This is a genomic window from Candidatus Tisiphia endosymbiont of Beris chalybata, assembly GCF_964026555.1.
Classification (GTDB): domain Bacteria; phylum Pseudomonadota; class Alphaproteobacteria; order Rickettsiales; family Rickettsiaceae; genus Tisiphia.
Window position 1 is genome coordinate 1499458 of sequence record NZ_OZ032159.1, and the last position, 101999, is coordinate 1601456.

Below are 101999 nucleotides of genomic sequence, written 5' to 3' on the forward strand. Positions count from 1 at the left end.
GTGCTTTGATATTATCATAGGGAGAATAGGACTTAATATAATTAAAATACTCTAATTCTTTAGGGTTACCCCATTCTTTAAATTCTCCAGGGGTTAAGGGTAAGCTTTCATCCAGCATGGTACTTAATACATCTACAAAAGGTACATGCGCTATGACTGCTTTAAATAGCTCTGGGCGTAGATTCATTACTCCTCCCATTAGTAATCCACCTGCACTTCCACCGCAAATGGCTATATTGCCTGTACTAGTATATTTCTGATTAATCAGAATTTCAGCAGCAGCGATAAAATCACTAAAGGTACGTTTTTTATTCAGGAATTTAGCCGCTTCATACCAGTCAAGTCCTAGCTCATTACCCCCTCTGATATGCGCAATAGCATATACGAAACCACGGTTTACTAGAGAAATAGGAGAATTACTAAAAGCTGCGGGGAGGCCTATACCATAAGAACCATAACCGTATAAATATAAAGGATTAGAACCATCTTTCTTAAACAATGATTTTTTATACCATAAGCTAATAGGTACTTGTACCCCTTCGTTATCAGCAAATATCCTCTCTACCATGTATTCGTCAGGATTAAAGCCGCTAGGTATTTCTTGAGTTTTTAATATAGATAGTTTTTCATCATTAAAATCGTAGCTATAGGTAGTATTGGGTCTAGCTGGTGAAGAGTACACTACTCTAATATCATCTTCGTCAAAATTAGTAGAAAGAGCCATAGCTGAAAAAGCTGCATCTGGAAAATTAATCACTTTTTCCGTCTCATTTGTAAGATGCTTTATTTTACTTAAGGCTAATCCTAGAACCCTATAATTAAGTATCAGATAGTTTTTAGTGATCTCACAACTTATTAAGTATCTATTAGGAGCTTCAGGCACATAATTATTCTCCCATAAGCTATTTTGAAAATTATTTATATCTACTAATACTACTCGGAAATTTTTAGCTCCTTCATTAGTTCTAATATAAAAATTATTACCATTATGTTCAACATCATAAAATATTCCCTCTTTTAGCGGCCGTATCAGCTGGGGCTGAAAATGCTCATCGTCCATTTGGATCGCATGAATTTCATTAGTATTATGGCCCGCAACATTAATAAAGACATATTGTTTACTAGATGATTTATTCGCATCTATTTGATATAAGGGATCATGTATAGAAAAGATTAACTGATCATTTTCTTGGCGTGCTCCTAAGGTATGAAACATTAATTTATCTTGACGAAAATGCTGATTAAGGGGAAGATAAAAGAAACCTTTGAGCTTTTCATGCCAAATTATATTACCCCCGACATTGGGGATTGCATCTGCTAAATATTCTTTAGTTGTTAAATTATAAATTTTAATCGTAAACTTTTCATCGCCCGTAAAATTAACGCTATACGCCATTAATGTATGATCAGGTGAGATCGCTATAGTACGTACAGTAGTAAATTTATTATTTTGAGCAATAAGATTAACATCAAGGATAATTTCTTCTTCAGCTGACATTGAATATTTTTTCCTACAATATATAGGATATCCTTTATCTTGTTCAGTTCTGATATAGTAATAGTAATCATCTTTTTTAGTAGGTACAGACTGATCAGTTAATTTAATTCTTCCTTTAATTTCTTCAAAAATTTTGTCTTTTTCTGCTTGGAGAGGATTAAAAAATTGTGCAGCGTAATTGTTTTCTGCCTCTAAATATTCAATAATTTTCTTATCTTGCACATTTGGCCAGTTAGGATCCCGAAGCCAGGCATATTCATCTGTGATTTGTTGGTTATGTAATGTAAAGTTATAATCAATTTTAGGTGCTATAGGCGGCATTATTTTATTCTCCTTATTTTGAGAGTTGCTCAATAGGATAGTGATAACAAACGACATAATAATAAATATGCTAATATATATTATTAACTCAAATTGCGTAAATTTTTTCTTAAAAGGGGGGGCTACCCCAAGGAATAAAGATAGAATTTGGTGAATTTTCATCAATTGTTGTTTATTATCCTCTAATTAGGTTAATTGCTAAATAAGAAATTGAAGTTTATAAAAAATTCATTATAGAGCTTAAATATATAGTAAGCATAATTAACAAAGTCATTACTATAAATAAACTGGCTGATAGATTATGTAAAGATTTTATTTTACGTAAAGTTTTTTTATCAATGCTGGTTAAAATATTATATTGAACTCCTACAGCAGAATGATCTTCAGATGGGATTTGGTGATAGTGGTATTTATAATAAATGCTGCGGCACATATTTTCAACCATACGGAATAAATCTATATTTATGCTAGTAGTTGAATGTCTAGAAACTATTTTGTTGACTATCTTGGCCAATAGAATTGCTATTAGAATTACTATTAGCTGTTCTATTATCTCTTCCCGATTTAGCTTATATAGTAATACGGGATATGATAAATTAAGTAATTTAAGGGTTTGCTCAAACCAGAAGCTAATAATAAAAGTAAATAGTAACATCGTAAATAAGCTAAGTTTAGTTAATATATTCAAATTAGGAGCAAAACCCCCAGTTACATTTTTATATTTCACCATAGAAAATATAGCTATAACAGTGATAATTTTTAAAAATAAAATAGCATAATAGCTTATGTCTTGACTCAAGCTGGATATTATAAAAAGTTTAGCAGTAAAGCTAGACACTATAGGAGCGGAAATTATTAACAAAATACTTAATATCAAGCTTGCTAATAATAAAGGATTTTTGATCGACCACCCTATTTTTAATTCTGAACAATTTTCTATTTGCTGTTTGTCTATCAATATTGCCGCATATAAACTAAATAAAGCCTTATAACATATATGAATAAATAAAAAAACAGTTACCCCTAAAGAGACCTGCTCTGATTTTGTGCCAATAGCAATTAGCATAAAGCCGAGCTGAGAGATCGTAAGGTAGCATATTACTCTTTTAATATTATCTTCAATACATGCATATATTCCGCTATAAAGGATCATTAATATCCCAAAAAATTTAAGTATTTCTAAGCCACTAAATAATTTGAGTATAATAATAATTGCTATTTTACTAGTAAAACTAATTAAATATACTATCCCTGAGCTTGAAGCATAAGGGTAGCAATTTACCATCCACCCAGAAAAAGGAGGGACAGCAACGTTAATTAGACAACCGCTAAGGATTAAAAGATAAAATATATTAGGGGTGGCTTCTATTAAGGCAGTTAAAGGAACAATTTGTATAGTAGAACTATGGGTGATGATATAACTAATGCCTATTAAAATTAGGCTACTTCCTAGTAAATGGGTTAAAAAATATTGTCTTGCTGCTATAAAACTATTTTTATGTTTCCCATAGAAAATTAATATACTTGCCAAGATCATCATAATCTCTAAAGCAACAAACAGAGAAATAAAATCGCCAGCGAATAGCCCCATTAGGGCAAAAAAAGAATAGGTGCTCCCTATTAAGACTTCAAATTTTCTCTTTTGACTAATTGCATATAAATTAGTAGCTAAGGTTATCATCATAAAAGCAAGACTTATTAATCTATTTTCCTTACTAATATTAACTAACAAATTGTCATAATACTCTACTATTATGTTTTCTTGAGTGAGTAATAATAAATAAATTACCGATAGTGGATAAATTATCGAAGTAATGTAAAATACAATATTATACTTGCCATATAATATATAAGTACAAAGAGGTAAGAAAATTAGCAGAAGAAGGTAATGCATGAAATTTATATATTTAATAGCTCAAGCAATATATATTAAAAACTTTTTAATAAAAATTTGTACAAAGTAAAATAATATTACCCCACTTGTGCAAATAATTAAACTAATAAATATTGGAGTAGGTAAGCTATGTTCTCGAGAAAGAGATGGCAGGTTATAGTCAATTGATGAGAATTTGGTGACATTGTTACTCAATGCTTGCCTATTATATATAGGCGTCACTCCATCGCTCCTAGCACCAAATTCTCCTGAATTGACTATATCATCTACCGGCTTATAAATAAATGATATTAGTTTTGTTAAATAGAGCGCTGAAAATAAAGTACTTAAAGCTAATATCGTTATCACTAATAGCTGGTCTTGCTGAACTGCTGCTAACATAATATAAAATTTACTGATAAAACCACCAAAAGGAGGGATACCTATCAATGATAAGCTGGCTAAAACAATAATAAAGCTGGTCTTCGGCATTTCTGCAGCCACCCCTAGAAGATCAGAAGCTTGGGCTGTCTTTTTTAAGCTATAGATACATCCCATTGCATAAAATAAACAAATTTTGGTAAAAGAATGAGAGCATAAATGTAAAATGGCTGCTCCCATAGACTTTGAAGTAAACATAAAAGCGCTAAGTAAAGCTATGCCTAATTGATTAATTGTAGAATATGCTAAGATCTTTTTAATGTTATTACTTTGTAGCGCTTTAAATGAGCTATATAATATAGTAAAGGCTGGAATCCAAATAGCAATATTTAAGTCAGAAAAAATAGTGTGTAAATATTTAAGCCCAAAAACATATAATAGAATTTTATAAATACAAAAAAGCCCCGATTTTACCACTATAACCGCGTGTAATAAGGCACTGACTGGATAATGAGCTACCATTGCTGCAGGCAACCATTGATGCATTGGTAATAATGCTGCCTTAGCTATCCCAAAAATAAACATAAAAAATAAAATCATTGCTTGAGCAGGTGAAAAGTAATTTGCCAAAAAGCCATGAGATATAAAATTGCCATGTCCTACCCTAGTATAAATAACCATTACAGCGGGTAGAAATAATATAGCTCCGGCTATTACCAATATTTTTAAGTATTTAGACATACCAGAGATAATTTTATCGCCCCCCGAATGGCCAATTAAAGGAGCAGTGGACAAAGTTAATATTTCATAAAAAGTAAACATAGTGAACAGATTTGAGGATAATGCTATCATTATTCCGGCTAAAACACTGAGATTTAAAAAAAACAGAAAGTGAGAGGAATTTCCAATAATATTAATCTTTAAATATTGGATAGTATAAATAAGTGCACAAATCCATAAAGTGCTTATTAAAGTGAGAAAAATCAGGCTTAGTGGTTCTAGGTGAAAACCCAGAGAAAAATTGCCTATTACGTTTACTGATAGTTGAACTCTAACTCCTTTTAAAAATAACCAATCAATAATTAGAATATTTATAAAAAAGAAACAGCTGATAATAATTAATAAGGAATTACGGCTTCTGCTATCACTCTTACTAATAAAAGGGGCGAGTAAGTTCAAAGTTGTTAGGAACAAGGTGGATAAAAGCAAAAAATCAGGCGTAATGATAGAGTTCACGTAACTACCCTCCTAGCCCTAGTAGAGTATTATTTACTACCATATTGTAGAAAATTTGCAGGCGGCCTAAATATATCACTAAGATAGCTTGTCCTATACTAATAATAGTCAGCCCATAATGATTAAGGGATGAGGGTATTGAGTCAGAAATATACTTACTGACGTTAGAACTCTTGCGCAATTCCAGAGGTCTGTTTTCTTCAAAAAATAGCTTTTTAGCAATTTTATAATGATAAAGATAGGCGAGGCAGGAGCTGATTATAATAACTATGAACTCAACCCATAGCTTTTTTAGTAACAATAATTCAATGATAGTAAGCTTAATAATAAACATCCCACTAATTGGTAAGCCACAACTACAAATTAAATTAAAGCCTACTAAAAAACGCCATAATAGTCCAACTTTTTTTAAATGAGCATAACCATATAAGTCGCTAATGGTAATTATTAGAAATAGGGCTATTTTATTGAGACTATCAGCCAATAAAAATGGAAAAATAATATTTTCGCCTTGCGGAATTCCTAGCAGTAGAAATACATAACCAATTTGAGCAGTCGCAGAATAGATAATAATATTTTTAATTTTTTGCCCTTTGAGAGCAAAGTAAGTACATAGTGTAATAGCAGACAAAGCTATTGGCTTAATAAAATATGGAAAAATATTAATAATAACATTGTAATCAATAACACAATGGATGAATCTCAGCACTATATAGATGCCTACGATACTAGAAATACCGGTAATATAAATAAGCATTACCGGAGCTACTGAATAATAGGCTCTAATCATCCAAAAATGCATAGGGAAAAGAGCAGTTTTAAGAAGCGCGCCAATTAAAAAAAAGCTGATAGAAATTACTATTGTTTTTGAATGGTAATTAGATTTTAAAAGTCCGGAAATATCAGTCATATTCAGGCTGCCAGTATAACTTAGCAAGAATCCAATGGCTATTAATATTAAAGTAGCACCAATAGTGCCGAGTATTAGATAATCGAAGGCGCCAATGGCTGCTTTCGGATTATTGCCTTGGGCCATTAACACATAAGTGCTCAGAGAAGATATTTCAATAAAAACATACAAATTAAACAGATCGTTAGTACTCAGTATGCCGAGGTAACCTGCGTGAGCAAATAATAAAATAGCATAAAATAATGATCGCCTTTTCTTGTCAATAAATTCTAGTACGGTTTCTTTAATTAATTTGTTGCAGAAAATTAAATAAAATAATATTACCCCATTAATATATATAATAAGAGGTTGGCTGAGGTAATCTAATTTATATTCGATTCCAATCGGTGCCGCCCAGTTACCAAAATTATACATAAGAGGAGCATTAATTGCCGACAGACCATAAATACTAAGAATTAAGCTTAGCCCAATTGAGAGGATTACTATTATTCGAGTAATAAATATATAACGGAAAGTTAATATCGAAAATAATGCACCAAACAGTGGAGAGAGAACTTGCAATACTGGGAAATGTTTAATTAATATCATTCACCCTCTATTTCAGTAAAATGAATTTTGGATTCAGATATAGTAGCAAATTGTCTAGAAATAAGATAAATCAATGCCAGGCCTACCGAGAAGGTAGCAAATCCTACAACAATAGCAGTCAACATTAATACTTGCGGAACTGGGCTTGAGTATTGATAATTATACGAGCCATTACCAATATTTGGAGTGCTAGTTGAAGGTTGCTGATAGTTTAAGCTGTTATTATTGTGAGCTGCAGCATTATTATCTAAGCTTTTTGCTGTTGATTGAACTCCATATTCTGCTTGTGGGGCGGGGTCTATATAGTGATCAAAACTACGTTCAATGGGTATAATGCCTCCATTAACTTTACCTAAAATAAGATAAAAAATTAATACAGAGCTTTGCATTATGTTGAGCCCTATAATTTTATGGACATAATTATCGCTAGTGAGCATTATAAATAAGCCAGCCGTTAAGACTAATAAGGCCAGAAAATACAAACTTTTTGATAAATATAGCGTCTCTAGAAACATTATCATTAACTCAAGAATATTAGGTTCTGTAAACATTTCTATCTAGGTTCTGTGAAGGTTTCTAGGTAATGAGTAGATTTATACTGCTCATTACCTAGAAACCTTCACAGAACCTAGCTCTTCTTCAAGTTAATATGGCTTAAATGCTTCATTATAAACACAAACTATTTTTTTGCCTAAGCGTATTGATAATTTGTGGAATACTTGCTCAACAATGACCATATTGGCATTGTCTTGTGCCAAGCGGTAATTTACCATAGATTCTCTTAAAGCATCATCGACTGCAAAAATGGCAGGTAATTCAGCGTTTTTATCTCTAAATTGCAAATAAGTATATATCCCATCATCAAAAATTTTAATTGGCGCGATTGATTCATTACCACTAATGGAATAATTAAAATTATATTTTTCAGGATGCCCTAAATCAGGGCTAGAGGAGGAAGAGGCCGTATAATTTTGTAAATAATCCCCCGCTTTGTCATCATCTGGATAAATAAATCTTAAATTAAATACCATTTCTGGATCTCTCATGTCCAAAGTTTCTGCTGCATATAATTCAAAAAAATAGGTTCTTTTATTAGTAATAATAGTCATGTTAGTGGTAGCATCTTGCTCTATGGGCTTAATAAAAATCCTATTCCCAGCTGGTACTATCTGCCAAGAAGTAGTATCCCCCATAGAGATGCTCGCTACTTCTTCGTCTTTGGCTAATTCTATACTAGCTTGATATCCATAATAACCAGTAAATTTGAATACATCATCAGGGTTATATACCATGACCCTGATCCTGCTATCTACAGGCATTGGTCTAGATTCTCTTACTGCTAATACAGTATTGACAAAAAATATTAACGTAAAAAATACTATTAGCTTCTTCATTTATTTATTACTTTTATCTTCTATTAACTTTAACTTATAGCTAGTAACAACAAAATTAAATTTTGAGTTTGGGGGTAGATGTATATTTATTGGATCTATTTCAAAGTTGATCATGGCCTGCCATACCATATTTTCTAAAATTTCATTTGAAATATTTTTAACTAACGAAGTAAACTTAACTTCCACTTTATTATTTTTATGATAAGTAACTGATCCTATTTCAATAGAACGTCTAAAATTTTTCTGATAGCGCATTACTGGTGATATCGGATTGTCAATATTCATAAAATTAACAAATTGTAGAAAAACTATACGCGTAGAGTTGCTCTGGATAAACTGAAACTGCGAACGTAGTAAGTCATAATCATATGACTCCCGATGTATTAGATAGTTTCTCAGCATAATATCCGCAATAGAACTCAGAGGATCATTCTTGACATCTTTCGCATTGGTTATTGTAGCATTGTTAAATGTTTCAGAAGCAATGGCATATCTCACTTGGCGTTCTATGGGTAGTAAATTATTTAAACTAATACCTATCACTATAAATAATATTAATACTATACTAGAGAAGAATAGTAATACTGTCCTCTGTACAAGAGGGTATAGATAAGTAACATTATACCATTCCCTGGAATCAACGAAATATTGACCAGATTTAATGTAATCCTGTACCGAACTTAATAGCTTATCCATTATATTAAAACTTCTCTAATGTCTGCTTAATCTATTTGCTTTGTTTCTTCTATTCCATCTATAGGATTTTCGGGCTCATTTTGATTATTATTACCTTTATTTTCTTCTAAATTAAACTCTAGCAGATTAATTGCTCCTATGTAAATCCCTTGCTTAGAAAAATTAATATCGAGTTTTATTTTTTCTTGTGGAGCTAATTGGTCTCCTTCAGCCTTAACTATTGATGATGGTCTGACATTAGCTGCTTGCTCAATTATTATTTTAAGGATTTTTTTAGGCAATAGCAAATTGCTCGGGATTAATGCTTGAATCACATTATGGTAATTAGTTAATTCAAAAGATAACTTCCCAGTAGGTAATTTAGTATCTGTAAGTTTCAAGCCTCCGGTTAAATATATCTGTGCATTATCATCACAGTTAAGTTGCAGGTGATTAATATCTAAACTTTTGAGAGTGTCTACCTTAGTATGTTCATCCTCCAAAATATTGGTAAGTATAGAAAAGTTAAGAGCTGCTTTTTTAAAATTAAAAAAATCGTTTAAAGCAGAATATACTAAACCTACTTGTAATAAGATATCGTGTCCGCTGGTTGCCTTAATTTGGCTAATTAAAAAATATAAATCGGCAATATTAGCAATTTCTTTATCTGTATGGGTGATAGATAATAATTTATTATTTATTTGCAACAATTTTATCATCGATTGCAAACGGTCTGTATTTAAGAACTGATATATAGGCTTATTAAATTTAACCAATGCTGTAATAGGATCGATTGGTTTTACGATATATTCAAGCTTATTTTGCTCAATATTCTCTACTTGTATAATATCTTTAGCTAAAACCACCTTGGCTTTTTTAAAACTCAAATCCAGAATGAAAGTTATTTGATCGGTAGTTATTTCCTTCGAATTAATATGGTCAATAAACTTTATGGTTGGTGCAGTTAGAAGAATTTGTAAACGTCCAGGGAAACCTGAGACTTTGATTTGTTTATAAGATAGTTTGATATTATCTGTTTCTGAATTGTTTATTGCAGTTGCAATGTTGCCTTTAATAATATGGGCAGTAGCAAACCACGCTACACTATATAATAAAAATGTAAAAAATAAAATTTTACGAATCACTGTGATACTCAATTATAAATTAATATTACGGGTAGAAGAGGGTAAGAAAACCCTTAAACCATCGAGTTCTTCATTAATAATAATCTGACACCCTAACCTGGAAGTATGGGTAAGACCAAAAGCTAAGTCAAGCATATCTTCCTCTGCTTCTGAAGGATTTTTTAATTTGTTGTAAAATGCCTCATCTATAATCACATGACAGGTTGCACATGCTAAGGATCCTTCGCAGGCGCCTTCAAGATCTATATCATTTTGGTGAGCAATTTCTAAAATAGACAGCCCTAAAGGTGCCTCCACTATTTTTTCTGCACCTTCTTTATCAAGCACGAAAATCACTTTTGGCATTAATTATTTTCCTCAACTATTTTTTGACTTATGCAGAAAGTATATTATATATCTTCAATATGCTTACCTTTCAATAGATCTTCAATAACATTATTTAATCTATGGGAGATTATTGGTTCGGTAATCATCTCAAAATTTTGACGTAATCCTATAATGTAATTACGGTCATTTGACTTTAAGGATTCTCTAAAAACATGAATAGCCTGGCTAATTTTTTCTATTTTTTCTGCTTCAAGCAAGCTTCCTATTTCTTGAATTGCCTTCTCTATATTATATATTAAAGACTCAGAATGTATTATGGTTTCTTGCAATAATTTCCTATTATGATCTTCTGACGCATTTTGATAGGCATTTTCTAGAATTTTAGTAATTTCATCTTCACTTAAACCATAACTCGGTTTTACAGAAATAGTGTGGGAGACCCCACTATTTTTTTCTAAAGCTGCTATCGATAATATCCCATCAGCATCAATAGAAAATGTTACTTCAGTTCTTACTCCTCCTGCCTTCATTAAAGGTAGTTCTAGCTCGTATCTTGCTAGAGACCTACAATCTGTTGCCATTTCTCTTTCCCCTTGCACTATATGCAATTTCATAAAGTGCTGGTTATCCACAGAAGTGGTAAATTCTTTGGTGATAGATATCGGTATAGGGGTATTACGCAGGATAAGCTTTTCTGTAATACCGCCATTTAGTTCAATACCTAGTGATAAAGGTACAACATCTATTAATAAGGAATTAATATTTGCAGTAGTCAAATTTTCTGCCTGCAAAGCTGCTCCCCAGGCTATTGCTTTATCAGGATTAATATCAGAAAAAATAACAGTATTAAATGTTTGTTCTAAAATTTTATTAATCAAAGGTATACGAGTTGAGCCCCCAACAAGAATAATGCCAGAAAGATTAATCTTTCCAGCATCTTGTAAAGTATCTAGAGTAATATTTATGGTTCTTTGCACTAAGGGCAATATTAAATGCTCAAAATTTTCGCGATTTAATTCTAAGGTTTTGCCCTCCAATACTCCACTAAATTGATCATGGAAACTGAGTGTTTCTTTAGCGGTTTTTGCCAGGTTCATTAATTCTTGGCACTCTGCTAGTTTATATTTATTACAAAAATAGTGCATCACTAAATGATCAATGTCATCGCCTCCTAAAACATTATCTCCCCCTGTGGCAATAACTTGTAATACGCCGGTTTGCATGTGCAAAATTGATACATCAAAAGTGCCGCCTCCTAGGTCATATACTAAATAACACCCTTCCGTTTTCTTATTTAAACGATAAGCATAAGCCGCAGCTGTGGGCTCAGCAATTAACCTTAACACCTCAAACCCAGCAATTTTTGCTGCCAATATTACTTCCCCTCGTGCCGCATCATTAAAATGAGCAGGGACAGTAATGACTGCTTTATTAATTTCGCAATTTAATTTGCTAATAGCTTGTTTTTTTAAATAAATAAATATTTGGGCTGCTAATTCGGGTATAGTCATGGATTGACCCGCAAATTTAATACGTAAAGTTTTTCCGTCTAAATCAAGATACTCCTTGACCAACCCAAAGAGCGATGGATTAGCTTCTAAATCAGGAAGTTTTTTACCAAATAATCTTTTGATCGAATGAATATTCCTTATTGTTTTGCTACTGGCCTCCCCAATAATAAATTCCCCCGCATGAAATCCTATAATTGATGGGATAAGCTCTCTAGATTTCTCATCTGCAATCACCTTTGGGACTTGTCCTTGAGAAAACGCCAGTAACGAATTTGTGGTCCCAAAATCAATTCCTACTGCTAGATGCTTATTATCCTCTTGCTGCGTCCCCGGCTCACTAATTTCTACTATTTGCATGAGTTAATTTTTAATTGGATACTGTTAATCAAATTCCTAAGATATTTTAGTTGTATAGTGAAATCAAGAGCAGACTGCATATCGTGATTTCTAAAGGCTACTGTTAAAGATTGAATAAATTGTTGTTGCTTAAGCATTTTATTTTCTAAAATATATTTTAGCTGCGATAATTCCTGGGTATTTTCGACCAATTCTAAGTTAAGCCATATGTCATTTAATTGTGCCTCAGTCATTCTTTGCCTGATTTGTGTTTCATTCAGGTGAATATTATTTAAAAGTAAAAGATGTTCAGCACGCATTAAATCATCTTTAAGAACTTGATAAGCTTTGTTGAGATCAATAGACATAGCTAAATTGTGTTGCTTTTCTTGTATGAGTTTAGTCTTATCTGGATGATACTTTAACTGCATAGCAAAATATTGAACATTTAAAGTATTTAAATCAATGTCATATTTTTGTTCTATATCAAGTAATTTAAAATAACTGATCATATCACTATATTCTTACTATAGAATCGAGGTTATTATATACTAAAAAATAATTAAATGTTAGAAAAACATTCTGAAGATTAAGTGGAGATCTTCTAATATTTCTCCACTGCAAGAGTGAAATTGTCATGCTGATTCATACGTAGAGTATGGACTCAGTATGATCGCTACAAAAGATTCAAAGCGTCCTGTCCTCTATTATAGTAGGTAAAGTTTTAGGCTCAAAAGATATAAGATCAGGTGAATGCTTGAGGCATTGGACCTTATCAGGCAGATCTAGGTATGCTGCTATAGCTAAAAATAACCCTAAATGATGTTCTGGATCTACTAAAGTTGCTAAGTCTTCATAAATTTTTAAAGGCGGCATTGGGAAAAATCTGTGATATAATTCTACAATCTCAAACGTCGGATTGGCTATGAAAGCATCTTTAAGCATTTGAATATCAAGATTTTGCTTACTAGAATAATTTAATGTTAAATAAAGACGCAACGCTTCATAATAGGAAGGTACTATAGTTAAAGCGATTTCTAGATAATAGATGGCCTTTTTAATATCTTTCTCATCTAACATATTCTGTGCGGCGAGCGTGTAATAATAGGCTAATTTATTTTTTATCGGTTCGAATTTTGTTCGGTTAATTCTATTAAACTTACTGGTAATGAAAGTAAGCTTTTCCCATTCGCAAAGCTTAAAATAGCAATCAATCAAAATCTCTAAGGTATTTATATCATACTCATTTAAATAAAAAGAGCGGATAGCATAATTTTCAGCTTCTTGATACATTCCCTTTTGATAAAAAATTTGTGCTAATCTTTGAGGGGCAAAACCAGGAGATAATTTTTGTTCTAGTTCTTGCAAATATTTTATTTGTTGTTCTGGATCTTCTTCGGTTTCAGCTAGAAGTAAAGTATAGAAAATTTGATTATCACCTTTGAGAGGAGATTTTATTCTTTTAATAAAATTTCGGGTCTTTGCTTTATCCCCTATAATAAATGCGCCCATAGCTTTCATCAGCTGCTCAGTAGTATTATGAGCTTGGCGCATTAGGAAGCGAGTCTTAATATGTAAGGGGATGTCGAGGATTAAAAATATAATCTTGAGGGCACTAAAACTAATAATCGCCGATAGTATATATATCACAATAAAAGTAAAAAAAGTGCTTTCTATATGATAATCATAGACGTTGATCGTTAATATTGAATCAAGCTGATTTAATAGGGAAAACCCCAAATATAATAATAGAAATATGATACAAATTATTAACAGCCTAATCATTAGTTTGCTCTATAAATTTTTGTTGGAATTTTTGGGAATAAAAATAATTAATCAAAAAATCTAACTGCGTCATTATTCTATGTTTTAAAATTTCTTGATCTTTATGGAGCAAGGTTGTTCTTTCTACCTTAATAAATTTTTCTAGCCAACAAGTATAGAGAGGGAAAATTTTCTCTATCTTTGCATTGTTATTAAATAAATAATGTTCATGATAATTTAATAATTCTTCTAGGATATTTTGAATGTCTGGCGGTAATTCTATCTCCTGGATTTTATATATTTGCTCCCTATAATGTTTACCCTGTAAAAAATTTGCGGTGAGAAGATTTATAGTCATTAAATAATTACGGTAATCATTTTGAAAGGTGGAAACCGATTTGGTATTCTTATGGGGTAAGCTATTAGGGGAGTTTGCTGATAAATCGGGAGCTTTAATTAGTTCATCTCTGTGAAGAGTATTTTGGTGTTCATTAATGTTTTGTAAATGCCCTGAATAAGGAGCTATTACTGCTTCTACTATATTAGTGCCTAATGTTGAATTATTATAATTGTCTGCCAGTTTTGGAGTAGGGGTTAGTTTTTGGGCCGTAGAATCTGGAACAATGTCTTGCTCAGCAGTTTCATTTGTAGAATTGTGTGTTTCAATAATCCTAAATACCCCTAACTGATAAAAAGCCATATAGCCTATAGCAATAGTAAATACCATAATAAGAATTACTGTAAAAATAATAGGGCTATTGCGACGAACCTTTAACACTTCATTCTCAGCCTTGTTCATTATTCCTCTTAATTATTCAAGATATTAGATGTTTTTGCCCGGCATACTACCGCACTGCGAGGTTAATAATGTTAACATTTCTTCGGGCTGCCCTCCATTACAATAAATCACATTTTTTGTAAAAAATCTAATAATAGTTGCCACTTTTTCACTGATAGTAATAACTTTAGTAGAAAAAAACAATTCTAATAAATTATTTTGCTTTAATAAGGTAACAAGAGTTTTAGCACTGTTCTGTGAATATAATAAAATATAATCCACTCCTTTTTTGATTTCTTCTATGTGGTGCAAGGTATTAGCATATTGGACTTCATAAATAATTTGTCGCTTAATGGCGCTAGGTAAATCTTGAGTGATTTCATTAGAGGACAGATATATGCTTTGTTTATAAAGCTGCGGGGGGATATTTTCTATCAACTCTTGTATATTTTGAGCCTTATAAGCTATGGTAAAATTATGTTGCCCCAGAATTATATTAGAAGAGTCCCCTACCACCCAAATTTTTTTAATGGGATTTTGATGCTGTAAGTTTGGCTGTTGGTTAAACTGTGAAACAAAAAGTTTAGTGGCCACTTTACTAGTAATAATTATGTTATTATAATCGTATAAAATAGCAGAGTTAAAACCTAATTCTCTATATTTTATTAAGGGAGAACAAATATATTTAAATTTTGGCCTTTGATTGAGCAGCTGCTCTTTATCCGAAGCAAAATTCTTACTCTCTAACATTCTAATAATATCATCATTATCTTCAGCGCTTCTGGTTAATAATACAGATTTCATAATTTCGAGATTTCATATATTAATAGTTCTTTTTTCGATAGCTAAGGCTGCTTCTTTGAGAGCTTCACTTAAAGTAGGATGAGCATGGCACGTCCTAGCGATATCTTCGGAAGAAGCTCCAAATTCCATAAAGGCTACCATTTCGGCAATTAGAGTGCCAGCATCCGGGCCAATGATGTGAGCTCCCAGCACTTTGTCGGTATGGCTATCTGCTAATATCTTTACCATTCCATCAGTAAAACCTGTGGTGCGCGCTCTACTATTAGCTAAAAATGGGAATTTACCTACTTTATATTCTATCTTTGCTTCTTTTAATTGTTCTTCTGTAAACCCAACACTTGCTACCTCTGGCCAAGTGTAAATTACACTCGGAATAAGATTATAGTTCACGTGCCCAGCTAAGCCAGCCATTATTTCCACCGCAGCTATAGACTCTTCCTCTGCTTTATGAGCTAGCATTGGTCCGGAAATCACATCTCCTACCGCATAGATATTAGCTATGGTTGTTTGGAAATGCTCATTAACTACAATTCTATTTTGTTTATCTAATTCGAGGGCTAATTTATCTAACCCTAAATTTATGGTATTAGCTTTCCTTCCCACTGCCAGTAATACTATATCAGCAGTGATTTGTTGAGTCTTACTATTTTTTAAGTCTTGGAGCTGTAATGCCACTTTTCCTGCGGTCTTTTCCGCTGATATGACTTTAGTATTCAGACGTAATTCGATAGATTGTTTTTGTAATATTTTAGAAAATTGGTTAATAATTTCCTTATCTAAAGCGGGTACAATGCTATCCGCATATTCTATAACTGTTACTTGCGATCCAAGTCGGTTCCATACTGAACCTAGCTCTAACCCGATATAACCACCACCAATTACTACCATCGTTTTGGGTATTTTAGTCAGATTTAAAGCGCCAGTTGACGAAACAATTAATTCTTCATCAACGACAATATTAGGGATTTCAATAATCTCTGAGCCAGTAGCAATTAAAATGTTTTTAGCTGAAATTTGTGTGCTTGTCTTCTCATTATTGATTTCCACAATATTACTCGAGAGAAGTTTAGCTGTGCCATTTATTTGAGTAATTTTATTTTTGGCAAATAAGCTTTCTATCCCTTTACATAATTCTGCTACTACTTGATTTTTTTTAGACATCATTTTGTGTAAATCAAGTGTAGCACTAGCTGTAATCCCTATATCAGAAAATTTGTGCATTACTTCATAATATTTTTCTGAAAAATTTAACAGGGCTTTTGAAGGAATACATCCAACATTTAAGCAAGTACCACCAAGGGTAGCTCTTTTTTCTACACAGGCAACTGTCATGCCTAGTTGCGCGGCTCTTATTGCGCCGGTATAGCCAGCTGGTCCGCTTCCAATTACGATTAAGTCAAATTCTTGCATATTAGTACCATTAAAATCATAGATTAGACTTCTTTCGAAACTCGCATTGCGTAGGGAATTTGAAGGAAACTCTTCGCTCCAAACCGCAGTGTACGGTAGTAGTATGTGAGGATTTGAGCCTAGATTCATTGTCCCAATTACTAGCAAAAGTAGAGTGTCAAAAGAAGTCTATTGATATAAAGACAGAAAAGTAGTAGTCAGTCAATAGGCTTAATTAATTTGATAGTATTTTTATTAGGAGCAGCAATAAAATTAATAATATTAATTTGTTCATAAAAAGGCAGAGAATCATCTTGTAATATAGAAAATATTTGTTTTGGGATAGCATAATGTACTTTATTACTGAAGGCAGCCGATTCCCCAATATTTTTTAATTCTCTAATAAATTCTAAAGGGCTTGGATAGGTTAGGGGGATATTTTCGTAATCGACTATGAGCTCTTGAAAACCTGCCTGCGAGAGAAGGGGAGTGACATGATCAAAATGGATAAAAGGCGACACATGAGAGTAGCTAGGGAGCTTTGCGGCTATTTCTGCTTCAACAAATTTTTTTTTAAGCATTTTTAAGCTGTTACCCCCGACAAAATTACCGATAAATATCCCATTGTCTTTTAACAAAAATCTAATTTGTAATAAAAATTTTTGGACATCATTAATCCAATGTAATCCTAAAGAAAAGGTGATCAGATCAAAACTAGCAGCTGGAAATGGTAAATTTTCTTCATCCACTAATAGCTTGCGATTATGCCCCACAGACTCAAGCAGACTATAAGATGAATCAGCTGCAATAATTATAGACTTGTTATAGTTTTGTGCTAGTAGGTTAGTTAACTGCCCTGTTCGGCATCCTAAATCTAAAATATTAGCAAAATCTTGGTCAATACAATTTAAGCGTGTAATAATATCTTCTGCCGACTGCTGGAAATATAGACATTTTTTGATAGTGTTGACACTGTTATTACGGTTAGCTTTTAGCTTTTCCCTATCAAATATAATCTTCATGTTGAAATTAATAACTTTTTCGCGCTCACTATCTAATCGCTGCGCTCTGCGGATTAGTAGTGGGGTCCTAATTGAGGTTCAAATTCGTTAGACTTGCTGCTTATTTTTGATTTTATATGAGGTATTATTATGTGTTATTATTCCAAAGAAGTCTATAAAAATCCTATCGAATTAAGGTTCATTATACTTACTAGGAATGGCTACCATCATATTACTTTGATACTTTCGGAGGTTTTTTTGAAAAGAAGTAGAATCCGCAAAGGAGGTTATAGAGATTGTACTACTTTTAGGTTGGGTAGTTATTTTATTATAATAGTTCCCACTCTCAGGTAATTTAATCGAATTTTTGTATAGGGGCATATTATTTGCGATCCTAATTACATCCTGTTGATATTTTGTACCACGCTTAGGGGTGCTAGAGTGATAATGGGCTATTGCTTTATGCCAACTACCTAGCTGATCATATTTAGCCTTAAGGAATTTAGCTGAATACGCAATGTTATATTTAGGATCAAAGGCTTGGCTTAATGAATTAAAAGCATCTAAATGATGTTTTAAATTGATTTGCATGCAACCTACATCAATATTTTCTTTCCCACTAATAATTTGTTTTTTGACAAATAATATAGCTTCCCTTTTAGTATTAAAATGATAACCACGGCCCTCCACATTGACTGTCCAGGGCCATACAATCATTATTTTATGTGTAGTATGTTTTCTGGCAGATTCTTTTAAAGCAATTGAGTGAAGGGTATTGCGTGGGATGGTATGTTTTGCTTCAAAATAAGGGAATAACCTTGAGCATTTATGCGATTCTGCGATTTCTTGATCAGTATCCGCATATGAAGACATTGGAACAAGGAAAATTAAATATATTGATAAGCTTAATTTAATAGACACGTATTCTCTTTATGCCCCTTAAGAGATATAAAAATTTTAATAATCTACCATATTAAAAAATTTTATATAATGCAACTTTAACAACGCGATATCAATATTAAGCAAGCTCGGTGTGACATTTTAACCAATAAGCCTAACATATAATTTACGCCCCTGAATTCACTATTTTTAACCATTCCTCTTCATATATAATTTTAATACCTAATTCTTTAGCTTTTTTGAGCTTGCTACCCGCATCCGCTCCCACTATTACCAAATCGGTGTTAGCCGAAACACTGCTGCTCACCTTTGCTCCTAGCTGTTCTCCCTGTAGCTTTGCTTCCGCCCTAGAGATATTTAATAAAGTACCAGTAAATATTATTACTTTTCCCGTTAAAGTAGAGGGGTTAGGTTGTGTATTATAATCTTGTATTGTTAAGATTTTACTAAGTTTGTAAATAATTTCTCTATTTTCTTTAATGTCAAAAAAATTAATAATATCCATCAGAGTTTTATCGCCTATTCCTTCTAAGTCATTTAATTTTTTGTAATTTGGTTGATCTAATGCCTCCTTTAAAGTAGCATCTGAGGGGCTATTATCTAAAGCTGATATTTCTTGCAGCAAGGACTCCATAGTAACAATAAAATTAGTATAGGTTTGAAACTCTTGCGCTAACAGTTTAGCATTCTGTTGCCCAATATGGCGTATTCCTAGGGAATAAATAAATCGATTTAAGGAAACAGTTCGGGATTTTTCAATATTTACCAATAGGTTTTCTACCGATTTTTTGCCCCACCCTAACATGTTTTCCAGTTTGACTAAATTTTGTTCATTAGACTTCTTGTCCCGCTCGTATTGCGATGCTAATTGGGACAGTGAATCTGTGCTCGAATCCTTATCTATCCCCGAGTGTGCTGGGGGGTGGAGCAAAGAGTCTCCTTCCAGTTCCTCGCTCGATATGCGCTGGAAAAATGGTCTATTGTTCTGGTGCAAATAGAAAATATCTACCGGATTTTTTATCAAAGATTTTTCTAGTAAAAACTGGATCTGTTTTCTCCCTAACCCTACTATATCTAGGGCGTGTTTAGAGACAAAATGGCAAATTCTTTCATAATTCTGCGCCGGGCAATTTAATCCGTTATCACAACGGATTATTATTGCTTGTTCATAATGTAAATGCGACCCACAAGAAGGGCAAGTAGTGGGTAGAGTAATTGGTGGGGTAGAATGGCGTTCACGTTTAGTGAAATCTACGGAAATAATTTGTGGAATCACATCACCAGCTCTTTGCAGGAACACATAATCCTTGACTCTGATATCTTTTCTGATGATTTCTTGATAGTTATGTAAGGTAGCTCTTGCGACTGTCACTCCGCCAATAGCAAGTGGTTCTAATATAGCTACCGGCGTGAGCACTCCTGTTCTACCTACTTGTATATTGATATTCATGAGCTTAGTTTGACCAATTATTGCCGGAAATTTATGAGAAATAGCAAATCTAGGACTTCTGGCAATAAATCCCATACGTTGTTGTAGCGCAAAATCGTTAAGCTTATATACTACCCCATCAATTTCGTACGGTAATTGATCACGCAAGGCGGTTAAATGTTCATAAAATGATTTGATATCTTCTAGGTAATAAGCTAATTTGCTTACCTCATTCACCATAAAGCCTAATTCTTTTAACTTTTGTAGTAAAATATCCTGGGAAGGAGCAATTTTTTCACTTGCAGCACCTAGGGCATAAACAAAATATTTTAATGGTCTACTTGCAGTAATAGTAGGATTTAGTTGTCGAAGTGAGCCAGCAGCTGCATTGCGGGGGTTAGCAAATTTATCCTTTTGCAATAATTCTTGCGCTTGATTTAATAATATAAAATCTTCTTTATTTATATAAACTTCTCCCCTGACTTCTAGTAATTTAGATGAGGAAGTAAGGTAATGAGGAAAATCTTTAATAGTTTTAATATTTTCGGTAATATCCTCTCCGATAAACCCGTCTCCTCTGGTAGAAGCAATTTTAAGCTTTCCTTCTTCATAAATAGCAGAGAAAGATAAACCATCAATTTTAGGCTCGCAAAAAATAGGGGGCAAATCATTTAAGCGCAAAAAATTCTTAACTTTGTTGATGAATTCGGTTATATCTTGCTCATCAAAGGCATTGCTTAAGGATAGCATTGGTACTAAATGCTTTACTTTAGAAAATTTGTCTGAATTGCTGCTCCCCACCTTTTTAGATGGGCTATTTGGCAGGATGAGGTGAGGGAACTTTTTTTCAATCTGAAGGTTGAGATTAAATAATTGATCATATTGCGCATCCGAAATTATTGGCGCATCCTCCTGATGATAGGCTTTATTATGTTTTTCTATTTCAGTTGCTAGGGTCCTTAACCACTCTTTTGCTTCTGGTTCTGAAATATGCTCAATACTAGCTGGTATATCTTTCATATATATTTTATGTAATTGATACTGCTCTTATCTTCATACTTTTTAATATGACCTATTTAAGAGAAAGTCTCCTAATAACTTTAAGTGATCTTTATAAATATTTTGGAGAGAAATTTGATTCAGTAACTTATTCACTTCATGATTCAGATTTTCTAGATAATTCATCACTTGAGATTTAATATTATGTCTTACCATTAAATCTCTTATTATTTTGAATTCTTGCTCAGTTCTGGTATTAGCTTTAAGCATAGAGGCAATTTTTAACTGCCAATCATGATCTAGCTTTTTATATAAAAAAATTAAGGGTAAGGTGACTTTGCCCTCTAAAAAATCATCTCCTATATTCTTACCAAGTATCGTGCTATTTCCTAAATAATCAAATAGATCATCAAGAACTTGAAAAATATTGCCTAAAATTTTGCCAAAATCATGTAAAATTTTGCAAATATCATCAGCCTGATTAGCAATGCGAGCCCCTGCTTCACAGGCTGCCCCAAATAATTCAGCAGTTTTGGCTAGAATAATTTCCTGGTACTCCATTTCATCAATAATCCTTCTCTCATTTAACTTTACTAGCTGTGCTACTTCACCTTGAGATATAATGGCTGAAGCTTTTGCTAAAGCTTTCATAGCTTTAATAGAATCGGTATCTACCATAAGCTGAAATGATTGGCTAAATAAAAAATCTCCTACTAAAATGCTGGCTTTACTTCCCCAAATAACATGTGCTGTGGGCTTAGATCGCCTCATATTACTCTCATCTACTACATCATCATGCAGTAAGGTGGCGGCATGAATAAATTCGACTGCCGCTGCCAGTTTAATATTATTCTCCCCATTATACCCAAACATTTTACTAGTTAAAATTGTTAATATAGGCCTAATTCTTTTACCTCCAGCTTCAAGTAAATGCTTTCCCACTAATGTTACTAGCTCTTCTTTAACGGATAAACGACTTATAATAATCTCATTTAATCGCGAAAGTTCAACTGCTAAGTTTTGATGTATTGTTGTTATAATATCCAATTTGTACTCACTTGTTTTTCAATGCAGGAACTCTAATTTGTCTTATCCCTTTCCGGCAAAGAGGGAAATATTAATTGTTGCAAGGAGCCCGGGTGATTATGAAAATCAGGGATTAATTCTTGGATTCTTTTTTCTAATAAGTCGTTAGGTCTGACATAATCCGCGGCTTTTGTATATAATGTTAAGTAATATAATGGCAAAATCTTACTAATTTCTATTGAGCCTATTTTCCCTTTTGTAATATTATTAGATTCTAAAGTATATTCAAAACTCAAGTCATCTGAAGTAGAATCGGGGTAATCAGAAATCTGCTTTAGGAAAGTTGTTAGAGTGTCTTTATATATTATTCTACTTTCCTCTGAAAATGTCTTAAATTTTCCTAAATTAAATATATAATTAGATATAAGCTCAGTTGGTTTTCTATAATTATTTAATATAAGAAGTCCTTTAATATTAAATTCTTGTAACTTATCTTTTTTACCTTCAGTGGTTATGCGGAATCCAGTGTTATTAGAAAATAAACTTAAATTATTTATTTGGGCATGCACCGTATTATAGGCTTTCGATATAGAATTCATATCTAAACTAAAAAGGTATTGATGGTTTTCTAATTCAGTAAGGCTAAATTTATCTTTATTATTAATAATATGACGTAATTCTTCTAACCACGGCTCATTATTATGAGATAGTTGAGGTAATGAGATCAAATATTGAATATTTTGCATTATTTCATCAGCAAAACCTGCTTTTAAGTCTATTTTTGAATCAATCTTTAACTGAATATTCCTGTCTCCATCTGCGGTTTTATCCCGATATAACAAAGTAGTATATGCGTCATGAAGTTTACTGGCAGTTTTTGCAGAAATAATTTTTATTTCGTAGTCTTTAGTGAGGTCTTTAAATAATGGGCTATTAGCTTGGATATATAATTGTCCCTCTATGTTACAGGCAAAAGGCCCCGTAAATATATATAGTAAGATACCAGAGGGGATTTTTCTATTAATAATGTTACTGTCAATTATGTTTGTAGTGTAATTAATATTAAGCTTATAGGGAACATTATTTTGAAAATCAGCTAAGTCCGTATAATATTTTCTTTTTTCAAATGATAAAGAGATGGCAGTATAGTCTTCATCATATAGCTTGTGTTGATCATATAGATCAAATATTTGAGTTTGCTTAGAACTTAAGGTGATCTTCTTGATAAAATTAATAATTTCAAATGGATTTTTCTGTCCTACCAAAACCTTTAATAGCTTAATACTGAGAGGCATTTTAATGGTAAAAGAATAATTTTTAGTATTAAATATTGTGCCAAACTCTGTTTTTATCGGCTCATAATGCTCAATCGTTTTTTTATATTGGCTAATTGCTGTTCCTGAATATTCAACAAAAGCAGCTTGCTTTAGTAAATCATAACCTAACTTAATCGGGGACTGCAATGCAATCACCACATCTGCTCCCTCTTCTTGCCAGTTATTTACCTGAAAACCTACTTTAAACGGAAACCCGTACCACGACACTTTAGAAAAGGTAATATAATAGTCTAGGGGGCTTTTAGTAATTGATTTAGTACTCAGTTTTCTATTAGCATATTGTTGATTGATAGTGGCAGATATAGAAATAGTAATGATAAACCAAGTTAAGGTATATAATAAGAGTGGTACAGCAATAAGTGCTGAGATATATATTAATTTCTTTCTCATTTAGCCCTATCATTTCGATATTGGATTAACCTGAATTTATTATTATACATATTCGCTGAACTTCAAGCAGAGCTAGCACATGGCAAAGTCGAGCACAGGGCCCTAATAAAGTACGTGAGCAGCGTAGGACTTTAGGGGTCCTACTCACACATCATCAGTTCTTTCAGTGCACGAGTATACCTACTTCAGGTTAGTTGCATAATTTTATATATTCCCTGTTTAAGTGCATTATATTCCATAACCATAGGCAAACTATAATAATAAAAATTATTAATAAATAAGAGACTATTGAATCAAATGTTGCGGTTGGCATTATTATAAAAATAAATGATTGGATAAACGCACCTAAAGATTTACCAAATTTAGTACCAATAACTTCAACTGCCGCTTTGCCTTTGGTACGGAGCTCCAGTGGTAATGGAATATATGCCATTTCTTTAGTGGAATCAAACAATGAATATTTGGTGGATTTGCTTAAAACATTTTGTATTCCCCCAATGATCACAGCAGCGTAAATAGGGTTAAAGTCTTGAATACCGAAATCTATATCTTCCGAAAAAATAACAAAAATAAAGAAAGATAAGCCAGTAATAGAAAACATTAAGGGAGTCAGTAATGCTGCTACTAGCCAGGTAAATTTCCTAATAACATTGCTGCCAACTATCATAAAAGTAACGCAAGTTATTCCCATCCAGATATTAAATCTGCCCATAAAATTGATATAATCTAAAGTGTTAGGATTAAGCTCACTTACCTTAGCCTTCCACGGCCCTTCTACGATATTAATTAATAATCCATAACACACTATTAATAAAGCGATATGCCCCATATATTTTGATTTCATCACCATTTTAACACTTGCTATAAGAGACAAAGAAGTCCTTGCTTGTATTTTGACGGTTTGAAAATCATGTTTTAACACTTCGTCATTTAAAATGATATAATTGATTAACCTAAATAAAAGCATTGAAGCCACGCCAGCCAGCACTATTATAGCAATAATAGGCTTTAGCATCATTTCAGATTGATATTGTGGAGGGTGAATCATTAAAAGTTCAGGATCCATTACCCCAGCTATATCAGAAAAAATTACTAATAAATTACCGGCTAAAACCAAGCCAATATTACCTACCATTCCTAAAATTGGATAAAAGCGCTTGGCTTTATTGGTATCAAAAATGTTATTGGCAAATTGCCAAAACATTAAGTTAATAACCACAGCGCTCCATAGTTCTGAACAAATATACATAATAGCGTAACTCCACTTACCAATGATTTTGATAAACCATCTAAAATTGGGGTATAAATATATTAAATGTTCTACTTGTTCATTTGTTGGATGATAATATTCTTGATTAGGGTAAATTATATAAGCAAATATTAGGAAAAAAAGCAAAAAACTGGAAATAATTATATAAAAAATATATTCGAAGCTTATCTGGTTACTAAGCCTTACATATATTATAGTAAATATAATAGAAGATGGCAAAACCAACCACAGCTTTAAAAAACTGATTACTTCTGCTCCAATTGAAGGAATGACCAGCCCATCTTTAACGGATCTTAATGCTCCAAAATTAAAGAGAATGCATAACATCATTAATGCCATAGGTACAAAAAGCTTCAATTCCTCTTTTTCTATTGGCCAAATAATTTCTTGCAGCTTAGAAAAAATACTTTTCAATGGTAACATTATTTTATATAAAAAATTGCCTAAAAGCTTAATATACTCTTTTGCCGTGCTTGAGCCATCGTTTTATTTTCAGGAAATAGATGCTCGGAATAGAGGATACTTTATTAAACATCTCAAATTATAAAGAGGCATTATGCTTTTTTTTAAGAGAATCCATCTTAATAAATATTTCATCCCAAGTTCCGGTAGTTGCTGCTTTAGTGTATTCAGTCACCCTGTTCTCAAAGAAATTAGTATGTTCTACGCCGTTTAACATTGTATCAAGCCAGGGTAGTGGATTATGATCTACTAAGTATATTTCTTTTAACCCTAGCTGCATTAACCGACGATCTGCTATATAACGTATATATTGCCTTACCTCTCTAGCGGTCAAACCTTGAATATCTCCTACTTCGAATGCTAGCTCTATAAAAGCGTCTTCAAAATGCACTATAGTCGCACACGCTTCATAAAGGTGGCTTCGTAATTCTTCAGTCCAAATTTCAGGATTTTCTCTAATAAAGGTCTTAAATAAAGTTATGATAGAGTCGGTATGCAGCGTCTCATCGCGTACTGACCAAGTAATTATCTGCCCCATTCCTTTCATTTTGTTGAAACGAGGGAAATTAAGTAAAATAGCAAAAGAAGCAAATAATTGTAAGCCTTCAGTAAATGCTCCAAATACCGCTAAAGTTATCGCGATATCTTTCTTAGTTTCCACTCCAAAACGTTGCATATAGTCATATTTGTCTTTCATTTCTTTATATTTAAGGAATGCTTGATACTCAATTTCTGGCATCCCTACAGTATCAAGTAAATGAGAATAAGCAGCAATATGAATTGTCTCCATATTTGAGAAAGCTGAGAGCATCATTAACACTTCTGTGGGCTTAAATACTCGCGAATAATGTTTCATGTAGCAGTTATTTACTTCGATATCAGCCTGCGTGAAAAATCGAAATATTTGGGTTAGTAAATGCTTTTCCCCCGGGGTGAGATTATATTTCCAATCTTTGATATCATCAGCTAATGGTACTTCTTCAGGTAGCCAGTGAATTTTTTGTTGAGTATGCCATGCTTCATATGCCCATACATAAGAAAAGGGTTTATAAATTGGACTGGCGTCAAGTAAAGACATAATATTTCCTTTTAATTTTTTATTAGGTTCTATGAAAGTTTCGATCTAATGGTCGATTTCTTCGTTATTTTCGTTCTCGAATCCTCACATATATTTAGTACGATGCGGTTCTGTGAGTAAAAATGCCTATAAATCTACTCATTACATAGAAACCTTCACAGAACCTAGATTTTTTACATAATTCGTCTCGAGCTATAAAAGAGGGCTATTGACAAGCTAAACATTCATCATAATTAGTTGAATTCGATACTTCGTTATTTTGCTTGTTAGCCATTTCAATATCAGCAAAATCTACTTTTATTATATTATGTGATACTTTATCTGCTCTTTGAATTGAGGTTGACCTACAGTAATAGAGGCTTTTTATTCCTTTCTTCCATGCTGTAAAGTGGATATGGTGTAAATAAATTTTACTTACATTGCCAGCTAAGAAAATATTTAAGGACTGTGCTTGTGAAATATAAGGAGTTCTGTCGGCTGCCAAATCAATAAGCCAATTTTGATCAATTTCATAAGCTGTTTTAAATACTTCTTTTTCATGGGCAGATAAAAATGTTAAATGTTGAACAGACCCTTCATGAGTGGCAATAGATGACCACACTTGTTCATTATTAAACCCCTTACTGTTTAAGATTTTTTCTAAATATTTATTGCGTACATTAAAAGAGCCGGTAAGGGTTTTGTGCACAAAACTATTAGCGGCATATGGCTCAATTCCAGGAGAGCTATTACCAGCAATAATGGATATGGAAGCGGTAGGAGCAATAGCTGTCTTATTACTAAAGCGTTCTTGACTTCCTACTTCGGCGGCGTCAGGGCAGGGGCCACGCTCCTTGGCTAGAATTTCTGAAGCGCGGTCCGCTTCTTGCTGAATATGTGCAAATATTTGTTTATTCCAAACTTTTGCCATTACCGATTCTATAGGGACATCCTTTGATTGTAAAAATGAATGGAAACCCATAACTCCAAGCCCAATACTTCTCTCGCGCATCGCTGAGTATTTAGCGCGTGCCATAGAAGAGGGGGCTTTAGTAATAAAATCTTCCAATACATTGTCTAAGAAACGCATTATCGCTGGAATAAATTGTTGATCATTTTTCCATTCTTCAAAATGTTCTAGATTGACAGAGGATAAGCAACAAACAGCAGTTCTGTTAACACCTAAATGATCTTTACCAGTAGGTAACGTAATTTCACTACATAAATTAGAGGTTTTTACTTGTAAGCCAAGCTGTTGGTGATGTAAAGGTATATACTTATTGATAGTGTCAATGAATATAATATAAGGTTCTCCTGTCTCTATGCGCGTTGTTAATAATTTAACCCACAAATCTCTGGCTTTAACAGTGCTAATAACTTCGCCAGTAGCAGGGCTGATTAAGGAAAAATCTTCTCCCTCTTCAACGGCTCGCATAAATGCATCAGTTAAGGCTATACCATGATGGATATTTAATGCCTTACGATTAGTATCACCGCCAGTATGGCGCCTTAAATCTATAAATTCTTCAATTTCGGGATGATTAATTGGCAAATATATTGCGGCGCTTCCACGCCTGATTGACCCTTGAGAAATAGCAAGCGTCATAGAATCTACTACTTTAATAAACGGTACAATCCCAGAAGAATTACCTTTACCATGTATTTTTTCATTAATTGAGCGGACATTTCCCCAGTAGCTGCCTATGCCTCCACCTCGAGATGCTAGCCAAACATTTTCAGTCCATAGATCTACGATGCTTTCTAAACTATCATCTGTTTCATTTAAAAAACAAGAAATAGGCAGCCCTCTATTGGTACCTCCATTACTAAGAATTGGAGTTGCAGGCATAAACCACACTTTACTGATATAATTATATAATAACTCTGCATGCGCTTCATCATCTGCATAGTAGCTGGCAACCCGAGCAAATAAATCTTGGAAATCTTCCCCTTCTAATAAATATCTATCTTTTAGAACAGCTTTACCAAAATTAGTAAGTAATGCATCACGTTTTGTATCAACTTTTATATGAAACGTAGCTTTTGCGTAGGTGGACATTGCGATATTAACTCAATTTATAAATTATTTGGTTCTTGATTATGCTAATTTAGGACAACATTACAGTCCTAGATTGCTTGACTTATTAGGGATGCAGGGAGAGCGTCTTGTAAGTTTTCACTCTAAACTGCTCTCCATAGTAAATACGAGAATCATATTTTATTCAATGAAAATATTATTAATTATTACACATTTTTATCTTTACAAAAGTATATTAGTCTACTTTTAAAACTAATGATATACTCTTCAGTCTTGCAAAAGCTGCTTTTTCATTTTATCTTCAACTTATGCAGGAAGTCTAATAAAATTCAATTCTTGAAAGCCATTAAATATAGCACAAATATAAGCTAGAATATTTTTAAAAAATCTTCTAATTCTGTAATATTAGAAATATTAGTCAATTTAAACTTATGCGTAGTTTTTTTTAGCATACTTGTTAGCACTTTACTTGCGCCAATTTCAACTATTTCTTCTATTTGATGATTTACTAATTTTTCTATCGTCTCTCTCCATCTAACTCTACCACAAATTTGTTGGACTAGATTTTGCTTTATTTCGAGAGGGTTAGTAGCAATTTGAGCAGTAAAATTTTGGATAATAGGTACAGCAGGAATATTAATAGATACCTCCTTTAAAGCTTGGGCCATTTTCTCCTCTGCGGATTTCATTAAACTGCAATGAAAAGGGCTGCTAACATTTAATTTGATTGCTTTATATCCTAGCTCTTTTAATTTAATAAGGGCCTGCTCGACTGCTCTAGCTTCTCCACTAATTACTATCTGTCCCTCGATATTATCATTGGCTATTTGGCATACCCCGATATGGCTTACCTTTTCTATTATTTCTTCAAGAGTAGGCAAAGCAATACCTATACAAGCTGCCATTGCTCCTGCGCCATTATAAGCTTCTTGCATAGATTTACTACGTATTTCTAGTAATCTGATTGTGGTTGGTAAGTCTATAGTGTCTGCCGCACAAAGGGCAGTATATTCTCCTAAAGAATGGCCTGCTACATATGAGCAAAGCTCGTTAATCTTCTTATTGGTTTGTTGTTTTATAACATTTAATATTGCTATAGATACTGCCATAAGTGCAGGTTGAGCGTTAGTAGTTAACGTTAAATCACTGATTGGTCCATTGAAAATAATATGATTTAGCTTTTTTCCAAGGATATATTCTAAAGTTTCAAATGTCTCTCTTGCTACTTGGAAATTATCATAAAATTCTTCTCCCATCCCAACTACCTGAGACCCTTGACCTGGAAAGATAAATGCTCTATTCATAAATAATAACCAATATAGTTTTAAACTTGAGCCACAGATTATGAGAATTTCCAAGATACTGTCAATAATTTTCATTAGTTTTAAATTATTAGCATCAGAAACACTAGCATCTGAGGCTATCAAAGAGGTATTTCTCTGCCTTGATAAGAAAGAGTGGCAAGATTGTGAAAGTTTAGCAGCAGCTCAAGGGGATACTGTCTTAACCAAAATTGTTTTATCCCAAAAATTTTTAGATTACAACTATAAAAATAATAGTTTTGAAGAAGTAATAAAATTTATCCAATCTAACCCGCACTGGCCTCAAGTTAATCAACTCAAAATTATTGCAGAAAAATATTTGGATTATGATACTAAACCTTCGTTAATTGTTGAGTGGTTTAAACAACATAGGCCCGCTACTGGCGCTGGATATAAATTTTATGCGCTAGCAAGTAGTGCATTAATACGGGATACAAACAAAATAGCCAAAATTATTAAGGAAGGATGGGCTTATGGTACGTTTTCTTATATAGAAGAAAGTGAATACTTAAATAGTTTTAAACATATTTTAGTAGGAAAAGATTACGTTAATAAGATTGATGCAGATTTGTGGCTAGGAAATATTGAAAATGCTAAAAAATATATGCATCATGTCAAGGAAGGGTATAAACAAAATTTTCTTGCTCAGATTGCCATTATTAATAAATTGCCGGCAAGTAACAAATTGTTTCATAAAGTCCCAAAAGAATATTATACTGATGGGTTATTGTTTAGGTATTTAGAGGGCAAGAAGAAAGAGCCGCCTACTAGTCAAGATATAGAATTATTTCGTAAAGTCAGGCCAAATAAAAGACGTTCGGTAGAATGGTGTCGTTTGCAAAGCTATTATGCTAGAGAATTTATCGATAATAAAGATTTTCTTAATAGTTATAAAATAATTAGCTTGCCTATTGCTTTACATGAAGAAGGAAAAAGAGAAGCAGAGTGGTTTAGTGGTTGGTTAGCCCTTAGCTTTTTAAAAAAACCTGATCTTGCTTTAGGGCATTTTCAAGAATTTATGAAAATGGCAAAAAAACCTTTAAGCTTATCACGCGGCCAATATTGGTTAGCGAGGAGCTATGAAGCTCAAGGAGATAAAAATCAAGCAAAGCAGTTTTATAATCAGGCCGCTAAATATTCCTATAGTTTTTATGGGCAGTTAGCTAATATCGAGCTTAAAAAAAATATTATTATTTTACCTAAACACCCTAAGAGTGGTAAAAATAATAATAATGAAGTAGTAAAAGCAATAAAATATCTCATTACATATAATCAGCCTAATTTAGGGTTAATATACGCTAAAGAAGCTATTGAAAAATCATTGAAGCCTCTTGAAATAGCGCTTATCACTGATATAATCAGCGCTAACTGTAGCACTTATCATAGAGTTGAAGTTGCAAAGACTGCGTGTCAATTTCATACTTTTATAAAAAATCACGCTTTCCCTACCCCCCATATGTCATTGGTAAAAAAATCTCCAGTAGAAACTGCTTTAATATATAGTATAATAAGGCAGGAATCAGCATTTAATCAATATGCAGTAAGTACAGCAAAAGCTAGAGGATTAATGCAGCTTATAGAGCAGACCGCCTGCGATACTGCGAAAGCGATAAGCCATAAATGTGAAATTAATAAGCTAACGTTAGACCCTGCTTATAACATTAAATTAGGTAGTAATTACCTGAAAGAAGTATTACAGCAATTTGATAACTCATATCTTTTAGCTATTATCTCCTATAACGCTGGACCGCGTAATGTTAATAAATGGATTGATTTGTTTGGAGACCCAAGAAATTTAAAAAGCTTACGGCAAATAATTGACTGGATTGAGTTAATACCTTATTCTGAAACTAGAAATTATGCTCAGCGTGTTCTGGAGAATTTGCAAGTTTATAGAGCGATTTTAAGCAATAATACTAACTTGAAGTTAAAAGCAGACCTTTTGCCCTCCTAAGTAGCGGTGATTAGGTTTTTGTGAAAAATTGACTTGTGGGGGCAGGGTACTTTATTGCACTTCTCTGGCAGTAGGCAGGGAATTTGATAACAATATACTGATCGTACTTCAAGAATTGGATTTTATTTTAAATGGCGAGCGCGCGCAGCGTACATGCCAGTACGTGAGCACGTGAGTCCATGATAAAATAAAAAAACAATTTTTGAAAGACGAGTAGTATATTTTATATATTAGAACCTTATGCATTTCCCTAACCAAATAAAATCTAATAAAAAACAAAAAAGTTATGTATTATTAACTATTCTAGTGAGTTTAGTGGTATTATTATATTTTGTTACTATCATAAAACTCTCTCGTTAAAATAATTTATTAAGCTTTAATAAGTTTTATGTATTGTTTTATTTTACAAAGTTTTATAGAATAGGTAACTATAAGTAGAATTTCTCAAGGAAAGTTAATTATTTAAACCATCAGAGGGTAGAAAATGCAGATGAAAAATATTTTCCTGTTTTCTGCTATATCTATTTTGTTATTATTAGGTATTATTTTTATAATTTATAATAAGTCGAATAAAGCTAATACGAGTAGCGAGATAATAGAAGTAGTAACAGTGATAAAGAATCATAGATTTAATCCAGATATTATTCATGTACCTAAGGGTAAAAAAATTCGTTTAGTGGTGCATAACCAGGATAATACAGTAGAAGAGTTTGAAAGTAATGATTTACATCGTGAAAAAATTATTATGCCCAACGACTCTATTAATATAATTCTGGCTCCTTTGGCGCCAGGTAAATATGAGTTTTTTGGAGATTTTAATCAAGAAACAGCACAAGGGGCGCTAATAGTCAATTAAATTTGCAACATTCTATTATTGAGAGAAAATTTTAAAACTATTATTTTGATTTAAAATATGCTAAAGAATGGGTTTAAAACTTTCTAAATGAATTTGGAGAGATATATTTTAATATTGTAATAATGTTTAACCTTAACTCTTAATAATTTGTGCTGTATTATATATGACTTTACTTAAAAAAATATTTTTTTATTTAGCCTAAAGATTTGGGTGCTTATATATTATTATATAGGAGAGGCTTTTCCAATCCTCAAAATAAAATTATAACTTTTTTTATAACCCAAGTAGTGTATAGTCCGTTTCTTGGATAAATTTCTCTTACTAAAGTATAGATGTGGTATCCTTAGAGAATTATTGTTTCTCAGGCTACAAGTAATTAGTTTATTAAGAGTGGATAATGTTTAAAATAGCATTAGTAGTATTTAGAGAGTGTTTAGAAATTGCGTTATTACTTGGCATAATACTTGCTGTTACTAAACAAATAGAAAGATCAAGAATTTATATAATAGCTGGAAGTATGTTGGGCATAGTGTTAGCGGCCCTATTTGCTTTTTTTGCCAGTACTATCTCAGTATCATTTAGCGGTATGGGAGATGAATTGTTTAATGCTGCAATTATTTTGGTAACAGTAGTCTTAATTAGTTGGACTATAATATGGATGCAAGGATACGGCATTAGGATAAAACAGCATTTTAATGATTTATCGGAGAAGATTAATAGCGGAAAGACTAGTTGCATAATGTTAGTGCTGATTGTTGCGGCAACAATCTTGCGAGAAGGGATGGAAATTATTATCTTAGTTTATAGTATTTCATCTGTTGAAGTAATAGATGGTAATAGCTATTTACTTGGGCTAATTATCGGGATGATTAGTGGATTCCTCCTTGGCATCACCATATATTTAGGTTTAATAAAATTAACGAACCAACAATACATATTTCGTATATCTTCGGTTCTGCTAATGCTAATTGCTAGCGGTTTTGCCGCAGAAGCAGCAGGTATATTGTCTTCGTCAGGAATTATTATGGTTCTTTCAGATCAACTTTGGGATAGCTCATGGCTTGTTTCGGATAGAAGTATATATGGGAAATTTCTCAATATAGTGACTGGTTATACTGCTAGACCTAATGGTTTACAGGTCGTTTTTTATGGGGCCACTATAGGATTAATTAATATTTTAATACAAATAAAAACTTGGTATATAGGAAAAAAAAATTCTTATACGAAAGTAGTTGAAGGAGAAATAGAATAATTTATGCTTAAATTTTTATCAGAATTTGCGCCATTAGCTGCTTTTTTTACAGGATATTTTTATGGGGGGAGTATAGAAAGCGCCACCTTGTATATGCTTATTACTTCAATTGTGTGTGTGACTCTCTATTACTTAGTGGAATCTAAAATACCTATCTCTACTTTAATATCGTCAGGAGTACTATTAGTGTCCGCTACTATAGCGTTAATTAGTGGTAATTCTATGTATATAAAAATTAAACCAACTATTTTATATATAATTTTTGGTATTGCCTTTTTCACTAGCGCGCGCCGAAATAAAACTTTTATGAAATATATGCTGAAACATTTTATTCAGTTGGAAGATAAATGTTGGAATATTTTAAGCTATAGAACCGCAGGATTTTTCTTATTTATGGCAGTATTAAATGAGTTGGCTTGGCGCAATTTTGCTGAATCTACCTGGGTAAAATTTAAGGTATTTGGAGCAATACCGGTAACAATAGCCTTTATATTATTACAAATGCCATTTATATTAAAAAATAAATTACCTGATCCTATAGAGAAAGATAAAGAAAACTGAGCAAAATATAATAGACTTCCTGCATAAGTCGATCTAGTGGGTGGCGATCTGTGTGGGTATGATTTTGTTGACAAAACTTGCCTCCGCTCCGTAACCATCGTCCAGGTATAGTTTATATCATTATGATACGTACATGATAGTATATGGAAAGCATAGTCGCCATGCATACTTAAAGCTAAATAGTCCCCCCGTCAAAATTACTAAAATTGCGCACCCGGCAATGTGTTGTTAATGAGTCGACCCGTCAAAAGTATGACACGTAGTATTTATGGGGTTAATTCCCAAAATTTTAAAGATTTTAGCTAAATTATTTACTAGTCTTCCCAAATTTACAGGGAATTCTGTAGCAGAAAATATCTTTTTTTCAAATTTGCTAAGATTTTCTAAAATGATTTACAAAGCATTTCCATAAGATTTTTGATCTATTTTAACATTTTCTTATGGATTTTCTCTATGTTTTTTCTCTTTAAAGCTATTACCTATTATGGTTCCACACTTTTGACGGGTCGACTAAATACTCTTGTACGCATCTTAATGGTCTATGCTATATGCAGCTCGGCTCGGCTTCATTTTTCCTAAAAACCCCAAGTACTTTTTTGACTTACGTAGGAAGTCTATTGCTATTTCCTGCACAGAACTTAAAAAGCCGGCAGACACAAGAAGCCTATTTTCGTCTAGTAGCTTTTTTTCTGGTAACCGGAGCGATGCCTTTTTCTTGTTTGTGCTTTAATTTATTATTATTAGCTTCAATTATTTCCATTATCATCTCGAGGGTAAGGGCAAAAGGATTGTAGCGTTTAGGGATGGAAATAAATCTATCAAGATATTTTAAATAAGGTCCAAATCGTCCAATACCCAATATGATCTCATTATTACTGCCAGGATATTCACATAACTTTATGGGTAAATCCATAAGCCGTAATGCCATATCTAGAGTAATGTCCTGGTGCAGCATCCCCGCGGGTACTGGAGCTCTTTTCGGTTTCTCTGTCTTGGACACTTGTTCGCCAAATTGCACATAAAATCCATAAGGGCCTTTTTTTAGGAAAACACTTAAACCGTCTTTATTCACTCCCAATAGCTTATTATCTTCCGCTATTTGATCCCCATTGTCTGCTCTAGCTGTAGCAGAGGTAATTTGCTTTTTAAAATTACACTCAGGATAATTACTGCAAGCTAAAAATGCGCCAAATTTACCAAGTTTCAAGCCTAATTTGCCGGTAGAACAAGATAAACAATTTCGGGCAGGATTATCGGCTTTATTTTCACCAAATAAATGATAATCCAATGCTTCTTCAACATAGATAATTATGTCGGTTATTTTCTTTTCCTTGACTGATTCTACATTATTATTAAAATCACCCCAAAAATTTTCTAGTAAAGATTTCCATGCTATTTTTCCTCCTGCTACTTCGTCTAGATCATTTTCAAGTTCTGCAGTAAAATCATATTCCACATATTTTTTAAAGAAGCCAGTTAAAAATACTGTTACTAAGCGCCCTAATTCTTCCGGAATAAAACGTTTTTTTTGGACAACTACATATTTTCTTTCTTGCAATACTGAGATGATAGTGGCATAAGTGGAAGGACGGCCGATTCCTAATTCTTCAAGCTTTTTGACCAAACTAGATTCTGAATATCTAGGCGGTGGCTCAGTGAAATGTTGCTTCGGATTAATAGATTCTATAGTTAATTTTTCTCCTTCCTGTAATGGTGGTAGAAGCTTGTTCTCCTCGTCAAGCTCATCATCTAATCCTTCTCGATAAATTTTATAAAAGCCATCAAAGGCGATAATTGAACCAGTGGCTTTCGCTAGAAACTCTTTATTTTCAGTCTCGATTTGTGCTACTACTAAGTCCATCACTACATTTTCCATTTGGCAGGCGACTGTCCTTTTCCAAATTAAATCATAAAGCCTATAATAATCATTATCTAGTTTACTTTTTAAGCTTTCAGGAGTTAAATTAATATCTGTAGGTCTTATTGCTTCGTGAGCTTCCTGCGCATTTTTAGCTCGAGATTTATAAACTCTAGGGCTTTGGGGGAGATATTTATCCCCAAAATTCTTATGGATTAATGCCCGAACTTGATCCACCGCTTCGCTTGCTAAAGTTATCCCATCTGTCCTCATATAAGTTATAAGTCCTATAGTATCTGTCCCAATATCTAATCCCTCATAAAGCTTTTGGGCGATTTGCATAGTTTTCTTAGCGGTAAAGCCTAGTTTCCTGGCAGCTTCCTGTTGTAAGGAAGAAGTAATAAAAGGGGGCTGAGGTTGCCGCTTTTGTTGCTTTTTTTCTAAAACTGCAACATGAAAATCTTTATTTTTAATTTTTGCGACTAAATCATGGGCCGAAGATTTAGCTGCAATAGTAAATTTTTCTAATTTTTGTCCGTTAACATGAGTTAGCTTTGCTAAAAATACTTCTTTATTTTTATTAAGGACATTCAAGATAATGTCCCAATATTCCTGCGTTTTAAATCGTTCAATCTCATCTTCCCGTTCGCAGATCAACTTCAAGGCTACAGATTGTACTCTACCTGCAGACTTGCAACCAGGTAATTTCCGCCATAATAGAGGGGATAAAGTGAATCCTACTAAATAATCTAATGCTCTTCTAGCTTGCTGTGCATTAACTAAATTAATATCTATATCTCTAGGATTCTCTAGGGCTTGTAAGATAGATTTTTTAGTGATTTCGTTAAAAGCTATCCTTTTAAAAAATCCTTTTGATGTCCCTAAATTTTGTTCCTTGATTATTTCAGCAACATGCCATGAAATAGATTCGCCTTCTCGATCCGGGTCGGTTGCTAAATAAACTGCTTCTGCCTTGGCTGCTTCTTTCGTTATTACCTCGACATATTTCTTAGCCTTATCTGAAATGATATATTTCATCTCAAAATTTTGGCTAGGCAGTACTGAACCATTTTTAGAAGGTAAATCCCTAATATGCCCTACAGAAGCAATAACGTGAAAATCCTCACCTAAATACTTATTTATCGTTTTGGCCTTTGAAGGCGATTCTACTATTACTAATTTCATGTTAATTATAAATTAAAGCAATTTTATTACCTGGATATCTAATAACTTTTTCCGCTAACTCTAATTCTAATATTATCATATATATAATTTGTAGAGATAGCTGTGTTTCATTATGTAAACAATCAAAATCTATTGGGGTGGCAGATAAAAGATCTTGAACTTTTATTCGCATATCGTTAGTTATTAAATTATTATATTTTATATCCAGCGTTTTAAATGGGCTAGTGACTGCCGAATCTTGTGCGATATCTTTGGCTTTGCTGATCACATTGACAAAGGAGGGTAGGTTATTGATTATATCTTGTACCGATTCCACTATATGTGCCCCTTCCTTAATAAGTTTATTAGTACCTTGGCATCTAGGGTCTAAAGGGAACCCTGGCACCGCAAATACTTCTCTATTTTGCTGTAAAGCAAATTTCGAGGTTATTAAAGAACCGGACTTTAAACTTGCTTCTATTACTAAGGTACCAAGGGACAAACCAGAAATTAACCTATTACGTTGGGGAAAATGTTGAGCTAATGGCTTTGAGCCTATAGGTAATTCTGCAATGATCAAGCCATTATGTTCAATTTGTTCAAATAGTTTCATATTTTCTAGTGGATAGATATGGTCAATTCCTCCTGCTATTACCCCTATTGTTTTGGTAGTATCAACTTGATGCACCGCCGTATCAATCCCTCGTGCCAACCCAGAAATCGTTATATAACCTAATTCTATTAAACTTGAAGTAAGTTTAGCAGCAAAGGCTCTGCCATTTGCTGAGGCGTTTCTTGCTCCAACAATTGCTAAGCAGCTTTCATGCGATAATAACTCAATATTTCCTTTATAACTTAATATAGGAGGAGGATCAAAAATTTCTGCCAGTAGTTTTGAATAGGTTGAAGATTTATAGGTAATAAGTTGAGCATTATTTTTTGCTAATAATTCCAACTCTTTAATCGCGTCATTTTGTGAAAATACTCTTACGGGCTTAGGCCTTCCCCCTCGTAAAGAAAATTCTTGTATATTTTCTATAGCTACGCTTGCATTACCAAATACCTCCATTAATCCCCAAAAGGTTCTAGGCCCAACATTTTCACTTCTGATTAATCGTAAAATATCAATTGTTTCTTTTGAGCAAGAATGCTGTAGCTGGTTATTTAAAAATAGGTCTTTCAGCACTCATCCTCTTTAATTATAGTATCTCAATTCTATAGGAGGTATACTGCTCGTCTTTCAAAAATTGTTTTTTTATTTTATCATGGACTCACGTGCTCACGTACGCTGCGCGCGCTCGCCATTTAAAATAAAATCCAATTCTTGAAGTACGAGCAGTATATATACCATAGAAGCTTTAAGAAGTAGCATTTGTGTTTAGAAATTCTAAGCTGCTCACGTACGTCTATGTAAGTTCTAGCAGCTAGCTTTTTATTGCTTCTAAAACTCCTGCTACAAATCCTGAAGGGCTCCTTTAACTTATGCAGGAGGTCTATTATTTACTTCTCCTATTTCCACAGGGAATTCCATTTTGGAAAATAGGAAGAACAATATAAGGCGTGCAAAAGATTTAAATTAGCATTCGTCTTTGGTTCATACCTGTTATTTATTATTTGTCTTATGATAAACTAGAAGGTTTATTTCAATCTACCCTTTAAGTCTTACTCAGAACTTGAAAAGAATTTTAGCCATTTTTACGTTTTTATTTTGTAATATACTAAGTTTTACTGCTTGGCTTTAAACTGTATATTGTTATAATTTTTCTGCATTAGAAGCTAAATAATGCGCTATCCCTTTATGAGAAGGGTTGATGCCCTCATCACCTTTATTCCAGCCAGCAGGACATACTTCTCCATGCTTGGTATTATATTCTATCGCATCTATTAGTCTTAATACTTCATCCACATTTCGTCCAATTGGTAAATCATTGACTGATAAATGCCGGACTATAAATTTTTCGTCTATGATAAAAGTGCCCCGTAACGATATTCCTTCCTCATGCAGTATATTATAATGCTCTGTGGCAGTTTTATTGATATCAGACACCATAGGAAATTGTATATCACCAACCCCTCCCTTATTATAAGGGGTATTCTTCCAAGCTAGATGAGAAAAATGAGAATCTACACTTATTGCAATTAATTTAGTATTTCTCTCAGTAAATTCACTTAGCCTATTATTAAAGGCTATAATTTCTGAAGGACATACAAAAGTAAAATCAAGTGGATAGAAAAATAAGACAACTTTATGATCGCTCGCATAGTTTTTAAAGTTAAATTCAGATTCTATACTATTATCAGGCATAATAGCTTTAGCTGTAAAATCTGGGGCAGCTTTCCCCACAAACACTTGCATGTTAAATTCCTGTTAATTGAAGTGATTAAAAAAATATTCCTTATGATATATAAAATAATATTACATTACAATATAAAAATCATCAATTTTTTCAACTATAAGATGAAAATTTAATTTTATTTTATACTATTAACCCTTTTACTTGCGAGTTCCATAATTTTTTATATAATTTACTATTCTTTAATAATTCCGTATGTGATCCTTCCTCTACAATATTACCTTCTTCAAACACCAAGATTCTATCCATATTTAATAAAGTAGAGAGCCTATGGGCTATTACTATTACCGTTTTATTTTGCATTAAATATCTTAATGAAGCATCAATCAACTCTTCAGTTTTACTATCTAAACTACTGGTGGCCTCGTCAAGAATTAAAATGGGTGCATTTTTTAATATAGCTCTAGCTATTATTATTCTTTGTCTTTGCCCACCTGATAGGTTATTACCTCTTTCTCCACATAAACTATTATAACCCTCTGGTAAACTATTGATGAATTCATGTATATGTGCTGCTTTTGCCGTTTCAATGACCTCCTCTAACGTGGCTTCTTTTTTGCCATATCGTATATTTTCGAGTATTGTTCTATGAAACAAAATAGCTTCTTGGGGGATTACACTAATATTTTCTCTTAACGAATCTTGCGTTACATTTCTAATATTTTGCCCATCGATTAATATCTCACCTTTGCTAATGTCATGTAGCCTAATAATAAGATTGACAAAGGTAGATTTTCCTGAGCCAGAAAAGCCCACCAATCCGAGCTTTTGTTTACTGCCGATTTTAATAGACTTATCTTGAAATAAATTATTATTGTGGTAATAATTGAAGGTAACATTATTAAATATTATTTCCCCTGCAGAAACTTTTAAAGTTTTAGCGTGTTCTATATCTGTCAGTATATAAGGGCTCATTAAGGACATACTTTGATTGAACGAGCCAAGTTCTTCAAACATATCCCCTACTTCTTGGGTAAGATCCCAAACCTCGGTACTAACAGCGGTACAAAGGGTTAAAATTAATACACAATCTCCTATAGTGATTAGCGATTGACTACGCAGTTCTGCTAAGTAATAAATAATCATAAAAATCATGACGCAACAAGATGTTCCAAGCACTATACGTAATTTGAACATAAAAAATTGCATAATTTGTTCACTATCTACTGAATCACTTATTCTTACTTCTAAATTTTGGCGTTCAAATTTATGAGAGGTAAACATACGAACGGCACTAATATTTGCGATTGCATCAACGATGCTACCTGCAACTACTGCTCGAGTACGCGCATAATTTCCTGAATATTTATTAATTATGTCAGAATAAAAGATGCTAATACCTACAAAAAAACTAATCCATATCAGAAAGATAGTGGCAAATACTTGATTTACTAAATACATAGTAACGAACGCAAATATAATGATAGATGTTTTATAGAGAATTTTTTCGCCCACTAAAGATAATACCATCTCAAAAGCTCTAGCGGCTTCAGTAATGCGATTAGTAATGTGCCCGGCTAGGTTTTCTTGAAAAAATTTATGATGATGATATTGGGTGTAATTATACATTTCATCTAAAATTTGTCCTTTAATATAGGGCATTGTCTTGAGATAAAGATAATCATAGGCTCGCCATATGATAGTGATCCCCATCCACCAAATAGCATATATTAGCGCCCAAAATCTCATTAAAGAGGGTAGATTATTTCCTTTTTTGTCAGAAAAGGTTTCTATTAAATTGATAATTTTTTGTAATAATACGCTATCAATAGTCGGAACTATCCCTAAGGCTATACATAAGAAAGCTAAAGTAATTACCTGAATTTTTTTTTTCCTTAAAAAATAAAGAAACGGTCCTCTTGTAGTCTTTAAAAAACCATACCTTTCTAGCACAATAGTTACTCCACTGCAAAAGCTGATTAATTTTTATAGACTTCTTGCATAAGTCGATCTAGGGAAGAGAGAGGGGGGCTAGTGGATGATTTTTTTGTCAAAACGTGGCCCTTCCGCTCCTCATATATAACCTTGCTCATTGTGGGGCTCGGCTTCGTTTTTCCTAAAAACCCCGAGCGCTTTTGCGACTTATGTAGGAAGTCTTATGATTAAATTCTCAAATTACCTATAATTGAAATAGAATCAACCACTTACCCTTAATCGTTTTAAATTATAGAAGGGGCTATTACAACAAATAACATACGTAAAATTAATAAAATAACAAACAAAACTTGCTAGCTTATTCTAAAAATGTTATAAGATAAGTAAAAGACTATCTTTAAAAGCGAATAGAATGGAAGACAAAAATACTCCTATTGCTACTACTGAAAAATACCAAAATCAAAATTCAATAATTTCTGATTATCCTTTTTCTGACGTTAAATATATCTGTCAAGCCGCAACCTTAATTACTGAAGCTACGCAACAAGGATTTGATGTTGCCCAATTACCAAATGGAGATATAACGGTTACAGAAATCAAGGTAGTAAATGTTAATTATATTTGGCATTCTGTGAAACAAAAGTTTGTTAAAGTAAACACCTAATGTTTTTATCTTACCCCTGGGCAAGTTCTTAGATTCTCACGTTATTTATATTTACGCTGCGTTCTTTAACTTGAATTCTGCTGGCTTTGTCTGAAGCTGGCTTTCGTCTAGCCAATACCCACAGGCGAGAGCATGATACTTAATGTCGAACTCAGATTTACTTAAATATTTATGATCAAACTATCAGCGTTTATTATTACTAAGAATGAGGCTAGCAGAATAGCTAAAGCTATCAATAGCCTGAAGTCAATAGTAGAAGAAATTATTATTATTGATAGCGGCAGTACTGACGAAACTATACAAATTGCTGAAACATTGGGAGCTCAAGTAGTTTTTAATGAATGGCAGGGATATGTCAAACAAAAAGCTTTTGGCGAAAATTTATGTCAAAATAACTGGATAATAAATATTGATGCTGATGAAGAACTGTCGCAAGAGCTGCAAGATGAAATAGAATTTATATTCGCTTCCAATATGCAAGATAATTATTTTGCATATCAAACTAAAATTATGATCTTACACCGCAAGGATAATACTGTCTCATATTTTGCTCCTTATAATAAATGTATAAGGTTATATAATCGCAAATATGGTAGCTTTGCTAATAATACCACTAGCGCTACTACTCATGACTCAGTATTATTAAACAGCAATATTGATACTACCGGTAAAATATATAATTTAAATGGAATAATTTATCATAGGTCTGGGGTATCAATTGAACAGTTAATAACGAAAGCAAATTTCTACTCCTCTGAACAAGCAAAGGACCTTTTAAAACTCGGCCGAGCACCCTCTAAAATAAGGATTGCTACAGAATTAATTTTCTATTTTTTAAAAACATTTTTTATCAGACGGTACTTTGTATTTGGTTTCGATGGCTTTGTTGATTCTATAATATTGGCTTTTGCCCGTTTCGTAAGGTTAGCTAAAGCTAGAGAATTAATAAATGAGCAAAAGAGCCAGAATAAATAAATTAGACCTTTTGTCACCAGCTCGCATTGAGTAGGGGAATTACTTCTTTCGAAACTCGCATCGCGCAGGGAATTTGAACGAGACTGTTCGCCCCAAACCGCAACGCATACCTGGGTATTCTACCCTCTTGAACTTCAAAATTTCTTTCACAAACCTTACGGTAAAGTTTGCTCAAATAATAACTGTTTTTCTTTATTAATCATTTGTTCCATCTTCTCGGTCAGCTCTCGTGCATCGGTCCTAGCGATTTCTTCAATAGGAATCACATCAATAATTTTCACTTGAATAGTACCAGGTTTTTTAATCCAAAAACCTTTAGGCCAATAGGCACCTGCATTGTGAGCCATCATGACTATAGGAACTTTTACTAATGTAGCTAATTTAGCAGCGCTGGGTTTAAATTTGACCGTTTTTTCTGGCGTAACTCGGGTAGATTCCGGAAAGATGATCAACCATAATCCGCTTTGCAGCTTTTGTTGTCCTTCCTTTAAAATTTGTCCTACTGAAATATTAGAATTACGGTCTACAGCAATTGGTTTAACCATTCGTAGCCCCCAACCAAATAAGGGAATCTTAAATAATTCTTTTTTTAATACCCAGGAGTGCTTCGGGATAATTAATTGCATATATACCTGCTCCCAAAAGGATTGGTGATTAGCTACTAATATGGAAGGTCCAGAGGGTAATTTTTCTAAACCAGAAACTTGATATCTTAAACTACAGCAAATTCTGGCAAGCCAGATAAAGGCATAAGAAAAAATAACTCCAATTTTATATCGGATATTATAATTAATCTTACAAAACGTTACAGGCACATAACATATAATAAAAAATATACTAGTAAAAATAGCAAGTAATGCATAAAACATTAATATTCTTAATCGCCAAAACATACTTAATCTATTATATTTATTAAAAATTTCCTTCGCAGAACTTAGATCCCAAGAGTATACTGCTCGTAACTGAAGAGTTGGTATACGAAGTTCACCGAGTATATATCTTTATTCTTATATCAAATGTGGTTATAATATATAGCATAAAATTTTCTCTAACCAAATTATAATTTAATCTCTTTATGCGCAGCAATACAAATTCAGGAGAAATTGCATGAAAAAAATCGCCGTATCAGGTTCTCAAGTGACCGGTAGCTTACATTTAGGAAATTATTTAGGGGCAGTTAGTAATTGGCTAAAAGTACAAGATGAATATGATTGCCTCTTCTTTTTAGCGGATATGCATTCTATAACTATAGATAGGTCACCTATAGAACTAAATACCTCGATCCTACAAACTGCTGCTATGTATATAGCTACCGGTCTTAGCCCCGAAAAGACAATTATATTTGCCCAAAGTATGGTTAAAGAACATGCCGAGCTTGCTTGGATATTAAACTGCGTGACTCCCATAGGATGGCTTAAACGTATGACTCAATTTAAAGTGAAGACCGGAGGTGATCAGGAAAATGCAGGCTTAGGGTTATTTTCTTATCCAGTGTTAATGGCAGCTGATATATTATTATATAATCCCGATATAGTCCCGGTGGGAGAAGATCAAAAACAACATTTAGAACTTACCAGAGATATTACAGTGGTAATTAATAGAAAATTTAATCAGGAAATATTTAAATTACCTGAAGCGGTAATTCAAAGCTCACACGCAAGAATAATGAGCTTAAAAGATGGGCGGAAAAAAATGAGTAAATCTGATCCATCAGATCTATCGAGGATTAATTTAAGTGATAGCGCTGATCAAATTGTGCAGAAGATTAAAAAAGCTAAAACAGATAATTTAACCGAAATTAGCTATGATAGTGCAAGCAGGCCAGAAATTAGTAATTTAATCGATATGTACTCCAGCTTCACAGGTCACTCTATTGATACAATAGTATTAGAGTATAGTAATAGTGGTTTTGCTAAATTTAAACAGGATTTAACGGAGGTGCTTATCGTTACTCTCGCACCTATTAGGGATAAATATGTAGAATTAATGAGCAATCAGGATTATTTAATAAATGTTCTAAGGCATGGAGCAGAACAAGCTAGGATTCCAGCTAATAAAACTCTTACTAAGATCAAAAAGTTGTTTGGGTTTATAATATAGAGAAGCCAGATTTGAGATATACTGCTCGTAACTGAAGAGTGGGTAGACGATAGAATCAACTTCAAGAAGAGCTAGGAGTGTCAAAGTCGAGAAGCGCAGCGTACTATAGTACGTGAGCAGCGCAGATCTTTAGGGCATGACGACGCCAATTCTTGAAGTTGACCGAGTATATATAGTCAATTGATGAGAAGTTGGTGACATCGTCACTCAATGCTTGCCTATTATATATAGGCGCTACCATCGCTCCTAGCACCAAATTCTCCTGAATTGACTATACTGCTCACTTTGCCGAATTGTTTTGTAAGTAGACCTGGCACAAAACAAGCTTCTGGTAGCGGTTTTACGTGCAACCCGGAGCCCAAAACCGCAGCGCACTTAGGGTGCAGCTGGGGGCTTGAGCTTAGATCCGACGTGCAAATTACCCGCTCGATACGATTTTGAAAGAGGTTCAATGAGGATTCTTAAGATTAAGAGAGTATATACTCTTCGCCTTTCAAGAGTTGTTTTTTCATTTGATCAAAGTTTCGCGTGCTCACGTACTTAGTTGTACGCTCCGCGCGCTCACCCCTGGCAAATAAAATGATGGCTCTTGAAATCCATTGCGTATACTCGCTCAATTTCCAGAAGCACTAGGTGTGTCAACATACCCTAAGACTGCAGCATATATACACGTATAGGGGACACCCGCAAAGCCTTAGGCACGCGACAACACTATAAATTCTTGAAATTGTTAGAGCATATTACTATAAGGTTTATATGCCTAATAATATCTCTACTGTCATATGCCTATTGGCTCACAACAAAATTAAAGCGCTTGAAATTCAAGGATTATTCAATTACTGCTTGAAGGGCAAAATTTACTTCTTGAGCTCTTTAGTCACAACTGGCTTTACTTGATCCAGTTGTTCTTCTGGTACTACTATTGCTTCAGCATTCTTATTATCTTCTTTGGGCTCTACCTGTGGTTCGACAGCAAAAGCGGATAGTGAGAAAGCGAAAGTCAAAATAGCTACTAATAAATTTTTCATAATAAACCTCATTTTTATGTTAGGCCATTATAACTTGCGTTATACGATATTCAAGGCAAATAAGTGAGATAGTAGTTTTTATTATAGAATATTTAGGGAATATAATAAGTTTTGTGTTATTTTGTGACATAATATCAACTTATTAGGAAGAGGTAGAGTGAATAGTTCAAGCTATCTGTTGTTCTTTACACAAAATTTGATAAATATCACAATTTTTTAGTAATTTTTGATGAGTATCTCTTGCCACTAATGCGCCCTGGTCAATAACTAATATCTCATCTGCCTGCTCTATACTAGAAATTCGATGGGCTATAGATAATATAGTTTTTCCTTTCATAAATTCTCGTAATTTATTAAACAATCTTTGTTCATTTTCGCTGTCTAATGCACTCATCCCTTCATCTAAAAGTAAAATTTCAGGGTGGTGAAGAATAGCTCTACTAATAGCTATTTTTTGTTTTTGTCCCCCTGACAACCTTACTCCTTTTTCGCCAATTTGAGTATCCAATCCGTGGTTAAAATTTTTAGCAAAATCCATTATGCCACTAATATCAGCAGCGGTAATTATTTCTTGTTCTGTAGCATCAGGTTTTACAAAAGCTATATTTGATCTAAGGGTTCCAGAAAAAATACTAGGCTCCTGGGGGATATAGCCAATTAATTGTCTAATTTGCTGGGTGCTAGTTTTTGCTATATCTTGCCCCATAATTTTAATTGCTCCATTGGCAAGAGAATAAAATTTCAATAATAATTGCATAATTGTACTTTTGCCGGACCCCGTTCTGCCCACTATCCCGATAAATTGGCCTTGAGGGATACTAAAAGATAAATCCTTAAAGATTAACGAATCCGCTCTGGAAGGGTAGACAAAACTGACATTCTCAAACTCAATATCCACCAAATTATTTTTGCTGTTATTATTAGAGCTTTTTCCCAGTTCGCCTCGAGCTGGTGGTTGGTACAATGGGCTTCTCTCCCTACTAGATGCGAGCTGGGGAAGAAGTCTATGGTCTTGATCCTGGTTGTAATCGATAAGAGCGAAAATCCGTTCTGAGGCAGCTATAGAAGAATGTGTTTCACTTAAAAGATCGAAAATTCCTCCACTGCTTAGCCCGGCGACAATAGCATAGTAAATAAAAGATACCATTTGACCGGCGGTTAAATTTCCCTGCAATATATCTCTACTGCCTACCCAGATTACTATAGTTATAGAAAATAATATCCCTGAAATAGTTAGCGCAAAAAAAATAGATCGTATTTTAAATCGACTAGCGGCATATTCTAAATAATTAGTAATTTGTTTATTAAAGTGTAAAGCTTTATTAGGTTGTTGATTAAAAGCTTGGATAACCGTAATATTTGTAATACTTTCTTCTAAGTTCGAGGTAATATCTGCTTGTAATTGGAGTACTTTTTTTGATAAATTTCTTACATACTGACCGAATTGTATTAGTGGAAATAATAATATGGGTATAGTAAATACTACTAGAAAGGCAAGTTTAGGGCTTTGCCAAAACATTAAAATAATGCCTCCAATTAACATTAAGGAATTACGAATAAAAAAAGATAGAAAGTTAATAATAAGCTTAGAAAGCAATTCTATATCTGTAGTTAAGCGCGAAATAATGTCGCCTATTTTTAATTCTTCAAAAGCAGTAATGGGTAAGTTAATTATATTATTATAAGCTTCTTTCTTAATTTGATTTACTACTTTTTCTGCTACTTTATTTATAAAATAAGAACGAAAAAAACTGCTTATCCCAAAGATCACTATTAATATAATAATAAATAATATGGAGCGGTCAATTGATTGCAAGTAATTCTGTTGTAAACCATTATCAACTAATTGCTTAAAGCTACTACCTAATGCTAATAAAGAAATCGACACCCATACTAACGCTAGCATAACAATTGTTAAATCTAGTCTATAATGTCTTAGGTATTGAAGTAGCCTATAAATAATAGAATTGGACATAATAAATAACATGTCTTGTACATTAGACTTCTTGCATAATTCGTATCGTACTAGTAATTTGTAAAACGGGTGGGCACGCTAGGTTCTGTGAAGGAAAGCAATCTACTCTAAAGTGCAAAATATTTACTGGTGCCGGATGTCGGATTTGAACTGACGACCTATCGCTTACAAGGCGATTGCTCTACCACTGAGCTAATCCGGCAGAAGATAATCCTAAAGTAGATCTCGTTCAAAACTTGTATTAAGCAGATAACTTGCACGACACATCGAGATTTGAGACGTCAGCTGCCCCCGAGTGCACTGCGCCTTTGCGCATAAAGCTGACTTCAAATTCCCTACCAGAAGCTAATTTCAAAAGAGGTCTATCAAGCTTTTTTTGATTCTTTTTTAGGAGGTTTTGCCTTGCGGTTTTTAATTTTTATTTCCATTTTCTTTTTGATTGAGGCTGGAAGCGCTATACCAGCTTCTTCAATGAATCTTGCCACTCGTTCAGTAGGTTGAGCACCAGTACCTAACCAATATTCTATACGATCAGATTTGAGGATTACTCTGCCTTCCTCTCCCCTGATCAGCATTGGATTATAGGTCCCTACTTTCTCTAAGAAGTCCCCATCTCTAGGGGCGGTGGAGTTTGCTATCACTACCCTATAATGAGGGCGTTTTTTTGCTCCTCCTCTTGCCAAACGTATTTTTGTTGCCATAATAATTTTCTATTAACTATTTAATCTTTTCTTCTTTAAAAGGAACATGCTTCCGCACGACAGGATCATATTTCCTAAATGATAATTTCTCTGTTTGAGTTTTAGGATTACGCTTTTTTACCAAAAAATACCCTGTACCAGCAGTACTTACCAGTCTTACTAAAACATTTTTATTCTTTTTAGCCACGGTTACCCAATTTTTTCTAATTTTTATTCATAAACCGCTGCTCATGATAAAAGTATGAGCACAAATAGTCAAGAGTAAAATGTATTTTCTATGGACATTACGGTAGAAGAAGTGAGTAGGAGCCAAAAAACTGATAAACCCTCAAATTAACATACCTCAAGTTTAGGTAAAATAACAACTCTTGAAATCCATTGAATAAAATATATTATTTATTTAGGTAGATTTCCTTGAGATGTTACTTTATAAATTTAATCTAAAATATTTTAAGAAAATGAAATAATTATGGATAAAGAAAAAGCTCTTCAGGCTGCCTTGAGCCAAATTGAAAAAAATTATGGTAAAGGCTCGGTTATGAAGCTCGGTCAACGTCGTGCTGTAAATATAGAAGCTATACCCACAGGTTCTATTGGTCTTGATATTGCTCTAGGTATTGGTGGTTTACCCAAAGGGCGAATTATTGAGATATTTGGTCCAGAAAGTTCAGGGAAAACTACCTTAACTCTTCACGTAATTGCAGAATCACAAAAACAAGGCGGTACTTGTGCTTTTATTGATGCTGAACATGCGCTAGACCCAACTTATGCTAAAAAACTGGGAGTTAATATTGATGAACTTATTATTTCTCAGCCAGATACAGGAGAACAAGCATTAGAGATCACGGATACTTTAGTACGTTCCGGTGCTATTGATATGATCGTGATAGATAGCGTAGCTGCTCTTGTACCTAAAGCAGAAATAGAAGGAGAAATGGGGGATTCGCATATGGGGCTACAAGCTAGATTAATGAGCCAAGCCCTTCGAAAATTAACTGCTTCTATTTCAAAAACTAATTGTATTATCATTTTCATTAACCAAATTAGGATGAAAATAGGGGTAATGTTTGGTAGCCCAGAAACCACCACAGGGGGCAATGCCTTAAAATTTTACGCCTCAATTAGACTAGATATTAGAAAAATTTCAACAATTAAAGATAAGGAAGAATTGATTGGTAGTCAAACTAAGGTTAAAGTGGTAAAAAATAAAGTGTCTCCGCCATTTAAAACTGCTGATTTTGATATTATATATGGCCAGGGCATTTCTAAAGAAGGAGAAATAATTGATTTAGGAGTTAAATTAGAAATAATAGAAAAATCAGGTTCCTGGTTTTCTTATAAGGAAATTAGAATAGGGCAGGGACGAGAAAATGTTAAACAATATCTAAAAGATCACCCAGAGATCTGTAATGAAATCCAACAAGTAATTAGGCAAAAATCTGCTCATACTAATAATGTTATTTTTGATAGTGAAATAATCGAAGAGGTATAATAAAATGATAGATTTGACAGGTAAGATATCTCTAATTACAGGGGCAACAGGTGCAATTGGGGGGGCAATAGCCAAATTATTACATATTTTGGGTAGCCATGTAATAATTAGTGGGAGTGAGGAAGAAAAATTACAAGAAGTGGGAGGAATTCTACAGAATAATTATACAATTGCGGTATGTAATCTTATTAATGCTGAGGAATGCAGTAATTTGATAGGTAAATTCGAGAAAATCGACATTTTAATCTGTAATGCTGGTATTACTAAGGATATGTTAGCCATTAAGATGACTAATGAAATGTTTGAGCAAGTGATAAATATCAATTTAAAAGCTAATTTTATTCTAAACCGTGAAGCAATAAAAAAAATGATTAAAGAACGTTATGGTAGAATAATCAATATAGCATCGGTCGTTGCAGTTTCTGGTAATCCTGGACAAGCAAATTATTGTGCATCAAAAGCGGGGCTTATAGGGATGACCAAATCCTTAGCAGCTGAAGTAGCATCTAGAGGAATTACTATTAACGCCATTGCGCCAGGCTTTATCAAATCCAATATGACTGATAAGTTAAACGAGATGCAAAAAGAAGCCATAATGCAGAAAATTCCTCTTAAAACCTTTGGCCAGCCAGAAGATATAGCAAATATAGTAGCATTTCTTGCAAGTAGCAAAGCATCCTACATTACAGGACAAACCATTCATGTTAATGGTGGCATGTTAATGGTGTGATTCCCTTCAGGATAAGAAAAGGCCTATCCTGAATTGGCGTGTGTAGAATTAAGAATAATAGAAGTATGAGAAAAATTATTACACGGTTTGCTCCATCTCCTACCGGTATGCTGCATATAGGTAATAGCAGGACAGCCCTTATAAATTGGTTATATGCTAGACAGCATAATGGAAAGTTTATTTTAAGATTTGATGATACTGACCTTGAGCGTAGCAAAGAGGAGTATAAAAAAGCAATTGAAGAAGATTTGAAATTTTTAGGACTTAATTGGGATCAAACCTTTGCTCAGTCTACTAGGCTCGAGAAGTATGAGTTTGTTAAAAGATTATTATTGGAAAAAAATAGGTTATATCCTTGTTTTGAAACTCCTGAAGAGCTGGGCTTGAAAAGAAAGTTACAATTATCGCAAGGATTGCCACCAGTTTATGATCGTGCTTCTTTGCAGCTGACTAAAGAACAAATAAGCGACTATATAAGGCAAGGAAAAAAGCCACATTACCGGTTCTTAATATCTCATACTGCCATAAGGTGGCAAGATATGATTAAGGGGGAAATAAGATACGAAGGTAAGAATCTAAGCGATCCGATAGTGGTGCGTGAGGATAATAGTATGACTTATATGTTGTGTTCAGTTATCGATGATATTGATTTCTCTATTACGGATATTATTAGAGGTGAAGACCATGTCACTAATACAGCAGTACAAGTGCAAATGTTTGAAGCCTTAGAAGCTAAAATACCGAACTTAGCACATCTGAGTTTAGTGGTAGCTCGTGATGAAAAAATCTCTAAAAGATTAGGGGGATTTGAAATTGCCTCGTTGAGGGAGGAATCTGGGCTAGAGCCGATGGCAATAAATAGTTTCTTTAGCTTACTTGGGTCTTCAACCCCTATTTCTCCTTTTAAAAATCTGGATGAGTTAGTAAAATGTTTTGATATTACTAATATGTCCAAAAGCCCAACTATTTATTTATCTGAGGAGTTAGAACGTTTAAATCATAAATTATTAATTAGCCTTAGCTTTAAAGAAGTGCAAGATCGTTTACGTAAAATTGGCTGTGAGGAAGTAAATGAGAGTTTTTGGTTAGCGGTGAGAGCTAATTTACAGAAATTACCCGAAATAAAAGAGTGGTGGAACATTTGTTACACGCAGTTAACGAGGGAAGAGTTAGATAAAGGTTTTTTAAAACAAGCCGCAGATTTACTAGAGGATAAACCTATCGAAATAGATAGCTGGGGTATTTGGACTAAGAAAATTATGGAAGTAACAGGTAAAAAAGGTAAGGAGGTATTCCTACCGTTGAGATTAGCTATCACTGGTAGGCAATCAGGACCAGAAATGTCGGTTCTTTTACCCTTGCTTAGTCGAGCGGAAATTATAAAACGGCTAAATTAATACTTGTGTTTTGAAATAATTCGTATTATCATCGCGCACAGTTTAAAAGCTCTTAGGAGAAAAGAATGAGTGAAACATTGGAACTTGAAGCAAGAATACGAGAAAAGTTTGGTACAGGTAGCGCACGCGATCTGCGTAACAAAGGGTATGTACCGGCAGTAGTATATGGTGCAGGAAAAGAAATATTAGCCGTTTCGGTGGAAGAAAAAGAAATAACAAAACATTATAGAAAAGCTGGTTTTATCTCCACAGTTGTGCAGTTAAAAATAGATAATAACATACATAAAGTACTGCCTAAGGCTGTACAGCTGCACCCTATAACCGATATAGTACGCCATGTAGATTTTATTCACTTAGAGGCAAAAATCCAAAAAATGGAAGTACCAGTAGTTTATGAAGGGAAAGATAGGGCTTTGGGAGTCAAAAGAGGCGGGTTTTTTAATATTATCAAAAGAACTATACTTCTTCTATGTGATGTTAACAATATTCCTAAAAATATAACTGTTGATGTTACTAATATGCATATAGGGCAATCTTTAAAAGCAAGCAGCATAATACTTCCTGAAGGGACAGAAATGGTATCTAAAAATGATTTTATCCTTGCTACTATAATTGGACGTAAAGGCAGTAAAGGAGAGGGGGAGGAAACACCAACTGTAGAAGCGAAGGGGAAATAAAGAGTTTCGTTTTATAATAGACTTCCTGCATAAGTCGATCTAGTCGGTGTTTTTGTCGTCAAAACTTGCTTCCGCTCTGTAACAATCGCCTATGTATAGTTTATATCACTATGATACATACACGATAGTATGGGGAAAGCATAGTAGCTATGCATGCTTGAAGATAAATACTCGGTACGCACCTTAATGGTCTATTCTATACGCAGCTCGGCTCAGCTTCGTTGTTCCTAAAAACCCCTTAACTATTTTCGACTTATGCAGGAAGTCTATTTTAGCTGCATCCTAGTGCGTTGTGGTTTTGTGTGCCTCATCTCATTCAAATTACCTACCAAAAAGCAAGAATAGCAGAGAGATTTGTTGGGCATTTGTGGGATTTTATATGATACTTGTTGTTGGATTAGGGAATATAGGCAAAGAATATCAAAATACACGGCATAATGCTGGGTTTATAGCGGTTGACTTTTTATCTCATCAATATAATTTGTCTTGGAATATAAAATCAAAATTTCAATTGGAACTTGCCCAATGGTTAATAGATGGGCATAAAATATCAGTAGCAAAGCCATTAACCTATATGAACTTATCTGGACACTCTGTCCAGATGGTGAGTTCATATTATAATATTAAAGCACAAGATATTTTTGTCCTGCACGACGACATTGATTTAGAAGTTGGACGCATTAAATACAAATTAGGGGGTGGTAATGGGGGGCATAATGGTTTAAAATCCCTAGATCAGCATATAGGAAATAATTATCACCGTATAAGAATTGGTATAGGTAGACCCAGCTGCAATAAGAATGTAGCAGATTATGTTCTGGCACCTTTTTCTCAAGCAGAAAGTAAAATTATTGCAAGTTCTATTAAAATAATTACCGATAATTTTCATTTTGTACTTTCCAAAGAATGGGAAAAATTTAAAAATGGAGTGTCTATACTCAAATGATTTCCAGCATTGAACTTGAAAATAAAAGGCAAAGAGTATACTGCGCGCACCTGAAGAGTTGGTAGACGAAGTTCAGCGAGTATATACAGGTGAAGCATGCATTTTCCTTTATAGAACCTAAATATTATAAATAAAAATTATGACATTGAAATGTGGTATTGTGGGGTTGCCGAATGTTGGTAAATCTACATTATTTAATGCTTTAACTTCAAGTATAGCAGCTGAAGCGGCTAATTATCCTTTTTGTACTATAGAACCTAATTTAGGGGTAGTATCTGTTCCGGATAATCGTCTCCAAAAATTAGCTTTGATTGCTGGCTCAAAGAAAATGATTCCCGCTTATATAGAATTTGTGGATATTGCGGGTTTAGTAAAAGGAGCGAGTAAAGGTGAAGGGCGGGGTAATAAGTTTTTATCTCATATAAGAGAGGTAGATGCTATTTTGCATGTATTGCGTTGTTTTGAGGATATAGATATTACACATGTCTATAATAAAATTGATCCTATAGATGATGCTGAGATAATAGAGACAGAACTAATATTAGCAGATCTTGAATCAGTGGAGAAGCGGTTGGCAAGTGCAGAAAAACGTTTAAAGAGTGGCGATAAAGCTTTAAAAGACTCAATCGAATTACTACAAGCAGTACAATCCCAGCTTGTAAGAGGTAAGCCAGCACGCAGCCTTATAGGTACTTACAAAAAAGCAGATTTAGACCAGTTACAACTATTAACTTCTAAGCCAGTTTTATATGCCTGTAATGTATTAGAAAAGGATGCGGTTTTAGGAAATAACTTTACTAAACTAATAGCAAATAAGGCCGCAGAGGAAAGTGCAAAATATGTAATTATTTCATCCAAAATTGAGGCAGATATTGCCGCATTAGATAATGAAGAAGAGAAATCAGATTTTTTAAATAGTATAGGTTTACATGAGCCAGGTTTAAGTAAAATTATAAAGGAAGCATATGATTTATTAGATCTAAAAAGCTTTTTTACTATTGGGCCTAAAGAAGCGCATGCATGGACTTTTAGCAATGGTACTCTAGCTTCAAAGGCCGCAGGTATAATTCATACTGATTTTGAACAAGGGTTTATTCGTGCTGAAGTTATTAGTTATAATGACTATATAAATTTAGGAGGGGAAGTAAAAGCCAAGGAAATGGGCAAAATGCGGCTAGAAGGCAAGGAGTATAAAATGCAAGATGGAGATATAGTACATTTTCGTTTCAATGTTTAAGTTTAAATTATCCAATATTGATGGAAAGAGTTATTGAGTTGTAAAAAAGAGGTTTAGTGAGAAAATTATACCATTATCCTATTTGTCCATTATCGCGTCAAGTTCGGGTATTTTTAAAGGAATTAGATGCTCCATTTACTATAATTAAAGAAGATTATTGGCAAAGAAATAAGAGATTTTTATTACTTAATCCCGCAGGTACTCTGCCGGTATTACAAGAGGCTTCTACCTTAATTATAGCAGGAATTTATCCTATCACTGAATATTTAAATGAGAAATATCCTAATTTTAATCTTATGGATGAAGATGTAGAGGTTAAAGGAGAAATTCGTAGGTTACTTAGCTGGTTCAATGACAAATTTTATCTGGAAGTAACAAAAATTATTGTGGACGAGAAAATAGTTAGGCCCTCTTGCCAACTACAAGGGCCGCGCACAGCTTTTTTAAGGGCCGCTAGGAATAATTTATCCCATCATTTAGGTTATATCTCAACGTTATTAGAGAGAAGGAGCTTTATTGCCTCAAATAGCTTAAGTTGTGCCGATATCGCAGCTGCATGCCATATATCAGTTTTGGACTATTTTGGAGAGCTTAACTGGGATAAATGGTTAATACTAAGACATTGGTATGCCATAGTAAAATCTCGACCTAGCTTTCGCTCTCTGTTGCAAGACCATATTCCCGGATTTACTCCTCCTACTTGCTATGTTGATTTAGATTTTTAATAGATTTCTTTGATAAAATAAAAAAACAATTTTTGAAAGACGAGTAGTATATATACTGCGAACCATAATACATACAATATTACTAACTAGCCAAAATAATTATATAACGATTTTATAGGATAATATAAGTGAATAAGATTTCTTTTGTAGGATCGCCTAAAATGTCATATCAATTAATCTCCATATTAGTAGCTATAATTCCAGCGTTAGGTTTAGTTTCTGGCTTTTCTGTGGCAGTAACAGTACCTATTTTTTTACTATTAACATTGTATGCACTGCAAGGTAAGCTATTTATTAACTTGCAGCCGGTAGCGATAAAAAATAATTTATTATCCAAGTGGAAATTGGAGTTAATGTTTGGGCTCTGGAGTTTGGTTACTATTTTTTTTTCGCCAAACTCTCTGGGTTCTTTAGGGATATATATTCAAATTTCTTTAATTATATTAATAGGATTTATAGTCAATAGTAATATTGACACACTAGCTATAAATCACTTTACTGTTAGTAGATATTTTGTAATTGGTATGCTAGCTGCAGTGAGTATATTTGTTATAGAATATTTTTCTTATGGTATGATAACCAGAGGATTTCGGGTTATTTTTCAGCCAAAAACCTCCGGACATTTCTTTCTATTTACCCTAGATCGTGGCTGTTCTTTACTATCAGTGTTTTCTTGGATAGTAATTGGTATATTCATACAATATCGTAAGTATTTTTTAGCTTTAATATATTACCTACTAATTGTTTATTTATTATCCATTTCTGATAGTCTTGCCAGCTTTTTAGCTTTCATAATAGGGGGGGGAGTATTGTTAAGCAGCAGATTATTGTTCCTGCGATCTTTACAATCGGTTTTTCTGAAGTTATTTACAATAGCGTTAATAACCGGCTCAATCTGTATGCCTATTATTTCTTATAAAATAGCGCCATATGAAGCTGCAAATCACTACGCTAATTTTTTACCAGATTCTGCAAAACATCGTCTTTTCATCTGGAATTTTGTAGCTAACAAAATTGTCGAAAAACCAATTATAGGTCATGGGTTTTCGTCTTCAAGATATTATTCCCAATATTATCATACTAATAACAACAAGATAATTACTTATAATCAGTGGTCATTTTCCCTATTTCCTCTACATCCACATAACAACATAATGCAAATTCTTTTTGAAACAGGAATAATAGGGTTCTTACTATTCCTATCATTATTAGTAAAATATCTTAAACAAATTGGTAATTTAGTTATATCATCTATTGATAAGGATAATTTTTCTCAAACAAACTCTAAAATGTTAAACTATACCTCTATTTGTTACGCAGCTTTTATAAATTATTATATAATTGGGATGATTTCTTTTAATATATGGCAAACATGGTGGGTTTGTACTGCCTTTGGAGCAATGATTTTACTACAATTGCTTGTACGGTATAGCCAAAGTGATTTAGCTGGTGATACTTGAATTTAAAGGTGAGGCTGCGCAGCGTACAAGAGAATACGTGAGTATACTCGGTGAACTTCAAGAATTGGCGTCATCATGTCTAAAGATCTGCGATGCTCACGTACTATAGTACGCTGCGCTTCTCGACTTTGACACTCCTAGCTCTTCTTGAAGTTGACCTTCGTATACCAACTCTTCAGTTACGAGCAGTATACAACCGAATCCTGTAAAATCAAGTGTCACCAGCTAAATACCGCAGGCTATATCGCCAACCCAGGAGAGTTTAGTATTTTGATGACCTTAAATTAAAGGGGTTATCTTTTACCTTTCCTTAGCTTATTAAACATTCGTTGCCCAAAATAGAAACTAATGATACCGGCGAATATTGCTTGATCATCTATATTCCATAAAATATCAATATATTCAATAAGGATTGTGGTATTTTTTATAGTTTTATATTGTAAATATTTTACTCCTGCATACATAATGAAAAAGCTATAGGCCAGAACGGGACGAACTGACCCATTCAAAGCGTCGACCCAGTTCACCCCGGATTTGTAGGTAGAATATAAAATATTATTTTCAGTCACCTCTTTTGAAACATTTAGTTTTGTTAACAGCTTGCTTTGCCCCAATTTATAATTTTCAATTTGCCTATCTAAAATATTTAGCTCATGTTTTCTTTCTTTTTGTTCTTTAAAGATTTTCAAGATTTCTGGAATAATTGAACTAATGAAACCTGTTATTGACGCTAATAGTGTGATCATACGAAACCTGCTTATATATTAATCTAGTCGTGATTTTCATTTGCGAACCATATCCTTAGAGAGCTGCGGCTCTGCGAGTGAAAATGCCTATAAATCTACTTATTACATAGAAATGTTCCTAGAACCTAATATACTGAAATTTTTCTTTACACTAATAGGTTCTTATATCTACTTATAACTTATTTCTAAGATATAAGAACCTAGTGGCAAGGGAGGGTTTTTAACAAATTTGAAGTTTTGTAAAATTAAGGTTTAGTTCTTGCCCTAAAATTAACATTAAATTATCATTAGCTTTTGTTCTCCATTGACCATTGTCATAATAGAAATGGTAAGGGCCACTCACTGGGGAGGATAGCCAAATTTCTTTTGCCGCAGAATGTTTATTAATCACAAATATGCCTTGGCTTGTCGTGATGTTTAAAATGTCGTTTTGAAAATCAATTTCTAGAAGACATTGCTCATCCTCTACTTCAATTATATCGGCAATTAACGAGATAGTTTGTTCTGCTAATCTTGAAAATTTACTATTATCCATTCTTTGGTGCTCGGCTTCGTTGTTCCTAAAAAATTCCTCCATTATTTTCGACTTATACAGGAAGTCTAATACAGGAGGCAAGAGTACCGATTTTAAAATATATTGGGTTATTTTGCAAGGCTAAAGGTATGGGTACTCAGGGCTGCCTCATATAAAAAATTATATAAGTAATATTGAATAAAAATTATTATAGTAGTGGTTACAAATAAGTGAGTGGTAACCATGAGAGAAGAAGAATTACGAGAAAGTTTTGAAGACTTTATTAATGGAATAAATGATCATAGAGTTGATAGGAATAAGCTTCATAGTGTGGAGGAGATTTTATTTTTGACTTTAACTGCAATTATTTGTGGAGCAGAAGGTTGGCGAGATATTGAACGATTTGGCAGGTTAAAATTAGAATTTTTACGTACGGTGTTTCCATATGCTAATGGAATTCCTTCTGACGATACGTTACGACGTTTTTTTCGAGTACTTGATCCTAAAACATTCAGCACATGCTTTACCGTTTGGGCAAGTAGCTTAAAACTTCCAAGTAGCACACATATAGCTATAGATGGGAAAGTGTCTCGTCATACATTCGATGGTGATAAGAATCCATTACATATGGTATCAGCTTTTGCTAGTGAATGTCGAACAGTGTTAGCACAAGAGAAAGTATCTGATAAAAGTAATGAAATTACAGCAATACCTAAATTACTTGGTATTCTAGACATAAAAGGAGCTATTGTTACCATTGATGCTATGGGCTGTCAAAGAGAGATTGCCCAAGCAATTATCGATAAAGAAGCAGATTACATATTATCATTAAAAGGTAATCAAGGAAATTTACACCAAGATATTAAGTTAGTATTTGCAGATAAAGAGTTGCTGAATGAATTGTCAGTTGATATCAATCAAACAACTGACGGAAGTGAGCATGGACGTATTGAAGAACGGATTTATCGAGCTGTTACTATGCCACAAGAATTACAGGAGCAACATAATTGGCCGGAGCTTAAGACAATTATAGAGGTTATAAGTAAACGAGAAATAAAAGGAGTTTTATCTGAAGAAACAAGATATTACATTAGCTCTTTAGAGCAAGAAGCAGTAAAAATCGGTATGGCAATCCGATCTCATTGGGCTATTGAGAATAGTGTGCACTGGATTTTGGATGTTAGTTTTAGAGATGATGATTCACGTATTAGAAAAGGTAATGCTCCTCAAAATATAGCTATTATTAAACACATGGCATTGAATGTATTACAGAAGGCTAAGCAAAAAAGGGATTCTATCAAGCAGCTTAGAAAAGCAGCTGGTTGGGATAATAATCAACTACTCACTATCTTACAGTATATTTAAGTGCGGCAGCCCTGCAGTTTATTACTGAATCTGTTGACTCGCTGGTAACTAATTTTCGTTCCTCTCAGCTTTGGTCAGATAGTCTTCAAAGCCAGTTTATGACTGCGCAAAGTAAAATGGGGTCATTAACTAATAGATCGAGTGAACTTAATTCTCAAGAACAAAGACAATCCGAGAGTCTGACCTTAAAATGGGCCCAAAGTGATTCAATGATTAAAGGTTTTTCATTTAGTGAAAATCAAGCGATCAAAGAATCTATTTTACAAGGGCAATCTCTTAACGAAAATTACGGTAGTAGTGAAAGAAAAGAAACCTCTACTAGTACTAATGCAAGTTTAGGGTTAAATTTAGGAGTTGTTAATGCAGGTGGAGGAGTAGGTGCTAATAATAGTAAAACTGAAGCCTATGATACATCAGCAAGCAAACAAAAAGCCTATAATGATGCTTTAGAAAAAGTAAAATCAGCTCAAAGAGATAATCGGATTAGTACTAGCAATGATGAAGTTAGATCATTAGGCCAAGATTTAATTAGTACCTGGAATGAACAACAATCAGTTAGTAGAGAAATAGCTAAAACAACGCAAACAATGCAACAATTATCCAACCAAAGAAACTATGTTGAGAGTAACTCCGCTACTATTGACCGCAACATGAATGAACCAGTTTTACAAGCAATTATTGCTCGAAATATCCCAGGAGTAACCAGCAAGGAACAAGCAGCTAGATGGGCAAGCCACCACAGTCATGAAGCTATGAACATAGCACAAGAAGTAGTTGGTATAAATAAACCATTACCCCAAAGTAATTGGAACGATAGTCACCCTCAAGTTAAAGATCTACAGTCAATTGATTCTATCATTAACAATACACCAATGACAACACAAGAGGACCTGAAAACCAACTATCTAGAATCAAATAATAGATTACAAGAGCAAGCTACTGTGACAGATAGCACAGGTGCATCAAAAGCATTAGCCGAATCAGTAAAATCTGATTTAAATAAAGGCAAAAAATTGTATAGTCAAAATGTAGATGAAATACTTGACAATCAATTGTCCAGCTCAGAAAGAGAGAAAGCAGTAGATCTTGAAATTACGACTGTTGATATCAAGGATGATAGTAACAAATTAAAAGAGCAATTTGATCAAACCAGCAATTCAACAATTGTTAGAACTGCGGGACGAGTAGTGGATAATATGAGGTTAAATACAGATGCTATCAAAAAGCAAAATATTACTTTGCCTTTAAGCAATAACAAGGATAATAAAAATTAATATTTTAAAAATAAAAAGTAATTTATGAGTATGATAAAAAAGTTAGTTGTAACTATCCTGTCATTGCTATTATTTAATATAACAATTGTAACCGCCAAAGAATCTTTAAACCAAGAGGTTACTAACAAACATAGACTGCAACAAAATATCCAAGATCAGGATTTAACTAACGATTCTGATCTCACTGCTGCAAAATCCTATTATGATAAAGGAATAGCTTTTAAAAGATTTAAAAAATATCAAGATGCCATAGAAAATTTTGACCTAGCCATTAAACATAAACATGATTATGCAGAAAGCTACTTGGAAAGAGGATGTTGTTTATTACACTTAGAAAAATATCAAAAAGCTATAGAGAATTTTGATCTCGCTATTAAATATCAACCTAATTATGTGGAAAGCTATTTAGAAAAAGGACATGCTTTATCAGAATTAGGAAAACAACATGCAGCTATAGAAAATTATAACATAGCTATAAAATACCAACCTGATTATTCAAATGCCTATCACAACAAGGGAGTAGCTTTTGAAAGGTTAGGGCAATATCAAGAAGCTATAGAAAATTATAATTTAGCAATTAAATACCAACCTAATGATGCACCGACATATTATAACAAGGGTATATCTTTAATAAAGTTAGGAAGATACCAAGAAGCTATAGAAAATTTTGACCTGGCTATACAATACAAACCTGAACTTACTGAAAGTTATCAAGAAAAAGGTCAAGTATTACAAAAACTTGGAAAATCTAAGGACGCTACAGAATTATTTAATAAAGCTAAATCGTTGTCAAAGTAAATTTTTTATCTACTAATAGATTAACCGCGCGTGTAGCCTTAAGAAAATGGCTAAAATCGCTATAATAACGCCATGTTCGACTTTTTTTTAAGATTGACAAAAGAATAGGATAGCCTAATAAGGTCATAGTTCAATTATCGAGAAAGAAGCTATGACCCTAGAAACGTTAATTCTGGATAAGAGAGTTATGAATATATAGATTAAAGTCAAGTTTTGTGGAAGGTTTAGTTTTTTTTAGAGAATAAGCAACTAGGGTAGAAAGAATATGAACAAAAGCATTAATAGGAGATCTATGTCTTGTATGTTCAAGATTCATTTTATTTTTTAAAAAATCAAAAACTGTTTCAATTAAGTTTCGTTTTCGAAGCAAGATTTTTTCCTTTAAATCCATTAATTTATTCGCCATATTTTTCTTAATTCCATGAATCATTTTTAAGCCTCTTTCATATAAATTTAAAAACAAATTTTGCTTGATATATCCCTTGTCAGCGGCCATAATGCCAGTTAATCCTTTAGTTAATTGCGCTACCGGAACTCTATCATCTACATTACCATTAGTCACTTTTAATGCCATAATTTCTCCTTGGTTATTAATTATTAAATGTAATTTAAAGCCATAAAAATATCCCATAGAGGATTTACTATGTTTGGCTAATCCTTTAAAAACTTTATTACTATAGCGTCGTTTATTGTGACAAGCTTTAATTGTTGTAGAGTCAATAAAATAAATACCTGTTTCTTGCCCAAATAATAAATGAATCAACATATTTAAGGGCATGAATAATCGCGGCATTAAAGCAACAAATCTGTTATAGCTTAGGGCGCTAGGGAAGTCGTTCTTATGTAAATATTCGACGTAAGTTTTATAGAAAAATTTAAAGTTCTTAGCATGCGATGTATGAAACATAATTATTATTGTTAACATTTCGCTTAAACTCATATTACAAGCGCGATCTCTCTGCTTATTGGATGGTAATAATTTGCTCTTTTCATATTCAAGATAAATTTTACAAAAATCATCTATAAAACTATATAATTCTGTGATATCTTTCTTCATGCCTACAGTTTGTTTTTTTGTTCAAAAACTTCAATACTGTAGGTTGCCTCCCTTGGCAATCCTTATTATACGCCATGTTCGACTTTTTTTTAAGATTGACAAAAGAATAGGATAGACTAATAAGGTCATAGTTCAATTATCGAGAAAGAAGCTATGACCCTAGAAGAGTTTATCATTACTGTGTATTGTTTCATAGAAGAAAAAATGACTATCTTAACGCCATGTTCGACTTTTTTTTAGCAGGTAACTAATTTTTCGAGTTGTGTTGGCACAAGTTTTAAAGACTTTGTCAAAAATGTAGCAATAGTATGAGCAAGTAATTTTCTAGCGATGCGAGATTGTAGATGCCAGTAACTCTTAACTCTGATAGCATTAATAGCAAAACGTTCTGTAAGCTGACCAATAACAGTTTCAATTAAACGACGAGTAGCAGTAATCCATTTAAGGAAATTCTTGGATCTATTATCCTTCATATTCTTTTTTAAAGGTGTTTGTAAATCAATGTTTTTGGTGGCCAACTCATCTTTTAAATCCTGACCAAGATAGCCTTTATCGCCCAGTACCATGCCACTAATATTAGGAGACATTACTTGCAGAGCTTCACGTTCAGACCCATTAGCAGGAGTTATCATGAATCCAGCTATTCGACCTTCTTCATTAATTAATACGTGTCCTAGAAAACCGTAATAATAGCTATCTTTCGAAGCGCAGTACCCATAGTCAGCGTATTCCTTAAAACATCGCCCTCTCGTTGCTCGGGCCAAATTTATTACAGGAATCGGTACCCCATCTATCATATGCAGATCTGATTTGCTTGCACTCTTAAACAAGTCGGCAAGCAGCATGTTCTTAATAGATAAAAGACCGCTACATTGCTTCACATAAGACGGTCTACTCTTTAGATTGGGAAACCATTCTTGAAAATGACGTTTAAAATATTCCCATATCTGCTTGTCTTGGTGCAAACCGATAAATTCTCCCACCACTTCCATTGTTAATGCTTCCACGTCACTTAAGCAAGGTGGAAATCCTGCTTTCCTTACTTTGATATTTTTGGTTATTATAGTCATTTTTTCTTCTATGAAACAATACACAGTAATGATAAACTCTTCTAGGGTCATAGCTTCTTTCTCGATAATTGAACTATGACCTTATTAGGCTATCCTATTCTTTTGTCAATCTTAAAAAAAAGTCGAACATGGCGTTTATTATCTATTATCCTCCCATATTCCCCTTATCCAGAATTAACGTTAGAAGAGTTTATCATTACTGTGTATTGTTTCATAGAAGAAAAAATGACTATAATAACCAAAAATATCAAAGTAAGGAAAGCAGGATTTCCACCTTGCTTAAGTGACGTGGAAGCATTAACAATGGAAGTGGTGGGAGAATTTATCGGTTTGCACCAAGACAAGCAGATATGGGAATATTTTAAACGTCATTTTCAAGAATGGTTTCCCAATCTAAAGAGTAGACCGTCTTATGTGAAGCAATGTAGCGGTCTTTTATCTATTAAGAACATGCTGCTTGCCGACTTGTTTAAGAGTGCAAGCAAATCAGATCTGCATATGATAGATGGGGTACCGATTCCTGTAATAAATTTGGCCCGAGCAACGAGAGGGCGATGTTTTAAGGAATACGCTGACTATGGGTACTGCGCTTCGAAAGATAGCTATTATTACGGTTTTCTAGGACACGTATTAATTAATGAAGAAGGTCGAATAGCTGGATTCATGATAACTCCTGCTAATGGGTCTGAACGTGAAGCTCTGCAAGTAATGTCTCCTAATATTAGTGGCATGGTACTGGGCGATAAAGGCTATCTTGGTCAGGATTTAAAAGATGAGTTGGCCACCAAAAACATTGATTTACAAACACCTTTAAAAAAGAATATGAAGGATAATAGATCCAAGAATTTCCTTAAATGGATTACTGCTACTCGTCGTTTAATTGAAACTGTTATTGGTCAGCTTACAGAACGTTTTGCTATTAATGCTATCAGAGTTAAGAGTTACTGGCATCTACAATCTCGCATCGCTAGAAAATTACTTGCTCATACTATTGCTACATTTTTGACAAAGTCTTTAAAACTTGTGCCAACACAACTCGAAAAATTAGTTACCTGCTAAAAAAAAGTCGAACATGGCGTTAAGATAGTGAGTAGTTGATTATTATCCCAACCAGCTGCTTTTCTAAGCTGCTTGATAGAATCCCTTTTTTGCTTAGCCTTCTGTAATACCATTTCCCCATTATAAGCAGAGATATTAGATTGATAGAATGAGTAATTTATGATATAAAGCTAGGTAATAATGAAATAATAGGAAGTAACAAGGAAATGCCTAAAGTATCAAAAATGATAAATGACGAATTAGTATTAAAAGCAAGGGAAGCTTTGAATAACGGAGGGAAGAATGGTGTTGTAGTAACAAGATTAAAAGCCATACTAGCATCGAGTAAGCATGGTATTAAGAAAGTAGCGGAAGTTTATGATATCAACAGATCTTCGCTACATAGATGGGTTGCTCTATTTCGAGATCAAGGCATTGATGGTCTCAAGAACATAGCAAAGCCTTCTAGATCAAAATTAAATACTGCTCAAAAAGATGAGATTAAAACTTTGATAAAGAGAGACAGTAGTATTACGATTAAGAAATTAAAGATAGTGATAAAAGAAAAATTTGATATAGATATAGAAAAATCTAGTATACATAGAATGCTAGGGGCACTTGGGTTTAGGCATATTACTGGTAGAAAGAGGCATTACAAAGCTGACACATCTTCTCAAGAAGAATTCAAAAAAAAATCTACAACAAGTACACCAAGATAATCCTATGGTACCTATTTATTTTTTTGATGAGACTAGGTTTGGGACCAATACAAAACATGGTTTAGGATGGTTTGAAAAAGGCAGTAGGACTCCAGTTCCTACAAAGCTGGGATTTAAATCATTTTATCTTTATTCTGCTACAAATCATAGAGATGGAGACTCTTTTAGTTTAATTATTCCGAATGTTGATAAGGCCTGTATGCAAGTTTTTCTTAATGAATTTGCGAAACATATAACTACAAAAGTTATACTAGTGATGGATGGAGCTGGATGGCATAAAGGTCTTATACCATTTCCCCATTATAAGCAGAGATATTAGATTGATAGAATGAGTAATTTATGATATAAAGCTAGGTAATAATGAAATAATAGGAAGTAACAAGGAAATGCCTAAAGTATCAAAAATGATAAATGACGAATTAGTATTAAAAGCAAGGGAAGCTTTGAATAACGGAGGGAAGAATGGTGTTGTAGTAACAAGATTAAAAGCCATACTAGCATCGAGTAAGCATGGTATTAAGAAAGTAGCGGAAGTTTATGATATCAACAGATCTTCGCTACATAGATGGGTTGCTCTATTTCGAGATCAAGGCATTGATGGTCTCAAGAACATAGCAAAGCCTTCTAGATCAAAATTAAATACTGCTCAAAAAGATGAGATTAAAACTTTGATAAAGAGAGACAGTAGTATTACGATTAAGAAATTAAAGATAGTGATAAAAGAAAAATTTGATATAGATATAGAAAAATCTAGTATACATAGAATGCTAGGGGCACTTGGGTTTAGGCATATTACTGGTAGAAAGAGGCATTACAAAGCTGACACATCTTCTCAAGAAGAATTCAAAAAAAAATCTACAACAAGTACACCAAGATAATCCTATGGTACCTATTTATTTTTTTGATGAGACTAGGTTTGGGACCAATACAAAACATGGTTTAGGATGGTTTGAAAAAGGCAGTAGGACTCCAGTTCCTACAAAGCTGGGATTTAAATCATTTTATCTTTATTCTGCTACAAATCATAGAGATGGAGACTCTTTTAGTTTAATTATTCCGAATGTTGATAAGGCCTGTATGCAAGTTTTTCTTAATGAATTTGCGAAACATATAACTACAAAAGTTATACTAGTGATGGATGGAGCTGGATGGCATAAAGGTCTTACAATACCAGCTAATATTGAGATTATGTACTTACCACCATATAGTCCAGAGTTAAATCCTGTAGAGAGGTTGTGGCAACATTTAAAAGATTCGGTATTAAAAAATAAAGTTTACGATTGTTTAACTAAACTTGAAGATGCTGTAATTGAATTTATTCAATCTATTTCAATAGAAACTATAAAATCTATATGTAATTGTTCATATATCTATTTATAATAGGGAAATGGTATTAGTACGTAAGGAGCGGAGGTCATGAAGTAATGCGAGGTGATGATTAGTTTTCAGGAATTGGTATCAGGAGGAGTTATAGCATGAGAAAGGGGGCGCACTAATAGTTTAAGGTCAAAATATCTATGAGCTTTTTTAGAGCTCTTAAGAATAATCTAAGCCTGAGAGCCAGTAATTAATTAAATAATTACTGGCGTTTGGTAACATTCTACTTACCATTTAATGTTCTAGTAGGCTCCTAACCGTCCCTCCTACTTCCACGATTTTGGGCTCGATTTACTATGGGTTTGACCGGAGGGGTCGGGGACGCAGTAAAAGAGTGGTTAGGCTCCTCAGCAGTCTCCTTCGGGTCTATACCTTCCCGGCGTTTTGAACTGCGCCCCTATGTTTAGACCAAAAAAGCTTTAAATAGAGAGACTATTATTTTCATAAACTATCTACAAAAATATTATTTTTATAATTTTGTAGCTGTTGTGGTAATAGTGGAATTGTGGGTAAGTCGCAAGACTTATCCATAAATCCACTATATATCTCAAACGGCGTTTTGTACTCCAAAGCCTGATGGGGCCTTTGATTGTTATACCAATTCAACCATTTCGGGATATTATTTTTCAACTCTAAAACTGAAGTACACCGGTATAAATACGACCCCTCATACTTAAACGATCGCCATAAACGCTCAATATGGGCATTATCGTTACACCTGCCTTTGCCCGTCATGCTGATGCTTATGACGCATCTCCTCAATTCATTAATCCAATCCTCGCTGGTAAACTGGCTACCTTGATCACTATTAATTATCGACGGCTTCCCATATTTAGCTATAGCATCTTCTAACGCTAGCAAACAGCTCTCTGTATTTAAACTATTTGATAAACGATATCCTACTACTAATCTAGTATAAACATCGATTAATGCAACCAAATACATAAAACCACTTTGTACCCTTAAATAAGTGATATCCACCTGCCATACCTGATTTGGCTTTATAACCTCTAACCCTGATAGCAAATATGGATAAATAGCTTCTTTTAGGTTTCTTTTACTTGTATTAATCGAAGGGTAAATTGCTTGCAAATTCATTAGTTTCATCAACCTCCTGACTTTTTTGCTGTTAACAATTACCACTTCTCTCCTAAGTATCGCCGTTATTCGCCGGTAACCATATATCGGATAATTACTATAGATCTCAACTATTCTATTACTTAAATAATTATCTTGATCCTTCTCCGAATCCTTGTAATATAGGCTGGAGCGGTTCAGATTCAATAGCTGACTTTGCCGACGAACACTTAAATCTTTATAATCCTTATCTACCATCACTTTCCTCTTTATAGTTTCAACTTGGCAGATACGAGCTGCAAAAAATCGTTTTCTACCTTCAATTTGCCAATAGTTGCATGCAGTTTCTCTATTTCGCTTGTAGAACTAGAGGAATTACCGTTTTCATAGCTAAACTTAAAAATATCAGCACCATTTTCCAAAAATTGTTTCTTCCACCTTGTCATTACCGACCTTGGAACTTGATATTTTGAGATTATTTCAGCAATACTCAAATCTCCTCGGATCATCTCTAGCGATACTTTAAACTTAAATTCTTTACTGTAACTTTTTGGCTTACTCATTTTCGACTGCTCCTATTTTATATTTATTTTAACATAAAATAGTCTCTCTATCACTGCTCTAGTTTTCGGGGCGCATTACGTTTTCCAATTTCCCTTGCCAGGATGGCTGCTATGGAGTCAGGGGGCGTAGGACTTTTCAGTGGAGCTTTTGCTACATCACCATTGCCTCCTTGAACCTGTTTCAATTGCCCCCTTGTTCGTATCTCTTGCAATAAATTGCTACGGTCAGACCCAGGTGAGGAGGGCGGCGTGTATGCAGGAGCTCTCGGCGGTGGGGGAGGAGGTGTCGTCCGAGCGGGAGGGGGAGGAGGCCTAGAGATGGTTGTCCCTGAATTCATACTTTTTGCATCTGATGAAGCATCATATTGATAAGGCGCCGTAATAGTATCTCTATAAGAGGGCGGAGGTGAGGGAGGCGCCGGCGGCGCAGGGGGAGGAGGTGTCGTCCGAGCGGGAGGGGGAGGAGGAGGGATTGCCGGACGTCCTGACTGCGTTGTACTCGTTGCAAAAATGGAGTTGGTTACCAGTAGCTTGATTCTTTGCTAGAGCTATATCCCCGGGATACTGAGCTTGATTGGTCGTTACACTATCATTGTTCCTAGCGTCTCGAGTATTTTCCACAATTATATGTTGCGCTTCAATCTTTTTTGCGTTGTTCCTGTATTCAGTGGTTAGGCTTACATCTGGAGCAGAGGGTATCTGTTTTGCACGCCCGGCTTGTTGTGATAGTGCCATATCGGCAGCTACTTCAGAAACATTTGTAGGCTTTATCCCAAATCTTATTTGATATGCCTTTTCTAAGGCTGCTATCTCATTTCTTAATTTATGGAATTTATCACCCGCAAGACTAAGCGCGTTCTCTTTATTATATAGCTTCTTTAAGTCTGCCGTGATTGTTTCAGTCATGCTCGTAAACTTTTCGTTATTGTCCCTCATAACTGCGAGATATTTTTTTTTAACATCCAGCGACACTTTAGTGAGCTCTTTTGTATAAGGAGTTAGCGCTTTTTGCACTTTACTTTTAGTCAGGCGATCTATTAAATTCGTTACCCCTTTACTGATTTTATCCCAAAAACCTTTAGCTGGCAATTTATTGATCTCTTTTTTTGTTTGCTGGTATAATATTGCTAAATCCTGGATTCTATCATGTTGTTCTATTAAATTTTCAGTGTTAATAAGTTCTGTGTCTAAATAGTTTTTTTGGTTGTTTAAAGCTTGCCTTTGCTCCGGCAATGCATGCCCTGTATTTTTTATAGGATTATGATCTACTAGGTGAGTCGATTCAAAAGTAAATGGCTTGAATAAATCTAACCTTTGTTTTAGTTCAGTGGCTCCTTCTGGGTTGTCTTTCTTAAGTTTATTAATTCCTTTATCTATTTCTTGTGTTATGATCTCCTGTAACCCTTGTTCTCTAATATATAAATTCAGTAATTTGCCTTGAACCTGTATCATTTTTTCGTTATTTTGATTTTGTTTTACTGCGTGTTCAAGAATTTCCCCGCTTCTATCTGCAGATAACCATTTTATTATTGGCACCGCTCGAATTACTTTTCTAGCGTTTTCATATATACGAGAATGCTTGGGTAACGTTAAATCTAGTATGTCTTTTTCTTCCTCTAGCTTGTCGGTAAGCTCTAGCCAGTGCCTGTTACTCGCAAGCATTTCTGCCATAAGAAACCGCATATCTTCAATTTCTGGCTGTAGCGCTAGTACTTTCTCTGCTTCTTGCTCTTCTTTACTGAGTATTTTTTGTTCTCTTGTTTTTTCTGTATCCATAAAAACTCCTATAATTCAACTATCCTTATTTCCTTACAAATCTATTTATATTATATATAATAATTAAGGTAAATTTACTCTAGTGTAACATATTGATTTAATTATTTGTAATAATTTTTTAATGTTAAAGTAATTTTATGCTGTTAAAGGCTTCTAGTGCCGGGGGAAGGGTAGAAGGGCTGAGACTTGTAGATAAATTAAACTAATCAGGACTGTGATAAAAAAATCTCTAATATTTCTTAACTAATCTCTTTACCTACTAATTCTGGACTTAAAAATCCCTTCCCAATACTGCAAGTTTTATGCAGTAGACCTCTTGCATAACCTAAAGATAATTGAAGAATTTTTAGGAGAAACGAAGTCGAGTACCGCAGCGTACATAGACGTACGTGAGGAACAGAGAGGAGTTTCGACGACAAAATTACCAATTAGATTAGGTTATGCAAGAGGTCTAATTTTTGAAAGACGAGTAGTATATCCCAGCGCTACATCACTGCGAATAGGTCTCAACATAAGCGTCATTGCCAGGAGGCGATCAGCCGTATAGCTTAGGCTATTATGATACATACATGATAGTATGTGGGAAGCATAGTTAGTTATACATACTTGAAGATAAATACCCTGTACGCACCTTAATGGACTATACTATACGTGCGCAATCCAGGAAAATTTCTTGCAATCAAACTAATATTTTTTGGATTGCCGCGCTCGCTAACGCAAAGCCCCGCAATGACGAGGGTGACCTTTAATTAAATTGTTGAATATTTAAGACAGCAAAAATATAGAAATTATTATCTGATATATAGAAGGGTACTACTTGAATTTTGATATGTTAATTGCGAAAAGAATGAGCATGTAATTTTTCTTGCTCGAATAGCCTATCGGAAAGTCTATGGAAGTCATTAGCCGATACTGCCCCACAAGTTAGGCGGTAAATTTTAACGATCACATCATGCTTTGGTATAACGTCTGCATGAATATATTTATGGACTAAGCTGCTATTTTTACCGATCTTTTTAGCAAATACATGAATTTGCATTTTTTGCAATTCCAGCCACTTTTCTAATCTCATCTACGACAATCTTTGAAGTTGTATTAGGTTGTGTTGAAAAGAAATTTAACGTAACCATAATATAAGTTCCAACAAAATTTAAGAAGTCTAAGAAAACGATTGGAGCCTTATCAAATCTAGAGAATATTCGTCTAAAATGTTTGATTTTACCAAAGAAACATTCAATTAGATGTCGTTCTTTATAGATATGTTGATCATACTCACGCTGTACTTTGCGATTAGATTTAGGTGGAATAACAACCTGACACCCTACTTACTTGCTAAGCTTTTTACAAAAGCATCACTATCATACCCCTTATCTGCTATAACAGCTGTATCTTGTACATCTTTAGTAAGATTTTCAGCCTGGGTAATATCGTTTCTCTGACCAGCGGTTAGTATAAACTGCAATGGATTACCAAGAGCATCTACCTTAACATGGATTTTTGAGTATGGCAAGTAGAATCCCAAAAAGCTGATAGGGAATATGGCGGGAGTGACGGGACTCGAACCCGCGACCTTCTGCGTGACAGGCAGACGCTCTAACCAGCTGAGCTACACCCCCAAAAATTGTTAAGCTAATTAAACCTTAAAAAGAAACAATGCCTACAACAAGGGACGGAATATAGGAGGAAATATATATAAAGTTAATTCCCGTGTCAAGGTTCATAAGTGTCTATTGGAAGAAAATAATTTATGAATATAATGGGCTGAAGAAACTAGACAGGAAAAAAGGTAAATTTGTTTCCTAATTAAGATAAAATAAAATGGAATTAAAATGAAGAAAGAAAATGACCAAAAATAAGGGCAAAGTTTTCAGTAGTGAAGAGAAAACAAAAATAGTATTAGAATTATTACGAGATGAAAGTCCATATAAATGGTTCTTTTAAAGGGTCATAATTTTTTTCAATTTCTTGTATAAGTTGCAGTAGGTCTCTTATATACAGCTAATACCTTTACTTGGACAGTCATCTATGGCAGTATATTGATATAAATTATTAGCAATTTTACATACAGCCATTTGTACTCTTACGCCTGGCACCTTAGCACTATAACGTTTCACTTGCTTACGGTAATAGCGTTTTAAGTTTAACAACCCAACATTATGTTTTTTTAATACATTATGGGAGTGTTGCGAGAGTATTAGAACGCGAGTTTAGGATAAGGAGAGTTTAGAGAAGTAATAAGAAAGGGTTTTGCAAATCAAAGATGTTGAGTTATAAGAAATTTTTTAAAGAAAATCAAGATAACTCAACATGAAGAAATGTATCACAACAGTATATTATTTAATAGATAATTTTTGTAAAATTTATCAAGAATGGGAAGGTAAGAAGTTGATTGCTTCTGATAGGAAGCGCCAAAGACAAGGAAGTTTAGACCTTTGTGAATTATTAACTATAGAGTTTGTTGTAAAACCAAAGATATGATAAATTAACAGATAATAAGCGATGAATATTAAATTATGGCAAGAGCAAAATATCCTACAGATCTAAAAGAAAGAGCATGGAGTTTAATACAAGAATTATTTATCCCATCATGCAAAGAAGGAGGTAGACCCCCTAAATATAGTAAGAAAGACATAATAGACCTCTTGCATAACCTAATCTAATTGGTAATTTTGTCGTCGAAACTCCTCTCTGTTCCTCACGTACGTCTATGTACGCTGCGGTACTCGACTTCGTTTCTCCTAAAAATTCTTCAATTATCTTTAGGTTATGCAAGAGGTCTATTTAATTATTAACAATAAAGGAGAGATAATGGCAGTTAAAATTACTAAAGGAAATAGAAGTGATATCTCTACTGTTTTGTCTATAACTCAAGGGTTAGAAGGTAAATTATTTGGTGATAAGGCTTATATCTCAGTACATGACATAAAGGTTAACAAGGAAAAAAACAGTGGATAACGCATGATCAAAGTCCTATAACTTAAGTTGTCTAAGACTTAAGGAGAAGGAGAATGACTTCAGCGTTATCACAACTATTAGGAAACTATTTTTTTAAGAGTTTTGCAAGTATAAAATTAATCGAGCAGATAATAACAGGATTGTTCTATGTCAGAGATGTCAATCTTACTCAACTAGCTTTGGTAGTTCAAGGAGCTGGCAATGATAATTCTCGATATCGCAAACTACAAAGATTTTTTTCTGGCTTTAGTTTTTGTTATACTGCACTGGCTAAATTATTAGTAGCATTTGCCAAAATTGAATCAGAAAAATGGTTGTTGGCTTTGGATCGTACTAACTGGAAATTTGGCAAGCTTGATATCAATATTTTAGTATTATCAATCTGCCATAATGGCATAGCTATACCAATCATGTGGGACATGTTACCAAAAACTGGCGTTTCAAATAGTGGTGAACGTCAGAAATTAATAGGTAGATTTTTGCAAGTATTTGGAGTAGAAAAAATATCAGCATTGCTTGGAGATCGTGAATTTATCGGTGATGACTGGTTGAAATTTCTAGCAGATCGTAATATTCCATTTTATATAAGAATTAAGCAAAATTTAACTATTGGTAGATCAGAAAACGAATTAGTGACAGCAAATCCATTAGTAAAGAAGTTACAGAATAATGAATATAAAGTACTCAGAGGTAAGAGATATTTAGGTAAGAACTATAAAGGACCTAAAGTTTCTGTGGCTGCTTTGCGTAACGGAGAAGGAGAATTAGTAATTATAGCAACCAATGACAACCCCTATCAGGCCTTGGATATTTACAAAAAACGCTGGGAAATTGAAAATCTTTTTGCATGCCTTAAGACGCGTGGCTTCAACTTTGAAAATACCCATTTAGTACATTTGGATAGAATAAACAAATTATTAGGGATATTAGCTATAACTTTTACCTTTGCTTATACTGTGGGCTTATGGCGGCATTCTATCTGGCCTATAAAATTGAAAACTCACGGCAGAAAGGCTATGTCACCTTTTAGGTATGGACTTGATTACTTACGAAGAATATATTTAAACCAAGGGCAAATGTACAAGGAACTATCCAGCATTATTGATATATTTATCAAGCCTCTAATCCCCAAATTACCAACAATTATATCATGTTAACCTTTATGTCATGTACTGAGGGCTTATATATCAAAGGAGATATTTAACAAACTTTTTGCTAAAAGCTTACGTTTATTTACCAGTATTCGCAAAGATATGACAAAACATTTACTTGGAATAGAAGATAAAGTACTGTTAAAGAAAAGAGCTCTAATTGAGTCAGTATTTAATGTACTCAAAAATTGCATGAATCTAGAGCATGCAAGAAATAGATCACCTGTTAATTTTCTAATCCATATTTTGGCTTGTGTGGTAGGATATGCTATTAAAAAACTTAGCTTGAAATTAGTTACTTCTGCTAATCCTCCTTTGTTCTTATCCTAAACTTGCATTATTAACGATAGAAGTTGCTTAGAAGTCTTACTTAAAGCTTTACCAGTATTATTTTTCAGATCATGCCATTCTGGAGGAACAAAATTACCGACGAAATTATAGAAGATAGTATCGTTGTTACCATAAGTAGAAATTTGAGGGACAAAAGGAAGGGTGACTAATTGCTGCATAATCTCTCCTTCTGAACATCAGATCCAGAAAGGGTTTTAGAGCAATTATAGTACCTATAACTTAATGGTAAACCAGCATATAGGCAGTATATGGAATTTTTGCTAAAATTAGGAAACGCTCAAAAGCTGAGAGATATGTGGTCGGGGCAGAGAGATTTGAACTCCCGACCCTCTGGTCCCAAACCAGAATCGCAGCAGATAAATCAGCACCTTACAACCCGCTTATCACTAAGCTTTTTTAAATTTGATGATTTTACCAAACAATCCATATGCTGTGTATATGCTGCTAATAGTTTAAAAAAACATAATTTTAATTGCTTTAAACCCCTTATCAGATCTGGTTTCCAGCTAGGGGGTTTATGCTAAGATTATGCAGCTCACCTTCCAATACCCCTGTTGCTACTTGTGACAATAATAGCATTTTCTATAATTTTGTCGGCAATTTTGTGCCACCTGAGTGGCGTGATCTTAAAGGTAGTGGTAACAAAGCTTTAAGTAAAACGGCTAAGCAATTATTGTCGCTAGTAGTTTTTCGCTTGCAGGTTTGTTATAATAGCGGTAATAATCTGGAAGATAATGAATTACAGGAATCGTACCATTTTTTTGAACAATCATTAGGGGTTTGTCAAAGGCGTATTAGGCAATGTATGCTTGAGTTGCAAGAAGGAGGTTTTATTCATTTGTATAATGCAACTATAGTTAAGCAACATGTTAAATGTCGTAACACCCCATGTATTAAATTAGCAAAAAATTTTCAGCCTTACCCGAAAAAATTTTCGCATGAAGCTGAAAAAAATTTCGGGTCAACCCGAAAAAAATTTCAGCCACACAATATTATAGATATTAATAATAAATCTAATATATCTAGATCTAGCGAATCTGAGGTTTTAAAAAATGTTCATGAAGAAAATGAGCCAGTCCAGTCACAAGAGCAAATAGAACAGCACCAAGAACCAGCAGAACCGCCACTAGCATCATCCTGTGAGGAATCACAAGGAACTCTTCTTCCTAGCGAGGGGCAAGGGTTAGCAGAAAAGAGGATTAGCAACATTGAGGATCTGACTAAAAAGGCTTACGCAGCTGAAACAACGTTAGCTGCTAGCCTTACATCTGTGATAGAGAAAATGCCTAATCCCAATGGCAATGATTCAGTAATCTCCCCATCTCTTAACGCTTCAGTGCCTTTGAACAATAAGGGCTGGTTCAAAAGAAAAAGATTAGCAGATTTTTATCCATTAACTGAGGAAGATGCGGATTTACTGCAGTTAAGGTCAAATCGTGAATTCAACTTGAATTTTATCAACAAGTTGCTCTTAAAATTAGCAGATCAGTATCCTAATCATCAGTTTGGTAATAAAAAAGTGCTGCTGAACTATATGACTAAAGCCTTAGTGCATGAATTTCGAGAAAGTAGCAAGGTTAATAACAACAATTTTCAGTTCAAATCTAACGATCCAGAAAAACTAAAAGAGCAATATTTGGAAAAGATAGAACGCAGCCTCGATACTAGCAAGCAAGCACAATTAAAACGCCATGTTCGACTTTTTTTTAGCAGGTAACTAATTTTTCGAGTTGTGTTGGCACAAGTTTTAAAGACTTTGTCAAAAATGTAGCAATAGTATGAGCAAGTAATTTTCTAGCGATGCGAGATTGTAGATGCCAGTAACTCTTAACTCTGATAGCATTAATAGCAAAACGTTCTGTAAGCTGACCAATAACAGTTTCAATTAAACGACGAGTAGCAGTAATCCATTTAAGGAAATTCTTGGATCTATTATCCTTCATATTCTTTTTTAAAGGTGTTTGTAAATCAATGTTTTTGGTGGCCAACTCATCTTTTAAATCCTGACCAAGATAGCCTTTATCGCCCAGTACCATGCCACTAATATTAGGAGACATTACTTGCAGAGCTTCACGTTCAGACCCATTAGCAGGAGTTATCATGAATCCAGCTATTCGACCTTCTTCATTAATTAATACGTGTCCTAGAAAACCGTAATAATAGCTATCTTTCGAAGCGCAGTACCCATAGTCAGCGTATTCCTTAAAACATCGCCCTCTCGTTGCTCGGGCCAAATTTATTACAGGAATCGGTACCCCATCTATCATATGCAGATCTGATTTGCTTGCACTCTTAAACAAGTCGGCAAGCAGCATGTTCTTAATAGATAAAAGACCGCTACATTGCTTCACATAAGACGGTCTACTCTTTAGATTGGGAAACCATTCTTGAAAATGACGTTTAAAATATTCCCATATCTGCTTGTCTTGGTGCAAACCGATAAATTCTCCCACCACTTCCATTGTTAATGCTTCCACGTCACTTAAGCAAGGTGGAAATCCTGCTTTCCTTACTTTGATATTTTTGGTTATTATAGTCATTTTTTCTTCTATGAAACAATACACAGTAATGATAAACTCTTCTAGGGTCATAGCTTCTTTCTCGATAATTGAACTATGACCTTATTAGGCTATCCTATTCTTTTGTCAATCTTAAAAAAAAGTCGAACATGGCGTAATTAAAGCGGAAAATTGCGGGAGTATTTGAAGCTAATACGGCTTATGAGTTATTGAATTCTTGTGAATTTAAAGGAGAAGAGCAAGATCAGTATCAGCTGCAGTTACTGAAGGATATCAGCCTGTCAGAACATATCAAAACTAAGGTATTAGAGCAAGTACAAGCGGTTTATGGTAATAAAATTAAACAACTACAAATATTACCCTTTAAGCCAGTGACAGCCGCCAAACAAGAGATTAAAGATATTAATGATTTGTCAGGACTGAATAAGCTAGATCCAGCTTCAGTATGGTATAAGGTCAGGCGATCTTTACTTGAAGAACATGGTCAATGTGTAGATAGTAATACCTTCAGTAAATTAGCAGTGGTAGAAGAAGATAAGGTTACCAGCCAAGTAATTCTTAAACCCAATACGCCCTTTATTGAGTATTTAGTAAGACAGCGTCATATGGGAGATTTAAGATTGGCTTTTCAAGCCCAAAATTTTACTTTTAAGCTGGAGCAAGCAGATAAGGAGAGCAAATTAATGGAACTGTAACAGGTTGGATAAATATGTTTATTCCTACAAATTTAGTAATTTGTAATAATTACTTCATAAGAGGTTTTCCGTTTTTCTGGAATAGAATATTTTATATCTACCGTACGGAGATTAAAGCCTTGATAGAGATCTCTGATAAAAGCTGTGTCACTATTAGAGATCATGAGTTGAACCCCTTTGCTATCTAGTTCTTTAGCAAAATCTCGTAATCTTATTTGCTCATTTTCATCGAAAGGTAATGTGGTATAAAATGTTTCACCTGATTGATGGTAAGGTGGATCTAAATATACAAAATCGTTCTTTGTAGGTTCAATGAAGGAAAAATCTATAGCGTAAATGTAGGTGTTGTGTAAAAAACTGCTACATTGACGTAGTCTGTTATCCAGATCAGAATTAGCATGAATTTTGCTCGAAAAAGATACCGCCAGTTTACCATCTTTCTTTACACGGTAAATACCTTTGAAGGCATATCTATTAAGATATATGAACCTTGCAGTAATGCTAAGTGGATTATTAACATTATTATCCCTAACCTGATAGTAATAGTCTTTTGAGTGATTTGCTTGATGGGATTCTAATAATTTACTCACTTCAGCTGGATCTTTTTTAACAGCATTGTAGCTAGTCACTAAATCAAGATTAATATCGGATAGGAAACATTTGTTGAACATGTGCTTTACTTGGAAAAATAATGCACCACCACCAAGGAACGGTTCGTAATAATTATTTAACCCTGATGGAATATGTTCAATTAGCTTATCAGTGATTTTTCTTTTTCCGCCAACCCATTGTAAAAATGGCTGCAGTTTATTAGCAGTAGGTAGCATAACTTTTACCGTATAAATGATAACAAATTATATCATAAATGCGACTGAAATGCCAGTGGTAATGCGGGATGTAGAGCTTTTTTCTGCTACTAAAGCGCAATATTATCACTGTATTTTTTTGGGGGTTTTGAGAAATCTGTCTCTAATTTGCAGCTCTTGAGAAGTTGTTGGAAAAATCTCGATATCGGCTTAAGAAATCCTCTGTACTCCTCATATTAATGGTGATATCTCTGCTGATTAGATACTTGCGCTAATATAGTATCAAGCACAGGAGGGACGTTCAAATCGAGGAATTCACACATTACCTCCTGTGCTACCACTTTTGTAACCAAAAATAGTTAGAGCCATTTTATGACAGATAATGTTAAAAATCAACAACAACAGCAAAATCAAAGTGCAGAAAAAGGCTGGATCGTTAAACTCGCTCCAATATTTGCCACATTGATACCAGCATCTAGTCAAGACCGGGATATAATCGGCGACCATGAGCATTATATCAATATTACTAAATTCAAAAGCCTAGAACTCGAATTGCAAAACACAAGAAAAAAGTTGCAAGTAGATGAACTAATTAAAATAAAGTTACTCAAAAATATTAGCAATAATATTAGTACTCCTGCTAAGGAAATTTTTAGGCAATTAGTTCAGTTTTATGAGGGAGAGCAAAATCCTGAAACAAAAAATCATTTGGCTAATATTATGGATGACGCTAAAGTTTTGCTAGATTCCTCTAATGATCTATATGAGTTTTTGCAATGTTATATAGGGCTAACTTCTGTAGCTTTAAAGGAATTTAATCCTAAAAAATTAATAGAGCAATCAATAGAAAAAGCAACACCAGCCGCATTGTATAAGGGGATAAGGTTAGTATCTAATATTCATTATGAAATGCCAGACATTGTTATTGGGGATAGCTACCGCTTGCAAGCAATATTGGATCAGCTAATTAGCAACAGTATTAAATTTACTGACGAAGGTATGGTGATAATTACTGCTAATCTATTTCCTGTGAGCAGCTTTAAAGATAACCATGATTTTGATGTTTTAGAGCAAAATCATAGAGATAGGATATTACAACTTATGGTCCACGATACTGGAATAGGCCTTCTTAAAGAAAAGCAGCAAGATATGAGTGAAGAGTTCGAAAGTTTTGATTCTGCTATGCAATATAAAGTATTAGGTTTAGGGTTAATGTGTGTGAAACAGTTGATCCACGAAATGAATGGAAAGATTGTCCTTAGCAGCATCGAGGGTAAAACCACCACTATTGAGTGTAAAATACCGGTGCAATTGCCAAACAGTACTGATGAGTTAGCCTAAAACAAGTTGCTGTAAGCCTTATAAACTTACAGCAATAAATTATTTGCTTAAATTACTTAGTGGTCTAATTTATTTATGCTATAATTTCTTATAGTTTAAAGATCTACAGTAATTCTTAAATATAATAACCAATAGTATGATCAGTCAACTTTCAGATATTAATTCAATACATCAAGATATTAGCCCTGTCGCTATTGGTAATAAGCTACCTAGAATGAGGGTTGGTACTGATGACTTTAAAACATTGTTGTTAAATAGCGATGTATTTGTTGATAAAAGTTTAATGATCAAAGAATTGCTAGAAGACAGTGGTGATGTAATTCTTATTACCCGTCCAAGGCGCTGGGGTAAGAGCTTGAATATGAATATGCTCCAAAAATTCTTTGAAATAGAGGTAGATGAAGATGGGGGGCCTTTACCGAACGAGCAGAAGTTAAATAACAAGTTATTTATTGGCGGTACAGTAGATTTAGGTTTTGATGAAACTAAAGAGCTTAAACCTTTAAAAATTGCCAGTATTGCAAATGCAATGAAACGTCAAGGACAATGCCCAGTTATTTCCATAAATTTCAAGGATGTTAAGGGTAGTAGTTACCAGGAGATAGAGAATGGAATAAGGAAGCAAATTATTAAATTATTTGCGAATCATTACTACTTAAGACGTTATCTAATGAAAGATATAGAGCTGCTAAATAATGCTCAAAAAGAAATATTAGAACGGTATTTTGCAGGCACGTTTGATCCGGAAGACCTTAAGGATAGTTTGAAATTTTTAAGTGAATTACTTTTTATGCATTTTGGTCAGAAAGTTTATATACTAATTGACGAGTATGATACACCAATTAATAGTGCATACCGTAAATTTGGCCACAAGCCTGAAGAGTTTGAACAAGTGCTTGAACTATTCCGTGGAATATTTGGTAGTGGCCTTAAAACTAATACACGTTTAGAAAAAGGAGTAATTACTGGTATATTACGGATTGCTAAAGCGAATTTATTCTCAGATTTAAACAACGTAAGTGAATATACTTTATTAGATGACGATTTTTCTAAGTTCTATGGTTTTACTCAAACAGAAGTTGATGAGTTATTAACAAAAGTACCAACTACAACTGATCCACAAAAGATTAAAGATTGGTATAATGGTTATACATTTGGCGGGGAAGTCATTTACAACCCATGGTCAATTATGCAATGTTTAGCGCATAAGGGTAAGCTTGATCATTATTGGCTAGATAGCGGTGGGACCTCACTTGTTGACAAAGCATTATTGTCAGATGAGATGCAGGAAGACTTACAAAACTTAATTACCGGTAAAAATATCACTTCAACTATTGTGAAACAAATAAGTTTTGCTGACATTAATAAACCAGTGGGATTATTAAGCTTATTACTGTTTAGTGGTTATTTAAATCCAAATGCAAAAAATCCAGAAGAAAATATTTATGAGTTATCAATACCCAATAAAGAAGTGCGGTATATATATAATGCTCGAATGTTACAATGGGTTACTGATCAGTTAAAGATTGATAGCTCTAGGTATTATTCCTTTGTGAGTTTACTGCCTGCTGCTAGGCTAGAGGAATTTAAAGAGAAACTACAAAAATGGTTGTTAAATTCCACGAGTTTTCACCAGACAGGAATTGCACGAGCTGAATTATTTTATAGTGGTTTTATGCTTGGTTTAATGAATATGTTAGGATCCGATTATATTATAGAAAGTGAGCGAGAAACAGGCAGTGGTAGGGCTGATATTATATTACTACCTAAAATAGGTAAGAATGACAACGCGATTATCATTGAGTACAAGGTCTCTAAAGTAGCAGAAGAACTAGAATTTGCAGCTAAAGCTGGTTTGCTACAAATCAATGATAAAAAATATGATACTAAAATAAAAGAACAAGTCCATGTTAAGAAGATCATCAAAATTTCTCTAGCTTTTTGTGGCAAGGAAGTTGCTATGCAATATCAGATTGATCAAATTTCTTAATTTTCTTCTGGTTTGATTATCTCAAGTTCATATTCTATATCCAGCAAACCATTTTTTAGGGATCCGATATCTAATACATGCCCATACCACTCTTTTCGCAAACTATTCCACTTAAGGCCATATTGTCTGATGTGGGTACGGGTTGACTCGTTACGCCATGTTCGACTTTTTTTTAGCAGGTAACTAATTTTTCGAGTTGTGTTGGCACAAGTTTTAAAGACTTTGTCAAAAATGTAGCAATAGTATGAGCAAGTAATTTTCTAGCGATGCGAGATTGTAGATGCCAGTAACTCTTAACTCTGATAGCATTAATAGCAAAACGTTCTGTAAGCTGACCAATAACAGTTTCAATTAAACGACGAGTAGCAGTAATCCATTTAAGGAAATTCTTGGATCTATTATCCTTCATATTCTTTTTTAAAGGTGTTTGTAAATCAATGTTTTTGGTGGCCAACTCATCTTTTAAATCCTGACCAAGATAGCCTTTATCGCCCAGTACCATGCCACTAATATTAGGAGACATTACTTGCAGAGCTTCACGTTCAGACCCATTAGCAGGAGTTATCATGAATCCAGCTATTCGACCTTCTTCATTAATTAATACGTGTCCTAGAAAACCGTAATAATAGCTATCTTTCGAAGCGCAGTACCCATAGTCAGCGTATTCCTTAAAACATCGCCCTCTCGTTGCTCGGGCCAAATTTATTACAGGAATCGGTACCCCATCTATCATATGCAGATCTGATTTGCTTGCACTCTTAAACAAGTCGGCAAGCAGCATGTTCTTAATAGATAAAAGACCGCTACATTGCTTCACATAAGACGGTCTACTCTTTAGATTGGGAAACCATTCTTGAAAATGACGTTTAAAATATTCCCATATCTGCTTGTCTTGGTGCAAACCGATAAATTCTCCCACCACTTCCATTGTTAATGCTTCCACGTCACTTAAGCAAGGTGGAAATCCTGCTTTCCTTACTTTGATATTTTTGGTTATTATAGTCATTTTTTCTTCTATGAAACAATACACAGTAATGATAAACTCTTCTAGGGTCATAGCTTCTTTCTCGATAATTGAACTATGACCTTATTAGGCTATCCTATTCTTTTGTCAATCTTAAAAAAAAGTCGAACATGGCGTACTCGTTGGGTTTAGAAGTAAATTTCAGGATAACAGCAGTGGTGGTTTTTTCCTCCTGGTCAAAAATATCTCTACCAATTTTAGTCCAGTGATTCTGAATATCAGGACATTTTGTTAGTTCGCTTTTTAAGGTAACTAATGCCCCAAATAAACTATTGGTAGGTAAGTCATCTAATTCTGCTTTGACAACTAATCCTCCTACTTGAATTAAATGACGAGTGCGCATTTTACGTTCTTTAATTTTGAATTTAACTTCTTCCATAATCAGCCTAGCTTTTTTCTGCTGGAGTTTAATTTTTTGCTGTGCAGTCTCGTGCATTTGGTTCGCTGCTATTATTTCAGTATTTTGTTCTTCGCTATTTAACATAATTTTCTCCATCAATGATTTATAGATGTTAGGATGCTCAAACTACTGAAGTCAGTCAAGTGTTAGATACACCTACCTAAAATTTTTTCTTGAACCAGCATCGCTAACTCTAAACACACACCTCTGACCATTCCATTATACTGACCCCTAAAACCTACCACGCCATAAAACCGTCAACACAAATCCTACTGTCTCTAACTGGAGACATAGAAGAAAACAACGAGTCCGAAGGTTATAGACTGCCTTCCCAAGAAGCAGGCTATACGCAATATATAAACTAAAGTTTATTGCTTTTTAAATCCTTCTTTCACTCGTAGATTAATTTTTTCCATGTTAATGTAATGCTGGATTAGAAATATTACTTAAGACTTAATAATGGCGATACAGTTTACAAGAATCGAGATAGTTAGTAGAAATAAAGGGGGGCGCGCTTGCTGCAAAGCTGCTTATAATGCTAGAACTATTATTAAAGATGAGCTTACAAATATTAAGTATGATTTTACCAAGAGAGGTGACAATGTTTATCACATAATTTTACTACCTAAACATGTAGATAGTAAATTTAAAGATCCAAAAATATTAATGAATGAGGTAGAGAAATCGGAGAAACGAAAGAACAGTCAGCTATTAAAAGATATAGTAATTGCTTTGCCTGATGATAAGGAGTTGACCCTGGAAGATAGAATAGCCATTACCCATGAAATAATTGAGGAAATGAGATGGGTAAAAAATGGTTTAGGGGTGCAGGTAGATATTCATAAACCGCACAAGGGTGAGAGGAATTGGCATGTGCATCTGCGCTGACAACTCGGAGATTTAGCAAAGATGGTAAATCTCTTGGAGAAAAAGCCGTAGATTTAAATCCACAATTTAAAAATACGAAAGGGGGAAAAGGCTTTATTATTCCCGAAGAAAAAATAATTCACGAGAAGGTTAAGGAGGTGATCGATAGATACTTCGAAAAATTAGGTTTAGAAAACCGCGTAGACGCTATAGGTACAGTAGCGCAGCAACATATTGGCCCCGTGAGAATGCGAAGCCTGATCAACAAGGTGGTAGAGGAAAATGAATTAATTAAGGATACCAATTTAAAGATTATTCAGGAAGCTAATGGCTTATTGGATCACATTACCAAGTATCAAGCTATTTTTAGTCAAAAAGACGTACAGCAAGCTATCCAGAAGGTAGAAGATGAGACAATACAAGAGCAAGTAATAGCACAAGTAATGAATTCCCCAAGGTTAGTAAAATTATACCACCAAGATGGCAAGGCAACAAATTATTATACTACTACAGAAGTTCGAGCAGAAGAATTACGCTTGCTGCGGGTAGCCGTAATGCGCCCCGAAAACTAGAGCAGTGATAGAGAGACTATTTTATGTTAAAATAAATATAAAATAGGAGCAGTCGAAAATGAGTAATACCATTTCCCTATTATAAATAGATATATGAACAATTACATATAGATTTTATAGTTTCTATTGAAATAGATTGAATAAATTCAATTACAGCATCTTCAAGTTTAGTTAAACAATCGTAAACTTTATTTTTTAATACCGAATCTTTTAAATGTTGCCACAACCTCTCTACAGGATTTAACTCTGGACTATATGGTGGTAAGTACATAATCTCAATATTAGCTGGTATTGTAAGACCTTTATGCCATCCAGCTCCATCCATCACTAGTATAACTTTTGTAGTTATATGTTTCGCAAATTCATTAAGAAAAACTTGCATACAGGCCTTATCAACATTCGGAATAATTAAACTAAAAGAGTCTCCATCTCTATGATTTGTAGCAGAATAAAGATAAAATGATTTAAATCCCAGCTTTGTAGGAACTGGAGTCCTACTGCCTTTTTCAAACCATCCTAAACCATGTTTTGTATTGGTCCCAAACCTAGTCTCATCAAAAAAATAAATAGGTACCATAGGATTATCTTGGTGTACTTGTTGTAGATTTTTTTTTGAATTCTTCTTGAGAAGATGTGTCAGCTTTGTAATGCCTCTTTCTACCAGTAATATGCCTAAACCCAAGTGCCCCTAGCATTCTATGTATACTAGATTTTTCTATATCTATATCAAATTTTTCTTTTATCACTATCTTTAATTTCTTAATCGTAATACTACTGTCTCTCTTTATCAAAGTTTTAATCTCATCTTTTTGAGCAGTATTTAATTTTGATCTAGAAGGCTTTGCTATGTTCTTGAGACCATCAATGCCTTGATCTCGAAATAGAGCAACCCATCTATGTAGCGAAGATCTGTTGATATCATAAACTTCCGCTACTTTCTTAATACCATGCTTACTCGATGCTAGTATGGCTTTTAATCTTGTTACTACAACACCATTCTTCCCTCCGTTATTCAAAGCTTCCCTTGCTTTTAATACTAATTCGTCATTTATCATTTTTGATACTTTAGGCATTTCCTTGTTACTTCCTATTATTTCATTATTACCTAGCTTTATATCATAAATTACTCATTCTATCAATCTAATATCTCTGCTTATAATGGGGAAATGGTATAAGCCAAAAAGTTACAGTAAAGAATTTAAGTTTAAAGTATCGCTAGAGATGATCCGAGGAGATTTGAGTATTGCTGAAATAATCTCAAAATATCAAGTTCCAAGGTCGGTAATGACAAGGTGGAAGAAACAATTTTTGGAAAATGGTGCTGATATTTTTAAGTTTAGCTATGAAAACGGTAATTCCTCTAGTTCTACAAGCGAAATAGAGAAACTGCATGCAACTATTGGCAAATTGAAGGTAGAAAACGATTTTTTGCAGCTCGTATCTGCCAAGTTGAAACTATAAAGAGGAAAGTGATGGTAGATAAGGATTATAAAGATTTAAGTGTTCGTCGGCAAAGTCAGCTATTGAATCTGAACCGCTCCAGCCTATATTACAAGGATTCGGAGAAGGATCAAGATAATTATTTAAGTAATAGAATAGTTGAGATCTATAGTAATTATCCGATATATGGTTACCGGCGAATAACGGCGATACTTAGGAGAGAAGTGGTAATTGTTAACAGCAAAAAAGTCAGGAGGTTGATGAAACTAATGAATTTGCAAGCAATTTACCCTTCGATTAATACAAGTAAAAGAAACCTAAAAGAAGCTATTTATCCATATTTGCTATCAGGGTTAGAGGTTATAAAGCCAAATCAGGTATGGCAGGTGGATATCACTTATTTAAGGGTACAAAGTGGTTTTATGTATTTGGTTGCATTAATCGATGTTTATACTAGATTAGTAGTAGGATATCGTTTATCAAATAGTTTAAATACAGAGAGCTGTTTGCTAGCGTTAGAAGATGCTATAGCTAAATATGGGAAGCCGTCGATAATTAATAGTGATCAAGGTAGCCAGTTTACCAGCGAGGATTGGATTAATGAATTGAGGAGATGCGTCATAAGCATCAGCATGACGGGCAAAGGCAGGTGTAACGATAATGCCCATATTGAGCGTTTATGGCGATCGTTTAAGTATGAGGGGTCGTATTTATACCGGTGTACTTCAGTTTTAGAGTTGAAAAATAATATCCCGAAATGGTTGAATTGGTATAACAATCAAAGGCCCCATCAGGCTTTGGAGTACAAAACGCCGTTTGAGATATATAGTGGATTTATGGATAAGTCTTGCGACTTACCCACAATTCCACTATTACCACAACAGCTACAAAATTATAAAAATAATATTTTTGTAGATAGTTTATGAAAATAATAGTCTCTCTATTTAAAGCTTTTTTGGTCTAAACATAGGGGCGCAGTTCAAGTTACAGTAAAGAATTTAAGTTTAAAGTATCGCTAGAGATGATCCGAGGAGATTTGAGTATTGCTGAAATAATCTCAAAATATCAAGTTCCAAGGTCGGTAATGACAAGGTGGAAGAAACAATTTTTGGAAAATGGTGCTGATATTTTTAAGTTTAGCTATGAAAACGGTAATTCCTCTAGTTCTACAAGCGAAATAGAGAAACTGCATGCAACTATTGGCAAATTGAAGGTAGAAAACGATTTTTTGCAGCTCGTATCTGCCAAGTTGAAACTATAAAGAGGAAAGTGATGGTAGATAAGGATTATAAAGATTTAAGTGTTCGTCGGCAAAGTCAGCTATTGAATCTGAACCGCTCCAGCCTATATTACAAGGATTCGGAGAAGGATCAAGATAATTATTTAAGTAATAGAATAGTTGAGATCTATAGTAATTATCCGATATATGGTTACCGGCGAATAACGGCGATACTTAGGAGAGAAGTGGTAATTGTTAACAGCAAAAAAGTCAGGAGGTTGATGAAACTAATGAATTTGCAAGCAATTTACCCTTCGATTAATACAAGTAAAAGAAACCTAAAAGAAGCTATTTATCCATATTTGCTATCAGGGTTAGAGGTTATAAAGCCAAATCAGGTATGGCAGGTGGATATCACTTATTTAAGGGTACAAAGTGGTTTTATGTATTTGGTTGCATTAATCGATGTTTATACTAGATTAGTAGTAGGATATCGTTTATCAAATAGTTTAAATACAGAGAGCTGTTTGCTAGCGTTAGAAGATGCTATAGCTAAATATGGGAAGCCGTCGATAATTAATAGTGATCAAGGTAGCCAGTTTACCAGCGAGGATTGGATTAATGAATTGAGGAGATGCGTCATAAGCATCAGCATGACGGGCAAAGGCAGGTGTAACGATAATGCCCATATTGAGCGTTTATGGCGATCGTTTAAGTATGAGGGGTCGTATTTATACCGGTGTACTTCAGTTTTAGAGTTGAAAAATAATATCCCGAAATGGTTGAATTGGTATAACAATCAAAGGCCCCATCAGGCTTTGGAGTACAAAACGCCGTTTGAGATATATAGTGGATTTATGGATAAGTCTTGCGACTTACCCACAATTCCACTATTACCACAACAGCTACAAAATTATAAAAATAATATTTTTGTAGATAGTTTATGAAAATAATAGTCTCTCTATTTAAAGCTTTTTTGGTCTAAACATAGGGGCGCAGTTCAAGCTGACAAGGTAAACCAGCGTACTCACTATGATAATATCTATGCTTTTAAAAAAGATATAGAAAATCTAACGAATGTTAGCGAACTGCAAAGAGAAGCCCTAAAAACTATATTAGTCACTGATAAAGGAGTCAGAATTTTACGAGGCAGAGCCGGTACCGGTAAATCGCATGTTTTAGGCATAGCTTATAGACTTGCAACTAGCCGCCGGCAAAATGCGATAGGTCTAGCACCGACTCATAAAGCAGTAACAGAGCTCAAAGACAAAGGTTATGAACAATGCCATACAGTTAAAGGGTTTTTATTTAAACTATATAATAGCCGCATAAATCTGCCCCGCAATAGCCTACTCGTAGTAGACGAAGCGGGAATGGTCGGAACCTCAGATTATTTAGAATTATTTAAAGTGGCTAGAAAATATAACTGCAGGGTGATACTGGCCGGTGATGAACGACAATTAACCTCAATTGAACGTAGCGGCATGTTTGAGGTATTCGCGGGTAAGTTTGGTTCATATGTTTTAAGTGACATTAGAAGACAAAGCCAAGCGTGGGGTCGGCAAATGGCAATGTGCTTTGCTGAAGGGGATATTATAGGAGCCGTGCAATTACTAGCCAAAAATCAAGGCCTAAAGTTTAATGGGATATTACAGCAATCTATCGATAGGCTAGTTAATGATTGGAGTAATAGTCAATTTCCGGTAGAAGAGCGGTTAATAATCACCGTGGGTAACAAGGAAGTAGCCGCGCTAAATCTAGAGATACGGAAATTATTAAAGGAGCAAAATATACTGACAGGGAAGGAATATAGAAGAACGACCTTGGATAAGCAATTAAATAAAGAAATATCGGAAGATTATATGAAAGGTGATCGTATTATCTTTAAAACCAGTAATAAAGAGTTACAAACAAAAAATGGTGAGTTTGCTAGTCTGATTGAAGTAAGCCAAAATAAATTTATTGCCAAAACAGATAAGGGTCAGACAATAATATTTAACCCCCAAGAAATCAATTTCAAACACGGCTATGCCAGTACTGTCTATAAAGCCCAAGGCACATCTATCAAAGACGTTTATGTTTTGCATAATTTAGCAGGCAATAGCAGAAGCTCTTATGTTGAAATGACTAGATATATCGAGCAAGTAGGGCTTTATGCCAATATGGATGCTACCAAGGGGGCGGCAAGTTTAATATCGCAGCTGAGCAGAATAAATGATAAATCTGCTAGTATCAGTTTTTGTACTCAAGAAGATTTAATACCAGAGAAAAATAATAAACAGCAAGGCTTTCTAGAGAAAGCAAGTAATTGGGTGAAGTCTGTCTCTATCAATATTGGCGATAGATTGCACTTAAAGCCACAATATTACCGAATTAAAGATAACATAGAACCTACCGCCAAAGTAGAAGAAGTGTTAGAACAAACTATAAACGTCATTGCGAGTGAGCCGCAGGCGAGCGTGGCAATCCAGGAAAATAATTTACAAGATGGATTGCTTTGTGGGCCTGCCGGCCTTCCGCGCAATGACGGTGGCGCAGTTATAGATTTAACTACAGAACCTCTTGCCAATGACAATGATAAAATTAACGAGAACTACCAACACCAACTGGAGATAACTAATAAAATAGCCGTAGGACAGCAAGAAGTAGCAAAGATTAAGAATGAGCTGAAAGCTAATAGTCTCTATAGCCGTGCCAATCTTCCTACTCCTCCCCCCACTTATACTTCCTCTACCAACAAGAAATATCTTAATGAGCTAAACCGTAAGCAAGAAATGACTGATTTAAAGCAGCAACTATCCTATCGAGCAGAAAGAGTAGCATATTCCCTTCTTGGTTCGCCAAATAGATATTTATCTAATAATCATACGCTGCGTTGGGGAGAGCATGGCAAAATCGTGATGAAGATTACTGGTAGCAAAGCAGGTATTTGGCATGATTTTAGTAATGATACAGGAGGAGATTTATTTACCCTAGTACAACGAGAAAAAAACTGTGACTTTGTTAAAGCTAAAGAATACTTACAAGATATGGTGGGAATGTCTAATTACTATCAAAATAAAGTAACTTGGTTAAGAGATCTTGATGCAGATAGATTTTATTCTCAAGCAAAGACACAGGAACAAAAAGAAAAATATGTTGAGCTGGCTAAGATTCAACGTGCTAATTCACTATATGATAAATCAGATTCTTTAAAATATTCTATGCCAAATAATATAGCAAGAAAATATTTAATAGAACATCGTGGGATTGAAACAGTACTAACAAAATATCAGCTAAGTAATGACCTAAGCACCAGTGTTATGTGGAATAGTACAAGTAAGGGATATTATCCAGCTCTAATTGCTTTTGCTCGAAATACCGAAGGTAAAATTACTGGTGGACAGACAATATATTTAAATAAAGAAACAGCTACTAACGCTGATATTGCAGTTAATAAATGCTCTTTTGGTAAAATTAGCGGTTCTTTTGTAGAGATTCAACAAGGTGATGAACAAAAAAACAATATCACGATCATAGCAGAAGGAGTAGAAACCGCGCTTAGCTTGCAAGAAGCTGGTATTAAAGGTAAAATCCTCTGCTCTCTTGTAGTCAGTAACATCAAGAACTATAAGCCTGGGGGCAATGAACGTATCATAATTGCTGCAGATAATGATGGCCAAGAAGCGCCATCGTTAAAAGCTATACATAATGCAAAAGAAACACTAGAACGTCAGGGAACAATAGTTGCAATAGTAATGCCACAAAACAAAGGTGACTTTAATGATGTACTAAAAACTCAAGGAGTAGAATCTATCCGAAACCTACTAACACCAGAGATTGAGAAATTAGCACTTGGTCATAAAAATAATCAGATAAAATCTATTGAGCTAGAATTATCCAAGGTAGCAACTGCTAATAATGCTCAGACGCTACAAAACTTCCAAAACGTGATAAAATCATTAGAAAGATTTACTACACTCGATAACATTACTACCGCTCTACAAATATATAAAGAACAAGGCATAGCAGACTTCATCACTTATAGCCATAAAATTTGCTCTACAGCAATTGAGCAAAAAATAATAACAGATTTACAAACCATGAAAAACAAATTTGATCCAAATTATAACTTAGGTGGCACCAGATTTTGTGATATAGTCATACACGACTTCAAAGGCAAAAACTATGCTGTACCAGAAGATTATCTTAGAGCCATAGGCAAAGATAAGCAAGTAATGCAATATATTAATCCAGAATCACCGGTAGGCCAAGAAATCAAACATGAGATGCAGAATGTAGCAGATATGCAGAAAAATTGCAGGATAGCAGTGAAATCAGTTTAAAGTTGCCCCCAAGCATATATGTGTGTAACTTTTTAACCCATTACCAAATAAAATAGTAACAGTACATGTTAATTATCTTTAATATTAGCTAATTTGTGATACAATTAGTTAACTTTTTCAATAGGTACAAGTAGTAGATACTAAAAGTGCTAGTAAATTCCAATGTCAATCAGATGGTAATTTTATAGTGTCGGTCAGATCAAATTTTGATTTCTATTACAAAGCAACATCAGGGCAGTTTAAAAGTCTGCCTAAAACCCTAATAGATAAGGGGAAAGTAACCAAATCTTAAAGAGGGATTTTTTCCTGATGCCAATGCTGGTTTCAAGCTGACTTTTAAATTGTCCTGAAGGAACATGATGATTAAATCTTGTGCCTTAATTTTTCAGTTTATTAGTAGTAATTCTGAATAAGAAAAAGTATTCTTATTTCAGCCTAAGTTTTTTGATAATATGAGGTTTATATGCCAAATTCGGAAGAAAGATATGCCCCACTATTTGCTGAGTTTTATGGATTAATAGGCGAAAGAATAGATAGTATTAAAGAAAGCTGGAAGTATCAATATCCTGAACTAAAAGGCATATTTACCAATATTCAAGCAGCCATTAGCACTTATCAAGGATCAGAAAAACTCGATATTTTTTTACCAGAAAATATTCAAGGTCGAGATAAGACCTTAAAAGAAGATCTCATAAAAGATTTACAGTATATTTCTAAGGGATATAAACATATTTATGAACAAGCTCAAACTAAAAATAAGGAAGAACAGCAAGAATTTCAACAAGAGCGTGATAATTATTTTACAAAAGAACTATTAGAGGATATTGAGAGACAGCAAGAATCTATGGAAAAGTTATTCAAGCTTTTTCAAGATAATAAGCAAGAGTATAATAAACAATTACAGGTTTTGATAGATGAAGATTTTGAAAAGCAAAAACCTATAGAAATATTAGCAAAAATATTATCCACCCTACCTGAAGATAGTGAAGAATATAAAAAACAATTGCACAATTTTGTAGATATAGCGTTTAAATTGCAAGAGACTGAACGCAAACTATATCAGTTGCCCATGGATATTAAAAAGTATGAACAACAATTAGAGACTTTTGAAGGCACAGAATCGCAATTGCAAGAAACGCAATTAAAATTAGAGCAGCTTTCTGAAGAGTACAAAAAACTATCCCAGGATTTTGTAAAGCTAAAACATGAACAAATTAATGTAGTGCAGCAAGAAGGTTCTGGTAAGCGCCAGCTTCAAAGAGAATATGAATATGGGATGAAATTTCTTTTCAATAGCCAGCTTCAGAATGAAGCAATCCAGATGCAGCATAATACACAAAATTTTTCATTATATAAATGGAATTTTTTTATTAAACAAAGAGATGAACTAGCTAAAAATTATATTACGTGGCTTGAGAAAATAGAGAAACAAACTACGCGTATAGTTAGTGCAACACCAAAGAAAAACAAAAGTTATGTTGAAAGTAGAAAATTGGTGAGAAAAGAGATAGTATGGGCAAATGAGATAGGACTAGTAGATCCTGAGATGCTTGCTATTTTTGAAGAATATAATGATAGGCCCCAAGAACAAAATATGAAAAAGCTCTTTAATATAGCTAGGGCCCGTTATCCTTACCCTAACAATATTTAACGCCATGTTCGACTTTTTTTTAAGATTGACAAAAGAATAGGATAGCCTAATAAGGTCATAGTTCAATTATCGAGAAAGAAGCTATGACCCTAGAAGAGTTTATCATTACTGTGTATTGTTTCATAGAAGAAAAAATGACTATAATAACCAAAAATATCAAAGTAAGGAAAGCAGGATTTCCACCTTGCTTAAGTGACGTGGAAGCATTAACAATGGAAGTGGTGGGAGAATTTATCGGTTTGCACCAAGACAAGCAGATATGGGAATATTTTAAACGTCATTTTCAAGAATGGTTTCCCAATCTAAAGAGTAGACCGTCTTATGTGAAGCAATGTAGCGGTCTTTTATCTATTAAGAACATGCTGCTTGCCGACTTGTTTAAGAGTGCAAGCAAATCAGATCTGCATATGATAGATGGGGTACCGATTCCTGTAATAAATTTGGCCCGAGCAACGAGAGGGCGATGTTTTAAGGAATACGCTGACTATGGGTACTGCGCTTCGAAAGATAGCTATTATTACGGTTTTCTAGGACACGTATTAATTAATGAAGAAGGTCGAATAGCTGGATTCATGATAACTCCTGCTAATGGGTCTGAACGTGAAGCTCTGCAAGTAATGTCTCCTAATATTAGTGGCATGGTACTGGGCGATAAAGGCTATCTTGGTCAGGATTTAAAAGATGAGTTGGCCACCAAAAACATTGATTTACAAACACCTTTAAAAAAGAATATGAAGGATAATAGATCCAAGAATTTCCTTAAATGGATTACTGCTACTCGTCGTTTAATTGAAACTGTTATTGGTCAGCTTACAGAACGTTTTGCTATTAATGCTATCAGAGTTAAGAGTTACTGGCATCTACAATCTCGCATCGCTAGAAAATTACTTGCTCATACTATTGCTACATTTTTGACAAAGTCTTTAAAACTTGTGCCAACACAACTCGAAAAATTAGTTACCTGCTAAAAAAAAGTCGAACATGGCGTTAATTAGTGTATTAGTAGAGATTATGTTAAACAATGATTTAAATTTAAGAATAAAGTGTCTGGAATTAGCTATTGCATCTAGTTGTAATGGTGAAATCACAGAGATTGCTATGAAATATTATAATTTTCTGACAGGTAAAAATGATCCTATGATTTTTATCTCAGCTTTTAACCCTAGCATGAAACTTAATTAAAGGAGATTAATAATAATCTGCCTCTATTATAAAACTATCCCTCCTGTAGCACTTGATCCTTTACCGTTTCCATAGCGCCTGTAACTTTTTCCATAAATTCTCTTACGGGGTCTAAGCTTAACCTGGCATAAATTGCTGTGGATTGAGGGCTTTTATGATTCAGTGCTTTACCAATAACGTACTGACTTGCACCAAGAATTGCCATCCAACTGGCATGGGTGCGCCTAAGATCATGGATCCTTAAATCTGTAAAACCAGCATTCTTACAGAGTCTCTTCCATGCTTTCTTAGGTTCTTGCAAGTGCCCACTACTACTAGTATCGCTAGGAAATACCCACTCACTTGTTGCTTTCTTTTGCCTAACCTCTAATATTTTTATTGTGCTATCAGTTAACACTACGGTCTGCGGCTCTCCATTCTTAGTATCTGCTATATACCACGTTTTATTTGCAAAACTTATATTCTCCCAACGCATAGCTAAAACATTACTTTTACGCGCCCCAGTATATAACGATATCAAAATAAAATCCTTCATTGTGTGACTTGTCTCTTTTTCTAAGGCTTGAAAGAATCTGGGTGCTTCCTCTTTAGTAATATATCTATCCCTTGATTGTTCCTTGTGTTTTGTAATGCCAGTGATAGGATTTTTCTCTAATAACTCCCATTCAATAGCTTTATTAAATACAGCACTGCACATCTCCAAAAACCTATTGGCACTGTACTTACCAGAAGTAGTAATATCGTTAAAGGTCTTCTGAATATCTGCTTTTTGTATATCCGAGATTTTCATAGGATAAAAGTGTTTAGCCTGCCTATCCATTGTAGTAATATAATCCTTCCATCTTTTAATATTATGTCGTCCATAGTCATTAATATATTTGTCAAACAATTCCTTAAAGCTTAGTTCTTCAGATGATATATCAAGTAATTGATTAGATAATTTAAATTTTTCTTCCATAGGGTTAACACCTTTAGCCACTTGACTTTTGAATTCAGCCGCCTTTACTCTAGCATCAACAATAGATAAATCAGGAAAACGTCCTATTTTAATTCTCTGATATTTTTTCTGAATTACTATCCCTAAATAAAATCCTTTAGTACCACCATATGATACTATCAGAATTAATCCAGCTTCTTTAGTATCTTTATAAACATCTCTTTTTTCTTTTGGTGGTTCAATTTTATATAAAGCGTCTTTCGTAAAAGTTAATAATCTTTCTGTCATATTTTATACATCCAATTAAAGTTAAATTCTTAATGATTTTGTAATGGTGTTATAATGAATCTTTCTAAGATTGTTAGTCTCTTGTTAATATAATGCATAATTGTGGCAGTAATTGTTTATCTGTGTTCTCAAATCAACACAATCACTAGGAATAACACGAGCAAAAGGTTAATAGACTGTAAGAAATATGATAAAGAGTAGATCTAGACTACAATTTTTGCAGCTTACTCCAAGAAGTTACGATAGCTGTTCATTCATCCCTTAAGGTCTATTTTAATTATTATACTGCTGTACTATGACTATGCGACTGGCAGGTTCATGATAAGATAAAATTGTAAGGCACTAAACAATATTGTCAGTATAATAATGATGAATATATATAGCCGTTCGAAATCATCTTGCATAATGATACCTATTGTTTTATAACTTATAATATCTATACTGCTAGTGTAGTATTGCACTAGCTTTTAGTATATTAATACACCTATAATATTATGTATATAAATATACATAATATTATAACTTAAAATATATAAATAAAATATTTTATAACCAAAATGTCACATTTGATTATTAAGAAGAATATAGAAAGATTACTGAAGGAAAGAGATTGGCGGGTTGCAGATCTGGAAAATAAGATTGGACAAAGTAGAAGTGTAACAAACATTTTTAGAGGTGCTTCTAAGAATCCTACAATAGAAGTGTTGCAAGCTATTGCTAAAGCTTTGGATGTAGACCTGCAAGAATTACTTCTAGATCATGATAGTAATGATTCTGTACTTAATATAGCCTTGCTCCGTGATACGTGTAATAAAATTATTAATGAACTTGAGGGCATTAACTATCCAATCACGGTAAAATACAGTAATATATTTACGCTTATTAGAGAAGTGTATGAATATTCAACGCAGTTAAATCTTGTTAAGGCTGATGATAATTTTACTAAATGGCTAATACACAAACATTATAAACACTAATGTTTGGATACAAGCTAAGTGATACACTCATGTTAATTGTGATACGTTGAGTGAAAAAATTAATGGCATATCCCATATATCTCTTCTGTTCTATGATGATTTGGTCCAAAATATTTTAATAACAATGTATAAAAATAAGCACATTGTATGTGACTCTCTTTGTCATTAGGCAGATTTTTTGCAGCTTTTGCTGCCTTAGCAAAGGTATGACTGACATTATCCATATTACCAATATTTTTTATACCATAGATATTCCAATAAATATTTTTAACTAATCTATAAGTACTCATAGCCTCTTCCGCCTTACCTACAGCACTTAATGCATCAGCTGTTGCTACTAAGGCATGGGCTAAAAATATATCTTTTGAATTGTCTAAATCACCTTCTGTATTGTTTCTACTTTCATCGCTTACTAATAAATTAACTGCTTCATGAGCATGATCTAATGCCTCTTTTTCTTTGCCAACTCCAAGCTCAGCTCTAGAAAGCTCTGTTAAAGTACCAGCTAAAACAGTTGTAGAAATGTCTTCTTTCTTCCTGTTTTTTATATTTTCGTATATATTATTATTTACAATATCATAAGCTTCTTTAAACTTTCCCATATAGTTCAATATCATAGCTTGTATTATATATTCCGAAGCAAGAAATACTCCCTTTGTAGCTTTATCTACCGGAGAATATAATTTATCTATATCAAGCAGTAACATATTTAAAGCTTCTTGGTATTGTCCTTTAGCTAGCAAAATATCAGCCTTAACTGTTTCTACTAAATTCATCCCTAAAAATGTCTTAAGAGTAGTAGGGCGTATCTTTTCTGCTTTACCGATGTTTTCTTCAGCATTACTTACATCTCCTATAGCAAGCTGTATTATCGCTTTATTAGCATAAATATAAGATTTTAGTTCTTGATAGCCTGATGTTTTTTGAACAATTTTTTCTGCCTTATCTAAGTATTGCATGGTAGTTTTGATAGGTTGATTATCCATAGCATATTTATACATACCTATAAAGACTAGATAGCCGCTATATACAGACTTTTCTTTATCACTACGGAACCATAGGCTGATGCTTTGTTGTTTATTTTGAAACCAATCAATCATTTTCTTAGCATTATAGGAGTGGCGTTGTCCTATTAAGTAATACCATAGCAGTTTTTCTCTCAGTTCCATTATCTTATAGAGATCAGCTTTATACTTATCTGCATTATGGAGTAATATTTCTAGATTACCTTCTAAAAAGCTAGAACTTTTGAGTACTACTAACCTTTTATTCACTGCTTCAGGTATCATATTATTAAACCCATCTAATAATAAGTTGACATTTTGCTGATTTAATTTACTGCCAGCTAGGTGTAATAATTCTTCTTTTACTGCATCATGTATTCTAAATATTTGATTGTTTCGATCTTCATTAATTTCTTCAACTAAGCCGAACCTTATAATATCATCAAATAATTCAGATAAATTGCCCTGGTTCTTCATCAATTGTTCTAATAAATACCGGGGTATTCTTTGGTTATTTAACAAAACCATCTTATATAATAAGTCTTTGCTTTGCGGAGTGATTTCTTTCAAAACAATATTTAAGTGCGCTCCTAACTTATTATGATGCTTTTCCATATAGTCTATATATTCCTTAATCGTCATGTGATTATTATTCTGCAAGAAAATAGCGCTATGGCTTATCATATAAGTAGGATATCCTTGCACACTGCTAGCTAATTCCCTAATAAATTCTAATGGCTGATTCTTGATAATTTTATTAATTACTGTGATAACATATTTTTCCTGTAAATAAGGTACTACAATTTTAGGCAGTAAATATCTACTATCTTGTGAACAAACAATAATGTGACCATTATGATACCAATCAATAATATCTTTAATCTTATCATTTTCATTAAGATGCAGATTATCAAATATTAACAACCAATTATTTTTAGGTTTTAAATATTCCATCAGGCTGTTCTTAACATTTTTGATATTTTCAGAGATATAGCATTTCTCATCAGGACATATTCGCTGGTTAATTGCCTTGGCGATCAGCATAAACTGTGGCGTTAGATCAATGCTGGTGTCAATAAAAGCAATAATATCATAGCCTTGAGCATATTCTTGCGCATACTTCCTGACTATCTCACTTTTACCCATTCCAGTAATACCAGTGATCCCTACTATTTTATGTTGCTGTAATTTTTCTCTTAAATCCGCAATCTGTTCTTCATGATTAACAAAGTAATATACTGGTTCTTCTTTATTAATAATAATTGCATATATATTGGAGTTATATAATACTGTGATGAATAAAAAAATTATTAACTGCTTTATCATTTTCTATCCTTAGCGCTTTTATGATCATCTAACTTAATAATTTTTGCTATTTTAGGAGTATTATTATTTAAGTCTATTGTTGCACTACACAATTTTATTTCTATAGTCGTCGAATTATTATTTCTATTAACAATATAATCTAGTTGTAGCCTTTTTAGGAGAATAAATATTTGCCCTAAGCTTAATATGTATAAGTTAGCAGTATCATTAAATATTTTCTCAGAATATCTGATCAACAAGTTTTGATCTAAACGAAAACCATCGCTTGTACAAATAATAGCCTCTTCCTGAAAAACTAACTTTATATACCGGTTACTTGTCGTATTTTTATTAAAATGCAGCATATTAGCTAGCATACTCATCATAATCTGATTAAATATTTCACACTCAACAGGTATAACGAGCTTATCTATCTTATTTACTATATCCAAGGTAATGTTAGCACCATAATAGGCTACGTAACCATTAAAGTAGTGTGTTAAGTCTAAAATTATTGGAGATAATTCTATTTCATGGGAGTTTATTTTTTTCTGACTCGCAAATGTTGCTACTGGCACAGGAAAATATTCACCATTATATTCAGATTCTAAATCACTAATATCCAATTTATGGAGAAAATTTGTGTTAATAGAAGCTTTAAAATATTGATAACACTTTAGAATAAATTCTTCGTTTATCTTATAAAATAAAGATAGATTATTACTTCTAGCAATGCTATTTGCTAACTCTAATTCCAATCTTGCCAGCTTAACTTGTAACCTGCGGTTTCTATTAAGTACAAGCAATAATATCGCTATAGATATGAAAAAGACAATACTAGATCCTACGATTATTATTAAAACGTCATTGTTTATTTGAGCTATAGCTTGTTGTTCTTGATACGAATCTGGATTAATTTGTATTATGACTTTAAGTAGTAAATCTTTCGTGATTAGATATTCTTTGATTATACTATTGCTATAGTCGGTTAAACCATTACTAATTATTGGTTGATCATTAACGATAATAGCATAGTTAAATGCTTGATCAAAAAGCTCATTCATTAATTCCTGAAATGTTAAATACGGTAAATTATGAGTTACAACATAATTTTTGATATGTTCTTTAGCTGCTAACATGTGATCAGATATTGAATTCTCCTGTTCTTTATTTAATGTTTGGAATGCAGTATTTAAATTATTTACGATCAGTGACTTTATTATCTCATGTTGTACCTCTAACCTAATAAAGTTGTGGTCCTGATGTTTTTGCCAGACTTTGTAATAAAGTCCCATATCAAGGATGATGATAATACATAATACCAGAAGTGTATAAGCCATAGTTAACTTAAGGGTAGAATGCTGACCCTGTATGTTACGTTGAATTATCATTACCTTAAAATATCAATTGTTAATTATGACTTTGATCATAATATATTTATTAGGTAATTCTACAAAACATATATGTTAACAAGAAATGTTGTT

General features: G+C 33.7%; 94 protein-coding genes, 3 tRNA genes and 5 pseudogenes (1 of these 102 running past the window's edge). 42 read left to right on the forward strand and 60 right to left on the reverse strand.

Annotated features, from left to right (window positions below):
• The 24 genes from AAGD44_RS07235 to fabD all read right to left on the reverse strand — a co-directional run.
• Positions 1 to 1819, reverse strand: partial view of a S9 family peptidase gene (locus AAGD44_RS07235; RefSeq protein WP_410520980.1) — the 5' portion only. It extends 233 nt beyond the left edge of the window; the window shows 1819 of its 2052 coding nt (coding positions 1-1819); the start codon lies at positions 1817 to 1819; its stop codon lies beyond the left edge, outside the window.
• A gap of 217 nt (positions 1820 to 2036) precedes the next feature.
• Entirely contained in the window at positions 2037 to 3713 is a 1677-nt protein-coding gene (locus tag AAGD44_RS07240) for a proton-conducting transporter membrane subunit (RefSeq protein WP_341763996.1), read from the reverse strand.
• A gap of 21 nt (positions 3714 to 3734) precedes the next feature.
• Entirely contained in the window at positions 3735 to 5309 is a 1575-nt protein-coding gene (locus tag AAGD44_RS07245) for a proton-conducting transporter membrane subunit (RefSeq protein ID WP_410520981.1), read from the reverse strand.
• 4 nt (positions 5310 to 5313) lie between these two features.
• Complete coding sequence (locus AAGD44_RS07250; protein WP_341763997.1) at positions 5314 to 6807, reverse strand: proton-conducting transporter membrane subunit; 1494 nt, start codon at positions 6805 to 6807, stop codon at positions 5314 to 5316.
• Positions 6804 to 7322 (reverse strand): cation:proton antiporter subunit C, encoded by a 519-nt coding sequence (locus AAGD44_RS07255; protein ID WP_410521015.1) that lies wholly within the window; start codon positions 7320 to 7322, stop codon positions 6804 to 6806. The genes AAGD44_RS07250 and AAGD44_RS07255 overlap by 4 nt, the downstream gene beginning before the upstream one ends.
• A gap of 129 nt (positions 7323 to 7451) precedes the next feature.
• Complete coding sequence (virB9, locus tag AAGD44_RS07260) at positions 7452 to 8201, reverse strand: P-type conjugative transfer protein VirB9 (protein ID WP_341763999.1); 750 nt, start codon at positions 8199 to 8201, stop codon at positions 7452 to 7454.
• Complete coding sequence (locus AAGD44_RS07265) at positions 8202 to 8897, reverse strand: VirB8/TrbF family protein (protein ID WP_341764000.1); 696 nt, start codon at positions 8895 to 8897, stop codon at positions 8202 to 8204.
• Between the two features lie 26 nt (positions 8898 to 8923).
• Positions 8924 to 10033: a hypothetical protein gene (locus AAGD44_RS07270; protein ID WP_341764001.1), complete on the reverse strand. Its 1110-nt coding sequence runs from the start codon at positions 10031 to 10033 to the stop codon at positions 8924 to 8926.
• Positions 10034 to 10366: a ferredoxin family 2Fe-2S iron-sulfur cluster binding protein gene (locus AAGD44_RS07275; RefSeq protein WP_341764002.1), complete on the reverse strand. Its 333-nt coding sequence runs from the start codon at positions 10364 to 10366 to the stop codon at positions 10034 to 10036.
• Positions 10367 to 10410: 44 nt separating this feature from the next.
• A complete protein-coding gene (gene hscA, locus AAGD44_RS07280; RefSeq protein WP_341764003.1) occupies positions 10411 to 12216 on the reverse strand; it encodes a Fe-S protein assembly chaperone HscA in 1806 nt (601 codons plus the stop codon).
• Entirely contained in the window at positions 12207 to 12707 is a 501-nt protein-coding gene (hscB, locus tag AAGD44_RS07285; protein ID WP_341764004.1) for a Fe-S protein assembly co-chaperone HscB, read from the reverse strand. The genes hscA and hscB overlap by 10 nt, the downstream gene beginning before the upstream one ends.
• 175 nt (positions 12708 to 12882) lie before the next feature.
• On the reverse strand, positions 12883 to 13749 hold the full coding sequence (locus tag AAGD44_RS07290; protein ID WP_341764005.1) for a hypothetical protein: 867 nt from the start codon (positions 13747 to 13749) through the stop codon (positions 12883 to 12885).
• A gap of 223 nt (positions 13750 to 13972) precedes the next feature.
• Positions 13973 to 14758 (reverse strand): hypothetical protein, encoded by a 786-nt coding sequence (locus AAGD44_RS07295; protein WP_341764006.1) that lies wholly within the window; start codon positions 14756 to 14758, stop codon positions 13973 to 13975.
• 24 nt (positions 14759 to 14782) lie between these two features.
• Complete coding sequence (locus tag AAGD44_RS07300; protein WP_341764007.1) at positions 14783 to 15541, reverse strand: uroporphyrinogen-III synthase; 759 nt, start codon at positions 15539 to 15541, stop codon at positions 14783 to 14785.
• Between the two features lie 12 nt (positions 15542 to 15553).
• Positions 15554 to 16951 carry a dihydrolipoyl dehydrogenase gene (lpdA, locus tag AAGD44_RS07305; RefSeq protein ID WP_341764008.1) on the reverse strand — a complete coding sequence of 466 codons (1398 nt, stop codon included), beginning with the start codon at positions 16949 to 16951 and terminating at the stop codon, positions 15554 to 15556.
• A 197-nt stretch (positions 16952 to 17148) separates the two neighbouring features.
• Positions 17149 to 17952: a methyltransferase domain-containing protein gene (locus AAGD44_RS07310; protein WP_341764009.1), complete on the reverse strand. Its 804-nt coding sequence runs from the start codon at positions 17950 to 17952 to the stop codon at positions 17149 to 17151.
• A gap of 171 nt (positions 17953 to 18123) precedes the next feature.
• On the reverse strand, positions 18124 to 18804 hold the full coding sequence (locus tag AAGD44_RS07315; protein WP_341764709.1) for a lytic transglycosylase domain-containing protein: 681 nt from the start codon (positions 18802 to 18804) through the stop codon (positions 18124 to 18126).
• Between the two features lie 193 nt (positions 18805 to 18997).
• The gene (gene ligA, locus AAGD44_RS07320) at positions 18998 to 21280 is read right to left on the reverse strand and encodes an NAD-dependent DNA ligase LigA (RefSeq protein WP_341764010.1); all 2283 of its coding nucleotides are present in this window, start codon (positions 21278 to 21280) and stop codon (positions 18998 to 19000) included.
• 42 nt (positions 21281 to 21322) lie between these two features.
• A complete protein-coding gene (locus AAGD44_RS07325) occupies positions 21323 to 22306 on the reverse strand; it encodes a polyprenyl synthetase family protein (protein ID WP_341764011.1) in 984 nt (327 codons plus the stop codon).
• 32 nt (positions 22307 to 22338) lie between these two features.
• A complete protein-coding gene (locus AAGD44_RS07330; RefSeq protein WP_341764012.1) occupies positions 22339 to 24012 on the reverse strand; it encodes a hypothetical protein in 1674 nt (557 codons plus the stop codon).
• A gap of 190 nt (positions 24013 to 24202) precedes the next feature.
• Positions 24203 to 25705 (reverse strand): Npt1/Npt2 family nucleotide transporter, encoded by a 1503-nt coding sequence (locus tag AAGD44_RS07335; protein ID WP_341764013.1) that lies wholly within the window; start codon positions 25703 to 25705, stop codon positions 24203 to 24205.
• 118 nt (positions 25706 to 25823) lie between these two features.
• Positions 25824 to 26822 carry a ribonucleotide-diphosphate reductase subunit beta gene (locus tag AAGD44_RS07340; RefSeq protein ID WP_341764014.1) on the reverse strand — a complete coding sequence of 333 codons (999 nt, stop codon included), beginning with the start codon at positions 26820 to 26822 and terminating at the stop codon, positions 25824 to 25826.
• A gap of 205 nt (positions 26823 to 27027) precedes the next feature.
• On the reverse strand, positions 27028 to 28860 hold the full coding sequence (locus AAGD44_RS07345) for a ribonucleoside-diphosphate reductase subunit alpha (RefSeq protein WP_341764015.1): 1833 nt from the start codon (positions 28858 to 28860) through the stop codon (positions 27028 to 27030).
• Between the two features lie 347 nt (positions 28861 to 29207).
• Positions 29208 to 30143 carry an ACP S-malonyltransferase gene (fabD, locus tag AAGD44_RS07350; RefSeq protein WP_341764016.1) on the reverse strand — a complete coding sequence of 312 codons (936 nt, stop codon included), beginning with the start codon at positions 30141 to 30143 and terminating at the stop codon, positions 29208 to 29210.
• Between the two features lie 37 nt (positions 30144 to 30180).
• On the opposite strand from fabD, the gene AAGD44_RS07355 reads away from it, so the two are divergent.
• The 4 genes from AAGD44_RS07355 to AAGD44_RS07370 all read left to right on the forward strand — a co-directional run bounded on the left by AAGD44_RS07355 (position 30181) and on the right by AAGD44_RS07370 (position 34784).
• On the forward strand, positions 30181 to 32115 hold the full coding sequence (locus AAGD44_RS07355; RefSeq protein WP_341764710.1) for a transglycosylase SLT domain-containing protein: 1935 nt from the start codon (positions 30181 to 30183) through the stop codon (positions 32113 to 32115).
• Positions 32116 to 32599: 484 nt separating this feature from the next.
• On the forward strand, positions 32600 to 32971 hold the full coding sequence (locus AAGD44_RS07360; protein ID WP_341764017.1) for a cupredoxin domain-containing protein: 372 nt from the start codon (positions 32600 to 32602) through the stop codon (positions 32969 to 32971).
• A gap of 397 nt (positions 32972 to 33368) precedes the next feature.
• Positions 33369 to 34223, forward strand: coding sequence for an FTR1 family protein (locus tag AAGD44_RS07365; protein WP_341764018.1), 855 nt, complete (start codon positions 33369 to 33371; stop codon positions 34221 to 34223).
• A 3-nt stretch (positions 34224 to 34226) separates the two neighbouring features.
• The gene (locus tag AAGD44_RS07370) at positions 34227 to 34784 is read left to right on the forward strand and encodes a septation protein A (protein ID WP_341764019.1); all 558 of its coding nucleotides are present in this window, start codon (positions 34227 to 34229) and stop codon (positions 34782 to 34784) included.
• Between the two features lie 664 nt (positions 34785 to 35448).
• Here the strand turns inward: AAGD44_RS07370 and topA are convergent.
• From topA to AAGD44_RS07390, 4 genes are all read right to left on the reverse strand, one after another.
• Positions 35449 to 37827, reverse strand: a complete 2379-nt coding sequence (topA, locus tag AAGD44_RS07375; RefSeq protein WP_341764020.1) for a type I DNA topoisomerase — start codon at positions 37825 to 37827, stop codon at positions 35449 to 35451.
• 1 nt (position 37828) lies between these two features.
• Positions 37829 to 38992: a DNA-processing protein DprA gene (gene dprA / locus AAGD44_RS07380; RefSeq protein ID WP_341764021.1), complete on the reverse strand. Its 1164-nt coding sequence runs from the start codon at positions 38990 to 38992 to the stop codon at positions 37829 to 37831.
• A gap of 567 nt (positions 38993 to 39559) precedes the next feature.
• Positions 39560 to 40162, reverse strand: coding sequence for a peroxiredoxin (locus tag AAGD44_RS07385; RefSeq protein WP_341764022.1), 603 nt, complete (start codon positions 40160 to 40162; stop codon positions 39560 to 39562).
• Positions 40163 to 40283: 121 nt separating this feature from the next.
• Positions 40284 to 42053, reverse strand: coding sequence for an ABC transporter ATP-binding protein (locus tag AAGD44_RS07390; RefSeq protein WP_341764023.1), 1770 nt, complete (start codon positions 42051 to 42053; stop codon positions 40284 to 40286).
• A gap of 394 nt (positions 42054 to 42447) precedes the next feature.
• Here AAGD44_RS07390 and AAGD44_RS07395 point away from each other — a divergent pair, with 394 nt between their 5' ends.
• Both AAGD44_RS07395 and AAGD44_RS07400 read left to right on the forward strand, forming a co-directional pair.
• Positions 42448 to 42699 (forward strand): DUF2671 domain-containing protein, encoded by a 252-nt coding sequence (locus AAGD44_RS07395; RefSeq protein WP_341764024.1) that lies wholly within the window; start codon positions 42448 to 42450, stop codon positions 42697 to 42699.
• 171 nt (positions 42700 to 42870) lie between these two features.
• On the forward strand, positions 42871 to 43674 hold the full coding sequence (locus AAGD44_RS07400; RefSeq protein ID WP_341764025.1) for a glycosyltransferase family 2 protein: 804 nt from the start codon (positions 42871 to 42873) through the stop codon (positions 43672 to 43674).
• Between the two features lie 155 nt (positions 43675 to 43829).
• Here the strand turns inward: AAGD44_RS07400 and AAGD44_RS07405 are convergent, their stop codons facing one another.
• The gene (locus AAGD44_RS07405) at positions 43830 to 44567 is read right to left on the reverse strand and encodes a lysophospholipid acyltransferase family protein (RefSeq protein ID WP_341764026.1); all 738 of its coding nucleotides are present in this window, start codon (positions 44565 to 44567) and stop codon (positions 43830 to 43832) included.
• A 214-nt stretch (positions 44568 to 44781) separates the two neighbouring features.
• Here AAGD44_RS07405 and trpS point away from each other — a divergent pair, with 214 nt between their 5' ends.
• Positions 44782 to 45774, forward strand: coding sequence for a tryptophan--tRNA ligase (gene trpS, locus AAGD44_RS07410; RefSeq protein ID WP_341764027.1), 993 nt, complete (start codon positions 44782 to 44784; stop codon positions 45772 to 45774).
• A 103-nt stretch (positions 45775 to 45877) separates the two neighbouring features.
• Here the strand turns inward: trpS and AAGD44_RS07415 are convergent, their stop codons facing one another.
• The 6 genes from AAGD44_RS07415 to rpmG form a co-directional block, all read right to left on the reverse strand.
• Positions 45878 to 46015, reverse strand: a complete 138-nt coding sequence (locus AAGD44_RS07415; RefSeq protein WP_341764028.1) for a hypothetical protein — start codon at positions 46013 to 46015, stop codon at positions 45878 to 45880.
• 616 nt (positions 46016 to 46631) lie between these two features.
• On the reverse strand, positions 46632 to 46802 hold the full coding sequence (locus AAGD44_RS07420) for a hypothetical protein (protein WP_341764029.1): 171 nt from the start codon (positions 46800 to 46802) through the stop codon (positions 46632 to 46634).
• A 166-nt stretch (positions 46803 to 46968) separates the two neighbouring features.
• Positions 46969 to 48777 (reverse strand): ABC transporter ATP-binding protein, encoded by a 1809-nt coding sequence (locus AAGD44_RS07425; RefSeq protein ID WP_341764030.1) that lies wholly within the window; start codon positions 48775 to 48777, stop codon positions 46969 to 46971.
• Between the two features lie 127 nt (positions 48778 to 48904).
• A tRNA-Thr gene (locus AAGD44_RS07430) sits at positions 48905 to 48979 on the reverse strand.
• Between the two features lie 163 nt (positions 48980 to 49142).
• Positions 49143 to 49478 carry a 30S ribosomal protein S16 gene (gene rpsP, locus AAGD44_RS07435; protein WP_341764031.1) on the reverse strand — a complete coding sequence of 112 codons (336 nt, stop codon included), beginning with the start codon at positions 49476 to 49478 and terminating at the stop codon, positions 49143 to 49145.
• A gap of 16 nt (positions 49479 to 49494) precedes the next feature.
• A complete protein-coding gene (rpmG, locus tag AAGD44_RS07440) occupies positions 49495 to 49665 on the reverse strand; it encodes a 50S ribosomal protein L33 (RefSeq protein ID WP_341764032.1) in 171 nt (56 codons plus the stop codon).
• A 282-nt stretch (positions 49666 to 49947) separates the two neighbouring features.
• Between rpmG and recA the strand changes: the two genes are divergently transcribed.
• The 8 genes from recA (at position 49948) to AAGD44_RS07480 (ending at position 58142) form a co-directional block, all read left to right on the forward strand.
• A complete protein-coding gene (gene recA, locus AAGD44_RS07445; RefSeq protein WP_341764033.1) occupies positions 49948 to 50970 on the forward strand; it encodes a recombinase RecA in 1023 nt (340 codons plus the stop codon).
• 4 nt (positions 50971 to 50974) lie between these two features.
• Positions 50975 to 51700, forward strand: coding sequence for a 3-oxoacyl-ACP reductase FabG (gene fabG, locus AAGD44_RS07450; RefSeq protein ID WP_341764034.1), 726 nt, complete (start codon positions 50975 to 50977; stop codon positions 51698 to 51700).
• Between the two features lie 65 nt (positions 51701 to 51765).
• Positions 51766 to 53097 carry a glutamate--tRNA ligase gene (gene gltX / locus AAGD44_RS07455; RefSeq protein WP_341764035.1) on the forward strand — a complete coding sequence of 444 codons (1332 nt, stop codon included), beginning with the start codon at positions 51766 to 51768 and terminating at the stop codon, positions 53095 to 53097.
• A gap of 65 nt (positions 53098 to 53162) precedes the next feature.
• Entirely contained in the window at positions 53163 to 53774 is a 612-nt protein-coding gene (locus AAGD44_RS07460; protein WP_341764036.1) for a 50S ribosomal protein L25/general stress protein Ctc, read from the forward strand.
• A 379-nt stretch (positions 53775 to 54153) separates the two neighbouring features.
• Entirely contained in the window at positions 54154 to 54720 is a 567-nt protein-coding gene (pth, locus tag AAGD44_RS07465; protein ID WP_341764037.1) for an aminoacyl-tRNA hydrolase, read from the forward strand.
• A 139-nt stretch (positions 54721 to 54859) separates the two neighbouring features.
• Positions 54860 to 55957, forward strand: coding sequence for a redox-regulated ATPase YchF (gene ychF, locus AAGD44_RS07470; RefSeq protein ID WP_341764038.1), 1098 nt, complete (start codon positions 54860 to 54862; stop codon positions 55955 to 55957).
• A 56-nt stretch (positions 55958 to 56013) separates the two neighbouring features.
• On the forward strand, positions 56014 to 56682 hold the full coding sequence (locus AAGD44_RS07475) for a glutathione S-transferase family protein (protein ID WP_341764039.1): 669 nt from the start codon (positions 56014 to 56016) through the stop codon (positions 56680 to 56682).
• A 161-nt stretch (positions 56683 to 56843) separates the two neighbouring features.
• A complete protein-coding gene (locus AAGD44_RS07480; RefSeq protein ID WP_341764040.1) occupies positions 56844 to 58142 on the forward strand; it encodes an O-antigen ligase family protein in 1299 nt (432 codons plus the stop codon).
• Positions 58143 to 58435: 293 nt separating this feature from the next.
• Here AAGD44_RS07480 and AAGD44_RS07485 read toward each other — a convergent pair whose 3' ends face one another.
• Together AAGD44_RS07485 and cyaY are read right to left on the reverse strand one after the other, a co-directional pair.
• A complete protein-coding gene (locus AAGD44_RS07485; protein WP_341764041.1) occupies positions 58436 to 58888 on the reverse strand; it encodes a hypothetical protein in 453 nt (150 codons plus the stop codon).
• Between the two features lie 220 nt (positions 58889 to 59108).
• Entirely contained in the window at positions 59109 to 59423 is a 315-nt protein-coding gene (gene cyaY, locus AAGD44_RS07490; RefSeq protein WP_341764711.1) for an iron donor protein CyaY, read from the reverse strand.
• Between the two features lie 222 nt (positions 59424 to 59645).
• Between cyaY and AAGD44_RS07495 the strand changes: the two genes are divergently transcribed.
• The 3 genes from AAGD44_RS07495 (at position 59646) to AAGD44_RS07505 (ending at position 62839) form a co-directional block, all read left to right on the forward strand.
• Entirely contained in the window at positions 59646 to 60767 is a 1122-nt protein-coding gene (locus AAGD44_RS07495; protein WP_341763535.1) for an ISAs1 family transposase, read from the forward strand.
• A 98-nt stretch (positions 60768 to 60865) separates the two neighbouring features.
• Complete coding sequence (locus AAGD44_RS07500) at positions 60866 to 62041, forward strand: hypothetical protein (protein WP_341763536.1); 1176 nt, start codon at positions 60866 to 60868, stop codon at positions 62039 to 62041.
• A 30-nt stretch (positions 62042 to 62071) separates the two neighbouring features.
• Positions 62072 to 62839, forward strand: coding sequence for a tetratricopeptide repeat protein (locus AAGD44_RS07505; RefSeq protein ID WP_341763537.1), 768 nt, complete (start codon positions 62072 to 62074; stop codon positions 62837 to 62839).
• Here AAGD44_RS07505 and AAGD44_RS07510 read toward each other — a convergent pair.
• The 3 genes from AAGD44_RS07510 to AAGD44_RS07520 all read right to left on the reverse strand — a co-directional run bounded on the left by AAGD44_RS07510 (position 62820) and on the right by AAGD44_RS07520 (position 65017).
• Positions 62820 to 62966, reverse strand: coding sequence for a hypothetical protein (locus AAGD44_RS07510; protein ID WP_341763538.1), 147 nt, complete (start codon positions 62964 to 62966; stop codon positions 62820 to 62822). The genes AAGD44_RS07505 and AAGD44_RS07510 overlap by 20 nt on opposite strands.
• A gap of 39 nt (positions 62967 to 63005) precedes the next feature.
• A complete protein-coding gene (locus AAGD44_RS07515; RefSeq protein ID WP_341763461.1) occupies positions 63006 to 63896 on the reverse strand; it encodes an IS982 family transposase in 891 nt (296 codons plus the stop codon).
• 236 nt (positions 63897 to 64132) lie between these two features.
• Positions 64133 to 65017: an IS982 family transposase gene (locus AAGD44_RS07520; protein WP_341763539.1), complete on the reverse strand. Its 885-nt coding sequence runs from the start codon at positions 65015 to 65017 to the stop codon at positions 64133 to 64135.
• Between the two features lie 24 nt (positions 65018 to 65041).
• On the opposite strand from AAGD44_RS07520, the gene AAGD44_RS07525 reads away from it, so the two are divergent.
• The 5 genes from AAGD44_RS07525 to AAGD44_RS07545 all read left to right on the forward strand — a co-directional run bounded on the left by AAGD44_RS07525 (position 65042) and on the right by AAGD44_RS07545 (position 68103).
• The gene (locus tag AAGD44_RS07525; protein WP_341763540.1) at positions 65042 to 66025 is read left to right on the forward strand and encodes an IS982 family transposase; all 984 of its coding nucleotides are present in this window, start codon (positions 65042 to 65044) and stop codon (positions 66023 to 66025) included.
• A gap of 206 nt (positions 66026 to 66231) precedes the next feature.
• A complete protein-coding gene (locus tag AAGD44_RS07530) occupies positions 66232 to 66723 on the forward strand; it encodes a helix-turn-helix domain-containing protein (protein ID WP_341763541.1) in 492 nt (163 codons plus the stop codon).
• 4 nt (positions 66724 to 66727) lie between these two features.
• Positions 66728 to 67042, forward strand: coding sequence for a transposase (locus AAGD44_RS07535; RefSeq protein WP_341764042.1), 315 nt, complete (start codon positions 66728 to 66730; stop codon positions 67040 to 67042).
• 67 nt (positions 67043 to 67109) lie between these two features.
• The gene (locus tag AAGD44_RS07540) at positions 67110 to 67601 is read left to right on the forward strand and encodes a helix-turn-helix domain-containing protein (RefSeq protein WP_341763541.1); all 492 of its coding nucleotides are present in this window, start codon (positions 67110 to 67112) and stop codon (positions 67599 to 67601) included.
• 4 nt (positions 67602 to 67605) lie between these two features.
• A complete protein-coding gene (locus AAGD44_RS07545) occupies positions 67606 to 68103 on the forward strand; it encodes an IS630 family transposase (protein ID WP_341763542.1) in 498 nt (165 codons plus the stop codon).
• A gap of 438 nt (positions 68104 to 68541) precedes the next feature.
• Here AAGD44_RS07545 and AAGD44_RS07550 read toward each other — a convergent pair whose 3' ends face one another.
• The 4 genes from AAGD44_RS07550 to AAGD44_RS07565 are packed head-to-tail and all read right to left on the reverse strand — an operon-like array spanning position 68542 to position 71516.
• Positions 68542 to 69435: an IS3 family transposase gene (locus AAGD44_RS07550; RefSeq protein ID WP_341763476.1), complete on the reverse strand. Its 894-nt coding sequence runs from the start codon at positions 69433 to 69435 to the stop codon at positions 68542 to 68544.
• A gap of 11 nt (positions 69436 to 69446) precedes the next feature.
• Complete coding sequence (locus AAGD44_RS07555; protein WP_341763459.1) at positions 69447 to 69740, reverse strand: hypothetical protein; 294 nt, start codon at positions 69738 to 69740, stop codon at positions 69447 to 69449.
• Positions 69741 to 69790: 50 nt separating this feature from the next.
• Positions 69791 to 70078, reverse strand: a complete 288-nt coding sequence (locus AAGD44_RS07560; RefSeq protein WP_341764043.1) for a hypothetical protein — start codon at positions 70076 to 70078, stop codon at positions 69791 to 69793.
• Positions 70079 to 70130: 52 nt separating this feature from the next.
• Complete coding sequence (locus AAGD44_RS07565) at positions 70131 to 71516, reverse strand: hypothetical protein (RefSeq protein WP_341764044.1); 1386 nt, start codon at positions 71514 to 71516, stop codon at positions 70131 to 70133.
• Positions 71517 to 71832: 316 nt separating this feature from the next.
• Here AAGD44_RS07565 and AAGD44_RS07570 point away from each other — a divergent pair, with 316 nt between their 5' ends.
• Positions 71833 to 72063: a palindromic element RPE1 domain-containing protein gene (locus tag AAGD44_RS07570; RefSeq protein ID WP_341764045.1), complete on the forward strand. Its 231-nt coding sequence runs from the start codon at positions 71833 to 71835 to the stop codon at positions 72061 to 72063.
• Between the two features lie 285 nt (positions 72064 to 72348).
• Here the strand turns inward: AAGD44_RS07570 and AAGD44_RS07575 are convergent, their stop codons facing one another.
• From AAGD44_RS07575 to AAGD44_RS07590, 4 genes and pseudogenes are all read right to left on the reverse strand, one after another.
• Positions 72349 to 72588 carry a hypothetical protein gene (locus AAGD44_RS07575; RefSeq protein WP_341764046.1) on the reverse strand — a complete coding sequence of 80 codons (240 nt, stop codon included), beginning with the start codon at positions 72586 to 72588 and terminating at the stop codon, positions 72349 to 72351.
• A gap of 249 nt (positions 72589 to 72837) precedes the next feature.
• The gene (locus tag AAGD44_RS07580) at positions 72838 to 73026 is read right to left on the reverse strand and encodes a transposase (RefSeq protein ID WP_341764047.1); all 189 of its coding nucleotides are present in this window, start codon (positions 73024 to 73026) and stop codon (positions 72838 to 72840) included.
• 29 nt (positions 73027 to 73055) lie between these two features.
• Positions 73056 to 73132 (reverse strand) — tRNA-Asp (locus tag AAGD44_RS07585).
• A gap of 350 nt (positions 73133 to 73482) precedes the next feature.
• Positions 73483 to 73633: pseudogene (locus tag AAGD44_RS07590) on the reverse strand (IS481 family transposase); the annotation flags it as partial.
• A gap of 190 nt (positions 73634 to 73823) precedes the next feature.
• Between AAGD44_RS07590 and AAGD44_RS07595 the strand changes: the two are divergent.
• Positions 73824 to 73994: a hypothetical protein gene (locus AAGD44_RS07595; RefSeq protein WP_341764048.1), complete on the forward strand. Its 171-nt coding sequence runs from the start codon at positions 73824 to 73826 to the stop codon at positions 73992 to 73994.
• A gap of 132 nt (positions 73995 to 74126) precedes the next feature.
• Here AAGD44_RS07595 and AAGD44_RS07600 read toward each other — a convergent pair whose 3' ends face one another.
• On the reverse strand, positions 74127 to 74288 hold the full coding sequence (locus AAGD44_RS07600) for a palindromic element RPE1 domain-containing protein (RefSeq protein WP_341764049.1): 162 nt from the start codon (positions 74286 to 74288) through the stop codon (positions 74127 to 74129).
• A gap of 12 nt (positions 74289 to 74300) precedes the next feature.
• Here AAGD44_RS07600 and AAGD44_RS07605 point away from each other — a divergent pair.
• The 3 genes and pseudogenes from AAGD44_RS07605 to AAGD44_RS07615 form a co-directional block, all read left to right on the forward strand.
• A pseudogene (locus AAGD44_RS07605) lies at positions 74301 to 74429 on the forward strand (transposase); the annotation flags it as partial.
• Positions 74430 to 74524: 95 nt separating this feature from the next.
• A complete protein-coding gene (locus tag AAGD44_RS07610; RefSeq protein WP_341763462.1) occupies positions 74525 to 75628 on the forward strand; it encodes an IS4 family transposase in 1104 nt (367 codons plus the stop codon).
• Between the two features lie 27 nt (positions 75629 to 75655).
• Positions 75656 to 75952 (forward strand): transposase, encoded by a 297-nt coding sequence (locus AAGD44_RS07615; RefSeq protein WP_341764712.1) that lies wholly within the window; start codon positions 75656 to 75658, stop codon positions 75950 to 75952.
• On the opposite strand, the gene AAGD44_RS07620 is transcribed toward AAGD44_RS07615, so the two are convergent.
• Together AAGD44_RS07620 and AAGD44_RS07625 are read right to left on the reverse strand one after the other, a co-directional pair.
• The gene (locus AAGD44_RS07620; RefSeq protein WP_341764050.1) at positions 75949 to 76131 is read right to left on the reverse strand and encodes a hypothetical protein; all 183 of its coding nucleotides are present in this window, start codon (positions 76129 to 76131) and stop codon (positions 75949 to 75951) included. The genes AAGD44_RS07615 and AAGD44_RS07620 overlap by 4 nt on opposite strands.
• 138 nt (positions 76132 to 76269) lie before the next feature.
• Positions 76270 to 76352, reverse strand: a tRNA-Leu gene (locus tag AAGD44_RS07625).
• Positions 76353 to 76490: 138 nt separating this feature from the next.
• Between AAGD44_RS07625 and AAGD44_RS07630 the strand changes: the two genes are divergently transcribed.
• Positions 76491 to 77690 (forward strand): hypothetical protein, encoded by a 1200-nt coding sequence (locus tag AAGD44_RS07630; RefSeq protein WP_341764051.1) that lies wholly within the window; start codon positions 76491 to 76493, stop codon positions 77688 to 77690.
• Here AAGD44_RS07630 and AAGD44_RS07635 read toward each other — a convergent pair.
• On the reverse strand, positions 77680 to 78564 hold the full coding sequence (locus AAGD44_RS07635) for an IS982 family transposase (RefSeq protein WP_341763539.1): 885 nt from the start codon (positions 78562 to 78564) through the stop codon (positions 77680 to 77682). The genes AAGD44_RS07630 and AAGD44_RS07635 overlap by 11 nt on opposite strands.
• Before the next feature lie 137 nt (positions 78565 to 78701).
• On the opposite strand from AAGD44_RS07635, the gene AAGD44_RS07640 reads away from it, so the two are divergent.
• Positions 78702 to 79187, forward strand: a complete 486-nt coding sequence (locus tag AAGD44_RS07640) for a hypothetical protein (protein WP_341764052.1) — start codon at positions 78702 to 78704, stop codon at positions 79185 to 79187.
• 32 nt (positions 79188 to 79219) lie between these two features.
• Here the strand turns inward: AAGD44_RS07640 and AAGD44_RS07645 are convergent, their stop codons facing one another.
• Positions 79220 to 80014: a Dam family site-specific DNA-(adenine-N6)-methyltransferase gene (locus AAGD44_RS07645; RefSeq protein ID WP_341764053.1), complete on the reverse strand. Its 795-nt coding sequence runs from the start codon at positions 80012 to 80014 to the stop codon at positions 79220 to 79222.
• A 351-nt stretch (positions 80015 to 80365) separates the two neighbouring features.
• Here AAGD44_RS07645 and AAGD44_RS07650 point away from each other — a divergent pair, with 351 nt between their 5' ends.
• Complete coding sequence (locus tag AAGD44_RS07650; protein WP_341764054.1) at positions 80366 to 81334, forward strand: sensor histidine kinase; 969 nt, start codon at positions 80366 to 80368, stop codon at positions 81332 to 81334.
• 136 nt (positions 81335 to 81470) lie between these two features.
• A complete protein-coding gene (locus tag AAGD44_RS07655) occupies positions 81471 to 83324 on the forward strand; it encodes an AAA family ATPase (RefSeq protein WP_341764055.1) in 1854 nt (617 codons plus the stop codon).
• 172 nt (positions 83325 to 83496) lie between these two features.
• Here the strand turns inward: AAGD44_RS07655 and AAGD44_RS07660 are convergent, their stop codons facing one another.
• Positions 83497 to 84381 carry an IS982 family transposase gene (locus AAGD44_RS07660; RefSeq protein ID WP_341763539.1) on the reverse strand — a complete coding sequence of 295 codons (885 nt, stop codon included), beginning with the start codon at positions 84379 to 84381 and terminating at the stop codon, positions 83497 to 83499.
• An 85-nt stretch (positions 84382 to 84466) separates the two neighbouring features.
• Positions 84467 to 84784, reverse strand: a pseudogene (locus tag AAGD44_RS07665) (conjugal transfer protein TraD); the annotation flags it as partial.
• Between the two features lie 423 nt (positions 84785 to 85207).
• On the opposite strand from AAGD44_RS07665, the pseudogene AAGD44_RS07885 reads away from it, so the two are divergent.
• Positions 85208 to 86166, forward strand: a pseudogene (locus AAGD44_RS07885) (MobA/MobL family protein); the annotation flags it as partial.
• Between the two features lie 100 nt (positions 86167 to 86266).
• Here the strand turns inward: AAGD44_RS07885 and AAGD44_RS07680 are convergent.
• Complete coding sequence (locus AAGD44_RS07680) at positions 86267 to 86764, reverse strand: IS630 family transposase (RefSeq protein ID WP_341763542.1); 498 nt, start codon at positions 86762 to 86764, stop codon at positions 86267 to 86269.
• Positions 86765 to 86768: 4 nt separating this feature from the next.
• The gene (locus AAGD44_RS07685) at positions 86769 to 87260 is read right to left on the reverse strand and encodes a helix-turn-helix domain-containing protein (protein ID WP_341763541.1); all 492 of its coding nucleotides are present in this window, start codon (positions 87258 to 87260) and stop codon (positions 86769 to 86771) included.
• Between the two features lie 85 nt (positions 87261 to 87345).
• Between AAGD44_RS07685 and AAGD44_RS07690 the strand changes: the two genes are divergently transcribed.
• From AAGD44_RS07690 to AAGD44_RS07725, 8 genes and pseudogenes are all read left to right on the forward strand, one after another.
• A complete protein-coding gene (locus AAGD44_RS07690) occupies positions 87346 to 87648 on the forward strand; it encodes a hypothetical protein (RefSeq protein WP_341764058.1) in 303 nt (100 codons plus the stop codon).
• Positions 87649 to 87659: 11 nt separating this feature from the next.
• Positions 87660 to 88553 (forward strand): IS3 family transposase, encoded by an 894-nt coding sequence (locus tag AAGD44_RS07695; RefSeq protein WP_341763476.1) that lies wholly within the window; start codon positions 87660 to 87662, stop codon positions 88551 to 88553.
• Between the two features lie 110 nt (positions 88554 to 88663).
• A complete protein-coding gene (locus AAGD44_RS07700; protein ID WP_341764059.1) occupies positions 88664 to 88888 on the forward strand; it encodes a hypothetical protein in 225 nt (74 codons plus the stop codon).
• An 11-nt stretch (positions 88889 to 88899) separates the two neighbouring features.
• Positions 88900 to 89793 carry an IS3 family transposase gene (locus tag AAGD44_RS07705; protein WP_341763476.1) on the forward strand — a complete coding sequence of 298 codons (894 nt, stop codon included), beginning with the start codon at positions 88900 to 88902 and terminating at the stop codon, positions 89791 to 89793.
• Positions 89794 to 89850: 57 nt separating this feature from the next.
• Positions 89851 to 93171: pseudogene (locus tag AAGD44_RS07710) on the forward strand (AAA family ATPase); the annotation flags it as partial.
• Between the two features lie 463 nt (positions 93172 to 93634).
• Positions 93635 to 94822 (forward strand): hypothetical protein, encoded by a 1188-nt coding sequence (locus AAGD44_RS07715; protein ID WP_341764060.1) that lies wholly within the window; start codon positions 93635 to 93637, stop codon positions 94820 to 94822.
• A gap of 83 nt (positions 94823 to 94905) precedes the next feature.
• Complete coding sequence (locus AAGD44_RS07720) at positions 94906 to 95790, forward strand: IS982 family transposase (protein ID WP_341763539.1); 885 nt, start codon at positions 94906 to 94908, stop codon at positions 95788 to 95790.
• Between the two features lie 13 nt (positions 95791 to 95803).
• Positions 95804 to 96004 carry a hypothetical protein gene (locus AAGD44_RS07725; RefSeq protein ID WP_341764061.1) on the forward strand — a complete coding sequence of 67 codons (201 nt, stop codon included), beginning with the start codon at positions 95804 to 95806 and terminating at the stop codon, positions 96002 to 96004.
• Positions 96005 to 96038: 34 nt separating this feature from the next.
• Here the strand turns inward: AAGD44_RS07725 and AAGD44_RS07730 are convergent, their stop codons facing one another.
• Positions 96039 to 97229 (reverse strand): tyrosine-type recombinase/integrase, encoded by a 1191-nt coding sequence (locus tag AAGD44_RS07730; protein ID WP_341764062.1) that lies wholly within the window; start codon positions 97227 to 97229, stop codon positions 96039 to 96041.
• Between the two features lie 557 nt (positions 97230 to 97786).
• Here AAGD44_RS07730 and AAGD44_RS07735 point away from each other — a divergent pair.
• A complete protein-coding gene (locus AAGD44_RS07735; protein WP_341764063.1) occupies positions 97787 to 98206 on the forward strand; it encodes a helix-turn-helix transcriptional regulator in 420 nt (139 codons plus the stop codon).
• A gap of 59 nt (positions 98207 to 98265) precedes the next feature.
• Here the strand turns inward: AAGD44_RS07735 and AAGD44_RS07740 are convergent, their stop codons facing one another.
• Positions 98266 to 100536 (reverse strand): ATP-binding protein, encoded by a 2271-nt coding sequence (locus AAGD44_RS07740; protein ID WP_341764064.1) that lies wholly within the window; start codon positions 100534 to 100536, stop codon positions 98266 to 98268.
• On the reverse strand, positions 100533 to 101906 hold the full coding sequence (locus AAGD44_RS07745; protein WP_341764065.1) for a hypothetical protein: 1374 nt from the start codon (positions 101904 to 101906) through the stop codon (positions 100533 to 100535). Before AAGD44_RS07745 ends, AAGD44_RS07740 begins: the two co-directional genes overlap by 4 nt.
• Positions 101907 to 101999 lie beyond the last annotated feature (93 nt).

Excerpts from the sequence above, each read along its gene's own strand:
- gltX (WP_341764035.1), top strand. The coding sequence starts at position 51,766 with ATGAGAAAAATTATTACACGGTTTGCTCCATCTCCTACCGGTATGCTG.
- AAGD44_RS07275 (WP_341764002.1), bottom strand. The coding sequence starts at position 10,366 with ATGCCAAAAGTGATTTTCGTGCTTGATAAAGAAGGTGCAGAAAAAATA.
- AAGD44_RS07635 (WP_341763539.1), bottom strand. The coding sequence starts at position 78,564 with ATGACCCTAGAAGAGTTTATCATTACTGTGTATTGTTTCATAGAAGAA.
- hscA (WP_341764003.1), bottom strand. The coding sequence starts at position 12,216 with ATGCAAATAGTAGAAATTAGTGAGCCGGGGACGCAGCAAGAGGATAAT.
- lpdA (WP_341764008.1), bottom strand. The coding sequence starts at position 16,951 with ATGCAAGAATTTGACTTAATCGTAATTGGAAGCGGACCAGCTGGCTAT.
- AAGD44_RS07365 (WP_341764018.1), top strand. The coding sequence starts at position 33,369 with ATGTTTAAAATAGCATTAGTAGTATTTAGAGAGTGTTTAGAAATTGCG.
- fabG (WP_341764034.1), top strand. The coding sequence starts at position 50,975 with ATGATAGATTTGACAGGTAAGATATCTCTAATTACAGGGGCAACAGGT.
- AAGD44_RS07705 (WP_341763476.1), top strand. The coding sequence starts at position 88,900 with ATGGTAGATAAGGATTATAAAGATTTAAGTGTTCGTCGGCAAAGTCAG.
- AAGD44_RS07535 (WP_341764042.1), top strand. The coding sequence starts at position 66,728 with ATGGTACCTATTTATTTTTTTGATGAGACTAGGTTTGGGACCAATACA.
- cyaY (WP_341764711.1), bottom strand. The coding sequence starts at position 59,423 with ATGGATAATAGTAAATTTTCAAGATTAGCAGAACAAACTATCTCGTTA.
- AAGD44_RS07400 (WP_341764025.1), top strand. The coding sequence starts at position 42,871 with ATGATCAAACTATCAGCGTTTATTATTACTAAGAATGAGGCTAGCAGA.
- AAGD44_RS07330 (WP_341764012.1), bottom strand. The coding sequence starts at position 24,012 with ATGAGAAAGAAATTAATATATATCTCAGCACTTATTGCTGTACCACTC.
- AAGD44_RS07630 (WP_341764051.1), top strand. The coding sequence starts at position 76,491 with ATGCTAAGATTATGCAGCTCACCTTCCAATACCCCTGTTGCTACTTGT.
- AAGD44_RS07505 (WP_341763537.1), top strand. The coding sequence starts at position 62,072 with ATGATAAAAAAGTTAGTTGTAACTATCCTGTCATTGCTATTATTTAAT.
- AAGD44_RS07620 (WP_341764050.1), bottom strand. The coding sequence starts at position 76,131 with ATGCAGCAATTAGTCACCCTTCCTTTTGTCCCTCAAATTTCTACTTAT.
- fabD (WP_341764016.1), bottom strand. The coding sequence starts at position 30,143 with ATGAATAGAGCATTTATCTTTCCAGGTCAAGGGTCTCAGGTAGTTGGG.
- AAGD44_RS07425 (WP_341764030.1), bottom strand. The coding sequence starts at position 48,777 with ATGTCCAATTCTATTATTTATAGGCTACTTCAATACCTAAGACATTAT.
- AAGD44_RS07395 (WP_341764024.1), top strand. The coding sequence starts at position 42,448 with ATGGAAGACAAAAATACTCCTATTGCTACTACTGAAAAATACCAAAAT.
- AAGD44_RS07500 (WP_341763536.1), top strand. The coding sequence starts at position 60,866 with ATGACTGCGCAAAGTAAAATGGGGTCATTAACTAATAGATCGAGTGAA.
- AAGD44_RS07265 (WP_341764000.1), bottom strand. The coding sequence starts at position 8,897 with ATGGATAAGCTATTAAGTTCGGTACAGGATTACATTAAATCTGGTCAA.
- AAGD44_RS07290 (WP_341764005.1), bottom strand. The coding sequence starts at position 13,749 with ATGCGCCAAGCTCATAATACTACTGAGCAGCTGATGAAAGCTATGGGC.
- AAGD44_RS07515 (WP_341763461.1), bottom strand. The coding sequence starts at position 63,896 with ATGAAGAAAGATATCACAGAATTATATAGTTTTATAGATGATTTTTGT.
- AAGD44_RS07495 (WP_341763535.1), top strand. The coding sequence starts at position 59,646 with ATGAGAGAAGAAGAATTACGAGAAAGTTTTGAAGACTTTATTAATGGA.
- rpsP (WP_341764031.1), bottom strand. The coding sequence starts at position 49,478 with ATGGCAACAAAAATACGTTTGGCAAGAGGAGGAGCAAAAAAACGCCCT.
- AAGD44_RS07510 (WP_341763538.1), bottom strand. The coding sequence starts at position 62,966 with ATGACCTTATTAGGCTATCCTATTCTTTTGTCAATCTTAAAAAAAAGT.
- ligA (WP_341764010.1), bottom strand. The coding sequence starts at position 21,280 with ATGAAAGATATACCAGCTAGTATTGAGCATATTTCAGAACCAGAAGCA.
- AAGD44_RS07730 (WP_341764062.1), bottom strand. The coding sequence starts at position 97,229 with ATGACAGAAAGATTATTAACTTTTACGAAAGACGCTTTATATAAAATT.
- AAGD44_RS07340 (WP_341764014.1), bottom strand. The coding sequence starts at position 26,822 with ATGTCTTTACTTGACGCCAGTCCAATTTATAAACCCTTTTCTTATGTA.
- AAGD44_RS07460 (WP_341764036.1), top strand. The coding sequence starts at position 53,163 with ATGAGTGAAACATTGGAACTTGAAGCAAGAATACGAGAAAAGTTTGGT.
- AAGD44_RS07715 (WP_341764060.1), top strand. The coding sequence starts at position 93,635 with ATGCCAAATTCGGAAGAAAGATATGCCCCACTATTTGCTGAGTTTTAT.
- AAGD44_RS07295 (WP_341764006.1), bottom strand. The coding sequence starts at position 14,758 with ATGAACAAGGCTGAGAATGAAGTGTTAAAGGTTCGTCGCAATAGCCCT.
- AAGD44_RS07685 (WP_341763541.1), bottom strand. The coding sequence starts at position 87,260 with ATGCCTAAAGTATCAAAAATGATAAATGACGAATTAGTATTAAAAGCA.
- AAGD44_RS07740 (WP_341764064.1), bottom strand. The coding sequence starts at position 100,536 with ATGATAAAGCAGTTAATAATTTTTTTATTCATCACAGTATTATATAAC.
- AAGD44_RS07680 (WP_341763542.1), bottom strand. The coding sequence starts at position 86,764 with ATGGTACCTATTTATTTTTTTGATGAGACTAGGTTTGGGACCAATACA.
- AAGD44_RS07240 (WP_341763996.1), bottom strand. The coding sequence starts at position 3,713 with ATGCATTACCTTCTTCTGCTAATTTTCTTACCTCTTTGTACTTATATA.
- AAGD44_RS07595 (WP_341764048.1), top strand. The coding sequence starts at position 73,824 with ATGAAGAAATGTATCACAACAGTATATTATTTAATAGATAATTTTTGT.
- AAGD44_RS07720 (WP_341763539.1), top strand. The coding sequence starts at position 94,906 with ATGACCCTAGAAGAGTTTATCATTACTGTGTATTGTTTCATAGAAGAA.
- AAGD44_RS07610 (WP_341763462.1), top strand. The coding sequence starts at position 74,525 with ATGACTTCAGCGTTATCACAACTATTAGGAAACTATTTTTTTAAGAGT.
- AAGD44_RS07315 (WP_341764709.1), bottom strand. The coding sequence starts at position 18,804 with ATGTCTTCATATGCGGATACTGATCAAGAAATCGCAGAATCGCATAAA.
- AAGD44_RS07520 (WP_341763539.1), bottom strand. The coding sequence starts at position 65,017 with ATGACCCTAGAAGAGTTTATCATTACTGTGTATTGTTTCATAGAAGAA.
- AAGD44_RS07690 (WP_341764058.1), top strand. The coding sequence starts at position 87,346 with ATGGGGAAATGGTATAAGCCAAAAAGTTACAGTAAAGAATTTAAGTTT.
- AAGD44_RS07420 (WP_341764029.1), bottom strand. The coding sequence starts at position 46,802 with ATGAAAAATTTATTAGTAGCTATTTTGACTTTCGCTTTCTCACTATCC.
- AAGD44_RS07360 (WP_341764017.1), top strand. The coding sequence starts at position 32,600 with ATGCAGATGAAAAATATTTTCCTGTTTTCTGCTATATCTATTTTGTTA.
- AAGD44_RS07695 (WP_341763476.1), top strand. The coding sequence starts at position 87,660 with ATGGTAGATAAGGATTATAAAGATTTAAGTGTTCGTCGGCAAAGTCAG.
- hscB (WP_341764004.1), bottom strand. The coding sequence starts at position 12,707 with ATGATCAGTTATTTTAAATTACTTGATATAGAACAAAAATATGACATT.
- AAGD44_RS07645 (WP_341764053.1), bottom strand. The coding sequence starts at position 80,014 with ATGCTACCTACTGCTAATAAACTGCAGCCATTTTTACAATGGGTTGGC.
- ychF (WP_341764038.1), top strand. The coding sequence starts at position 54,860 with ATGACATTGAAATGTGGTATTGTGGGGTTGCCGAATGTTGGTAAATCT.
- AAGD44_RS07250 (WP_341763997.1), bottom strand. The coding sequence starts at position 6,807 with ATGATATTAATTAAACATTTCCCAGTATTGCAAGTTCTCTCTCCACTG.
- AAGD44_RS07300 (WP_341764007.1), bottom strand. The coding sequence starts at position 15,541 with ATGAAATCTGTATTATTAACCAGAAGCGCTGAAGATAATGATGATATT.
- AAGD44_RS07545 (WP_341763542.1), top strand. The coding sequence starts at position 67,606 with ATGGTACCTATTTATTTTTTTGATGAGACTAGGTTTGGGACCAATACA.
- AAGD44_RS07255 (WP_410521015.1), bottom strand. The coding sequence starts at position 7,322 with ATGTTTCTAGAGACGCTATATTTATCAAAAAGTTTGTATTTTCTGGCC.
- AAGD44_RS07415 (WP_341764028.1), bottom strand. The coding sequence starts at position 46,015 with ATGGTAGCGCCTATATATAATAGGCAAGCATTGAGTGACGATGTCACC.
- AAGD44_RS07550 (WP_341763476.1), bottom strand. The coding sequence starts at position 69,435 with ATGGTAGATAAGGATTATAAAGATTTAAGTGTTCGTCGGCAAAGTCAG.
- AAGD44_RS07725 (WP_341764061.1), top strand. The coding sequence starts at position 95,804 with ATGGCGTTAATTAGTGTATTAGTAGAGATTATGTTAAACAATGATTTA.
- topA (WP_341764020.1), bottom strand. The coding sequence starts at position 37,827 with ATGAAATTAGTAATAGTAGAATCGCCTTCAAAGGCCAAAACGATAAAT.
- AAGD44_RS07650 (WP_341764054.1), top strand. The coding sequence starts at position 80,366 with ATGACAGATAATGTTAAAAATCAACAACAACAGCAAAATCAAAGTGCA.
- AAGD44_RS07385 (WP_341764022.1), bottom strand. The coding sequence starts at position 40,162 with ATGCAAGTGTTTGTGGGGAAAGCTGCCCCAGATTTTACAGCTAAAGCT.
- AAGD44_RS07310 (WP_341764009.1), bottom strand. The coding sequence starts at position 17,952 with ATGAAGATTATATTTGATAGGGAAAAGCTAAAAGCTAACCGTAATAAC.
- recA (WP_341764033.1), top strand. The coding sequence starts at position 49,948 with ATGGATAAAGAAAAAGCTCTTCAGGCTGCCTTGAGCCAAATTGAAAAA.
- AAGD44_RS07655 (WP_341764055.1), top strand. The coding sequence starts at position 81,471 with ATGATCAGTCAACTTTCAGATATTAATTCAATACATCAAGATATTAGC.
- AAGD44_RS07370 (WP_341764019.1), top strand. The coding sequence starts at position 34,227 with ATGCTTAAATTTTTATCAGAATTTGCGCCATTAGCTGCTTTTTTTACA.
- virB9 (WP_341763999.1), bottom strand. The coding sequence starts at position 8,201 with ATGAAGAAGCTAATAGTATTTTTTACGTTAATATTTTTTGTCAATACT.
- AAGD44_RS07335 (WP_341764013.1), bottom strand. The coding sequence starts at position 25,705 with ATGTTACCATTGAAAAGTATTTTTTCTAAGCTGCAAGAAATTATTTGG.
- AAGD44_RS07485 (WP_341764041.1), bottom strand. The coding sequence starts at position 58,888 with ATGATCACACTATTAGCGTCAATAACAGGTTTCATTAGTTCAATTATT.
- AAGD44_RS07525 (WP_341763540.1), top strand. The coding sequence starts at position 65,042 with ATGACCTTATTAGGCTATCCTATTCTTTTGTCAATCTTAAAAAAAAGT.
- pth (WP_341764037.1), top strand. The coding sequence starts at position 54,154 with ATGATACTTGTTGTTGGATTAGGGAATATAGGCAAAGAATATCAAAAT.
- AAGD44_RS07565 (WP_341764044.1), bottom strand. The coding sequence starts at position 71,516 with ATGGATACAGAAAAAACAAGAGAACAAAAAATACTCAGTAAAGAAGAG.
- AAGD44_RS07560 (WP_341764043.1), bottom strand. The coding sequence starts at position 70,078 with ATGAATTCAGGGACAACCATCTCTAGGCCTCCTCCCCCTCCCGCTCGG.
- AAGD44_RS07480 (WP_341764040.1), top strand. The coding sequence starts at position 56,844 with ATGTCATATCAATTAATCTCCATATTAGTAGCTATAATTCCAGCGTTA.
- AAGD44_RS07540 (WP_341763541.1), top strand. The coding sequence starts at position 67,110 with ATGCCTAAAGTATCAAAAATGATAAATGACGAATTAGTATTAAAAGCA.
- AAGD44_RS07345 (WP_341764015.1), bottom strand. The coding sequence starts at position 28,860 with ATGTCCACCTACGCAAAAGCTACGTTTCATATAAAAGTTGATACAAAA.
- AAGD44_RS07735 (WP_341764063.1), top strand. The coding sequence starts at position 97,787 with ATGTCACATTTGATTATTAAGAAGAATATAGAAAGATTACTGAAGGAA.
- AAGD44_RS07530 (WP_341763541.1), top strand. The coding sequence starts at position 66,232 with ATGCCTAAAGTATCAAAAATGATAAATGACGAATTAGTATTAAAAGCA.
- AAGD44_RS07555 (WP_341763459.1), bottom strand. The coding sequence starts at position 69,740 with ATGAGTAAGCCAAAAAGTTACAGTAAAGAATTTAAGTTTAAAGTATCG.
- AAGD44_RS07660 (WP_341763539.1), bottom strand. The coding sequence starts at position 84,381 with ATGACCCTAGAAGAGTTTATCATTACTGTGTATTGTTTCATAGAAGAA.
- trpS (WP_341764027.1), top strand. The coding sequence starts at position 44,782 with ATGAAAAAAATCGCCGTATCAGGTTCTCAAGTGACCGGTAGCTTACAT.
- AAGD44_RS07405 (WP_341764026.1), bottom strand. The coding sequence starts at position 44,567 with ATGTTTTGGCGATTAAGAATATTAATGTTTTATGCATTACTTGCTATT.
- AAGD44_RS07575 (WP_341764046.1), bottom strand. The coding sequence starts at position 72,588 with ATGAGATTAGAAAAGTGGCTGGAATTGCAAAAAATGCAAATTCATGTA.
- AAGD44_RS07745 (WP_341764065.1), bottom strand. The coding sequence starts at position 101,906 with ATGATAATTCAACGTAACATACAGGGTCAGCATTCTACCCTTAAGTTA.